The organism is Lysinibacillus sp. BSL11 (assembly GCF_052928325.1).
The window spans coordinates 57,672-173,014 of the sequence record NZ_JAVGCX010000006.1; the positions used below are offsets into that span (position 1 = coordinate 57,672).

107 protein-coding genes, 1 pseudogene and 1 riboswitch (2 of these 109 cut by a window edge) are annotated in these 115,343 nt (G+C 36.4%); of the genes and pseudogenes, 35 read left to right on the forward strand and 73 right to left on the reverse strand.

The genetic code is table 11. The annotated features are described in order from the left end of the window. The 11 genes from gltX to RCJ95_RS08605 form a co-directional block, all read right to left on the reverse strand. Positions 1-974, reverse strand: the 5' portion of a protein-coding gene (gltX, locus tag RCJ95_RS08555) for a glutamate--tRNA ligase (protein WP_221682387.1). 487 nt of this gene lie to the left of the window's left edge; 974 of the gene's 1,461 nt are visible here — the first part of the coding sequence; its start codon is at positions 972-974; its stop codon lies off the left edge, out of view. Positions 975-1,064: 90 nt separating this feature from the next. Next, positions 1,065-1,541: a 2-C-methyl-D-erythritol 2,4-cyclodiphosphate synthase gene (ispF, locus tag RCJ95_RS08560; protein ID WP_004233581.1), complete on the reverse strand. Its 477-nt coding sequence runs from the start codon at positions 1,539-1,541 to the stop codon at positions 1,065-1,067. 141 nt (positions 1,542-1,682) lie between these two features. Next, complete coding sequence (gene epsC, locus RCJ95_RS08565; RefSeq protein WP_004233580.1) at positions 1,683-2,624, reverse strand: serine O-acetyltransferase EpsC; 942 nt, start codon at positions 2,622-2,624, stop codon at positions 1,683-1,685. Positions 2,625-2,938: 314 nt separating this feature from the next. Further along, positions 2,939-3,634, reverse strand: a complete 696-nt coding sequence (ispD, locus tag RCJ95_RS08570) for a 2-C-methyl-D-erythritol 4-phosphate cytidylyltransferase (RefSeq protein WP_274770962.1) — start codon at positions 3,632-3,634, stop codon at positions 2,939-2,941. An 11-nt stretch (positions 3,635-3,645) separates the two neighbouring features. Further along, positions 3,646-4,731 carry a PIN/TRAM domain-containing protein gene (locus RCJ95_RS08575; RefSeq protein ID WP_274770964.1) on the reverse strand — a complete coding sequence of 362 codons (1,086 nt, stop codon included), beginning with the start codon at positions 4,729-4,731 and terminating at the stop codon, positions 3,646-3,648. 285 nt (positions 4,732-5,016) lie between these two features. Then, on the reverse strand, positions 5,017-6,393 hold the full coding sequence (radA, locus tag RCJ95_RS08580) for a DNA repair protein RadA (RefSeq protein WP_004233577.1): 1,377 nt from the start codon (positions 6,391-6,393) through the stop codon (positions 5,017-5,019). 91 nt (positions 6,394-6,484) lie between these two features. Then, positions 6,485-8,929, reverse strand: coding sequence for an ATP-dependent Clp protease ATP-binding subunit (locus tag RCJ95_RS08585; RefSeq protein WP_257520823.1), 2,445 nt, complete (start codon positions 8,927-8,929; stop codon positions 6,485-6,487). Continuing rightward, positions 8,919-10,028: a protein arginine kinase gene (locus RCJ95_RS08590; protein ID WP_131521806.1), complete on the reverse strand. Its 1,110-nt coding sequence runs from the start codon at positions 10,026-10,028 to the stop codon at positions 8,919-8,921. The genes RCJ95_RS08585 and RCJ95_RS08590 overlap by 11 nt, the downstream gene beginning before the upstream one ends. Further along, positions 10,025-10,567 (reverse strand): UvrB/UvrC motif-containing protein, encoded by a 543-nt coding sequence (locus RCJ95_RS08595; RefSeq protein WP_221682391.1) that lies wholly within the window; start codon positions 10,565-10,567, stop codon positions 10,025-10,027. Before RCJ95_RS08595 ends, RCJ95_RS08590 begins: the two co-directional genes overlap by 4 nt. Positions 10,568-10,580: 13 nt before the next feature. Continuing rightward, positions 10,581-11,051 (reverse strand): CtsR family transcriptional regulator, encoded by a 471-nt coding sequence (locus tag RCJ95_RS08600; protein ID WP_004233573.1) that lies wholly within the window; start codon positions 11,049-11,051, stop codon positions 10,581-10,583. A 266-nt stretch (positions 11,052-11,317) separates the two neighbouring features. Next, positions 11,318-11,623, reverse strand: a complete 306-nt coding sequence (locus tag RCJ95_RS08605; protein ID WP_004233571.1) for a DUF4870 domain-containing protein — start codon at positions 11,621-11,623, stop codon at positions 11,318-11,320. A 125-nt stretch (positions 11,624-11,748) separates the two neighbouring features. Between RCJ95_RS08605 and RCJ95_RS08610 the strand changes: the two genes are divergently transcribed. Together RCJ95_RS08610 and corA are read left to right on the forward strand one after the other, a co-directional pair. Continuing rightward, positions 11,749-12,432: a class I SAM-dependent methyltransferase gene (locus RCJ95_RS08610; protein ID WP_221682392.1), complete on the forward strand. Its 684-nt coding sequence runs from the start codon at positions 11,749-11,751 to the stop codon at positions 12,430-12,432. Between the two features lie 33 nt (positions 12,433-12,465). Next, on the forward strand, positions 12,466-13,428 hold the full coding sequence (gene corA, locus RCJ95_RS08615) for a magnesium/cobalt transporter CorA (protein ID WP_004233569.1): 963 nt from the start codon (positions 12,466-12,468) through the stop codon (positions 13,426-13,428). A gap of 43 nt (positions 13,429-13,471) precedes the next feature. Here the strand turns inward: corA and RCJ95_RS08620 are convergent, their stop codons facing one another. Beyond that, complete coding sequence (locus RCJ95_RS08620) at positions 13,472-13,681, reverse strand: hypothetical protein (RefSeq protein ID WP_066038316.1); 210 nt, start codon at positions 13,679-13,681, stop codon at positions 13,472-13,474. 285 nt (positions 13,682-13,966) lie between these two features. Here RCJ95_RS08620 and RCJ95_RS08625 point away from each other — a divergent pair. After that, positions 13,967-14,512: pseudogene (locus RCJ95_RS08625) on the forward strand (protoglobin domain-containing protein); the annotation flags it as partial. Positions 14,513-14,632: 120 nt separating this feature from the next. Beyond that, positions 14,633-15,277, forward strand: a complete 645-nt coding sequence (locus tag RCJ95_RS08630) for a methyl-accepting chemotaxis protein (RefSeq protein WP_225341061.1) — start codon at positions 14,633-14,635, stop codon at positions 15,275-15,277. Positions 15,278-15,313: 36 nt separating this feature from the next. On the opposite strand, the gene RCJ95_RS08635 is transcribed toward RCJ95_RS08630, so the two are convergent. The 5 genes from RCJ95_RS08635 to adh all read right to left on the reverse strand — a co-directional run bounded on the left by RCJ95_RS08635 (position 15,314) and on the right by adh (position 20,635). Beyond that, complete coding sequence (locus RCJ95_RS08635; protein WP_004233566.1) at positions 15,314-15,793, reverse strand: acyl-CoA thioesterase; 480 nt, start codon at positions 15,791-15,793, stop codon at positions 15,314-15,316. Positions 15,794-15,862: 69 nt separating this feature from the next. Then, complete coding sequence (locus tag RCJ95_RS08640) at positions 15,863-17,290, reverse strand: aldehyde dehydrogenase family protein (RefSeq protein WP_221682394.1); 1,428 nt, start codon at positions 17,288-17,290, stop codon at positions 15,863-15,865. 43 nt (positions 17,291-17,333) lie between these two features. Beyond that, complete coding sequence (locus tag RCJ95_RS08645; RefSeq protein WP_221682395.1) at positions 17,334-18,302, reverse strand: DUF4003 family protein; 969 nt, start codon at positions 18,300-18,302, stop codon at positions 17,334-17,336. A gap of 431 nt (positions 18,303-18,733) precedes the next feature. Beyond that, positions 18,734-19,093, reverse strand: a complete 360-nt coding sequence (locus tag RCJ95_RS08650; protein ID WP_221682396.1) for a DUF779 domain-containing protein — start codon at positions 19,091-19,093, stop codon at positions 18,734-18,736. A gap of 21 nt (positions 19,094-19,114) precedes the next feature. Then, the gene (gene adh / locus RCJ95_RS08655; protein ID WP_004233561.1) at positions 19,115-20,635 is read right to left on the reverse strand and encodes an aldehyde dehydrogenase; all 1,521 of its coding nucleotides are present in this window, start codon (positions 20,633-20,635) and stop codon (positions 19,115-19,117) included. Between the two features lie 241 nt (positions 20,636-20,876). Here adh and rluF point away from each other — a divergent pair, with 241 nt between their 5' ends. Next, on the forward strand, positions 20,877-21,578 hold the full coding sequence (gene rluF, locus RCJ95_RS08660; protein WP_221682397.1) for a 23S rRNA pseudouridine(2604) synthase RluF: 702 nt from the start codon (positions 20,877-20,879) through the stop codon (positions 21,576-21,578). Between the two features lie 27 nt (positions 21,579-21,605). Then, positions 21,606-22,325: a DUF6904 family protein gene (locus RCJ95_RS08665; protein WP_221682398.1), complete on the forward strand. Its 720-nt coding sequence runs from the start codon at positions 21,606-21,608 to the stop codon at positions 22,323-22,325. 41 nt (positions 22,326-22,366) lie between these two features. Here RCJ95_RS08665 and RCJ95_RS08670 read toward each other — a convergent pair whose 3' ends face one another. The 12 genes from RCJ95_RS08670 to RCJ95_RS08725 all read right to left on the reverse strand — a co-directional run bounded on the left by RCJ95_RS08670 (position 22,367) and on the right by RCJ95_RS08725 (position 34,270). Next, a complete protein-coding gene (locus RCJ95_RS08670; protein WP_202342475.1) occupies positions 22,367-22,864 on the reverse strand; it encodes a cupin domain-containing protein in 498 nt (165 codons plus the stop codon). Positions 22,865-22,978: 114 nt separating this feature from the next. Continuing rightward, complete coding sequence (locus RCJ95_RS08675; protein ID WP_004233555.1) at positions 22,979-23,686, reverse strand: ABC transporter ATP-binding protein; 708 nt, start codon at positions 23,684-23,686, stop codon at positions 22,979-22,981. After that, a complete protein-coding gene (locus RCJ95_RS08680) occupies positions 23,686-24,465 on the reverse strand; it encodes an ABC transporter ATP-binding protein (RefSeq protein WP_048395513.1) in 780 nt (259 codons plus the stop codon). The genes RCJ95_RS08675 and RCJ95_RS08680 overlap by 1 nt, the downstream gene beginning before the upstream one ends. Next, on the reverse strand, positions 24,465-25,400 hold the full coding sequence (locus tag RCJ95_RS08685) for a branched-chain amino acid ABC transporter permease (protein ID WP_048395511.1): 936 nt from the start codon (positions 25,398-25,400) through the stop codon (positions 24,465-24,467). Before RCJ95_RS08685 ends, RCJ95_RS08680 begins: the two co-directional genes overlap by 1 nt. A 12-nt stretch (positions 25,401-25,412) precedes the next feature. Further along, positions 25,413-26,288: a branched-chain amino acid ABC transporter permease gene (locus tag RCJ95_RS08690; RefSeq protein WP_016992164.1), complete on the reverse strand. Its 876-nt coding sequence runs from the start codon at positions 26,286-26,288 to the stop codon at positions 25,413-25,415. Positions 26,289-26,434: 146 nt separating this feature from the next. Next, positions 26,435-27,655, reverse strand: coding sequence for an ABC transporter substrate-binding protein (locus tag RCJ95_RS08695; RefSeq protein ID WP_016992165.1), 1,221 nt, complete (start codon positions 27,653-27,655; stop codon positions 26,435-26,437). 403 nt (positions 27,656-28,058) lie between these two features. Beyond that, complete coding sequence (locus RCJ95_RS08700) at positions 28,059-28,661, reverse strand: class I SAM-dependent methyltransferase (RefSeq protein WP_446722116.1); 603 nt, start codon at positions 28,659-28,661, stop codon at positions 28,059-28,061. 86 nt (positions 28,662-28,747) lie between these two features. Then, positions 28,748-30,529, reverse strand: coding sequence for a CotH kinase family protein (locus RCJ95_RS08705; RefSeq protein ID WP_221682400.1), 1,782 nt, complete (start codon positions 30,527-30,529; stop codon positions 28,748-28,750). Between the two features lie 42 nt (positions 30,530-30,571). Further along, positions 30,572-31,255, reverse strand: a complete 684-nt coding sequence (locus RCJ95_RS08710; RefSeq protein ID WP_131521792.1) for a DUF4956 domain-containing protein — start codon at positions 31,253-31,255, stop codon at positions 30,572-30,574. Between the two features lie 19 nt (positions 31,256-31,274). Then, positions 31,275-31,976 (reverse strand): polyphosphate polymerase domain-containing protein, encoded by a 702-nt coding sequence (locus RCJ95_RS08715; protein ID WP_257520830.1) that lies wholly within the window; start codon positions 31,974-31,976, stop codon positions 31,275-31,277. A 208-nt stretch (positions 31,977-32,184) separates the two neighbouring features. Next, on the reverse strand, positions 32,185-33,600 hold the full coding sequence (locus RCJ95_RS08720) for a sensor histidine kinase (protein ID WP_257520831.1): 1,416 nt from the start codon (positions 33,598-33,600) through the stop codon (positions 32,185-32,187). Next, positions 33,584-34,270, reverse strand: a complete 687-nt coding sequence (locus RCJ95_RS08725) for a response regulator transcription factor (RefSeq protein WP_257520832.1) — start codon at positions 34,268-34,270, stop codon at positions 33,584-33,586. The genes RCJ95_RS08720 and RCJ95_RS08725 overlap by 17 nt, the downstream gene beginning before the upstream one ends. Positions 34,271-34,489: 219 nt before the next feature. Here RCJ95_RS08725 and RCJ95_RS08730 point away from each other — a divergent pair, with 219 nt between their 5' ends. Next, the gene (locus RCJ95_RS08730; RefSeq protein WP_048395499.1) at positions 34,490-34,822 is read left to right on the forward strand and encodes a heme oxygenase; all 333 of its coding nucleotides are present in this window, start codon (positions 34,490-34,492) and stop codon (positions 34,820-34,822) included. Between the two features lie 111 nt (positions 34,823-34,933). Here the strand turns inward: RCJ95_RS08730 and RCJ95_RS08735 are convergent, their stop codons facing one another. After that, entirely contained in the window at positions 34,934-35,953 is a 1,020-nt protein-coding gene (locus RCJ95_RS08735) for a YeiH family protein (protein ID WP_221682404.1), read from the reverse strand. Positions 35,954-36,066: 113 nt separating this feature from the next. Between RCJ95_RS08735 and RCJ95_RS08740 the strand changes: the two genes are divergently transcribed. Beyond that, entirely contained in the window at positions 36,067-36,948 is an 882-nt protein-coding gene (locus RCJ95_RS08740; RefSeq protein WP_221682405.1) for a LysR family transcriptional regulator, read from the forward strand. A 16-nt stretch (positions 36,949-36,964) separates the two neighbouring features. Here the strand turns inward: RCJ95_RS08740 and RCJ95_RS08745 are convergent, their stop codons facing one another. Continuing rightward, complete coding sequence (locus tag RCJ95_RS08745) at positions 36,965-37,882, reverse strand: LysR family transcriptional regulator (RefSeq protein WP_221682406.1); 918 nt, start codon at positions 37,880-37,882, stop codon at positions 36,965-36,967. A gap of 122 nt (positions 37,883-38,004) precedes the next feature. On the opposite strand from RCJ95_RS08745, the gene RCJ95_RS08750 reads away from it, so the two are divergent. After that, positions 38,005-39,195 (forward strand): coenzyme F420-0:L-glutamate ligase, encoded by a 1,191-nt coding sequence (locus RCJ95_RS08750; RefSeq protein WP_274771003.1) that lies wholly within the window; start codon positions 38,005-38,007, stop codon positions 39,193-39,195. A 185-nt stretch (positions 39,196-39,380) separates the two neighbouring features. Here the strand turns inward: RCJ95_RS08750 and RCJ95_RS08755 are convergent, their stop codons facing one another. Together RCJ95_RS08755 and RCJ95_RS08760 are read right to left on the reverse strand one after the other, a co-directional pair. Next, positions 39,381-40,019 carry an RNA ligase family protein gene (locus tag RCJ95_RS08755; protein WP_221682407.1) on the reverse strand — a complete coding sequence of 213 codons (639 nt, stop codon included), beginning with the start codon at positions 40,017-40,019 and terminating at the stop codon, positions 39,381-39,383. A 24-nt stretch (positions 40,020-40,043) separates the two neighbouring features. After that, positions 40,044-41,000 carry an AAA family ATPase gene (locus tag RCJ95_RS08760; RefSeq protein ID WP_221682408.1) on the reverse strand — a complete coding sequence of 319 codons (957 nt, stop codon included), beginning with the start codon at positions 40,998-41,000 and terminating at the stop codon, positions 40,044-40,046. 438 nt (positions 41,001-41,438) lie between these two features. Here RCJ95_RS08760 and helD point away from each other — a divergent pair, with 438 nt between their 5' ends. Further along, positions 41,439-43,742 (forward strand): RNA polymerase recycling motor HelD, encoded by a 2,304-nt coding sequence (helD, locus tag RCJ95_RS08765; protein ID WP_446722117.1) that lies wholly within the window; start codon positions 41,439-41,441, stop codon positions 43,740-43,742. A 51-nt stretch (positions 43,743-43,793) separates the two neighbouring features. On the opposite strand, the gene RCJ95_RS08770 is transcribed toward helD, so the two are convergent. The 5 genes from RCJ95_RS08770 to RCJ95_RS08790 all read right to left on the reverse strand — a co-directional run bounded on the left by RCJ95_RS08770 (position 43,794) and on the right by RCJ95_RS08790 (position 48,133). Continuing rightward, positions 43,794-44,549, reverse strand: coding sequence for an amino acid ABC transporter ATP-binding protein (locus tag RCJ95_RS08770; protein ID WP_048395482.1), 756 nt, complete (start codon positions 44,547-44,549; stop codon positions 43,794-43,796). Between the two features lie 13 nt (positions 44,550-44,562). Then, complete coding sequence (locus RCJ95_RS08775) at positions 44,563-45,264, reverse strand: amino acid ABC transporter permease (protein ID WP_446722118.1); 702 nt, start codon at positions 45,262-45,264, stop codon at positions 44,563-44,565. A 12-nt stretch (positions 45,265-45,276) separates the two neighbouring features. Continuing rightward, positions 45,277-45,984 carry an amino acid ABC transporter permease gene (locus RCJ95_RS08780; RefSeq protein WP_221682411.1) on the reverse strand — a complete coding sequence of 236 codons (708 nt, stop codon included), beginning with the start codon at positions 45,982-45,984 and terminating at the stop codon, positions 45,277-45,279. An 82-nt stretch (positions 45,985-46,066) separates the two neighbouring features. After that, positions 46,067-46,930, reverse strand: a complete 864-nt coding sequence (locus RCJ95_RS08785) for a transporter substrate-binding domain-containing protein (RefSeq protein ID WP_048395478.1) — start codon at positions 46,928-46,930, stop codon at positions 46,067-46,069. A 3-nt stretch (positions 46,931-46,933) separates the two neighbouring features. Further along, positions 46,934-48,133 carry an acyl-CoA dehydrogenase family protein gene (locus RCJ95_RS08790; RefSeq protein WP_446722119.1) on the reverse strand — a complete coding sequence of 400 codons (1,200 nt, stop codon included), beginning with the start codon at positions 48,131-48,133 and terminating at the stop codon, positions 46,934-46,936. Positions 48,134-48,415: 282 nt separating this feature from the next. On the opposite strand from RCJ95_RS08790, the gene RCJ95_RS08795 reads away from it, so the two are divergent. Next, a complete protein-coding gene (locus tag RCJ95_RS08795) occupies positions 48,416-49,162 on the forward strand; it encodes a hypothetical protein (protein ID WP_446722120.1) in 747 nt (248 codons plus the stop codon). Between the two features lie 87 nt (positions 49,163-49,249). On the opposite strand, the gene RCJ95_RS08800 is transcribed toward RCJ95_RS08795, so the two are convergent. Then, on the reverse strand, positions 49,250-49,630 hold the full coding sequence (locus RCJ95_RS08800; RefSeq protein ID WP_048395473.1) for a VOC family protein: 381 nt from the start codon (positions 49,628-49,630) through the stop codon (positions 49,250-49,252). Positions 49,631-49,855: 225 nt separating this feature from the next. Here RCJ95_RS08800 and RCJ95_RS08805 point away from each other — a divergent pair, with 225 nt between their 5' ends. Beyond that, a complete protein-coding gene (locus RCJ95_RS08805) occupies positions 49,856-51,805 on the forward strand; it encodes a methyl-accepting chemotaxis protein (protein ID WP_320940148.1) in 1,950 nt (649 codons plus the stop codon). Between the two features lie 279 nt (positions 51,806-52,084). Then, the gene (locus RCJ95_RS08810; protein ID WP_221682416.1) at positions 52,085-54,034 is read left to right on the forward strand and encodes a methyl-accepting chemotaxis protein; all 1,950 of its coding nucleotides are present in this window, start codon (positions 52,085-52,087) and stop codon (positions 54,032-54,034) included. A gap of 61 nt (positions 54,035-54,095) precedes the next feature. On the opposite strand, the gene RCJ95_RS08815 is transcribed toward RCJ95_RS08810, so the two are convergent. Next, the gene (locus tag RCJ95_RS08815; RefSeq protein ID WP_446722121.1) at positions 54,096-54,515 is read right to left on the reverse strand and encodes a VOC family protein; all 420 of its coding nucleotides are present in this window, start codon (positions 54,513-54,515) and stop codon (positions 54,096-54,098) included. A gap of 235 nt (positions 54,516-54,750) precedes the next feature. Between RCJ95_RS08815 and guaC the strand changes: the two genes are divergently transcribed. Further along, on the forward strand, positions 54,751-55,734 hold the full coding sequence (gene guaC / locus RCJ95_RS08820) for a GMP reductase (RefSeq protein WP_004233490.1): 984 nt from the start codon (positions 54,751-54,753) through the stop codon (positions 55,732-55,734). 194 nt (positions 55,735-55,928) lie between these two features. Next, on the forward strand, positions 55,929-57,659 hold the full coding sequence (locus RCJ95_RS08825) for a methyl-accepting chemotaxis protein (protein WP_221682418.1): 1,731 nt from the start codon (positions 55,929-55,931) through the stop codon (positions 57,657-57,659). Positions 57,660-57,712: 53 nt separating this feature from the next. Here RCJ95_RS08825 and RCJ95_RS08830 read toward each other — a convergent pair whose 3' ends face one another. After that, on the reverse strand, positions 57,713-57,937 hold the full coding sequence (locus RCJ95_RS08830) for a hypothetical protein (protein ID WP_004233486.1): 225 nt from the start codon (positions 57,935-57,937) through the stop codon (positions 57,713-57,715). 207 nt (positions 57,938-58,144) lie between these two features. On the opposite strand from RCJ95_RS08830, the gene psiE reads away from it, so the two are divergent. Then, a complete protein-coding gene (gene psiE / locus RCJ95_RS08835; protein WP_004233484.1) occupies positions 58,145-58,597 on the forward strand; it encodes a phosphate-starvation-inducible protein PsiE in 453 nt (150 codons plus the stop codon). A gap of 17 nt (positions 58,598-58,614) precedes the next feature. Here the strand turns inward: psiE and RCJ95_RS08840 are convergent, their stop codons facing one another. Next, the gene (locus RCJ95_RS08840; protein WP_446722122.1) at positions 58,615-59,871 is read right to left on the reverse strand and encodes a GNAT family N-acetyltransferase; all 1,257 of its coding nucleotides are present in this window, start codon (positions 59,869-59,871) and stop codon (positions 58,615-58,617) included. A 130-nt stretch (positions 59,872-60,001) separates the two neighbouring features. On the opposite strand from RCJ95_RS08840, the gene RCJ95_RS08845 reads away from it, so the two are divergent. Beyond that, positions 60,002-61,009, forward strand: a complete 1,008-nt coding sequence (locus RCJ95_RS08845) for an HAAS signaling domain-containing protein (RefSeq protein WP_446722123.1) — start codon at positions 60,002-60,004, stop codon at positions 61,007-61,009. A gap of 151 nt (positions 61,010-61,160) precedes the next feature. Further along, complete coding sequence (locus RCJ95_RS08850; protein WP_446722124.1) at positions 61,161-62,309, forward strand: SpoIIE family protein phosphatase; 1,149 nt, start codon at positions 61,161-61,163, stop codon at positions 62,307-62,309. Between the two features lie 39 nt (positions 62,310-62,348). Here RCJ95_RS08850 and RCJ95_RS08855 read toward each other — a convergent pair whose 3' ends face one another. Continuing rightward, complete coding sequence (locus tag RCJ95_RS08855; protein ID WP_048395585.1) at positions 62,349-63,206, reverse strand: CheR family methyltransferase; 858 nt, start codon at positions 63,204-63,206, stop codon at positions 62,349-62,351. A gap of 5 nt (positions 63,207-63,211) precedes the next feature. Then, entirely contained in the window at positions 63,212-65,953 is a 2,742-nt protein-coding gene (locus RCJ95_RS08860) for an ATP-binding protein (protein ID WP_257520842.1), read from the reverse strand. A 184-nt stretch (positions 65,954-66,137) separates the two neighbouring features. Between RCJ95_RS08860 and RCJ95_RS08865 the strand changes: the two genes are divergently transcribed. The 7 genes from RCJ95_RS08865 to RCJ95_RS08895 all read left to right on the forward strand — a co-directional run bounded on the left by RCJ95_RS08865 (position 66,138) and on the right by RCJ95_RS08895 (position 71,245). Then, positions 66,138-67,328 carry a M14 family metallopeptidase gene (locus tag RCJ95_RS08865; RefSeq protein ID WP_221682424.1) on the forward strand — a complete coding sequence of 397 codons (1,191 nt, stop codon included), beginning with the start codon at positions 66,138-66,140 and terminating at the stop codon, positions 67,326-67,328. Between the two features lie 181 nt (positions 67,329-67,509). Then, positions 67,510-67,839, forward strand: coding sequence for a PadR family transcriptional regulator (locus RCJ95_RS08870; RefSeq protein WP_004233468.1), 330 nt, complete (start codon positions 67,510-67,512; stop codon positions 67,837-67,839). After that, positions 67,836-68,243: a permease prefix domain 1-containing protein gene (locus RCJ95_RS08875; protein ID WP_004233467.1), complete on the forward strand. Its 408-nt coding sequence runs from the start codon at positions 67,836-67,838 to the stop codon at positions 68,241-68,243. The genes RCJ95_RS08870 and RCJ95_RS08875 overlap by 4 nt, the downstream gene beginning before the upstream one ends. 41 nt (positions 68,244-68,284) lie before the next feature. Beyond that, the gene (locus RCJ95_RS08880; protein ID WP_255601670.1) at positions 68,285-68,902 is read left to right on the forward strand and encodes a hypothetical protein; all 618 of its coding nucleotides are present in this window, start codon (positions 68,285-68,287) and stop codon (positions 68,900-68,902) included. 12 nt (positions 68,903-68,914) lie between these two features. Beyond that, positions 68,915-69,946 (forward strand): alpha/beta fold hydrolase, encoded by a 1,032-nt coding sequence (locus RCJ95_RS08885; protein ID WP_221682426.1) that lies wholly within the window; start codon positions 68,915-68,917, stop codon positions 69,944-69,946. Positions 69,947-70,033: 87 nt separating this feature from the next. Then, positions 70,034-70,441: a MarR family transcriptional regulator gene (locus RCJ95_RS08890; protein ID WP_221682427.1), complete on the forward strand. Its 408-nt coding sequence runs from the start codon at positions 70,034-70,036 to the stop codon at positions 70,439-70,441. Positions 70,442-70,585: 144 nt separating this feature from the next. Next, on the forward strand, positions 70,586-71,245 hold the full coding sequence (locus tag RCJ95_RS08895; protein ID WP_221682428.1) for a hypothetical protein: 660 nt from the start codon (positions 70,586-70,588) through the stop codon (positions 71,243-71,245). Positions 71,246-71,622: 377 nt separating this feature from the next. Here the strand turns inward: RCJ95_RS08895 and RCJ95_RS08900 are convergent, their stop codons facing one another. The 6 genes from RCJ95_RS08900 to RCJ95_RS08925 form a co-directional block, all read right to left on the reverse strand. After that, positions 71,623-72,702: an ankyrin repeat domain-containing protein gene (locus RCJ95_RS08900; protein WP_221682429.1), complete on the reverse strand. Its 1,080-nt coding sequence runs from the start codon at positions 72,700-72,702 to the stop codon at positions 71,623-71,625. Positions 72,703-72,950: 248 nt separating this feature from the next. Beyond that, positions 72,951-74,432 carry a malate:quinone oxidoreductase gene (locus RCJ95_RS08905; RefSeq protein WP_221682430.1) on the reverse strand — a complete coding sequence of 494 codons (1,482 nt, stop codon included), beginning with the start codon at positions 74,430-74,432 and terminating at the stop codon, positions 72,951-72,953. Between the two features lie 389 nt (positions 74,433-74,821). After that, positions 74,822-75,589 (reverse strand): nucleotidyltransferase domain-containing protein, encoded by a 768-nt coding sequence (locus RCJ95_RS08910; protein WP_446722125.1) that lies wholly within the window; start codon positions 75,587-75,589, stop codon positions 74,822-74,824. 92 nt (positions 75,590-75,681) lie between these two features. Continuing rightward, a complete protein-coding gene (locus RCJ95_RS08915; protein WP_221682432.1) occupies positions 75,682-76,617 on the reverse strand; it encodes a hypothetical protein in 936 nt (311 codons plus the stop codon). Further along, positions 76,614-77,171: an RNA polymerase sigma factor gene (locus RCJ95_RS08920; protein ID WP_221682433.1), complete on the reverse strand. Its 558-nt coding sequence runs from the start codon at positions 77,169-77,171 to the stop codon at positions 76,614-76,616. The genes RCJ95_RS08915 and RCJ95_RS08920 overlap by 4 nt, the downstream gene beginning before the upstream one ends. 124 nt (positions 77,172-77,295) lie before the next feature. Next, on the reverse strand, positions 77,296-77,520 hold the full coding sequence (locus RCJ95_RS08925; RefSeq protein ID WP_221682434.1) for a hypothetical protein: 225 nt from the start codon (positions 77,518-77,520) through the stop codon (positions 77,296-77,298). 80 nt (positions 77,521-77,600) lie between these two features. On the opposite strand from RCJ95_RS08925, the gene RCJ95_RS08930 reads away from it, so the two are divergent. Beyond that, positions 77,601-78,092, forward strand: a complete 492-nt coding sequence (locus tag RCJ95_RS08930) for a hypothetical protein (RefSeq protein ID WP_221682435.1) — start codon at positions 77,601-77,603, stop codon at positions 78,090-78,092. 68 nt (positions 78,093-78,160) lie between these two features. On the opposite strand, the gene RCJ95_RS08935 is transcribed toward RCJ95_RS08930, so the two are convergent. After that, on the reverse strand, positions 78,161-78,433 hold the full coding sequence (locus RCJ95_RS08935; protein WP_004233441.1) for a hypothetical protein: 273 nt from the start codon (positions 78,431-78,433) through the stop codon (positions 78,161-78,163). Positions 78,434-78,587: 154 nt separating this feature from the next. Further along, positions 78,588-78,794, reverse strand: coding sequence for a hypothetical protein (locus RCJ95_RS08940; protein WP_221682436.1), 207 nt, complete (start codon positions 78,792-78,794; stop codon positions 78,588-78,590). A 233-nt stretch (positions 78,795-79,027) separates the two neighbouring features. Between RCJ95_RS08940 and RCJ95_RS08945 the strand changes: the two genes are divergently transcribed. Genes RCJ95_RS08945 through gnd form a run of 4 tightly spaced genes read left to right on the forward strand, consistent with a single transcriptional unit; the run spans position 79,028 to position 84,082 of the window. Next, positions 79,028-79,759: a GntR family transcriptional regulator gene (locus RCJ95_RS08945; protein WP_036077885.1), complete on the forward strand. Its 732-nt coding sequence runs from the start codon at positions 79,028-79,030 to the stop codon at positions 79,757-79,759. Then, positions 79,752-81,293 (forward strand): gluconokinase, encoded by a 1,542-nt coding sequence (gene gntK / locus RCJ95_RS08950; RefSeq protein ID WP_221682437.1) that lies wholly within the window; start codon positions 79,752-79,754, stop codon positions 81,291-81,293. Before RCJ95_RS08945 ends, gntK begins: the two co-directional genes overlap by 8 nt. A gap of 15 nt (positions 81,294-81,308) precedes the next feature. After that, positions 81,309-82,655 carry a GntP family permease gene (locus RCJ95_RS08955; protein ID WP_221682438.1) on the forward strand — a complete coding sequence of 449 codons (1,347 nt, stop codon included), beginning with the start codon at positions 81,309-81,311 and terminating at the stop codon, positions 82,653-82,655. Between the two features lie 26 nt (positions 82,656-82,681). Next, positions 82,682-84,082, forward strand: a complete 1,401-nt coding sequence (gene gnd, locus RCJ95_RS08960; protein WP_446722126.1) for a decarboxylating NADP(+)-dependent phosphogluconate dehydrogenase — start codon at positions 82,682-82,684, stop codon at positions 84,080-84,082. A 53-nt stretch (positions 84,083-84,135) separates the two neighbouring features. Here the strand turns inward: gnd and RCJ95_RS08965 are convergent, their stop codons facing one another. Further along, on the reverse strand, positions 84,136-85,680 hold the full coding sequence (locus RCJ95_RS08965; protein WP_313150538.1) for a histidine kinase N-terminal 7TM domain-containing diguanylate cyclase: 1,545 nt from the start codon (positions 85,678-85,680) through the stop codon (positions 84,136-84,138). A gap of 96 nt (positions 85,681-85,776) precedes the next feature. On the opposite strand from RCJ95_RS08965, the gene RCJ95_RS08970 reads away from it, so the two are divergent. Beyond that, positions 85,777-86,109, forward strand: a complete 333-nt coding sequence (locus RCJ95_RS08970) for a BRCT domain-containing protein (RefSeq protein WP_221682441.1) — start codon at positions 85,777-85,779, stop codon at positions 86,107-86,109. Positions 86,110-86,153: 44 nt separating this feature from the next. On the opposite strand, the gene RCJ95_RS08975 is transcribed toward RCJ95_RS08970, so the two are convergent. From RCJ95_RS08975 to RCJ95_RS08995, 5 genes are all read right to left on the reverse strand, one after another. Next, positions 86,154-87,242 carry a DUF4179 domain-containing protein gene (locus tag RCJ95_RS08975; protein ID WP_221682442.1) on the reverse strand — a complete coding sequence of 363 codons (1,089 nt, stop codon included), beginning with the start codon at positions 87,240-87,242 and terminating at the stop codon, positions 86,154-86,156. Beyond that, complete coding sequence (locus RCJ95_RS08980) at positions 87,239-87,793, reverse strand: sigma-70 family RNA polymerase sigma factor (protein WP_221682443.1); 555 nt, start codon at positions 87,791-87,793, stop codon at positions 87,239-87,241. Before RCJ95_RS08980 ends, RCJ95_RS08975 begins: the two co-directional genes overlap by 4 nt. Positions 87,794-87,991: 198 nt before the next feature. Next, positions 87,992-88,666: a peptidylprolyl isomerase gene (locus RCJ95_RS08985; RefSeq protein WP_221682444.1), complete on the reverse strand. Its 675-nt coding sequence runs from the start codon at positions 88,664-88,666 to the stop codon at positions 87,992-87,994. Positions 88,667-88,840: 174 nt separating this feature from the next. Further along, entirely contained in the window at positions 88,841-90,709 is a 1,869-nt protein-coding gene (locus tag RCJ95_RS08990; protein WP_221682445.1) for a leucine-rich repeat domain-containing protein, read from the reverse strand. Between the two features lie 130 nt (positions 90,710-90,839). Further along, complete coding sequence (locus RCJ95_RS08995; RefSeq protein WP_257520855.1) at positions 90,840-91,850, reverse strand: GNAT family N-acetyltransferase; 1,011 nt, start codon at positions 91,848-91,850, stop codon at positions 90,840-90,842. A gap of 224 nt (positions 91,851-92,074) precedes the next feature. On the opposite strand from RCJ95_RS08995, the gene RCJ95_RS09000 reads away from it, so the two are divergent. Then, positions 92,075-93,052 (forward strand): tRNA dihydrouridine synthase, encoded by a 978-nt coding sequence (locus RCJ95_RS09000; protein WP_221682447.1) that lies wholly within the window; start codon positions 92,075-92,077, stop codon positions 93,050-93,052. 63 nt (positions 93,053-93,115) lie between these two features. Here RCJ95_RS09000 and RCJ95_RS09005 read toward each other — a convergent pair whose 3' ends face one another. Beyond that, positions 93,116-94,363 carry a TerD family protein gene (locus tag RCJ95_RS09005; RefSeq protein ID WP_221682448.1) on the reverse strand — a complete coding sequence of 416 codons (1,248 nt, stop codon included), beginning with the start codon at positions 94,361-94,363 and terminating at the stop codon, positions 93,116-93,118. A 242-nt stretch (positions 94,364-94,605) separates the two neighbouring features. Here RCJ95_RS09005 and RCJ95_RS09010 point away from each other — a divergent pair, with 242 nt between their 5' ends. Beyond that, positions 94,606-95,796: an MFS transporter gene (locus RCJ95_RS09010; RefSeq protein WP_221682449.1), complete on the forward strand. Its 1,191-nt coding sequence runs from the start codon at positions 94,606-94,608 to the stop codon at positions 95,794-95,796. 116 nt (positions 95,797-95,912) lie between these two features. Here the strand turns inward: RCJ95_RS09010 and RCJ95_RS09015 are convergent, their stop codons facing one another. From RCJ95_RS09015 to queF, 5 genes are all read right to left on the reverse strand, one after another. Next, on the reverse strand, positions 95,913-96,452 hold the full coding sequence (locus tag RCJ95_RS09015; protein ID WP_221682450.1) for a VUT family protein: 540 nt from the start codon (positions 96,450-96,452) through the stop codon (positions 95,913-95,915). Between the two features lie 41 nt (positions 96,453-96,493). After that, positions 96,494-97,222: a 7-carboxy-7-deazaguanine synthase QueE gene (gene queE / locus RCJ95_RS09020; protein WP_221682451.1), complete on the reverse strand. Its 729-nt coding sequence runs from the start codon at positions 97,220-97,222 to the stop codon at positions 96,494-96,496. Further along, positions 97,215-97,685 carry a 6-carboxytetrahydropterin synthase QueD gene (queD, locus tag RCJ95_RS09025; protein ID WP_221682452.1) on the reverse strand — a complete coding sequence of 157 codons (471 nt, stop codon included), beginning with the start codon at positions 97,683-97,685 and terminating at the stop codon, positions 97,215-97,217. Before queD ends, queE begins: the two co-directional genes overlap by 8 nt. 3 nt (positions 97,686-97,688) lie before the next feature. Continuing rightward, positions 97,689-98,348 carry a 7-cyano-7-deazaguanine synthase QueC gene (queC, locus tag RCJ95_RS09030; protein ID WP_274771061.1) on the reverse strand — a complete coding sequence of 220 codons (660 nt, stop codon included), beginning with the start codon at positions 98,346-98,348 and terminating at the stop codon, positions 97,689-97,691. A gap of 104 nt (positions 98,349-98,452) precedes the next feature. After that, positions 98,453-98,953: a preQ(1) synthase gene (gene queF, locus RCJ95_RS09035; RefSeq protein WP_004233404.1), complete on the reverse strand. Its 501-nt coding sequence runs from the start codon at positions 98,951-98,953 to the stop codon at positions 98,453-98,455. Between the two features lie 126 nt (positions 98,954-99,079). Next, a riboswitch (PreQ1 riboswitch) is annotated at positions 99,080-99,126 on the reverse strand. A gap of 309 nt (positions 99,127-99,435) precedes the next feature. Here queF and RCJ95_RS09040 point away from each other — a divergent pair. Further along, positions 99,436-103,119 carry a S8 family serine peptidase gene (locus RCJ95_RS09040; protein WP_446722127.1) on the forward strand — a complete coding sequence of 1,228 codons (3,684 nt, stop codon included), beginning with the start codon at positions 99,436-99,438 and terminating at the stop codon, positions 103,117-103,119. A gap of 169 nt (positions 103,120-103,288) precedes the next feature. Here the strand turns inward: RCJ95_RS09040 and RCJ95_RS09045 are convergent, their stop codons facing one another. The 3 genes from RCJ95_RS09045 to RCJ95_RS09055 are packed head-to-tail and all read right to left on the reverse strand — an operon-like array spanning position 103,289 to position 105,524. Continuing rightward, positions 103,289-104,017: an amino acid ABC transporter ATP-binding protein gene (locus RCJ95_RS09045; protein ID WP_221682481.1), complete on the reverse strand. Its 729-nt coding sequence runs from the start codon at positions 104,015-104,017 to the stop codon at positions 103,289-103,291. A 27-nt stretch (positions 104,018-104,044) separates the two neighbouring features. Continuing rightward, positions 104,045-104,710, reverse strand: a complete 666-nt coding sequence (locus RCJ95_RS09050) for an amino acid ABC transporter permease (RefSeq protein WP_221682454.1) — start codon at positions 104,708-104,710, stop codon at positions 104,045-104,047. 31 nt (positions 104,711-104,741) lie between these two features. Then, positions 104,742-105,524, reverse strand: a complete 783-nt coding sequence (locus RCJ95_RS09055; RefSeq protein ID WP_221682455.1) for a transporter substrate-binding domain-containing protein — start codon at positions 105,522-105,524, stop codon at positions 104,742-104,744. 661 nt (positions 105,525-106,185) lie between these two features. Here RCJ95_RS09055 and RCJ95_RS09060 point away from each other — a divergent pair. Then, positions 106,186-108,084 carry a hypothetical protein gene (locus tag RCJ95_RS09060; protein ID WP_221682456.1) on the forward strand — a complete coding sequence of 633 codons (1,899 nt, stop codon included), beginning with the start codon at positions 106,186-106,188 and terminating at the stop codon, positions 108,082-108,084. Positions 108,085-108,177: 93 nt separating this feature from the next. Here the strand turns inward: RCJ95_RS09060 and RCJ95_RS09065 are convergent, their stop codons facing one another. The 6 genes from RCJ95_RS09065 to RCJ95_RS09090 all read right to left on the reverse strand — a co-directional run. Next, a complete protein-coding gene (locus RCJ95_RS09065; protein WP_446722128.1) occupies positions 108,178-109,785 on the reverse strand; it encodes a recombinase family protein in 1,608 nt (535 codons plus the stop codon). Between the two features lie 106 nt (positions 109,786-109,891). Beyond that, a complete protein-coding gene (locus tag RCJ95_RS09070; RefSeq protein ID WP_446722129.1) occupies positions 109,892-110,083 on the reverse strand; it encodes a hypothetical protein in 192 nt (63 codons plus the stop codon). A gap of 242 nt (positions 110,084-110,325) precedes the next feature. Further along, positions 110,326-110,544, reverse strand: coding sequence for a YdbC family protein (locus tag RCJ95_RS09075; protein WP_446722130.1), 219 nt, complete (start codon positions 110,542-110,544; stop codon positions 110,326-110,328). Between the two features lie 46 nt (positions 110,545-110,590). Beyond that, positions 110,591-113,563: a type I restriction endonuclease subunit R gene (locus tag RCJ95_RS09080; RefSeq protein ID WP_446722131.1), complete on the reverse strand. Its 2,973-nt coding sequence runs from the start codon at positions 113,561-113,563 to the stop codon at positions 110,591-110,593. Then, positions 113,563-114,942, reverse strand: a complete 1,380-nt coding sequence (locus RCJ95_RS09085; protein ID WP_446722132.1) for a restriction endonuclease subunit S — start codon at positions 114,940-114,942, stop codon at positions 113,563-113,565. Before RCJ95_RS09085 ends, RCJ95_RS09080 begins: the two co-directional genes overlap by 1 nt. Positions 114,943-114,947: 5 nt before the next feature. After that, positions 114,948-115,343 carry the 3' end of a type I restriction-modification system subunit M gene (locus tag RCJ95_RS09090; protein ID WP_446722133.1) on the reverse strand. 1,731 nt of this gene lie beyond the right edge of the window, so only the last 396 of its 2,127 coding nucleotides appear in the window; its start codon lies beyond the right edge, outside the window; it ends in the stop codon at positions 114,948-114,950.

A 115,343-nucleotide genomic window follows, 5' to 3' on the forward strand; every position in this document is an offset into this window, starting at 1 on the left:
ATCCATGTTAGCTTTTGTTTATCGAACATAGATGGTGATTTTGAAAGACGTTTTTCATCAAAAATTTTGATAAATTCTTCTTTTGAGAAAATCTCTTCTTCTCCCTCTGGAGACCAACCAAGTAGCGCAAAGAAGTTAAACATCGCTTCAGGAAGATAACCTAAATCTTTATATTGCGTAACAAATTGAATAATCGATTCATCACGCTTTGATAGTTTTTTACGGTTTTCGTTAATAATTAATGTCATATGACCAAAGCGTGGATATTCCCAACCAAATGCATCAAAGATCATCATTTGCTTAGGTGTATTCGATAAATGCTCCTCACCGCGGAAAACGTGAGAGATTTCCATAAAGTGATCATCTAAAACAACTGCATAGTTATATGTTGGAATACCATTAGCTTTTACAAGTACCCAATCACCAATATCTTTAGACTCAAATGTAACTTGTCCACGAACTAGATCTTCAAATTCGTATGTTACATTTTCAGGTACACGCATACGGATTGTGTATGGCTCACCTGCCGCTTCTTTAGCAGCGACTTCATCTGCTGATAAGTGGCGACATGTACCATCATAAGTAGGAGCAGCTACACCTCTTGCTTTTTGTTCTTCACGAGATGCTTCAAGCTTTTCAGAAGAACAGAAACATTTGTAGGCTACACCTTGCTCTAATAGTTTTTCAGCGTGTTCTTTATAGATATCAAGACGTTCCATTTGACGATAAGGCGCATAAGGTCCACCAATATCAATGGACTCATCATATTCAATACCTAACCATTTTAGGTTATCTAGCTGAGATGCTTCTCCGCCCTCTACATTACGTTCAATATCCGTATCTTCAATACGTACAATGAATTTACCGTTATGATGTTTTGCATATAAATAATTGAATAATGCTGTACGCGCTCCACCGATATGTAAATAACCTGTTGGAGATGGCGCGTAACGAACGCGAACTTCTTTCGTCATAATTAAAAGCCTCCTAAATTTTCGATCAAAAATTGACTTTGTTCATTTTACCACTCTGTTACAGGAAATAAAAGCGGGGTTCATCCACATTTATTTCTTGATCAATAGAATCGTTGCCATTGCCGCAATACCTTCCTCGCGACCTGTAAAACCTAATCGTTCAGTTGTAGTTGCTTTAACATTTACCTGTGAAGGCTCTGCGTGTAATAATTCAGCGATACGTTGTTGCATCTGCCCAATATAGGGTGCCATTTTAGGACGTTGTGCCATAATGGTACAATCGACATTACCTAGAGAATAACCCTTGTCCTCAACAATCTTCCAAATATACTCTAATAATTTTGCTGAATCCGCGTCCTTAAATGCAGGGTCTGTATCTGGAAAATGACGGCCAATATCCCCTTCTCCAATTGCTCCTAAAGCTGCATCTGTGACAGTGTGTAAAAGAACATCCGCATCTGAATGTCCTACCAGTCCTTTTTCATGCGGAATGGTAATGCCCCCAATAATTAATGGACGACCTTCTTCAAATGCATGTACGTCAAAACCTTGTCCAATTCGAAACATATTCATCTTCCTTTAATTAATATTTATCATTATCATATCAAAATTTGCCCTAGGTTGTTTGAAAAGCGCTTTAATAATTATCCTCCTATAGCAGTAATGGGCAGTTTAGAAAGCTACACTCTCTAGACTGCCCCATATTCTTTAAATATGATACTCTATATTTTTCATTTGACTGTTGCTAATATTCGGAGATGGCTGTGAATTATAGACACGTGAATAAGGGGGAACGGAGTGTGTTAGCCAAATATTACTCCCTAGGACGGAATCATGCCCAATCGTCGTCTCGCCCCCTAAAATAGTAGCACCAGCATAAATGACAACATTGTCAGCAATATTCGGATGACGCTTAATGCCCTTAATCGGATTACCATTTTCATCCAACGGGAAGCTTAGTGCACCTAATGTTACACCTTGATAAATTTTTACATTCTTACCGATAGTACAAGTTTCACCGATAACGACACCTGTTCCATGGTCAATAAAGAAAGATTCTCCTATGGTAGCCCCTGGATGAATATCGATACCTGTTAATCGGTGTGCATATTCTGACATAATACGAGGCACAATTTGTACGCCCATTTCGTATAACTCATGTGCGATGCGGTGAATATAAACAGCCACAATAGATGGATAACTTAGCAAAATCTCCTCTGTGGAAAGAGCTGCAGGGTCACCATTATATGCCGCTTGAATATCTGTTTGTAACACTTGGCGAATGGCAGGAAATCGATTAATCAAATTCATAACAATTTTGTCTGCTTGTTCACGGCAATACTTCTCGCAATTGGCAGGATCACTGTCCTCCATATTATAAAATAATACTTTTTCGATAATATCCCGCAAATCTAATGCTGTTTCACGTAGCTTATTACTGCAAACTACATTCACCCTTGTTTCATCAATAGGTCTTGTCATATAAATACCAGGGAACAGCACCTCATGGAAATTATCAATTATTTTTATAACCCGATCCCGTCCATCAAAGCCTATTGAGTTGTCAACATCGATGTACTGTTTATTTATACTAGTTAATGAACCTGTAATTTCTGGAACCTTTTGATTTAACCAATCATTTAATGACACAATAAACACCCCTCACATCTTTTCATCTATTCTATTACCTTATTAATCATATATCCACTATTTCATTTTACACGTAAAACGATCACAAATGGATAAAACCACTTTATTTGAGCTATTCCAACTTTTTATTCTCTTCCTACGCCTTCGCATCTAATTCGACTAGCAAAATGTCATTATTATCATACATATATGGTTGAACAGATTACGAAGCAATAAGGCATTCTGACCATACAATTTTCCCCAACCAAAACAAATAAAAAAGACTATCCATCCTCAAAAAACTACGAATGAATAGCCTCTATAAATAATATTTCTTAATGATTGTATGATCCACGCTTACGCAAGATTGCCTCACCAAATACTAAGTCTTCTTGTGTTGTCATTTTTACATTTTCATAACTACTTTCTACGATGTGTACCTGATGTCCGAGACGCTCCATTAGCATTGCCTCATCTGTCCCAAGAAAACCTACCTTTTCAGCTACGTCCTCTGCTTCCATAATTAATTCAAAACGAAATGCTTGTGGAGTTTGCACCATCCAAAGGCTTTCTCGATCAACTGTTTCCTCTATAATGCCATTATGTGATACTTTTTTCATCGTATCTTTCGCACGAACCCCTGCTATTGCTGCACCGTGATTATGCGCGTTCTGTACAAGCTTTGCAATGATATCATGCGTAATAAACGGGCGTGCTGCGTCATGGACAAGCACAATATCTACCTGTTGCATCTCTTTCATGCACGAATGGACCGAATGCTGTCGCTCAGCACCCCCATCAGGTAAACCCTTCACTTTGGTAATCCTATAGTCCTCTAGCATTTTTTGAATAAATCCACGTTCTTCTGGTTTTACAGCGAGCCAAATACCTGTGCAAGCGGGATCTTGTTGAAACACTTCTAGTGTGTGTACCAGAATAGGTTTCTCTAAAAGCTTTAAAAATAATTTATTTTGCCCTGCTCCCATACGCTTCCCACTTCCAGCAGCAGGTAGAACCACTTCATATTGCATTTTCCCACATCCTAATCGTCCTTCGGCTTAGCAAATATCATACGACCTGCCGATGTTTGCAGCACACTAGTAACTGTAACTGTAATTGCCTGTCCGATATAACTACGACCACCTTCAACCACAATCATCGTACCATCATCTAAATAGGCAACTCCTTGGTTATGCTCTTTACCATCCTTTATAACAACAACCTGCATATCTTCACCTGGTATGACTACAGGTTTCACTGCATTCGCTAAATCATTGATATTTAAGACTTTTACATGATGGAGCTCACAGACTTTATTCAGGTTAAAATCATTCGTAACGATGCATGTATCGTTGCCCATTTTTTTTGCAAGACGGACTAGCTTTAAATCTACCTCTTGTACATCTTCAAAATCCTCATCCGTAATTTCAACTTTTGTCTTACGCTCATCTTGTAATTTTTTTAAAATATCTAAACCACGCCGACCTCTTGTGCGCTTTAAGGTATCAGAAGAATCAGCTATATGCTGAAGCTCTGTGAGCACAAATTGAGGTACAACTAATATACCTTCAATGAAGCCTGTTTCAGAAATATCAGCAATACGACCATCGATAATTACACTTGTATCTAGCAGTTTGTAGCTTCCACGAACCTCCTGAGCCTCAGCATCTTCAGCAGCTTTTTTCTTCGTATTGGTACTACGTAATGTAAAAAGCTGTATGAGCTCATCTCTTTTTCTAAAACCTAGACGGAACCCTAAATACCCTAATACAAATGACAGGATAATAGGGAGTACTTCTGTGATAACAGGGAATTTTACACTATCAATGGCAAAGCCTAAAAAGTAAGCGACAATCAACCCAATTATTAAACCAAACGTACCAAATAATAAATCTCCGATAGGAACCTTAAACAGAACTTCTTCCATCCAGCTAATGAGCCTTACAAAGTAATCGGAAAATGCAAAAGATAGTGTAAACAGTAAAAGTGCGCCTAGAGCTACTGATACATAAGGATTATCTAGCCAAGGATTAGATGATAAATGAAGCAATTCGTATAATGGCGGTAAGAAAACAAGGCCCAATGCTCCTCCAATCAGTAAAAACGCAATTTGAACAAATTTTTTCACAAGCTGTCACCTCCTAATTGTTAGTTAAGATTATACATAGTTTATGGCAGAAAATCTTTCATGAGCTCAGTCAAATTCTCATTATTTTTGATGTTGTGTAACAAGGATAAGTTAGTTAGACAAAATTTCACAAATTTCTATTTTTGTTCGTACTAGATGACAATCCTTTATTCATTCATCAGCTATTATTTAGGACGATTATTCTTTTATTTGAGTTTCCGATATTCGCATCAAAAATTGAAGGAAAATGCATGTCAGATTAATATCCAACATGCACATTTTCCTTTATAACTCTCTAAAGCATGCATTTAGTGCATCTTTTATCGTTTCTACACCAACAATTTCAATTCCCTGCGGAAATTCCCAACCACCAATATTGGAAGAAGGAATGAAGGCTCTTTTAAATCCAAGCTTCGCCGCTTCAATGACCCGCTGTTCTATACGTGATACCCGACGGACCTCACCTGTTAGTCCGACCTCACCAATAAAACAATCCGTTGCACGCACTGCCTGATCCTTAAAACTAGATACAATGCTTGTCAACACTGCTAAATCTATTGCTGGCTCATCCAGCTTGACACCACCAGCAACTTTAATATATGCATCCTGAGCTTGTAGCATGAGACCCATACGCTTTTCTAGTACAGCCATTAGCAATTGTACTCGGTTTTGATCGACACCTGTGGCCATACGTTTAGGATAGTTAAAGCTTGTAGGTGTAACTAAGGATTGAATTTCAACAAGGATTGGCCTTGTCCCCTCCATTGATGCTACAATAGTTGACCCCGCCGCACCTTGTGAACGCTCCTGTAAAAATAACTCCGAAGGGTTTAGAACTTCCTTTAACCCTCCTTGAAGCATTTCAAATATAGCAATTTCATTTGTAGATCCGAAGCGGTTTTTTTGGCTTCGTAAAATACGATGATTATGATGTCTTTCCCCTTCAAAGTACAGTACAGTATCCACCATATGCTCTAAAATACGTGGCCCAGCAATTTGTCCCTCTTTTGTTACATGCCCTACTAGAAAAATAGCAATGCCTTTGGTTTTAGCGATTCGCATCAGCTCAGCTGTACATTCACGAACCTGTGAGACACTACCAGGGGCGCTTGTTACTTCTGGATGAAAGACCGTTTGTATGGAATCGACAATAACAAATTTAGGCTGTACTTCATCAATGGTTTGGTTTAAAAACTCTAGGTTTGTTTCGGAGTATATGTAAAGCTCTTGAGAAATCACTCCTAAACGCTCTGCTCGTAATTTCGTTTGACGAATAGATTCCTCTCCAGAAATATAAAGTACGCGATGCCCTTTATTCGATAGTAATGCGGAAACCTGTAATAGTAATGTTGATTTCCCTATTCCAGGATCGCCCCCGATCAATACTAGAGAACCAGGTACAATGCCCCCGCCTAATACACGATTGAGTTCGCCCATTTCTGTTGCTACACGCGATTCTTCAGTAGCTTCCACTTGGATAATCGGGATTGCCTTTTGTGTGACTGTAGCAGAATGTTGAAATGCTCCTCGTGGACCTTTTGCAACCATCTCTACTTCTTCCACCATTTTATTCCATTCACCACACCCAGGGCATCTTCCCATCCATTTAGCAGACTCATAGCCACAGCCTGAACATACAAATTTCGTTTTTTTCTTTGCCAAATTGCTTTCACCTCGAATATTTGTTCTTATCCTTAATTGTACAGAAAAAAAGACAGCTTGGCACTTAAAGCCTCACTGTCTTTCCTTGAAATTATTTAGAGATGGATACTCCCTCTTTTTTCTTTACAACAAACTCATCGTTTACGTAATCAATGATAACCTGATTACCCTTTTCTACATTACCCTTTAGTAATTCTTCCGATAATCGATCCTCTACTTGTTTTTGTAATGCACGACGTAGTGGACGAGCACCATATTGAGGGTCATAGCCTTCTTCAGCAATTTTCTCAAGTGCTGCATCAGTCAACTCTAACGAAATATCTTGCTCTTTCAAGCGTTTTGTTAAAGCATTGCCCATCATCGCAATGATTTCTTTTAAGTGCTCTTTTTCTAATGCGTGGAAGACAATCATTTCATCGATACGGTTTAAGAATTCTGGACGGAATGCTTTTTTCAATTCTTCTAACATCGTACCCTTCATGTCTTTATGCTTAGACTCTGCACCGCCTACATTGAAACCAAGGCTCTTTTGGTATTTTAATGCATCCGCACCAACGTTTGAAGTCATAATGACCACTGTATTGCGGAAGTCTACTACACGTCCCTTAGAGTCTGTTAAACGACCATCTTCAAGCACTTGTAATAGAATATTGAATACATCAGGGTGTGCCTTTTCAATTTCATCTAATAAAACGACTGAATATGGCTTACGACGAACTTTCTCTGTCAGTTGGCCACCATCATCGAAGCCTACATAGCCTGGAGGTGAACCTACTAGACGAGAAGTCGAATGTTTCTCCATATACTCGGACATATCAACACGAATCATCGCATCCTCATCGCCAAACATTACTTCAGCAAGTGCTCTTGCAAGCTCTGTTTTACCAACGCCTGTAGGTCCTAAGAAGATAAATGAACCAATTGGTCGTTTTGGATCCTTTAGGCCTGCTCTTGCACGACGTATTGCACGAGAAATTGCTTCTACCGCTTCTCCTTGCCCTACTACACGTTTGTGTAACTCTTCTTCGAGCTGTAATAACTTGGAAGATTCTTCAGAAGCAATTTTAGCTACTGGAATTCCTGTCCACATTGAGACAACTGCTGCTACATCATCCACAGTTACTTTAGATTCGGCTTTACCTTGCTCTTCTTTCCAATTTTTTCGGGTAGCTTCAATTTCATCCTTCAGCTTTTGCTCTGTATCTCTTAGTGCTGCTGCCTTTTCAAATTCTTGACCTGATACGGCTGCATTTTTTTCAGAACGAACATTTTCAAGCTTATCCTCAAGCGCCTTTAAGTTTGGTGGCACTGCGAATGAGCGTAAGCGTACTTTAGAACCCGCTTCATCGATTAAGTCAATCGCTTTATCTGGTAAGAATCGGTCAGAAATATATCTATCACTCATTTTGGCCGCTGCTTCAATCGCTTCATCTGTAATTTTCACACGGTGATGCGCTTCATAACGATCGCGTAAGCCTTGAATAATTAGAATAGCCTCTTCCACTGTCGGCTCATCCACTTGGATTGGTTGGAAACGACGCTCTAAGGCTGCATCCTTTTCAATGTACTTGCGGTACTCATCAAGTGTTGTGGCACCAATACATTGAAGTTCACCACGTGCTAAAGATGGTTTTAAGATATTTGATGCATCAATCGCACCTTCAGCACCACCCGCGCCAATTAATGTATGCAATTCGTCAATAAATAAAATGATGTTGCCTGCTTGGCGAATTTCATCCATCACTTTTTTCAAACGATCTTCAAATTCTCCACGATATTTTGTACCTGCAACAACTGTCCCCATATCTAAGGTCATTACACGTTTGTCACGAAGGATTTCTGGAACTTCATTATTAATAATTTGCTGTGCCAATCCTTCAGCAATCGCTGTTTTACCAACACCTGGCTCACCAATCAATACAGGGTTATTTTTCGTACGACGCGATAAAACCTCAATAACTCGTGTAATTTCCTTGCTTCGGCCAATGACAGGGTCTAATGTACCTTCACGTGCAATTTGTGTTAAATCACGTGCTAGGCTATCTAATGTTGGTGTATTGGCAGCTTGAGCTGCTTGTTGGCCAGATTGTGCATTATCATTATTACCTAATAGCAATAATACTTGCTGGCGAGCTTTATTTAAGCCGACTCCCGCATTGTTTAAAACGCGAGCTGCCACGCCCTCACCCTCACGTATAAGCGCCAATAATAAATGCTCTGTACCGATATAGGAGTGACCCAATTTACGTGACTCATCAACAGATAATTCAATTACTTTTTTAGCTCTTGGCGTATAATGAACGATTGGACCGACATCTTCTTTGCCCTTACCAACTAATTCTTCAATGCCAGCTTCAATCGTTTGAGGACTAATATCAATGGCTTCTAACGCTTTCGCAGCAATACCGCCGCCTTCACGTATAAGCCCTAATAGAATATGCTCTGTACCGATAGATTCGTGCTTCCAACGAATAGCCTCTTCCTGAGCAAGCTGTAATACTTTTTGCGCGCGTTGTGTAAAACGATTAAACATCATATAAATCCTCTCCTTTTTCCCCATTTATAGGCTTATTCGCATGTTCTTGGGATAATGTCTCACGAAGCATCTCCGCTCGTACACGATCCCGTTCAGCAGGTGGTAATGCCTCACCTGCATAGTGCTGTAAAAAACCTGGTTGCATACTAACAACACATTCATTTAAGGTCGTTGCTTGTATACCATCAATCAATTGTAAATCTACTCCTAAACGAACATTAGATAGGCAAGTAGCAGCTTCCTCACTTGTTAAAATCCTTGCATGTGTAAGTGTGCCTAAAGCTCGATATACGCGATCTTCTAGCGCAAGCTCTGCCTTTTCCATTAATTTACCTCTTGCATGTCGCTCTTTTTGAATAATCTTTTCAGCGACACTTTGTATATCTGCTAATATATCTTCCTCTGTCTTCCCAAGTGTAATTTGGTTAGAGACTTGATAAACATTCCCTAAATTTTCGCTTCCTTCACCATATATACCTCTTACAGTCATTCCTAAGCGTGTCATGGCATTTATAATTTGATTCATTTGCCCAGTTAATGTAAGAGCGGGTAAATGCATCATGACGGATGCTCGTAGCCCCGTACCAATATTCGTTGGACAGCTTGTTAAATAACCAAAAGTATCTCGAAAAGCATATGGTAATACTTTCTCTAGGATACGATCAATCTTATTTGCTTGTTCATAGGCACTTTGAAGTTGAAAACTTGCTGTCATACATTGAATGCGTAAATGATCCTCTTCATTCACCATAATGCTAACGGATTCATCTTCAGAGAGTAGTATAGAGCCCACTTGCTCTTTTTTAGCCAGTTGCGGGCTAATCAAATGCTTTTCTACAAGAATTTGACGCTGTAAAGGGGTTAAATCCTTTATAGCAAAATAAGCATAATCATTTTGAAGCGTTGGGCTATCGCTGATTGCATGTGTAACGGCCTGTTCCACTTGCAGTGCCTCATTTTCTGAAAATGCTAATGGAAAACGATAGCCATCTAAATTTCGTGCAAGGCGGATCCGTGTACTAATGACGATATCTGAGTAATCATCTTTGATATGCATCCATGTTGGTGTCGCACGCTCTAAAAATGATTCAATCATCATGTCACATCACCACCTTCAAATTGTAGATGCTTCTCTAGCTCTTTGACTTCATCACGTAGCTTCGCCGCTTCTTCAAACTTTTCTTCATCTACGGCGGATTTCATACGCTTGCGGATATCCTCTATTTGCTTTTTAATAACATACACATTACTGCGAGCACCAGGCATTTTACCAATGTGTTGTGGACCTGCCTGAATACGATTAAAAAGCTTTGGCAAATGATCTCCAAATGTGTCATAACAGCTTGGGCACCCGAATTTTCCTTCTTTTAAAAATTGCTTATACGAAAATCCACATTGTGGGCATGTTTGCTGCTGTGGTTGTACCTGTTGTTTTTCCCCCACCTTTTGCCATGTAGGAGAGCCAAACCAGTTAGACAATAACTGTTGAATAGATACTGGCTCTTGTTTAAACTCTGCATGAAATGGATGGAATTGTGAGGCGCAGACGTCACAATAATGATGCTCTACTTTTTGCCCACTTTGAACTTGTGTTACTGTAACTGTCGCATTACGTTGTTTACAATGTTCGCATATCATTTCCATCACCTCACTATTTTTGTTGTTCATATTTTATTGTTGTCAGCATTGCTCGCAATATTTTTGATCGAATGACATCTCTTAATGGGAGATGCAAGTCGATCGTGGAGCGATCAATTGCTGCTAACATTAATTTCGCTTCTCGCTTGGAAATTACCTGCTCATCAATGAGTCGATAAACCAAATCTTCTGCCATCGTTTGTGATGCCCCACCTTCAATTTGCCTGAGAACATCGTCGATCAAATCAATCTGTGAATTCGCGCGGACACGTAAAATTCGAATGTATCCACCACCACCACGTTTGCTCTCAACAAGGTAACCCCGCTCGGCAGTAAATCTTGTATTAATAACATAATTTATTTGTGATGGTACACATTGAAATTTATCAGCAATTTCACTACGTTTAATTTCAATATGCCCTTCCCCACCTAATTCAAGTACTTGCTTTAAGTAACCCTCTATGATGTCTGATATATTACGCATTTTAGGAATACACCTCGCTTGCTTCACTGACTTTGACTATCTTTGACTTTCTTTGAGTATATTATACAAAACGCTTGAAAAAAATTGCAATGATTTCGCCCATAGAAAAGTGGAAAGTCTTGAAAATGGCTTTTTAATAAACGAAAAAGGCACTTTTCGATCATTTGTTTACGGTTTAATAATTTCCTCATACACCTAATGTACCCTTATTCGTCATAGAAAAAACGCAAGCATATGCAACTAGCATATACTTGCGTCTATGAAAATTATACCCAGCGACCAACAATTGGATAACGCCAAGGTTCATCAGACAATGCTTTTACGATACCGATAATCGGTACCACAAATAGCATAATGCCGAAAATGATTAAAAATGGTAAGCCAATAAGGACAAAGCTTAAAACAACAGAGATAGCAATTAAAACACCCATGACAATTTGGAATAGCAGTGCTTGAATAGAAATTGCCTTTATTTCCTCATCCGAACTAATTAAAAAGAAAATAATGGGCACTAACCATGGCGCAAAAAATGCACTTGCGTGTATGATTACTTTAGACCATTTAGACTCCATATATATCAACCCTTTCTTTGAACTTTATTCTATGTTTTATGTACTACTATTTACGGAACTATACCCGCAATAGTTTCACATTAAGAAGGATTTTTTAAAATTTTTTTGAAAGGCTGTGAGGAGCGTTGGAATTTAACAACACATTAGCAAATGAATATGAAAAGGGTATTCGCCGTACATTGCCTAGTTATGATACCATGCTACGTTTAATACAAACTTTTTATCATTCTAGGCTATCAGAAAATGCTAACATGTTAGTCGTGGGAGCAGGGAGTGGCAATGAAATTATACAGCTTGCAGAAGGAAGACCTCACTGGTCATTTACTGGCATTGATCCATCAGAATCCATGCTTACTATAGCTAAAGAGCGTTTGCTCACTCTACCAAATAATATGTCATTCCATCAGGCTACAATACTAGATGCTTCGCTGTCCTCTACTCAGTATGATGCAGCAAGTTGTGTTCTCGTCTTGCATTTTATTCACGATTATAAAGAAAAGCTAGAAACAATAAAAGCAATAGCAAGATATTTGAAACCTGGAGCACCGTTTGTCCTTGTTTCAAAATATGGTCAGCTAGGATCTTTAGAAACAGAACTACAATTTGATTTATGGCGTTCTTATTGGCTACAGCATACTAGACTTTCTTTATCCGAAGTAGCAGAGATGGAAAAATCCATTCGTTCCCTTTCTTTTATGAGTGAAGAGGAAATTTTAACACTTTTACAAAGTGCGGGCTTTACTAAACCTTCTAGATTTTTTGCCACTACTTTGTTCGGTGGTTGGGTATGCTTTAAAGAGGATCGCTAACTATTTTGTAGTAAATAATTTGAGGTGAAAACCGTGATAAGCACCATCGGCATTACAAAGCAGCAACAATTGTTAAAGGATTTTCCATTAGAAGAGATACATCAGCAAGAATTTGAATGGTATTGGGTTGATTTTAATTGTCCTACAGCGGAGGAAGAATTATTGTTGGATACATTTTTCCACTTTCACCCTCTTGCTATTGAAGATTGCTTAATGAGGTTGCAGCGTCCTAAGCTCGATTTCTATGATGATTTTCATTTCTTTGTCATTCATCGAGTAAACGAAGAGACGTTAGCTGCGGAGGAGGTTAATATTTTTGCCTCCAATAAATTCATCATAACCTTCCATAAAAATCCTGTCCCTGAGATAGAGAAGGTGCAAAAAATGCTGGAAAACCAACCGAAGAATTGGGAGCGAGGTACTGTATACCTAACGTATCAAACCATTGATAAAATTGTTGATAGTTATTTTCCACTCGTTTACAAAATTGAAGATCATCTAAATGCTTTAGAAGGTGAACTTACATACCAAAGTAATGTAAATGCCATGAAAATTGTCTTCGAGTTCCGTAGTGACTTGCTTGACTTAAGACGTACTATTTTACCAATGCGTGACCTTTTATATCGCATTCTTAATTCTTACCGTTTCTCACTAAAAAAATCGGAGAGAGCTTATTTTGGAGATATCTACGACCATCTACTTAAGCTAACAGAGATGGTTGAATCTAATCGAGAGCTTACAGCAGATATGCGAGATAGTTATATGGCTATGAGTTCTAGCCGAATGAACGGTATTATGATGACTTTAACAATTGTATCAACTATCTTTATACCACTTACTTTCATTGCTGGTGTGTATGGGATGAATTTCGATAACATGCCTGAGCTACATGGGCAATACAGCTATTTTATTGTACTCGGGATTATGATAATTATCGTTATCTTTATGTTGGCCGTCTTTAAACATAAAGGCTGGTTTAAACTGTTTAAACCATAAAAAGACTGCTCGTTTTAATAAAAACGAGCAGTTTTTTAATCTATTAATATGGTCCTCTGTCATCAATCTTATTATCACCTTGCTGTGGAAATAAAAAGTACGCTAATACCCCTGATCCCAAAGCTGCACATATTGTAATTAATAATTGCTCAATATCTGGTACCTCAGCATGATAGTTTCGTAGCATATAAACAGAGCCAATGGCAACAATCACCATAACAGGAATAACAAATTTAAAACGTTTTTTCTCCATACCACCCCTCCTTCCATTTTTATTTTCGTACGATTTTTATATTGCTAAACAGTTCGTATTTTACAGGTTTCCTATTTTAAATTCAAATTTACATTGCTTCACCATTTGGACTAACAATAAAGTAAAAAAAATAAAGAAATAACCAATTTTTTAACCAAATATTCAGCAAATAATAGTAAAATAGATTTAATACCATTTATTTATTAAATTTACAAACCTAACAAATTTCAAAAGTGCTTATTTACTTACAATTTATTATGGATATTAAGAATGGAGCAAATAATAATGAGTTGGTTTTCAAAAAATAGTAGTGCTAGCTACGCAATTACATTAACACCTGAAAATTTTAAGAGCAGTGTACAATTAGATGTATTGAACCACCCCAACCTTCAAAAACAATTACAACTTTTAAATTTAACTCTTGAGGATTTAGCTATCATTAAGCAACTACAGCCTTTAGCTAAAGACTTAATTCCTGAAATGGTGGAGAAATTTTATGCAGCCATTAGTTTGAGCCAAGATTTACTTGATATTATTAATAAAACATCACATATTGATCGTTTAAAAATTACGTTACATAAACATTTAAGTGACATTTTTGAAAGTCATATTAATGATGCCTATATTGCTGAACGAAAAGCCATTGCTGAGACTCACGTTCGAATTGGCTTGCAATCAAAGTGGTATATTGCCTCATTCCAGTCACTCACTACTACTTTTGCAAACTTTGTGAACGAGGTAGATATTTCCAAAACAGATGCTATTCGTGCTATAAACGCTTTTTGTAAAATCATTAATTTTGAGCAACAACTCGTGATTGAGGCATATGAAAAAGAGGAAGAACGTATTCGCTCAGCAGCAGATGCAACAAAAAATTCCCTTGTAACGACGATCCAAAGTACTGCAGAGGAGCTTAATGCCATTAGTGAAGAAACAGCCGCATCACTATTAGTGATTTCCTCACAAACAGATGATATTGCTGTAGCAACCAAGCAAGGATTGAGTTTCGTAGCAGATACACAAGAAAAATCAAGACGAGGCCAACAGCAATTGAAAGAACAAAATGATTTAATCCAAGTTATTTTGCAAAGTGTCAATGGTCTTGAAGTAACGATGAACCAACTACGTACCTCTTCTCAAAAAATTTCTGAAATTGTTGGGCTAGTTACAGGCATTGCTGATCAAACCAATTTATTAGCATTAAATGCTTCTATTGAAGCTGCTCGAGCTGGAGAACATGGGAAAGGTTTTGCAGTGGTGGCTGAGGAAGTTCGTAAACTTGCTGAGGAAACAAAAAATGCCGTCCAAAATGTTTCCCATCTTATTAAGGACACAGAAAGTAATATTACGACTATGGCTAATTCAGTTATTAATGTTGATCAAAAAATTCAACATAGTGTCAATACACAAGAAAGCTTATCCAAGTCATTTAATGATATTGCTGATGCAGTTTCTGGCATTCAGCAGCAATACGTAAATACATCTAGAGATATTTCAGCCATTTCTAATTTAATCACTGAATTATCGCAGGGCGCTACGCTAGTCTCTTCTTCTTCCGACTCGCTCATTAATGTTGTCAATGAACTAAATATGTAAAATAAAAAGGGAACTCATTTAGAGTTCCCTTTTTCCTTAATGCGGCAATGCACGTTTTTGTTTACGGTGCTCTCGTCTTGCTGGCCCAGTTTCAAATAAACGCTTCTCTTCATCTGTTTCAGGATAGATTGAGGGAACTGGTACGGGTTTCCCTTCCTCATTTACTGCAACCATCGTGACAAATGATTCTGTCGTTAATTTTTCCTCGCCAGTCTCAATATTGCGAGAAACAACGCGAACATAAACCTCCATTGAAGAACGTCCTGTAGACGAAACAATACTCTCAATTTCAAGAATATCTCCTACATGTGCAGCGGATAAAAAATCAACCGAGTCAATAGAAGCTGTCACTACAAGGCCTTTAGCATGTTTCATTGCTGTAATAGCAGCGATTTCATCAATATAAGCTAACACTCTTCCACCGAAAATAGAATTGTGATTATTTGTGTCTGGGGGTAATACGAGACGCGATTGAACCGTACGTGATTGGCTCATGGGTACAGCGTTGTTTGGCATAATTCTTGCAACTTCCCTTCTCATGTTGTTCTTTCGTCATCGTATCGCAGAAAAAGAGCTGATGCAAATTTAGAACGATTTTTTCATCGAAATAAATTTCATATCAGTCATTTCTTCTATAGCCCACTTAATTCCTTCACGTCCATAACCACTCATCTTTACTCCACCATATGGCATGTTATCTACTCGGAATGTCGGAATATCATTTATAATGACAGCACCAGCCTGTAATTCATCTGCTGCATATAAAGCATCTGACAATATATTCGTGTAAATACCTGCATTTAGGCCAAGGTCCGACTCATTTACAAGTCGAATTGCGTCGTCTAATGTTTCATATGAAACAATTGAGACGATTGGTGCGAATGTTTCCTGACAAACAATTTTCATATCAGCTGACACATTCGTCATAACTGTTGGCGTTAAAGTACGTTCAGTAAATACGCCTCCAGTTGCAATCGTAGCCCCCTGCTCTTGTGCCTCCTCAATCCATTCCCTGATGCGTTCCACCTCATTTGGGTTTATCATGGCACTAACATCTGTAGTCTTCTCTAATGGATCTCCTACTATAAGCCTTTCTGTTTCTGCAACAAATGCTTTAGTAAATTCATCAATAATGGAAGAATGCACATATATACGTTGTAACGAAATGCATACTTGTCCAGCAAAGTTAAAAGCACCGCTTACACAACGACCAATAATTTTATTTATTGGCGTAGATGGTTCGACAATTACTGCTGCATTAGAACCTAGCTCTAAAGTTACTTTACGTAAGCCTACTTTTTCTTTAATTTTCAAGCCAACTTTACCACTTCCTGTAAAGGTTACTTTTTTGACGTATGGATGTGTGACAAGTGTATCACTTAGCTCGCCTCCACTTCCTGTCACAATTTGTAATGCCCCATCCGGTAATCCGGCCTCTCGGAAAATCTCAGCCATAACGATAGCACTTAGTGGCGTTTGTGTTGCTGGCTTTAATACAACTGTATTGCCTACTGCAAATGCTGGACCTAACTTATGTGCCACTAAATTGAATGGAAAATTAAAAGGCGTAATGGCTGATATTACACCTAAAGGTTCTCTTTTTGTCCAGCCTATTCGATCTCCTGCTCCAGGGGCTGCATCCATTGGAACAGTCTCACCTTTTGACTGTTTAGCTCCCTCAGCCGCAAATTGATAGGTTGCGATTGTACGGTCAATTTCAGCTAAACCTGCAACAATAGGTTTTCCAGCCTCTAAGGCTAAAATCTCTGCTAGTTCTTCTTTTCTTTGTCGCATTATATCAACGACTTTATATAATATTTCGGCACGTTCGTAGGCTGTTGTCTTTTTAAACGATTGGAATGCCTGCTGCGCACCTTCGATAGCTTTCTCTACATCTTGAATAGATGCTTTAGCTACATGAGCAATAACCTCACCGCTATATGGAGAAGCTAGCTCATAGCTTTCCTCTGCATCAATCCACTGACCATTAATCCAAAGTTTTGTTTCCTTCATCCTTCAAATGCACCTCCAAATAATCATGTTCTTCTTTATTCTATCACGAAGAACTTGAGCTAGATGCAATGGCAGCTGCACTAACCGCTGCGATCATTGCTGCTTGCTGTGCTTGGATTAATAGCTCAATAGAAGACATAATGGTCATGGACAAAGACTTTTGTACCTTTGCCATATCATAAATAGCAATTTGTACAGCCATAAAGAGCACAAATTCACGATGCCATTTTAATAACTTCATGTCTTTTAATTCATGGTATAAATCAATCAACCCTTGAAGTTGTGCTTTATTCAGATTAAGTATGGCTAAAAAGCCAAGTAAAGGATAATGCATAGCCTTGACTTTAACGTTTTGCTTTTTGAGCCCATCACGAAGTGTCACAACATCTGGTACTAGCTGACCATCAAATTTGGATGATAAAAATGTTAATACCTGTGAAAGCCATTGGAGCTCATTGCCAGCATTAAAATTATAAGTTCTTAGTTCTTTATAGTATCGATTCATGGTATCCGCGCGTAATTCAACATCATCAGATGGACTGCTTAATAATATGGCATAAGGAATATCCTCATATGAGGTTAAAAATTGATGATGTTTACGTATGGCATCAAATAAGGCTCTAGCCGCCTGTGCATGTGTCTTTTTATCCTGTTCATCCTCCGTCAAAAATTGTGCTCCGATATAGCTAAAATTGCCGCTTCTGAATTTCGCCTGCTTTAAGATGCTCACATTTGTAAGTAAATTCTTTACTGCCTTTTCTGCATCACCTTGCTCCATGAGGTTGGCAGCAATACTATATCCAACTGTTGTTCGTAAAGGAGACAGCCAAGAAGATTGCTTCTTCATCTCTTGTAAAACATTTTTATACTTCGTTGCATCAAAAGTTTTTCCTGACGCTACAAATGTACTAGCAATAGCTAATACAATTTTACGGTCCACCGTCCAGCCTGCAGCCTTTGATACGTCCTCTACTGTATTAACAAATTCATTTTCAATCATCACATAATCCATATTTTTCACACTCCTTTACCCGTTTTACGTAACATAATGTAAGAAAGATTCACCCTCTTTGTAACAATTAACATAAAAAGTAAACATAATTTAATGTATGTTACTTACTTTATTTGATTTAATAGAAAATATTAACAACCTATAAAGGAGGTATGGCCGATGTTAGCAAAAACCACAAAGAAACTATTATTTACCATGACCTTAAAGGATCGATTAAATCTATTCCTTTTTCTAAGGAATTCATCCAATAATATCGCTTTACATACTCTTTTCCATAAAAATTAATATCGAAACACTTGAACGCCCAAAATCAATACTCAATATAAGAAAAGAGTCATGTGTTCTAAAGCCTCCCTTTCCATACAATAACTTTTCTACTTCCAGATAAAAAAACAGCGGCAGAAAAACTTTGCCGCTGTACAGATAACTTGTTAAATTAACCCTAGCTCTTGCACTTCTTCAGATGTGAAGGCTCTCGACCTTGTTAGGAAACGTTTTCCTTCTACGCCCTCGAGTGAAAACATGCCGCCTCTGCCATCCACCACATCCAATATGATTTGTGTATGCTTCCAGTAATCATATTGATTTTTATGCATATAGAAAGGAGCACCACCCACTTCACCAAGGCACACATCCTGATCTCCTATTAGCAAATCCCCTTCTGGATAACACATTGGTGAGGAGCCATCACAGCATCCACCTGATTGATGAAACATAACAGGTCCATGTTTCTCTTTTAATAGATCGATTAGTGCTAGCGCTTCTTCCGTAGCTAATACACGTTCAACCACGCTCATGCACCTCCCTACGAATTAGAAGAAACCAAGTTTGTTTTCGCTATAGCTAACTAATAAGTTTTTCGTTTGTTGGTAATGCGCTAACATCATTTTATGATTTTCACGACCAACACCAGACATTTTGTAGCCACCGAATGCAGCATGTGCAGGATATGCATGGTAACAGTTTGTCCAAACACGACCAGCTTGAATTTCACGACCGAAGCGATATGCCGTATTAATATCTCTCGTCCAAACACCTGATCCTAAACCATATAATGTATCATTAGCAATTTCCAATGCTTCCTCTTTCGTTTTAAATGTCGTGACAGCAACTACTGGTCCGAAAATTTCTTCTTGGAATATACGCATTTTATTATGCCCTTTGAAAACAGTTGGTTTAATGTAGTAGCCATTTTCGAAGCCTTCACCTACATTATTTTTGTCTCCTCCAATTAGACATTCTGCACCTTCTTGCTTACCAATATCTAAATAAGAAAGAATTTTTTCCATTTGCTCACTAGATGCCTGTGCACCCATCATTGTGTTTGGATCAAGTGGGTTGCCAACTTTAATGGCTTCTACTCGCTGTAATACGCGCTCCATAAATTTATCGTAAATAGATTCTTGAATTAGTGCACGTGAAGGACAAGTACATACTTCCCCTTGATTTAGAGCGAATAGCACAAAGCCCTCAACAGCTTTATCTAAAAAGGCATCATCTTTATCCATAATATCTTCAAAGAATATGTTTGGCGACTTACCACCCAGTTCTAATGTTACTGGAATAAGGTTTTGAGAAGCATATTGCATAATTAAACGCCCTGTTGTTGTCTCACCTGTAAAGGCAATCTTACCAATGCGTGGATTTGATGCAAGCGGTTTCCCTGCTTCTAAGCCAAATCCATTCACAACATTAATGACACCTGGTGGTAGTAAATCTTCTATTAATTCTAAAAGCACCATAATCGATGCTGGTGTTTGTTCTGCAGGTTTTAATACGACACAGTTTCCAGCTGCAAGTGCTGGCGCAAGCTTCCATACAGCCATTAATAACGGGAAGTTCCAAGGTATGATTTGGCCGACTACGCCAATTGGCTCGTGGAAATGATAAGCAACTGTATCGTTATCAATTTGGCTTACTGAGCCCTCTTGAGCACGTAATACCCCAGCAAAATAACGAAAATGATCAATTGCAAGAGGGATGTCTGCATTTAATGTTTCGCGTACCGCTTTACCGTTATCCCATGTTTCAGCAACGGCTAGCTTTTCTAAATTTTGCTCGATACGGTCCGCAATTTTAAGTAAAATGTTTGCGCGTTCGGTTGGTGATGTTTTGCCCCATGCATCCTTAGCAGCATGTGCCGCATCTAATGCATGTTCAATATCCTCAGCTGTGGAACGTGCTATTTGTGTAAAAACTTGTCCAGTAACAGGAGTAACGTTATCAAAGTACTGACCCTTCACTGGGGGTGTCCATTCGCCACCGATATAATTATCATATTTCTCTTTGAATTGAACTACCGATCCTTCAGTGTTTGGAAATGCATAAACCATTTTACTTCTCCCCTTTACACAATTTAATGAGAACTATCTACAAAAAACGTTATTTTATATCGGAATAACAATATTTTCATAGAAACCCTCTCACCTAATATATTGTCAGAAACATAAAATAATTTCAACTTTTTCAAAAACTTTTCCAACTAATTTATTTTTGCTAGAAAAGCTTCTAGCATTCACTGTATGTGCGACGTTAAGGTATACTTAAAAATAATATAAAATATAGGAGAACAATATGCGTATTAATAAATATTTAAGTGAAACAGGCATCATATCTCGTCGTGGCGCTGATAAATGGATAGCAGAAGGAAAGGTAACGATTAACGGAGAACTAGCAACAGTTGGTAGTCAAGTTGAAGCAGGAGACATTGTTTGCGTAGATGGTAAAGAGGTAAAGAAAGAACAACAGCTTGTTTACATTGCTCTGAATAAACCTGTCGGGATTACAAGTACGACAGAGCGTCATATAAAAGGCAATGTCGTTGATTTTGTCAATCATCCCCTACGTATTTTTCATATCGGACGTCTTGATAAGGAATCAGAGGGCCTATTGTTGTTAACGAATGATGGCGATATTGTCAATAAAATTCTACGTGCTGAAAATCATCATGAAAAAGAATATATTGTTCAAGTTGATAAGCCTATAACTGCGCAATTTATCCAAAAAATGGGCGCAGGTGTCGATATTTTAGATACAACAACCTTACCATGCCATGTGGAAAAGATTTCAGATAAAGTCTTTAAAATCATTTTAGAGCAAGGCTTAAACCGCCAAATTCGTCGAATGTGCTCAGCACTAGGGTATTCCGTTAAGCGTCTACAACGCATTCGTATTATGAATATTAAGCTTGGTAATTTAAAGGTAGGGCAATGGCGTGATTTAACGGAGAAGGAACGAGCAGAACTATTCAAACTACTCAATTACACACCAAAATAGACACATCCAAAGGGAGGGGCGAGGACTATGATATCCATTCAAAGCACAGACCAACTAACAGGGGTACGAATTAGTGCGGATTATTGGGATTTAGATGAACTAATTAATGCTATTTATAAAGTAACTGGTGATGAAAATAAATACTATGATTATCAGGGTCCTCGACTACGTATTTTAAGCGTTTGCTATAAACTAAGACATGCTATGCTTGGTGAGCATCACCTAGAGTTTGTTAGTAATGGACTTAATAAGAGTGTTCTAACACAACATGAACTCATCTTTCCAAATAAGAATGTCTATTTTTCAACAGAGATTCTTTGGCCAGAAATTATCTTTAGTGCAATCGCATTAAATGATTTTATTGACCTACACCAAAAATTAAACAATGCTTCTATATGGAATCATGAGATAGCTATTATACGCAAATTTCAAGCGGCTATTGCTGAATGTTTAGAACAGGAGGTAAGTGACGAAGATTATGTTGTGTTTTTAAGAATGTTACATGCTAAAAATCCCTTAACTTTCCGTTTCGCAACACAGTACGTGGATGTTCTAAATCTAGAATATATTGAATTAAGTAAAGAGGAACGTCAGGCGCATTTAGCTGCATTTGCTGTGCGATTAATGGTAGAGGACCATGAATATGTAGCATTAAAATCCCACCTGATGGAAGCAGCTATTGAAACGAAACAAGCATTACATGATATTCAAATTCAACTTAATTATCCTGAAGAAATACTGTGGTGAACGAATCATGCCGTCTCAAAATAATTGAGACGGCTGTTTTTCTATTCAATTGTTTTGTAGGCCATTTTATGAATAACTTCCTTGTGCTGAGGATAATCTGCTAAAAGCTCTTCCTGTGTAAACAATTCAAAATCCTCAAAGTCAAAGCCTGGCGCCACCATACATCCGACTAAACTAAATGTATCCGATTCCTCCACCGACGAGCCGAAAATTGTATGCTTTGGTACTGCAAGCTGAGGGACTTCCCCTGCTTCTATATTCAAGCCAAGCTTCTTCGCTTCATATGTCCCATCTGGGAAAATCATATGAACTGTTAGTGGGCTTCCTGCGTGATAATACCATAGCTCGTCCGATTGTAGGCGATGTAAATGTGAAATATCCTGTGAGCGCAGAAGGAAATATATACTAGTATAAATCGGTCTCTGTACATCTCTCACTGCTATATCGTCCGATGCACGAAACGATGAAATGTAATAGCCCCCTTCAGGATGTTCGGCTAACTTTAAATGTTCAATAAAATATTGTGCTGAATACTTCAAAAAGCATCACTCCTTTTTTCAACCTTACCAAAAAGTAAAGTGGAAATGCTACCTCTGATTTTCCTTCATCACGCAAGCCAAAAAGGACATCTCAACATGAGATGTCCTACATTTTTATAATCCGCCTAAATAAGCTGCCTTTACTTGCTCGCTCTCTTGTAGCTCTTTTGCTGAACCAGATAAAACAATACGCCCTGTTTCAAGTACATATGCACGGTTAGCGACAGATAATGCCATATTAGCATTTTGCTCTACAAGTAATACGGTTGTTCCTTCTTTATTAACCTGCTCAATAATATTGAAGATATTTTTCACCATCAACGGTGCAAGACCCATCGAAGGCTCATCCATTAATAACAGTTTTGGTTTTGCCATTAAGGCACGCCCCATCGCCAGCATCTGCTGTTCCCCACCAGACAATGTACCTGACTGCTGTTTTCGGCGCTCTAATAATCGTGGAAATAACTCGAAAACATGATCCATATCTTTCTTAATACCTGCTTTATCATTACGCAGATACGCACCAAGCTCTAAGTTTTCCTCAACTGACATATTAGCAAAAACACGGCGTCCTTCTGGAACGTGTGAAATCCCTGATTTAACAATAGTTTGTGCTGCTTTCCCAGCTATCGAAAAGCCTTCGTATTCAATAATGCCACCTTTTGGCTTTAATAAACCTGACAATGTCTTTAAGAGCGTGCTTTTTCCAGCACCGTTTGCACCGATTAACGTTACAATTTCACCCTCGTTTACTTCTAAAGAGAGGCCCTTTAATGCTTGGATGTTGCCATAATAAACATCGATATTTTGTACTTTTAGCATTAGCCGATAACCTCCTCTCCAAGGTACGCTTCTATTACCTTTGGATTGTTGCGAATTTCTTCTGGTGTCCCGTCAGCGATTAATTGTCCGTGATCAAGTACGTAAATACGCTCACAAATACCCATAACTAAGCTCATATCATGCTCAATCAGCAATATTGTTAAGCCGAACTCTTTACGAATAAATGCAATTAGCTCCATTAAATCGTGAGTTTCTTGTGGGTTCATCCCTGCTGCTGGTTCATCCAATAAGAGTAGTTTGGGATTTGCCGCTAACGCACGAGCAATCTCTAAACGACGTTGCATCCCGTATGGCAAATTCTTAGCTAGCTCATCTTTATAAACATCTAAGCCAAAGATTTTTAAGAACTCAATTGACTGTTGCTCCATTTCGGCCTCACCTTTGAAATGTGTAGGTAAACGAAATATAGAAGCCCACATAGAATGCTTTGCAAGTGAATGATTGGCTACCTTTACATTGTCAAGAACAGATAGCTCTTTAAATAATCGAATATTTTGGAACGTACGGCTGATCCCTTTCTGTGTAACCTGATAGGGTGCAAGTCCATTCAGTTTCAGACCATTAAAAGTAATTGTACCTTCCGTAGGTGTATATACCCCTGTTAACATATTAAAGCTAGTTGTTTTCCCAGCTCCGTTTGGCCCAATAAGTCCTACCAACTCGCCTTGGTTAAGGTACATATTAACGCCCTGTACTGCCTTTAAACCACCAAATTGAATACCCATATTTTCAACATTGATAAGAAGGTTTCCAGTCATTATTTCGTACCTCCCTTTTTACCAAACTTAAATAATTGTGTTATCTCTTTCGTTCCCATTAAGCCTGTTGGACGATAAAGCATCACGATAATTAATACTAAACTGTAGATAATCATACGTGTTTCTGGGAAGTTTGCTAGATAAGTAGACACGACTGTTAGGAAAATCGCAGCAATCACTGAACCAGAAAGACTTCCTAAACCACCAAGTACAACGTAAATTAAAATATCAAATGATTTTAAGAAACCGAATGTTGTCGGTTGAATAATGTAAAAGTTATGTGCAAAAATGGCTCCTGCTAGACCTGCGAAGAAAGACCCAATCGCAAATGCAACAACTTTATAGTAAGTTGTGTTAATACCCATCGCATCTGCTGCTATTTCATCTTCTCGAATGGAAATACACGCACGCCCATGACGAGAATTTGTAAAGTTTGAGATAACTAGAATCGTTAACACTACGCCAAAGAATGCGTATGTCCAGTTCGATAAATATTTAACCTGCATCCCTGCTGCGCCACCAACATAATCCGTATTTAAAAAGATAATACGAATAATCTCTGCAAATCCTAGTGTAGCAATCGCTAAGTAATCCCCTTTTAAACGAAGCGTTGGAATCCCTACGATTAAACCAGCAACTGCTGCTGCAGCAGCCCCTAATAAGATGGCCAATGGGAATGGTAACATTAGCTTTGTTGTAATAATAGCGGATACATATGCTCCAACTGCAAGGAACCCAGCATGCCCAATTGAAAACTGTCCAGTAACACCAATAACAATATGCAAGCTGACAGCCAACATGATGTTAATACACATTGTGATCAACATATTTTTATAGTACAAATCAATTACTTCTGTTGTAATCAACAATTGTACAACTGCATAGATGACTAGCGCTATTACGGCATAGCCCCAGAAAACTTTAGACTTTTTCATAAAACCGCTCACCTACACTTTCTCACGGGCGTTTTTACCAAAGATACCCGATGGTCTGAAGATTAAGATTAAAATTAAAATAACGAATGCCGCAGCATCACGCCATAACGAGAAGCCAAGTGCACTTACTAAGGACTCTACAACACCTAGTAACATACCACCAACCATAGCGCCTGGGATGATACCAATACCACCAAGAACAGCTGCGATAAATGCTTTAACCCCAGGAATAACACCCATTAACGGGTCAATTTTTGTATAATAAACCCCAAAGATAACACCTGCTGCACCAGCTAAAGCTGAACCAATCGCAAACGTTGCAGAGATTGTATTGTCAACGTTAATACCCATTAAGCGAGCTGCATCTGCATCGTGGGAAACAGCACGCATCGCTTTACCGATTTTTGTTTTATGTACGATGAATTGTAAAAGAATCATCAGTACAACTGCGACTGATAAAATTAAGATGGAAGTACTGCTGATTTGAACGCCAAAAATATCTAGTGATTTATTTTTGAAAACTTCAGGATATGCTGCCGGTTGAGCACCTCTGAAGAAAATTGTTGTATATTCAATTAATAGCGATACACCTATCGCTGTAATTAAAGCTGCGATACGTGTCGCATTTCGTAAACGTTTATAGGCAATACGTTCAATTAATACACCAAAAATTGCACAAACTAACATCGCCAATAATAATGCTGGGAAGAAACCAAGCTCCCATTTAGCAATAGCGTAAAAGCCAATAAATGACCCAATCATGAAGACATCACCATGAGCAAAGTTAATCAGCTTGATAATACCGTATACCATCGTATACCCTAACGCTATTAACGCGTAGATACTTCCAAGTGAAATACCGTTCACAAGTTGCTGTATCCATTCCATGCGCATTCACTCCTTTAAATTTTCTGAAAATTGAAAAATAAGTACATAGATCGATACTAAAAGTTATGTTTTGCTCTACGATTCTAGTTATCTAACACACAAAAAAGGAAGGCGTGTTTACCCGCCTCCCCCTTGCTTACAAAACATTAAGGATTAACTTTAGAGTTGAACACTTGTTTACCGTCTTTAAATTCAAGAACTGTTGCTGTTTTAATTGGGTTATGATTTTCGTCAACTGAGAAAGTACCTGTTACTAAAGAAAGATCTTTTGTTGCAGCTAATTCATTTTTAATTGCTTCCCCATCTGTAGAGCCTGCACGTTTAATTGCATCAGCAATGTAGTAAATTGTGTCATAACCAAGTGCGTTGAATGCGTCAGGCGCTTTGTCACCATTTGCCGCTTTAAATGCCTTTACGAAATCTTGAATTTTTTGATCTGGGTCCTCAGCAGAATAGTGGTTTGTGATGAATGTGTTATTCAATGCATCCGCGCCAGCTAATTCAATTAAAGTTGGAGAATCCCAACCATCAGCACCCATCAGAGGTACATCAATGCCCATTTCGCGTGCTTGTTTAACAATCAAACCTACTTCTTCATAGTATCCAGGGATAAAGATAAAGTCTGGATTTGCTGCTTTAATATTTGTTAATTGTGTACGGAAGTCTGTATCCTTCGCTACATAAGCTTCTTCTTTTACAACTTTTCCGCCACTCTTCGTAATCGTTTCTTTAAAGGATTTTGCTAAACCTTTTGCATAGTCTGATGCATTATCTGCAAAAATAGCTACATTTTTCGCATCTAGCTCACCTGAAGCAAAATTAGCTGCTACAATCCCCTGGAATGGGTCAATAAAGCATGTACGGAAAGCATATTCATTAACACTGCCATCCTCATTTACCGTGATATTCGGTGCTGTACCAGAACCCGTAACAATAGGAATTTTATTATCATTTGCAATTTGAACAGTAGCTACTGTATTACCTGAAGTCGCAGGTGCTAGCATTGCTACTACTTTATCCTGCGTTGCTAGTTTAATAGCAGCTGAAGTTGCTTCAGAGTTCTCTGATTTATTATCTACTTTAATCAGTTCAATTTTCTTACCATCAATACCGCCAGCATCATTAATTTCTTTTACAGCCAGTTCTGCACCTAGCCCAATAGAGGAACCATAAGATGCTACATTCCCTGAAAGCTCTAAGTTGGCACCAATTTTAATTGTATCGCCATCAGATGAGCCTCCGCCTGATGATGAGCCTCCGCCAGAACTTGAATCGTCTCCGTTACCGCAACCAGCAAGAACACCAGCAAGTAATGAAGATGCTACTAAAAGTGAACCGAACTTCTTAAGCTTTTTGCTCTCTCTCATAATTAAATTCCCCCTGAAAATTTCTCAAATATTAGATATTTCTGATAATTATAAACAATTAAATTCATTTACTCAATAGCCAAAATAATTATTTATAACTATCTAAAAACAAAAGAAAATATTATTCATATAAGCCTTTTTCATTGTAAAACATTCTTTATATTTAGTCTAGAGTGATTTTTCAGTATAATTAGTTATTTGTGAATTATCTTTTAATTCAAACTATAGACTAGTACAAAACTATCAGATGAAATTGTTTTTTCAAAATAAATTCTAGTTGATTGAAAGACCCCCTTCATCTATTACAATTATTTCCCTGAAAATAATCATAGGGTCTACGAGTAACTAATTGCTGATACCTGTACTGCAAATGGGAAAAGCTTAGAGTGGGCTTCCCCATACTCTAAGCTTTTTTTAATTCAAACACACAAATGCGCTCATTAATATTTGTTTCATTTTCTAAATGAACTTCATGAAGCAACTCAAATGGTGTTCCATGATGGAAAAATTGTAAATAATCGTAAGGCGGATAATATAAAATTATATGAATATCCCGCATGCGCTGCTCATAGGATTTCCAAATATTATGAATGACTGTGCGAAAAATATGGATGGAAAAGGGATTAAAAAAGAAAAACACATTATCACGTGACTTTATTTCATATGATTCGGCTATTGTATGAATAAACTTAATAGGGGCATGTGCTTTCATTTTTTGAAGATAATTACGTTTATTTTCTTCAGCCTCCGTATAAAAACCCGCATCCATCTCTATCCCAATGGTTGGTATATGAAACTTATGGTGCACAAAAATAGGAACTCGTCCTTTCCCGCACCCCATATCAATAAATACTGGATATTCAGGCATCTGATACGTAGCGAATAATTGCTCCAATCCACTGTAGGGTGTTGGCTCATAACGATGATAGTGTGCAAGCTTAGGAAAGCCATATTGCTCTCCCACCGTGTTTATATGCAAATGTTTATCAAATTGCTGTTCATTCATATGAAAGGACTCCTCAGAAAAGAATGCTTTATTTTAACAGATAAAAAGCAAAAACCATACCCAAAGATATTGGATATGGTTATTTTCTAACGACCTCTACGTTTAAATTTAACAACAAAGAGAAGTGCAAGAAGGAGTAGCACTAGACATGTAATGGCTGTAAACACTGTATTTTTATCAATAACAGGCCCGTGATTTGCAGCTTCACTATTCGCACCAGGCATTCCCATTGGGGCTCCATTTCCATCAGGAGGTTGCATTTGTTCTCCATTTTGTCCATCTCTCGGACCTCCACCCTCTCTATTAAAAGGTGGACTCTTTGATGGGTCAAAGTCCTCTGGTAGCTGACTTGGATCAAATTCATCTGGCATCGAATTCATTTCACCATTTTCACTTGGCATTGGCATACCCATATTGCCCTGAGAAGACGTAGATGCTTCCACTACAAGCTCCCCAGACAGTTGCTTTAATATAGATTCCGAGCGCCTTTTGGCAAATTCCGGCAAGCTATTTTCACCTTCAACTGCTTCTAAAAATTGCTCCGTAGTAGAGAACTTGGTTGGATCTGCCTCCACATAAGTAGTTAATAGCACAGCTAACTTTTTAGTAATAGTTTGCACATAATCTTCTGTTAAATAAGTGGACGCTAGCTCTTCTAGATACTCTTCATATTTGGCACGGTATTCTTCATTAGCAAGCAATGCATTTAGGAGTGGCCGCTCCTCTAATGTTGTGCCGGAAACAGGGGTTGTTACACTAAAATTAATAGCACTATCATTTAATAAATTGCCCGACATGCCCATTCCCATATCAAAGCCGCCATCTCGTTGTTGCTTATCCCCATCAACAGTTTGATCGGGTTGTCCATTGTTTTGTGCCACTGGTTTTTCCTTATTAGTAGTAGCGTCAGCTTGATTTCCGCTGTTTCCTCCTGCTATTCTACCACCTCCAGCCCCAAAGCCACCAAAGGACATGTTGTAATCCCAAGGAATAATAGAAAATACACCGTTCTGTTCATATAAATAATAGTTATGTTTCATATTCCCTTGATAACTATCTAAATTCACAAGTGCTGTGTTGACAGCAAAATAACGTAACATTTCATCGACATCGATATACTTTTCTATGTTTCCGCCATTATTAATAGCATCTAGCATTTCAACAAACTTTGATTGTTCAATATTACCTTCATTAGTTTTTAATCCAATGCCTGTATAGTCTTCGATATCGTCGCTAATATATTTTAAATCGCTGCCTATCCCATCTGGCTTAAATAAAAAGCCATCATTAGAGCCGTAATAATTAGCCAGGAATGTCTCATCCACAGCTTCTACCCCTAAAAACAAACCCCGCTCCTCACCATTCACTGTCACATACATATAGGAGTGTGCCGGTGTTGGTAAACCCATTTGCTCCATCAATTCATAAGAGATATACTCTCTCATTAATGTAGAGTCACTATAATTATTGTTTAAATTTAATTTTTTTAAGCCATATAAGCTTTGTGTATCATCATAATAATCAAAATCAATTTTTAAGCTATAGCGATCTGAGTCACTATTGACAACCGATCGTAATGATAGATTGCCCTTAGTACGAATAGCAACATTCTCAATTTTCTTTCCATTTACTGTAATATCTGCTTGTTTTAATTCTTCAGCAGAAGCATTTTCCAGCAGATCTGCCCAATCTTCCTCAGCTATCTCGATATCTACAGTGGTTACTTTATTGCTATTAAACACTATATTCTCATATGAGAACTCAGATTTTTTCGTTTCAATGCCTACATTCGGAAGTACAGCATATATCACGACAAAGTGAAGGAGTAAAATTGCCATGCACAGATAGACAATTCGGGTTTTAATCATAGCCGTCACCTCTCAACGTAGTTCTATTTATTATTGAGGTCATTACGCTGTGAAATTCCCATCATAGCTCAGCATAATGGCTGATTTTACACCAGCTACCTTTGTTAGTTCATCCATCAGTTTTGCATCATTTTGTTTTACACGAATTTCATAAGTTGTTTCGATTTCATTCTGTTGCATAATGGATTTCGATTTGAGAGCGAATTTTTTTGTTTGCGCAGCAATAATTCGCTCAATTTCAGCATTAGCCAACTCTTCTTCAAACTTTACAATCAGTAAATACGGATTTTCTACCGTTATTTTATTAACGAATATGAGCAATACAAGTCCGATTAAAACAGCACCAATAATGACTAATGGAATAAAGCCAGCACCACATAAAATACCTGAAACAATTGCCCAGAAAATATAGACTAAATCCATTGGATCCTTAATAGGTGTACGGAAACGTACAATAGATAAAGCACCAACCATACCAAGTGACAGCAGAACATTTGAACTGATTCCCATAATCACTAGTGCTGTTGCCATTGTCATTATAAGTAGTGAGATATTGAATGAATGGGAGTAAATGACTCCATTAAAGGTCTTCTTATAAACAGCATAAATGAAAAGCCCAATAAAAAACGCGACTACTAAACCAATAATTGAATCGATTAATGAAAATGAGGTTGTTTTTTCTAAAAAGTTGGATTTAAAAATATCACTAAATTTAATTGTATCCATTGTTCATTCTCCTTTATTATTAGCCGTACATACGACTAAGTTGATATTTTGAATAGGCCTCAGCACGAGTATCTACTGACTGTAGTAAATACTTGATGATGTCTGGTAGATACTCATCGTACTTTACCTCTAAAATTACAAGATTCGGCTCCAGTACATCGACCATAGGCAAGTTTTGATTAAACATATCAGTGTTGCGTAGACTCGATTGCACCTTACTATCAAATGTCACACGCACATTGCCAAACGGATAGACATAGGCTTCTCGTTCGTAATCCACTACCGTAGTAGGTCGCAAATGGTTGTAATTCATCTCGAGATATAAATCTCGAATTAGCGCTCGATCATCATTCTCCATCCAGGCTATCTCGCCAATACGTAGTTTTTCATACTCAGCTTGAGATATTGAACATTTTGTTTTAAAGGTTACATTGTTACGTTTACTCTTCCGCTCAAGATTAATAACATCACTCGATTTGCCGTATATGCGTACTCGATATTTATCTCGATTAATAAAGCCCTCCTTTTTCTCATTTAACACTTTATTGGCAAAATTATCGAAGTACGTACTACGAATCAAATATTTACCGTCTAAGCCAGCATGTTGATCTCGCTGCATAACATGCTGAAGCTTGGCTTTTAATAATGCATAATCTGGATAGGAGATCGCTTGTTTTATTTCTTGGCGACCATTTGGATTAAATGAAGTAATTATTGGCATCTCATCACTCTCCCTACTTGTATTAGTGTCAGACTGACAAACCTTCAATGATGCTCGTCCCTATGTTCATTTCCCGTCTACATCGTTTACTATAAAGGGCTTTTATGTCAGGCAGATGTCAGCTTTACAAATTCTTCAACTCTCTTTTACAATACAAAGCAGTTTTCTGGGAGACGGATTAAACCAACATAAAAAGGCTACTGCGCTCTTATAGCGCAGTAGCCTTTTGCAATACTAATTCAAAATGTGTTCCAGAGGGATTGCTTTCAATTAACCGCAAATCGCCCCCTACGGATTGGGCCATCATTTTACTAAGTGGTAATCCTAAACCCAAGCCGCGAACAGTATATTTTTTATTTTCTCCTCTATAAAAGCGCTCAAAAATAAATGCCTGATCCTCTAGAGGGATTCCTTGTCCTGTGTCCTTCACCAACACTGACAGAGTCTCCGCTTGATCTATCACCGTCAAGGTTATTGTTCCTTTGTCCATCGCCTGTTTAGCATTGGTTAATAGGTTTGTAATGATTTGTTGGATACGAACAATATCTACCTGTACCAATGCAGGGTGTTCCAACAAATGTAAATGAACTTTTACATGTTCATCTTCCTGTATTACTTCCCACTGTGCCACCGCCTCTCGTAGTAGCTGATTAACATCAACTGACTCTATCTGCACAGGGATAGCATCGACAGCAAAATGGTTAAAGGCAAGTAAGTCACCAACCATTGTTTTCATTTTTGTCGTTTCGACCATAGCCATTTCAATGAATTCCATAGCATCCTGTCCCGTTACAACACCATCTCTTACAGCCTGTAATAAACCACTTATAGAGGTGACAGGTGTTTTCAATTCATGGGTGACACCTGCTAGTAATTCCGTTCGAGTTTTCTCCAGCTGTTCTAATTTATTTGCCATATTTTTAAAGGAGGAAACAAGCTCATAGACCTCCTCTTCCTTACTATCTTGAGGCAAATCAATTGCATAATTGCCTTCTTGTACATGCTTGGCAGCCTCTGCTACTTGTTTAATGGGATGGGCCAAACGCTTTGACAGAAAGTAAATAGCGATCCAGCCTAATAATGCTAATGCTCCAATTAATATGGCAAGCTGTCCATATGCTTGGTTAACTCTTGTTAAATTCTCCTTCTTCTCCATCACCAGGGCCCAACCCAATAACTCATGATTATTTTCTATCTTTCTTTTCACTACATATTCAGGTTCAAGTCCATCCTTTATTTCCTTAGTACCTTCTTTTCCATCCAACAAGCCAGCTACATTTTTGGCACTATCAGGCGGTACTGGACGGTTGCTTGTCAGTATATTTCCCTCTGTATCTACAACATACAAAATCGGATCGATCTCTTTCATATTAAAACGCTGACGATCCCCTATGAAACCTGGAATACCATTTATAGGTCCATTATTAGGATTTGGTGTATCCGTTAAACGATAGACCGTCTCGTCTGCTAAAAACTCCATTAATTCTAATCGGTTTTCAAATGTTGTATGACGAATCCACGCTGCTGAGATCAAAGATACAATAGCTAAGCCTATAAAGAGTGTCAGTAAATATCGGCTCGTCCAATATTGAAGTAAGGATATTCGCTTATTTTTTTTGAACACTTAGCTGATACCCCAATCCACGTAGTGTCTTTATTTCTCCTTCCGCCTCATCCCATTCTTTTAAAGCCTTCCTAAGCCTCTTTATAGCTAAATCTACAGCACGATCACTACCCTCATACTCCCATCCCCAAACTTGATCTATAAGCTGATCACGGGTAAATGTTTGATTAGGGTGATCAGCTAAAAACATGAGCACTGATAAATCTCTTGGCGTTAATACAATCTCTTCTCCATGCAAACACACTTTATGCGCTTTACAATCAATCACTAGAGATCCATACTGCTTACTAGTAGCTGACTCAGGACTACCTACAGCACGTCTTAAAACAGCCCTCACTCTTGCAACAACTTCATCTGCGATAAAAGGCTTGGCAATATAATCATCTGCCCCATGATCAAACCCCTTTAGACGGTAATTAACCTCACCTAATGCTGTTAACATGATAACTGGGCAAGTACTTCGTTCTCTTATTTCTTTTAAAATGGACCAACCATTTTTTTCTGGCAACATAATATCTAGCAACACTAGATCTGGCTGTGTTTCACGAAACATGACCAAGGCTTGACCACCATTGAAACATTGTGTCACACTATAACCCACTTTTTGTAAATAAACCTTTAAAACCTGGCTTATTGGATATTCATCCTCTATTACTAGAATGTTTGCCAAAGTCAATCACCTCGCTACTAGTTCACTCTTATGTTCATTATAGCACTGGATTATGTCAGTTAAATGTCAGCCTATCCATTACCCATTAACTACTAGCACAGATTATATAGAGGACATCTATTGACAATGTCTTCCTCAGCCACTTATCATTGAGTGCGAATGATAATCACTGATAATTCATTCAAAAACCTAGTAAATGAAATTAAGGGGGGTAAAAGCATGATTATTGTAACTAATCGTATTCAAGTAAAACCCGGTTTTGCTGCGAGAATGGCACCAAATTTTACAAAGCCAGGTCCTCTGCAACAGTTTGAAGGCTTTCATAAAGTAGAGGTATTAATTTCAACTGATGATCCTACTTATGACGAAATGAGTGTTAATATGTATTGGGAATCTAAGGAGCATTTCCAAGCATGGCGTAATAGCGATGCATTTGCTGCAGCCCATCAACGCCCAAATTCGGGTTCTGAGGGAGAAAAGGCTGACAGTCCAATTATCGGCAGCAAAATAGTGGTGGCGGAATTAGCTTCTTCTATAGAAGCTTTAAATTAGTAAACGACGATTAAATTACTTATACATTATCTTCTGATTCTATCTAAAAAGCCCTGCATGTTGAACGATCATGCAGGGTCTTTTTTCTTGGTATAACAAACACTGATTAAATCAATATAAAAGAATGACTAGTATATAGCCCAGCACGGATAGACAGACTGAGCCAATTAAACCTGCAATAAATGCCTTTACACCTAGCTCCTTAAACGTTTTCATCTCAACATTTAGTCCTAGACCTGCCATTGCCATAGCAATTAAGATATAAGCAGTATCTACTAATACTTGCGATACATTCGCTGGTATAATCCCTAAGGAGTTTATAGCACTCATCGCTAAAAATCCTAAAATAAACCACGGTATGATGGATAAAGAAAATGCTTTTTTCTCTTCACTTTTGTCCATTCTTCGATAGAAAATACCAATAACAATCGCTACAGGTACGAGCAGGGCCACACGTGTTAATTTCACAATGACGGCTATATCAATTGCTTCATTTCCACCAGCTGATGCAGCTGCAATTACATGAGCAATTTCATGTAATGTCCCCCCTGCGAAAATACCATACGCAGTAGGTGTTAAATCGATGATGGAATAGAGTACCGTATAAATAAGTGTAAATATAGTCCCCAATAACGCAACAATCGCTGCCCCTACCGCCGTTTCCTTTTCATTTGCTTTAATTTGAGGTGCAATTGCCACTACTGCAGCAGCTCCGCAAATGGCAGTCCCGCAAGCTGTTAATATCCCTAGCTTTTGTTCGACTTTAAATATTTTTGTTAGGCCGTACACAACAATTAATGCAAATAGCAAATTAATGACTGCAATAAAAAAAACGTTAGCTCCCGCATGATAAATATCTGCCAAATTTAAGCGCATACCCAATAAAATAATACCAAAGCGTAATAGCTTCTTGCTAGAAAATGAAATACCTACTTGCCAAGAATCTTGTACTTTAAATGCTGCTCGCCAGGTCATCCCTAATATAATGGCAATAACCAACTGTCCCAATATTGATAGGAAAGGAAATGTGGCAATATATTTCGCTACTAAAGCAATAAGAAGCGTTAATAATATCCCCTTCAAGAAATTTGGATTAAGGGTGGATTTTAATTTATGTTGTCTATTAACCATGATGTTCACTTCTTTCTCCCTTGTTGATTATTACTTTAATAAAGAGTGCACTATTAGTAAAATACATATATATAATCATTATTATTAATATTTCTAATAATAGAGGTGAAGATATGCAATTGGATGCTTTAAAAACATTTATCACACTGGTTGAGATCAATAATTTTACAAAGACCTCTGAAATACTTCATATTTCACAACCAAGTGTTAGCTTACACATTAAGAATCTAGAGCAAGAATTACAAACAACCTTATTTATTCGCTCCCCAAAATCGGTGCAAATTACACCAACTGGTGAAATTCTTTATAAACGAGCAAAGCAAATCATGGCGATAGCTGAAGCTGCAAAAGAAGATATCGCTGCCTATCACCAAGAAGTACAAGGTACGCTAGTCATTGGGGCAAGCTTTACAATTGGCGAATATATATTACCTCCAATCATTGCAAGCTTACAGCAACAATTCCCACAACTTGAACTTCAAATTATTATTGGCAATACAAAAGAAATCATTCAATATACAAAATTACTGCAAGTCGATATTGGTCTAATTGAAGGACAGGCTCATGATAATGAACTAGTCATTAAGCCATTTATGCAAGATGAGTTATTTATTGTTAGCGACAGTAATCATCCTCTTACAAAGCAACAATCTCTGACTGCTGATAAACTCCAGCAACAAAGCTGGGTTGCGCGTGAAGAAGGCTCTGGAACACGTTATTATCTGGATCATTTATTCAGAGCAAATGGTTTACAGATTCAATCGCTTTTGACTATTAGCAGTAATCAGGGCGTGAAGGAGAGCGTTATGCAGGGACTTGGTCTTTCCTTATTGTCTGCCTGTGTGATAGAACGTGAATTAAAAAATGGGGATATGACTATTCTGCCCCTTGAAGGACAGCATTTTATGCGAACATTTTCTTATCTTTGCTCACCAACCATGAAAAATAAACGCAATGTCGACATACTGATTGATATCTTAATAAAAAAAGCATAGCGGCCTTATCTCGTCGCTAAGCTCTTTTTATGGTTCTTCTCGTATTAAAATGTTTATTTTCGATGATTTCAACAAATTTCATTGCAGCTCTAGAAAGAGGTACTGACTGCAAATAACACATACCAATGCTTCTCGTAGGAATACTTTCCATTAAAGTTAATTCATAAAGAAGACCTCGTTGAAGATAGTCCTTTGAAAATTCCTTTGTTACACATGCAATGCCAAGGTTACTACGCGCAAACTCGAGTACCAAATCATGTGAGCCTAGCTCAAACTCTGGCTCTATGTGAACGCCTCTTGTAAAAAGATAATCTTCCACATACTTCCTTGAATTCGATTTTTTCTCTAGAAAGATAAGAGGAAATTTTAAAAGATCCTCATAGCTTAAACTTTTAGATGAAAGTGTTTTATATTTTTCCCCACAGACAAAAATATCCTGAATATCTGTACATACCGTTAACTGTAATGTTGAATCTTCTATTGGAAAATTACAAAATCCTATATCTACTTCACCTGATTTAATAAAATTACAAATTTCAGAGGTTGTTCCATTTAGCATTTGCAATTTAATATTCGGATACATTGTATGGAATGCTTCTAAATAAGGCATTAAAAAGAAACGTGAGATCGTATCTCCTACCCCTATTTTTAATTGCCCTGTTGTTAAATTTTTGAATTCAAGTAACTTTTCTTCACCAGCATCTAAAAGTCCTAAGGCAGAATTAGTATATTCAAAAAGTAGGCTGCCTTCTGTTGTTAATGTCACACCTTTAGGTGTTCGATTAAAAAGACGTGTGCCAAGCTCATTTTCTAATTGCATCATTGCCTGACTAACAGCTGGCTGTGTCATATATAAATCTTTTGCTGCACTAGAAAAGCTATTATTTTTTGCTACAACACTAAAAACACGATATAAATCTAATTTCCCTATCATATAAGCACCTCTTATAGCTATTATATGAACTATTAATTTTACTTATATCATTAACGAGCCTTATAGTAAAATCATATGGATTTTATATCACTTTACGCTAGATAGAATGAGGAGAGATTAAATTGGAACGTGTAATCGGTACAGTTGTAAGAGGTCTTCGTGGTCCTATTATTAATGAAGGCGATAATATTGAACAAATTGTTGTAGATACAGTGTTAAATGCAGCACATATTGAAGGATATGCAATCGAGGATCGTGATATTGTGACAGTAACTGAATCTGTCGTGGCACGTGCACAAGGAAACTATGCTACGATTGATGATATTGCCATAGATGTAGCGGCTAAGTTTGGTGATGATACGGTAGGGGTTATTTTCCCCATATTAAGTCGAAACCGCTTCGCCAATTGTTTACGAGGCATTGCTAAAGGTGTAAAAAAGGTAGTATTAATGCTAAGCTACCCATCTGATGAAGTGGGTAATCACCTTGTAGATATTGATGAGCTCGATGTAAAAGGCATTAACCCATGGATGGATACACTCAATGAGGTTGAATTCCGCGAGCATTTTGGCTATAAAAAACACACATTTACTGGTGTAGATTATATTGAATACTATAAAGAGTTAATTGAAGCAGAAGGGGCTACGTGTGAGGTCATCTTCTCAAATAATCCAAAAACAATTTTAAATTACACAAAGAGTATCTTAACGTGTGATATTCATTCACGCTTCCGCACAAAACGTATTCTAACAGCGAACGGTGCTGAAAAGGTTTACAGCCTTGATAATATTTTAGCTGAATCAATTAATGGCTCTGGTTTCAATGCTGAGTACGGTCTACTTGGCTCGAACAAAGCAACAGAGGATAGTGTTAAATTATTCCCACATACTTGCCAACCAATTGTTGATGGAATCCAAGCAAAAATTAAAGAAGCTACAGGAAAAACAGTAGAAGTTATGATTTATGGTGACGGCGCATTCAAAGATCCTGTGGGTAAAATTTGGGAGCTTGCAGATCCTGTTGTATCCCCGGCATTTACCGCTGGATTACATGGAACACCGAACGAGGTTAAATTGAAATATTTAGCGGACAATGATTTTGCAGACCTTCGAGGTGAAGAACTAAAGGCTGCTATTTCTGAATACATTCAAAATAAAGATGAAGATTTAACAGGTCAAATGGCTGCACAAGGAACAACGCCTCGTCGATTAACAGACCTTATCGGTTCCTTATCTGACCTTACATCTGGTTCGGGTGACAAAGGAACACCAATGATTTACATTCAAGGCTACTTCGATAATTACACTAAATAAACAAACAAAAATGAACTCTCGTCCTCAAGAAGAGAGTTCATTTTTTTATGGCGAGGATAACAGGAATCGAACCCGTAGTCCCATTGGAAAGGGATATGCACTCCATGCACCTACCTCGTAATAGATGATTGTTGAATGCTTGCTATAGTATTACATTGTGCTCAGTCCCTTCTTTTCTTAATTGGTTAGGATTTTAATTTATTTGGAATAATTTCTTCTCTTAGCCAATGCTCACTTGTTTGAACATGTTTCGGTCTCACAAACTTTCCTAAATTATAGCGGAAATCTTCGTAATGGAATGAGCTAGTATTTCTAATGACATACCCCTCTTGTTCCCCTTCAAAGAATGATTTTCCAGTGAATGTACGTTTTATCTGTTCTTCGTCAAAAATTCCTCGGTATAAAACAGGCACTGTTTCTATACCTAACTCTGCAGCAAAGGCAACGGTTTCATCCCAGCTCAAACAAATATTTTCTTCGTTCCAAATACTAAACAAGTAGAAATAGCTTGTTAATCCTTGATAATAAATAGAATGCTTGGCATAAACATTTTCACCACATAAGCGCCAGTCCTTTGGAATCCGATACGCAAAATTCGCGTGAAATGTTTTTACCCAATGTCTTGTAGGATGGTTGGCTGAATGAATACTTCTAGCATGCATATAGTCTCTGTAAAGTGTTGTCCCTTCTCCATCTAACTTTTCAGTGACAACAACCTCTTTTCCAATAAAATGATTCACATTTCTAGCAACTTTATCATCATCGGTGTAGCCTCTGCTCCACGGTAAATGAAAACTTCTTGGGTATTTCATGAATTTCGTCATATTTTCACCTCCCTTTCCTAATGTCTATTTGGCAAATTGATCTGCCTCACGGAAAAAATAAAGCCTTGTTAATAAATCACCGTCTAATAAATGATAAATTTGGCTTCCCCCTCTATCTCCCCCATACTGGATTAACATATGATATTGCACTAAATGAACAACCTTTAATACAAGTTCCTTTTCAAAGCCCAACTCTAATAGAAAATGGCAAACCAGTTGAGCAGATACATTTTCATGTCCAAAATAACCATAACGCTGTTGCAAAGGTTTATATTTTTTACAAAATGGTTTACCGACATCATGAAACAATGCAGCTATTTGTAGAGCTAGTTTATCGCTTTCTAAGTAGTACTCATTGATATACGCGTACACAAAATACGTATGCTGACATAGCAAAAATTGATGGAATGGATTTTCTTGATCGAATTGATAAATTTCTTTGAAAAGTGGGACTGCTTGAAGTGTTTGAAAAAGCTCTTCATAGGTGGGGTGGCCTTGTATGAGTGAAATAAACTGTTGTCGAGAAAGATCATAGGGACTTGATTCATGGACAATATGCAATTCATTAAATCCTTCTCCTAGTGTTGGGAATTCTAAATGCTTTCTCATTTTTTCCATCACGATTAATGGTACATGCCTTTTCCTTTGCTGGTTTCTGGCTACACAGATTGAATAAGGTGTATCAAAGTAATAACATACCTTTAGCACTGTACTTGGTATTTTACGAAGTGCAAACATCCTGCGCTCTCGTTCAATATTGGTTGCATCCACAATGACAGAAAATCCTTTTGCCACTAAATCATTAAGACGTTCATATAACGTACGAAAGACTATACGTGATTTTTGCTTCGTTGAATCTCCAAATAACTCCTGGCGTATAGCGTCGCTTGATAGGACAATTGCATTTTCATTTTTAGCTAACTGTTTCACAAATGTACTTTTTCCACTACCCGGCAACCCCACTGTAAAGATTACCTTCATTCTTTTCACCTCCCTTCAAGTTTCTATATCGTATGACATGCCACATTCTTTAGTGTCTCTATAGCATTTCATTCACTTATTTTTAATAACAATTTATTATAATCAGTCATAATATGAAGCAATATTACATATAAAAAAGACGGCTCCACCTTTTTGTAGAGCAGTCTCTGTATATCAATATCTTATTACCTTACACATTTATTGTATCATAAATTTACAATAATTTCTAGACTATACTTCTTTCCGAAGTAGATGTATGATAAATTTCCTGCTTCAATCCCCCCATATCACCTGCATTTGGATACTTTCACTATATTCTAATTGGTGGTTGGACAAACAATTAAAATAGCATCACAATTACCTTCTTCTCACCATCTATTGAGGTGAGGGTTACTGTCAAAGGAAGCAAATAACTATGGAGAGGAATGTGAGTAAACGTTGGAAAATCAAAAAGAATGGCTGGAAGAAAAGCATCACCTTGAGGATTCTTTAAACATTATTGTTCATAAAATAAAAGAGTTAGAGCATAAAGAAAAAGGCTTTAAAGAAAATGCTGTTGTCTTAAAGAAATCCTTTTGGAACGATGTGAGAGTCAATCTAGATACCGCTGAGGATGTAGACGAAACCTTTTTTGCAATTAAGCAGCAGGCAGAGCTTTTATCTGACTCAGAGCTTGCACAGGAACGTGCAATTCGTAATGTAAAGGTATATGAACGTTTACAACAGTCACCCTATTTTGCTCGTATTGACTTTTTACAAGATGGGCAACAAGACCCTTTAAAAATTTATATCGGTGTAGCCACATTATTAGATAAACAGGATGAAAATATCGTCATTTTTGATTGGCGAGCGCCTATATCGAGTATGTATTATGATTACACACCTGGTGATGCATCCTACGAAACATTAGGTGAAGAAATTCATGGAGAAATGCTGTTAAAACGGCAATTTATCATTAAAAATGGTCAACTACAATCCATGTTTAATACAGGCCTTACAATTGGTGATGACCTATTGCTCGATATCCTTGCCCAAAATGCAAATGAGCATATTCGTAGTATTGTTGCGACAATCCAAGCAGAGCAAAATAAAATTATTCGCCATGTAAATTCACGCTATCTTATTGTCGAAGGCGTTGCAGGTAGTGGCAAAACAGCTGTAGCCTTACAGCGGGTAGCTTATCTTCTTTACCGTTATCGTGATGAAATGACAGCCGATCAAATATTGCTAATTACACCTAATCAACTTTTTAATCAATATGTTCATTCAGTCTTACCTGATTTAGGTGAAGATAATATGCAGCAGTTAACGTTTATAGAATATGCTGAAAAGCGATTAGGTAAACAGTTTCAATTGGAATATCCTTATGAGCAACTTGAAGATCTGTTAACAGAAAAAGATGATGCTCAGTATCAAACAAAATTAAGCATCATTTCATTTAAAGCGAGCCTCACTTTTAAACATTTGCTGGATCAGTATGTTCGTTATTTATCTGATAAAGGCTTGTTATTTAAAAATATCGTTTTTCGCGGTGAACGTATTATTACTGCACAGGAGATTTCCGAATACTTCTATTCTTTCCCTTCTACTATGTCGATACCAGATCGTCTACAATTAGTAAAAGAATGGTTATTGCAACGGCTAACGAAATTGGAAAAGGCTGAGCGTACAAAGGAGTGGGTAGAAGAAGCTACTGAGCTATTAGATAAAGAAGACTACTCCAAATCATATAGTGAACTTTTATATGAAGGGCGTTATACTGAAAATTCATTTGATGATTTTGATCAAGAACGCTATAAATTAGCAAGACAAATTGTCAAAAAACACTTTAAACCATTACGTAACTCCGTTCACCAGTTAAAGTTTGTCCATATGTTGGGTACATATCGACAGCTCTTTGATTTGAATAGTTCTATTAACAAGGTTTTACAACACCTTAAGCCAGACAACTGGGAGGACATTTGTCTACAAACACTCCCTAATTTAGCAAAGCGTTTGATTGCCTATGAGGATGCTGCACCATTTTTATACTTACAGGACAAAATTGAAGGACAACAGACCAATAGGATGATCCGTCATGTATTAATTGATGAAGCACAGGATTATTCACCATTCCAACTTACTGTATTACAGCAGTTATTCCCAAAAACACGTATGACCATTTTAGGTGATGGCCATCAAACGATTCATCCACATACCTTTAATAATCCTTCTCTACTGGACACTCCATTATATGGTGAGCAGGCAGAAAAAATGATATTAACAAAAAGCTATCGTTCGACAAAGCAAATCATACAACTCACTTCCAAAATTTTAAATGACGGTAGTGAAGTAGAAGCTTTTAATCGAACTGGCCCCGAACCATCGATTACTATTGTGCCAAATGAAGTGGAATTAATGGATCAAATTATTCAAAACATCAACCATTTATCTGTTGAATTCGAAACAATTGCTGTCATCTGTAAAACTGCAGCCGAGTGCTCTGCTGTTTACAAGCAATTAAACAATCGAGTAGATATTCAATTGATCAATCATCATACAAAGCAGTTTAAAAAGGGTATTTTATTACTTCCAGCTTATATGGCAAAAGGCATCGAATTTGATGCGGTCATCATCTATAATGCATCTGCAGCTAATTACTCAAGAGAAAGCGAACGGTACTATTTCTATACGGCGTGTACGAGAGCTATGCATGAGCTGCACATTTATTCCATTAATAAATTAACGTATTTCCTTCAATAATAGGTAACAGGAGAATCTGTAAATAACAGATTCTCCTGTTCTATTGCTGTTTTATATATAGAACGTATAGTCTTCTGGAATGACACGTTTTAAAAATTTCTTCGTTCGCTCCTCTTTTGGGCTGACGAAAATATCATGAGGGCTACCTTCCTCTACAACCACTCCTCCATCCATGAAAATTACGCGATTGGCAACATCTTTGGCAAAGCCCATTTCATGTGTTACTACAAGCATTGTTGTACCCTCCGCTGCAATATTTTTCATGACCTGTAGAACCTCACCTACCAATTCAGGGTCAAGTGCGGACGTTGGTTCATCAAATAAAATAATATCAGGATTCAAAGCAACAGCTCGTGCAATACCAACACGTTGCTGTTGACCTCCTGACAACTGACTCGGATAGGCATCATATTTGTCTGATAAACCTACTTTATCAAGTGCCTTTTTACCAATTTCCACAGCCTGTGCTTTAGGAATTTTACGTCCAATGATTAACCCTTCTGTTACATTCTCTAATGCCGTTTTATTAGTGAATAGATTATAGTTTTGAAAGACAAATGCGACACGTTGGCGAATTGCATGCACGTCTTTTTTCTTTACATGTTGAAAATCAACCTGAATATCACCAAATGTCGCATGGCCTTGATCAGCCTTCTCTAAAAAATTGATACAACGTAATAATGTTGTTTTTCCTGAGCCACTGGGGCCTAAAATAACAACAACATCCCCTTTATCAATAGCTAAATCAACACCCTTTAAAATTTCATTGCCACCAAATGATTTATGAATATTTTTAATTTCTAACATGCTCGTTCACCCCTTAGACATTTGCCATTTTGTATTTGCTTAAATATTTTTCATAACGCTTAAACAAGTATTCAACCGTACTACATAAAATTAAGTACACAATAAAGATATCCAAATAGGCCTCTACATAATTGTAGCCAACGTTTGCCGCTACTTTTGCCTTCAGTGTAATTTCCGGAAGCGACATTGCGTAGCCTAGCGATGTAGCTTTAATGAGATTAACAGTAGCTGTGCAAATATTCGGCAATGCCACTACTAATGCCTGTGGAATGATGATGCGAGTATATGCTTGGAATGTTGACAAACCTACTGAGTGTGCAGCCTCTAGTTGCCCCTTTTCAATGGTACTTAACGCCGATCGAAAGACCTCAATTAAAATGGCTGTTGAGCTGAATGCAAATACAATAAACGCATACCAAATTGGATTGATTTTATAAATATCATACGCAATATGATATTTTTCAAAAATAATTTTTAACATTAACGGTATACTGCTATAGATAATGAAAATTTGTATTATAATCGGCGTTCCTCGAACAAAAGAAACATAAATCTTCGTTAGGTGATGGATAACTGGAATTTTATTGATCCTAGTTAGTGCTAGCAAAAACCCCAGTGGCAAAGCTATCACCAAAGCAACAACTGTGACTAGAAGCGCGATAGGTACACCAGACAAAGCTACGAAAAATGTTTCAAGTAAAAATTGATAATTCACCTTCACGCCTCCTTAAGTTGTTTCTAGGGTCTTCTTACCCTTGCCAAATACCTTTTCTAATATAGTAAATATTTTTTCTATAATAATAGATAACACCCAATAAATAATAGCCAATGCAATATAAATTTCTAAGGCATGAGCATTGATGTTACTTGCTATAATTAGATTTGCCTTACCTACAATATCAATTAGACCAATAGTATAAGCGAGTGCACCTTCTTGTAATAAAGCAATCATGCCATTTCCAAAGTTTGGTAAAGCAACAACCAGTGCCTGTGGAAAAATAATTCGACGATAGGCTTGGAATGGTGTTAGCCCTACACTAACGGCTGCTTCAAACTGCCCTTTTGGAATGGCTAAGTAGGCAGACCGTATCACCTCAGACATGATTGCCGCGAATTGTAAGGTGAAGGTTACAACAACAAATATGGCCGTTTCAATTGAATGGAGATTAAGACCAACATTTTCTGCTAATGCTGGGACGCCATAATAGACAAGAAATAACAAAACAATGGAGGGTGTACAACGCATAATCGTTGTATACAGATTGGCGAATTTAGTTAGCCACTTGACTGAAGATAGCTTAGCTGCCGCCAGCAATAAGCCGAATAGGGTACCTAAGATAATGGAGGACCCTGCAACTAAGAACGTAATTTTTAAAAATGGCAATAACACTGGGACTGCGTTCCAAATGTAGGTTGCGTCAAAATATTTATCCATTTCCTCACCAACTTTTGTTTTTATGAATAAAGACTGCTGAGCATTACTGACTCAACAGCCTAACTATTCGTTCCGATTTAAACTAACGATTTACGTTTTCCAGTACTTCAAATAAATCACGGCCATAGAATTTTGTACTTAATTCATTTGTTTTCTTTTGTTCTTTAACCTGAGCTATTGCTTTATCATAAGCGTCAGCAAATTCTTGCTCTTTTTTATTGAACAGTGGCCATGTTTTTATAACAGCAAATTCGTTATAGACAACGTCATCTTTTAGGTTATAATATGGGCCATCTTCTGCAAGTACTTGTTGTTTAAATGGTCCTTCAATCATGACACCACCATCAACACGACCTTCATTTACCCACTGCACTACATCAACAGTAAATGCGTCACCAGCCTCAAGTTTTACTTTATTATCTGGATTTGCCGTATTATATTCATCGATAATTGTATATTGAGCATTATTTGCAGCAATTGGTGCTAAAGAATAGCCCTTTTTCGCAAAATCTGCTAATGTTTTCACGCCTTCATCTTCTTTACGCAAAACTAAACCTGCGCTACTTAAACCTAAGAATTCCTTCGGGAAAATAAATTTCTCTGTACGTTCCTGAGTAAAGAATGCGTTTTTAACCCCTACTTGATATTTCCCTTGCTCCACACCAATTAATAAATCATCACTTGTTGTACCTACATACTCAAATTGATAATCAGGTAACAATTCATCTACTAATTTCATTACTTCTACGTCATAACCAGTTGGATTACCATTATCGTCAATGTAACTAATAGGCTTTGAGGCTTGATCGTAGGCTACTTTTACTGTACGTACCTTTTCGCCATCACCCGAATCTTTATCTGCAGACTCTCCTGAATTACAACCTGCTAATAATGCGATAGAAGCCAAACCAATTGCTGCAAATTGAAAAATCTTATTCTTCTTCATATGTCATTTCTCCTTATTTTTCACGTGATTTAATGATTGATTTTCACATAATTTCTGCTGTTCAATAGCGGCAGTCGCTAATTTAATAATCGTCATATCATCCATCGGTGGATTATGAAGCCCTGCACGAACATTGCGGTAATAACGTTGTAATGGATTGGATAGTTGCAAGCTTTTCGCCCCCACTACACGCATCGCTTTATCGACTATATCTATTGCCATGTTTGTTACTGTATGTTTAGCAATGGCCATTTCATTTGTTATTAGTCCACGTCTAGCAGGATCATCGTAAGCCTCAGCCACTCCGTATAAGACAAAACGTGCTTGATGGAGCTTTAATTCAATATCCCCTAAAAGCTGTTGTACGTTTGGCAATGTACTAATTGGCGCATTCAGGCTATTCGGTTGATGGTGATTAGCAAAATGAATAGCATAATCACGAGCTGCTTGTGCAATGCCTAAGTAAGTTGCTGGGATATGGAGTATCCAGCCATTTATCTTGCCACCACTCGGATGACTTGGTAACTCTACTAAATGCTCTGTTGCAATAAGCACATCTTTTAACACAAGGTCGTGGCTGCTTGTGCCTCGCATTGCAGACATCTCCCAATTCTCCTCAATGGATAGACCTGCTGAATCCTTATGAATGAGGAAGAAACCAACTTGCTGCTTTTCTTCAATCCAGGCGGAGGTAAGGAAATAATCGAGGACCGGAGATGCAGTCGTAAAAATCTTGCGCCCATTTATTAGCCAGCCACCTTTAGTAGAAATGGCATTTGTCCCTGGCCGCCCTCCTCGTGTTGGGCTACCTGTTGCCGCTTCACTAACAGCTCTATTAATCATGGCCCCTCTCTTTATTTCTTCAGCAAAAGTTATTAATAGATCATCAGTCCATAGTTTAGTTTCATAAATTTCACCGACAACGCCTAATGTCCACCCAAGGGAAAGAGAGGCATTTTCGTCATAGCTTGCTAGCGTCTCTTGTATGAGGACCATATCATAGACAGATAACCCTTCTCCGCCATATTGTTTCGGTAAAGTAAGTTGAGGATAGCCAATTTGTAAAAGTAATCGATGTGCTTCGAATGGAAAACGAGATTGCTCATCTACCTCAACAGCCTCTGCCTTGATTGGCTCAGCTAAAGCAGCTAGCTGATCTAGCCAATATCGTTGTCGCTCTGTTTTTACAAATAAATTCTTCAAATGAATCTCCTTCTTCCCAATATATATAAATCGTATAAATTTACTAAGGATTGATAGTGAAAAAAAATCTCTTGCTACATGAATGTAGTGAGATACTATTTGGTACTGAATTTTCTGATTCGTTGACACTTATAATACTTTTCGCATTAGAAAATGTCAATGGGTGAAATTCTAGTTTTTTTGTAAGTTTAATATGTATTACAAAGTTTCAATTTTTACCTTTGATTTATGCACCAAGCTTTTCTTACAACATATGCTAAGACTAATGAAAGAGGTGCATATATGACCAATAATTTAAATTCACCACTAAACGTTGGTATCATAACCCATTCGGCTCCACAAGTTATTCAAACTAAGTTTGGAGATATTAACGGGGATGGTTTTTTTGAAACCATTTTTTTAATGGGCACTAAACAGCCTGATAGTCCTTTATGGAGAAATCTAACACTGTCTATTTTTTATGGTCAAACACGACAAATGGAGCAAATTCCATTGAAACAGAATATGGGCTATAATCCGACTATTTTTTTGGGCGATTTTACTGGTAATCATATTGAGGATATTCTTGTTGTGTCTGATACAGGAGGTAGCGGTGGAATTGTTAATGGTGAGATTTTTTCCTCCATCAACAATCAAGTTCGTTCCATCTTTGATGCAGAGTCTTTTAATAATAAACTTAAATATAATGTCAATTATGTAGATCATTATAAGGCTGTTGTTCAGAGTTTTAATCCTGCTATTAAATACACAATTGATTTACAGTATAAAGGAGCCGATTACTTAGCTGAAATTTATAATTCAGATGGCACCTTGAAGCAACCGATTGAAGGCTGGGTAGATCCTTTTGGAGGACTATATCCTGTTGATTACGACCGAGATGGAACGTATGAAATTTTAGGATATCAAGAAATTGCAGGTAGATATCATGCTGATGGGTTAGGCTATGTAGAAAATATTTTAAAATGGAACGGTCATGAATTTATAATAGATCGACAAACGGTTGGTATTTTTGGTGAGGATTTATCATAGACGACAAATCTAGCTATTAAATATAGCTAAAACAGGAATCTGCTCATTTTTACTTAACTCTAACAAAAAACAAGCAGATTCCGTTTTTTACTTTTTCTTTTCAACCAAGGCAAAGTAATTATTTTCAGGGTCAGCAAAGTTAAAAACCCTACCCATTGGCATCATGACTAGATCTCCTACTTTAACGCCCTTTGCCTGAAAATCTTGGTACATCTCTTCAATTTTATCAGCGTAAAACATAATAGAAGGTGTTCCTAAATTTAGATCAGGTTGCATTTTAGCAATAATTTCTTTGTTGTGAAGCACAAAGGATGTTTGAGCTTCCTTAGTTGGTGCAATTTCAATCCAGCGCATGCCTGCCTCTTCCTGTTCAGAAATGACAACAAACCCCACTTTTTCTGTCCAAAACTTTACAATTGCATCTTGATCATTGACATATAACATTACTTGTCCAATTTGATGAATCATGACTTCATTCCCTCCTCTTTTGAGCATTAGTATACATCAAAAAGTGGCTTTATATAGCTTCTAACGCCATCAATTTAGGGAAATTTCGAACAATTGATAATGATATATATTACTAGGAAATAATTAATTCAAAGTACTTAACTTTTCTTTTATTTCTGATAGAATGAGTATTATTTACCTTTAAGGGAAAAGTATAGAATAAAACATTATGTGAGGATAATACAATTGAAACAACTAAGTTTAAGAAAAAAGCTTATTTTTTCGTTTTTAGCCATGCTTCTCATCCCAACACTATTGATTGGAATAGTATCTTACCAAAGTGCTGAACAACAAATTTCAGAGGAACAACGCGCAAGTGCGACTGAAAGTGTACGCATTCTAAATTCCAATATTACAAACATGATTGAACCAAAATTGAAAGATGTACAATATTTTTCACAAAAATTTAGTGAAACCTACTTTCTAGATGATAGCATTTTAGAACTGAAGTCATTATTAAGTGAATATGTCAACATGCACCCTGAAGTAGATTTGATATATATTGGGACTGCTGAAGGCAAACTATATGATCAGCCTGTTCAAGAGTATCCTGATGGCTTCGACCCTCGGACAAGGCCTTGGTATAAGCAGGCTTTAGCTAATAATGGGAAGACCTCAATTACTGCACCATATGTTACACAATCTACAGGTGACATTGTCATTACAATTACTCAGGCATTACCAGATGGTTCTGGCGTATTAGGATTAGATCTAAATATTTCTACATTAAGTGACATTACGAATAATATACGTATTGGAGAAACGGGCTTCGCTTCTCTTTTAGATAACAATAAAATTTACATTGCTCAGCCAGATAAAGAAAGTGGTACAGAGGCAACGGAAAGCTACATTACAAAAATTTATGAGCAGGAAAGCGGTACTATCATTGAAAAAGACCGTCACTTACAATTTGTTACGAATGAGTTAACAGGTTGGAAGGTAATTGGCACAATGTTTACTGCGGAAGCTGCAAAAGCTGCGGCATCCACATTGAACATTAATTTAATTATCATTATTATTTCCATTCTCGTTGGCGTTATTTTCATGCTCTTCATGATAAAGTCTATTGTTAACCCAATTAATCAATTGAAGCAAAGCGCATTAAAAATTAGTGACGGTAATTTAACGGAGTTTATTGAAATCCATTCTAAAGATGAAATTGGTCAGCTTGGCGAAGCCTTTATCTCTATGAAGGTAAGCTTAAAAAAATTAATTCGTAATGTTGATCAAAGCTCACAACATGTCCAAACAGCCGCTCAAAATTTATCTGCTAATGCAGAACAAAACATCGCTGCCTCAGAGCAAGTTGCTGATGCTATACAACAAATGGCAATTAGTACAGAAAAACAAACAACAGGTATTGATCAGAATGCCATTTCAGTTGAAGAGATTGCTAAAGGCGTTGTTGAAGTGGCAGACAGTTCCATGCAGGTTTCTGACCTCTCTAGCCATGCTATCCAATTGGCAGAAGAAGGTGGACAATCTGTCAAACAAACTGTACATCAAATGAATTCTATCCATAATTCTGTAACACAATCAGATACAATGATTAAAGCACTCTATGACCGCACGAAAGAGATCGGCTCCATTTTAGAAATGATTAGTGCTATTTCAGATCAAACAAATTTACTAGCACTAAATGCTGCTATAGAAGCAGCTAGAGCAGGAGAACATGGCAAAGGCTTCGCAGTAGTGGCGGATGAAGTACGCAAATTAGCAGAACAATCACATCAGTCAGCAGAGCAAATTTCTGCGCTCATTACTACTATTCAGCAGGATACGGCAAAATCTGTAGAGACAATGGTCAAAGCGTCGACAGATGTTCAAGAAGGCTTACAATTGACAGAAGAAACAAGTAGAAAATTCGAGAGCATTATTGAAAGTCTTCGGAACATCGCGCCGAAAATGGAGGATATTTCAGCATCTGCTCAAGAAATGTCTGCCGTTGTAGAAGAAGTGTCAGCGACCGCTATTGAACTTACCGATCACGCAAAATTAAATGCTGCTGCTACGGAAGAAGTTGCCGCTTCCACGGAACAAACTTTATCTTCTATGCAAGATATGGCTTCGTCTGCCAAAACCCTACTTGATATGGCGGATGAATTGCAGGGTTATGTCAATCGTTTTAAATATTAATTATTTAACTGCTAGATCTGAGTTCAAGAAAGTATTGAACTCAGATCTTTTCTATTCCAAAAAGATAGGAAATTACAAAATAAGATATTTTTCTACAAATAATAGCGTTACATAACTTTATTTTCCAGATTTTTCAGAAAATTGTGTTGATTATTATTCATTTTCCTCTTAGAATCAGATTAAACATTTGAACGACTTAGGAGACTACTAGTGTAATAAAACCAATCACATAGTTAATTGTATTACACTTCAATAATGTCGTTTAAGGAGGAATACTATATGAAACGAATTAGTTTAAGAAAGAAACTCATCTTTGCATTTTTAGTCATACTTCTCATTCCCGCACTTTTAATCGGGTATACCTCCTTTAAAAGTACCAAAAATCAAATACTAGAAGAGCAGCAAGCAAGCGCCAAGGAAAGTGTGCGTATGCTTAATAGTAATATTACCAATACAATTGCTCCTAGAGTTCATGATATCGAATATTTTGCCAAGAAAATAAATCAGTCTTATTTACAAGATGATAAAAAAGCTGAATTAAAAGGTCTTTTTCAGGAATATGTAAATACGCACCCTGAAGTAGAACTAGTATATATAGGGACTGCTGATGGGCGAATCATTGATGAACCTGTCCATGACTATGCAAGTGATTATGATCCTCGGAAACGTCCTTGGTATATAGAAGCCATTGATAATAAAGGGCATGTATCCATCACTTCTCCATACATCTCAAAATCAACAAATAACATCGTTGTGACAGTTATGCAAGCTCTTCCTGATGATTCTGGCGTAATTGCCTTAGATTTAAATATCTCTCTTCTAAGTGCACTGACAGATCAAACACGTATTGGAGAAACGGGCTTTGCCTCTCTGTTAGATAATAATAAGTTATATATTGCTCAAAAGGATAAGGAAAGTGGCACAGAGGCAACAGAAGAATATGTTTCAAAAGTTTACGAAAAACAGGAAGGTACAATTACTGAAGGTGACCGTCATTTACGCTTTGAAACAAATGAAATCACAGGTTGGAAGATAATCGGTACAATGTTCATTGCAGAGGCTACTAACGCGGCTACCTCAACCTTTACTATTACATTACTCATTATTGGTATTTCTATTATTGTTGGTATTATCTTTATGCTCTCAATGATTAAATCTATTGTTAATCCGATTAAACAACTACAGCAAAGTGCTCTGAAAATTAGTGAAGGTGATTTGACAGAGTATATTGATATTCATACGAAAGATGAAATAGGACAGCTTGCTGAGGCATTTGTCTCAATGAAAGTTAGCTTAAAAAGACTGATCCGCAATGTTGATCAAAGCTCACAACACGTTCAAACCTCGGCACAAGGTCTTTCAGCAAATGCTGAGCAAAATATCGCCGCATCTGAGCAAGTGACAGAGGCTATGCAACAGGTAGCGATTAGTACGGAAAAACAAACAACAGGAATCGATCAAAATGCTGTTTCTATTGAGGAAATTGCAAAGGGTGTTGTAGAGGTAGCAGATAGTGCCCTACAAGTTTCAGACCTATCCAGCCAGGCCATCCAATTAGCGGAAGAAGGTAGTCAATCTGTTGAGCACACTGTTAATCAAATGGTATCCATTCATGATTCTGTGGCTCAATCCGATACGATGATTAAATCCCTATTTGATCGTACAAAAGAAATTGGCTCCATTATAGAAATTATTAGCGCTATTTCAGACCAAACAAACCTTCTTGCTCTTAATGCCGCTATTGAAGCAGCACGAGCAGGTGAACACGGTAAAGGCTTTGCAGTTGTAGCAGATGAAGTACGTAAATTAGCGGAGCAATCTCATCAATCAGCAGAGCAAATTTCTACCCTGATTACAGGCATACAACAAGATACAGCTAAATCTGTACAAACGATGACGAAAGCTTCTGCAGACGTTCAAGAAGGTTTACAGCTATCCGAGGATACGAAAAAGAAATTTACAAGTATCGTTGGAAGTCTTCGAGAAATTGCTCCTAAAATGGAGGATATATCAGCTTCAGCACAAGAAATGTCTGCCGTTGTAGAGGAGGTATCCGCAACAGCGATTGAACTGTCAGATCATGCAAAACTAAACGCAGCTGCATCTGAAGAGGTTGCCGCTTCAACGGAACAAACATTATCTTCCATGCAGGAAATCGCCTCTTCTGCTAAAACATTGCTTGATATGGCTGATGAATTACAAGGCTATGTAGATCGTTTTAATTACTAAATAAGAAAGCACGATGATACTTGGTTTAGCCCTATCATCGTGCTTTTATCTTGTTATTTAATTATTCATTTACCTCATGGCTAAATTGCCATTCAACGCCAAATTTGTCTGTAAGTGAGCCGTAACATTTGCTCCAAAATGTTTCTTGAAGCCCCATTCTCACGTTACCACCTTCTTTAAGCTTATCAAATACTTGACGCATTTGCTCTTCGTCATCAGAGACAACAGCTAATGTGACATTATTCCCTGTGGAAAATGGCATGCCTGGAAATGTATCTGAGAACATAATTCTGCTACCGAATACAATAAGTCGTGTATGCATGACAAGATCTTTTGCTTCTTCTGGTAATGGATAGTCTGGATTTTGTGGTGTCTCTCCAAACGTCATAATTTCAGCCTTGTCCGTATTAAAAACGTCTTCGTAAAACGCAACTGCCTCTCGACAATTTCCATTAAAATTCAAATAAACCTCTACTGCCATTTTCAACACTCCTTTGTCATTTATTGAAACAATTCTATTGTACATGGATTACAAAACTTAACACAAATTATAACTAGAATATTTCATCTTCAAAGTAAGTTTGCTCCTTTCTTTTTAAATTTTTTATTTATTTTCACAAAAGCTTTGACATTTACTCAAAAATCATGTAAATTACCAAATGGCGAACAATTTAAATTAAATCTTAAAAAATATTCGTATTTTAGGAGTGTATATAATGGATAACGTATTTGACTATGAGGATATTCAACTAATTCCCGCAAAATGTATTGTAGAAAGTCGTTCAGAATGTGATACTTCTGTTACTTTAGGTGGTCACACTTTTAAACTTCCAGTAGTACCTGCAAATATGCAAACAATTATCGATGAAAATCTTGCTAAGAAACTTGCTGAAAACGGTTACTTTTATATCATGCACCGTTTCCAACCAGAAACTCGTCGAAACTTTATTCTAGAAATGCAAGGAAATGGCTTAATTGCTTCTATTAGCGTTGGTGTAAAAGAAGAGGAATATACATTTATCGAAGAATTAGCAGCTGCTAATTTGGTACCTGATTTTATTACAATTGATATTGCACATGGTCATTCAAACGCTGTTATTCGTATGATTCAACATATTAAAAAGCATTTACCAAAAAGCTTTGTCATTGCAGGTAATGTAGGGACACCTGAAGCGGTGCGTGAGCTTGAAAATGCTGGTGCAGATGCAACAAAAGTTGGGATTGGACCAGGTAAAGTATGTATTACTAAAATCAAAACAGGTTTTGGTACTGGCGGCTGGCAACTAGCTGCACTACGTTGGTGCGCAAAGGCTGCTACAAAACCAATTATTGCTGATGGTGGCATTCGTACACATGGAGATATCGCTAAATCTGTACGTTTTGGTGCTTCAATGGTAATGATCGGTTCATTATTCGCTGGCCATGAAGAGTCACCTGGTGAAACAATCGAAATCGAAGGTAGAACAGTGAAGGAATACTTCGGTTCTGCTTCTGAATTCCAAAAAGGCGAACGTAAAAACGTCGAAGGTAAGAAAATGTACGTTGAACATAAAGGTAGCATCAAAGATACATTAATCGAGATGCAACAAGATTTACAGTCATCTATTTCATATGCTGGTGGCACAAAGCTAGAGGCTATTCGCAATGTTGATTATGTAATCGTGAAGAACTCTATTTTTAATGGAGACAAAGTGTACTAATTGATGTAAATCGCTATATTAAGCTTCAACATCCCCCCAATTAAGAGCCGTTTTTTCTCTTGGTTGGGGGGATTTTTTTGGGACATATTTCACTTAAAATACGGTACTTATTTTCAGAATTTTCTATTTTATTAAAAAATTATATATTATAATAGAACTATATTGAAGGAATGAAGGAACGGGGGTTGTATCTTATGAAATCAGTACGTAATAAACTTGTTAGTCTTGCTATTATAGTTATTCTACTATCAACAGGACTAGTTGGAACAGTCAATTATATGGTGGTGAAAGGAGAACTCGATCAGGTAGGTCGAGATAGTCTTAAAAATGGCACACTTGGCATACTTGAACTAATTGCCCAGTTAGATACTCAAGTTCAAAATGGGAAATTAACGTTAGAAGAAGCTCAGGAAAGTGCTAGAACACAGATCGTTGGTAATAAAATTGAAGATAACAAAAGATCCATTGATAATCCGGTTAAATATGGAGATAATTTTTATTTCTACGCTTTCCAAGATAGTGGTATGGTTGAAACTCATCCATCTCTAGAAGGACAAAATATTTCAGATTTACAAACAGAGGATGGGCGCTATTTTGTACGAGAAATGATTGAAGCAGCAAATGCTGGAGGAGGATATGTACGTTATGATTGGGCCCTTCCCTCAAATCCTGATATCGTTGCGCCTAAGATTACTTATGTAGAAAAGGACAAGCATTGGGGCTGGATTATAGCAGCTGGTACATACGAAATGGACTTTAATGCAGGTACGAATAATGTTTTATACTACACACTAGGCATGACCATCCTTGCAACGATTATTGGTGTATCACTCTTCTGGTTCTTCTCTGGACGAATGACAACCTATATACGAAAAATTATGGTCATTACATCTGATATTGCTAAAGGCAAGCTAACTGGTGATGACATACCTGTTACTACAGAAGATGAACTAGGTATACTAGCTAGTAACGTGAATAATATGAAACATAGCTTACACGAAATGGTCAACAATACAAAGGATAGTGCGTCCAAAATGCGCGTTTCTTCAGAAATGCTGAGTGCAATTACTGAGGAGACGACTGCTTCTGCTGATGAAATTCATCAAGCCATCAATGATATATCTAAGGGAGCTGTAGTACAAGCTGAGGAAGCAGAAATGGCCATTAGTAAAGTAGAAACACTATCCTCACTTATCTCAAATGCTACAGATAAATATAGTGAGATTACAGAAAATATGAATATCATTAATCAATCTCAAGAAAACGGTAGACAAAAAGTAGATGTATTACTTCAAAATTCAAGTGAGTTTACGCAAGTGATTGAGGAATTAAGAACAACTTTCTCAAGTTTGACGAGCCAAATGAAAGAAATTCATCAAGTCGTACAAACAATTACATCCATTTCTGAACAAACAAATCTATTAGCACTAAATGCAAGTATTGAAGCAGCCCGTGCAGGTGAACATGGCAAAGGATTTGCTGTCGTAGCTGAGGAAGTCCGTCATTTATCTGAGGATACGAATGAAGCCACTAATCGGGTTAGAAACCTATTACAGCGTATTGAGGTCGATACCGCTAATTCAGATTCAAAAATGATACACACGCTCCAACTGTCACAAAATCAGGCAATGTCGATTACGGAAGTAAAGGGAGCCTTTACTTTCCTAGCAGACTCCATTCATGACATTACAAAGCACCTTGTTTCTTTAGACAAAGGAATGAATGACATGGCGGAAAATCGAATAGTCGTGATGAACGCCATCAATGAAATAGCAAGTGTCGCTACACAATCTGCCGCAGCTACCGAACAAATTAACGCTTCTATTGACGAACAAAAGTCAGCAGTGACATCTATCATGCACTCCTCTATGGAGCTTCATACAGAGGCAGAGCGTATGTACGACTTGGTAGAACGCTTTACATGATAAAATACTATAAAAAAAGAATGCTACGCATATCCGTAGCATTCCTCTTTACATTATAGTTTGTTAATTACTGCGTGGATTGTTTCCTTAAGCTCTGCATCGTGATCAGCAAGATCTACAAGGTTTCCTAGACGTTCACGTAATACAGGACGCTCAATTACTAGCTTTTCATCAAGTACTTGTACCAGTAGCTCGATAATAAGTCGATCACGAACATTTAACGCTTCTTCTAAACGTTCTGGTGTAATTTTCGCATCAGTTTTTGCAGCTTTTGCCATTTTAAAAACCCCTTTTATATTTTATATTCATGCACATCTATTTTAGCATACCACTAAATTATTTTGAAAACTTTCTTTCATAAAAATATACCAAATCTTTACAAAAACCAAAGAAAAGATTTACGACAAATTGTTATATTTATATCATAATACACAGCTACTCGACCATATGATGATGTATTTACAAAACGCGATTGGAGGAATTGGATGAATCAAAAAAATACGACTTATTTACAGCTCATTAAAGCTGTGCCAAAATCTCTACAGCTATTTCTCAATGTTTGCCTTGTACTATTAGCACTGATTCTCTGTTTTTTGTTATTTAAGGAGCTAATTGAATTTCTTAAAATATTACTCTTTGCTAAGGAAGATGGTGATTATAAGCTATTCCTTGCCAATATACTTATTTTCTTTTTATATTTCGAATTCATCACAATGATAATTAAATATTTTAAGGAGGATTACCATTTTCCACTTCGATATTTTATCTATATAGGTATCACAGCAATGATTCGATTAATTATTGTGGAGCATGATCATCCTCTAAATACGTTAATTTATTCATTAATTATCCTCATACTAATCATAAGCTACTTTATTATTAATATAACGCCACTTGAAAGGCCAACACGTTCTTCCATTCTCATCAAAAAAGATTAAAAGCCCTCACGCCCATTCTAAAATGCCGATATACATGTGGGCTTTTCAAACACATAGAAGAATTGCTGTAAAGCCTGTAAATACTGATTATCGCTAATCTGTATTCGACTAAGCATAAATAGCTCTTGGACCGTTACTACGCCCATTACTAGTGATGAAAGCTCAGCTACATCTATCGTTACTTCAACATCATAGCTATCACTTTCTATCATTTTAATTGTACCGTTAACAGCCTCAACAATAAGTTGCTGATTGTTTTTTGCCAGTAACGAATCCATAACATTCAATTTAAATGTCAAAGTAACACCGTTAAAATTGCGTGTTATTAGCTCATCAAAAAAGCCCTTCACATTAATGATACGGTACATTAGACCAACTCCTGACACGGCACTTGCGTGGTAGACACTTGGAATTAAATGATTTGTACCATTTCTTACATCCTCTAAAAAGAAATGGACATTTTCTTCTTGTGTATTCCATTCGATTCGGGTTACTTGGTCCGCTTGACTGTTTAAAAATGTACTAAGCTCTAGCAAAGCCTCAGGAGTTTCATAGATCCACTCTTTAATCACCAAATTATTGAGCATAAAATTACTATCGCTTTGCTTATTAAAAGAAAAGGCAATATAGCCCTGAACTGTACCTTCCTGTTCCATTGCAATCACATAGTTATCTGGATTATTAAAAATAAAAGATAGTTCCGATTGTGTTTTAAGAAACATCCCATGTTTTTTTGCTACTACCCTGTTGTAGCAATCTACTAGCTGTTGTTGATCTTCAACTGTCAAATATTTAAGGTGCTTTTTGGTTGGTCCTTTCGGGAAGCTTGAAGGCTCTACCAAGTATTGATAGATTTTCGGTCCATAGCCAAAACCCATTTTTTTATAAAAATCTGGTCTAAACGGATACAAGGCCACAAAATGAATATTTTTTTCTAAAAAGATGTTAAAGAAATGTTGGATTAATTCTTTTGCAGCCTTCTCTTTTTTATGTAATAAATCAACTGCAACAAGTCCTACCCCACCAATTGGTAGCATTTTAGAGAACAGATTCATTTGAAAGTCATGTAGTCGCATACCACCAATGAGTTTGTCATTTTCCCAAAGTCCATAATAATGAAGAGATTCATCATTGCTTTGATTTTGCATAAAGAGATTTTTCAGCTGTTCTTTTGTTGTTTGTGTTCCATTCAATCTTCCTGGATACGCCCCCACAACGATATTTACAAAGGCTACAAAATCTTGCCCTTTTAATAATTTCTCTACAACCCTCATTATTTCCCCTCCATTTTCAAATTGTTGCATGTTGTTCACGAATTTTTCATATTAATTTTTATACCCCATAATAACATATATTACCACGACCAATTAATGAGTACTGAAAATGATTAAAGGAGGAAAATGTATGACTTTAATTGATTCATATATTCACGAAGTGACTAAAAGGCTACATAAAAATAAACGTGAGAAAATCAAGGTTGAACTAAAGGCTACTATTGAGGATATGCTGCCAGAGCAATATTCTGAATCCGAAGTGAAGGGAGTACTCAGGAAGCTTGGAAGCCCAGTAGAAGTTGCAGCAAGCTATCGGGATACTCCCCACTTTTTAATTGGTCCAAAGAATTTTGAACAATATACAAGAACCATCAAGCTAATTATTCCTTGGGCAATTCTTATTACAATCATTGTTCAAATAATAGAGAAAATTGTTCTCTATTCTGGAGAAGAAGCACTTCTCACAACCATTATTACAGCATTTGTCGGGATTATTGCTGCAATTATTGCTGTGTTATTTCACGTTTTGTTTTGGGTTACGGTTATTTTTATTATTAAGGACCGTTCTGGGGCTGAAAAGCTTTCGATCCCTTTTCTGAGAGATACCAAGCCATGGTCACCTGATGATTTAGTACAAATTAAAAGAATTCCCAAAGATAAAATTATTCCTATAAGTGATACGATTTTGAGCCTTTTAGGGATACTTATTTTTTCTTTTGTTTACTGGAATGCCTATCGTCTTTTAGGTATTTATACAACAAATGACAACGGCAGCTTAAAATTTGTAATGCCTATCTTTAATCAAAATATTTTACAATCGTTTGTTCCCATGGTCTTACTATGTATTATCCTAAGTCTCACTTTAACCTTATTAAAATGGCGTGCAGGACAGTGGACAATGCCTATCGCCTTCACTAATGCACTACTTCAAAGTGTTGGAACGATTGTGTTTATTTTAATAGCGTTACACCAAGATTTTATTCACAGCGCCTCTATCCCTTATATTGCGGCTATTACAGACACAACCTCAGCTAAAGTTGCCTTCACTATTGATAAAATCCTACTTGTCAGTATGATTATTGCTGTTTTAGCAAATGCATTTGATATCTACCAAGGATTTAAAAAAGCTAAAATATAACGCCCTTCTACTTCATATACCTAGTAAACCTTACATTAAAATCGCCAAAATACCTTTATTCTCTGATGTTTTGTATAATGATAAAGTTGAAAGTATTTTATATATGTGAAAAATAATCTGCACAATTCAATCAGAGTAAGGGGAAAGTACTATGACCATTCTTCTAGTAGATGACAATCAAGTCAATTTATTTGTCATTGAGAAAATACTAAAAAATGCAGGTTATGATAACTGTGTTTCTCTTTCATCTGCTTATGAGCTATTTGATTATTTACAATTAGATGCACCCAATCCGACAGGAAATTCAGTAGATTTAATTTTGTTAGATATTATGATGCCGGAAGTAGATGGTATTGAGGCCTGCAAACGCATTAAGCAAAATGAGAGATTGAAAGATATTCAAATCATTTTCGTTACAGCACTCGAGGATAAAAACAAACTGGCAGAAGCCCTAGACATTGGTGGTGTAGATTATATTACTAAACCAATTAATAAAACAGAGCTGCTGGCCAGAATGCGTGTTGCCTTACGTTTAAAGGCAGAATTAGACTGGCACACACAGCATGAAAAGAAAATACAATATGAGCTAGATTTAGCAACCCATGTACAAAGAAGTCTTCTTAGCCCACCGTTAAATGAGAATGACATCCGTATTGAAGTTTCATATTTGCCATCCTCTAATTTGGCAGGAGATATGTATTATTGGTACAAAATAGACGATCATCGTTATGCCATAATATTATTGGATATGATGGGTCATGGTATATCTGCAGCGTTGGTTTGTATGTTCATCTCCTCTGTTCTAAGAGAGGCGGTTAAACAATTGGTGGAACCTGAACTTGTCATCCAAGAACTGAATCGGTATATGACGCTATTACAAGATGGGAAAGAGAATAATCTTTATTATTTTACAGCGATTTATTTAATCATTGATACAGAGCAAAAAACAGTCGAGTACATAAATGCTGGCCATCCTCCTGGATATGCACTAATCGATGAAAAAACATGTATTCCATTAGATCAGGGTAGCTGTGCAGTCGGGTTCTTTGATGAAATAAAAGTGAAAAAGCAATTTATCCAATATGAGCATGACATTCAAATTGTGTTATTTACAGACGGTGTGTTAGAGGCAATGGGACCCTGTGAATTAGAATCAGAAAAGCATTTGCAAACGCTAACATCCTCCAAGTGGGAATATTCACAATGCCTAATCGATAACCTTTTGCCTAAGGATAAACAAGAGAATCAGCCTGATGACATGTGTGTTTTAATGATTCAAGCTAGCACGAATACTATATAAAAAAGCAGAGGCTATCCATTAAAGATAGCCTCTTACTCATTAATACATTTTTTGATAAATTCTTTCGTTTCCAGAAATCTCATTATACTTTGAAATAACCTCTTCAAATCGCAATGTTTCTTTATCCCCTAAGCATAAAAAACCTTTGTCACTTAGACTTTCATAAAATAATTGATGTACCTGGCTCTGAAGCTTAGGTGAAAAATAAATAAGAACATTTCTGCACAGAACAACATGAAATTCATTAAATGAATGATCTGTTACTAAATTATGTTGAGCAAAAATAATATTTTTCAATAATGTTGGATGAAAGTAAGCATATTGATAATCTGTTTGATAGTATTCTGAAAAAGCATGGGCACCTCCAGCAAGCATATAGTTTTTTGTATATGCCTGCATTTTATGAATTGGAAAGGCCCCCTTCTTAGCTTTTTCTAATACTTGCTCGTTCATATCTGTTGCATAAATTACAGATCTCTCTATTAGCCCCTCTTCTTGAAGCAAGATAGCCATTGAATATACTTCTTCACCTGTTGCACACCCTGCATGCCAAATACGGATTTCAGGATATTCTCGTAAAACAGGGATGACCGTTTCACGAAAGGCCTTAAAAAAGCTAGGGTTGCGGAACATCTCCGTTACATTTATCGAAAAATCATTTAATATCTGCTCTAAAAATTCTTTATCATGAATGACCTTTTCTTGTACACGTGAAATCGTTGGGATGTTATTTATCCCCATCCTATTGTAGATTCTGCGTGAAATGGATGAACGATTATATTGCCGAAAATCATAACCCGATAAACGATAAATAGCTTCTAGTAACAAATCAATTTCTAAATTTGTATGCTTATTTAATTGTATATTTTGCTCCAAAGGCTGAAATTGTTGTTCCATGTTCATTAACTCCCCTTAGAAACTAACCATACTCTTAAAACTGATATTAATTGATCTAAATTTAATGGCTTACTAATATAATCAGATGCACCTGCCTGCAATGATTTATCACGGTCATTTTTCATCGCTTTAGCAGTCAATGCAATGATTGGCAAATCGATACGTTTCATTTGCTGACGAATAATAGTCATCGCTTCATAGCCATCCATATTAGGCATCATTATATCCATCAGTACAAGATCGATATCTGGATTAGCTCGCAAGATCTCTAAACATTCTAGCCCATCTTTAGCAACTAGAATGTGCATGCCTCTTTTTTCTAAAGCCGTTTTTAGCGCATAAATATTACGGTTATCATCATCAACTATTAAAATATTTTTCCCTTGAAACACCTCTACCTCTTGTTGAAGGGCTACCTCCATTGCTTGTGGTTGTTCTATTATTTGCTCCTCTTCCACCATCGTAACAGCCACTTCGTTCATGGCAAGCTTTTGGCAATGCTCCTCTTCAATTCCATTTGGCAGGCTCGGAAGCGTTAACGTAAAGCTACTCCCTTGTCCTTCAGCACTTTGCAATGTAATCCAGCCACCAAGTAACTTAGCAAACTCCTTACAAATAGAAAGACCCAGACCCGTTCCACCATATTTTCGGACCGTAGCTCCATCTGCTTGCTGGAATGATTCAAAAATCAGCTGATGTTTGTCTTTTGGAATACCTATTCCTGTATCTGAAACAGTAATTTCTAACCAATCCTTGCTTATCTCCTGCATATTATTGGTTAGTTGTTGCGGTGTAAGCTGTTTAATGTCTAATGTGACAGATCCCTGCTCAGTAAATTTAAAGGCATTCGATAATAAATTCTTTAAGATTTGCTGGAATCTCTTTTCATCTGTATAGAATACATCCACTACATGATCAGCCTTAGATATATGGAATGCTACGTTTTTCTTCCTCGCAACTGGTGCAAAGGTGTGTTCTATTTGCACAGGTACTTCGCTCATATTCACCTCATTAAAAATAATATCAAGCTTCCCTGCCTCAACTTTAGATAAATCTAATATGTCATTGATTAGAGCAAGCAAGTCCTCCCCTGAAGAATGAATAACTTTAGCAAACTCTGCTTCCTCGTCTGTTAGGTTGTGTTGGCTATTTTCTGCTAGCATTTCCGATAATATTAATATGCTGTTTAAAGGTGTTCTTAATTCATGTGACATATTGGCTAAAAATTCGGATTTGTAATTAGAGTTAAGGATAAGCTGCTCTGCACTTTCTTCTAATTCCTTCTTCGCCTTCTCCAGTTCTCTTGATTTAGATTCTGCCTCTTTCGTGCGTTCTTCAAGCTGTTCATTAATCATTGTCAGCTCTTCCGTCTGCATTTGCAATTCCTCAGATTGAGTCTGAAGCTCTTCTGATTGAACCTGCAATTCCTCGGTCATTGCTCTAGATTCATTCAATAGACGTACAATTTCCATACGCCCTAAAACACTATTAACTGTTAGTCCAAAGGTTTCAGTAACCTGTCTCACTAATTCTTGCTGTAACTTACTGAATTTAGCCATTGTTGCTATTTCAACAACCGCTATAACTTCATTTTCAAAAATGACAGGAATCAATAAAATATTTTGTGGTCTAATTTCACCTAATCCAGTTTTGATTAAACGATAGTCTCTCGGAATATTATCATAGAATAGTACTCTCTTTTCTAATGCACATTGACCGATTAACCCTTGTCCTATTTTGAAACTCTCCATACCAACACAATCATCCGTGTCAGCAAAAGCAGCCTTTTTCACAAACTGTACTTGGTTCTCTGTTACTTCCCGAACATAAAATGCTCCAAGAGATGCTTGGGTTTTCTGTGCTACTTCTGATAGGAAGGTCTCCGCTAATTTTGTAATTGCTGAAATACCTTGATAATTTGTCACGATTTCAGCTACATTGCTTTGTAGCCATTCTCTCTTTTCGACTGACTCTAAAAGTGTATTCGTTGCATTAGCAAGTTCATTCACTTCATCATTTGTATTCACATGGATTCTTCTAGTGAAATCACCTTTTGTAGCTGCTATTTCTTGAATGGTTTGTGTTACTTCCGTTATCGTTTTTACAATTGAACGGGAGATGCCACTAGCGATGACAATAGCTATTGTAGAAACTAAAATTAAGATCCCAAATAAAGCACTAGTTAATTTACTATTTTGCTTGTCTAACTGACTTGCCTTCTTCTGAGTATAAGCATTTTCAGTGGCACGGAATGAATCGAATAATTTGCGCATTTTTTCCATATCCTGACGACCATTATCCACTTTAAAAAAATCATTTAATGCTTCTACATTATTATCCTTTTTATATTGAATAGTTGGTTCGCCTGACGTTGCAATCCAATGTTCAATTGTTTCCTCTATCTCTTTAAGTTTGTCCTGTTGAGCTGGTTTATCTTTCATTTGTTGATAGAGTTCATTAAAATCTATTTTCCAATTTTCAGCTGCATTATCATAGGGTTCCAGATAACTTTGCCTACCCGTAATGATGAAAGCACGTTGACTTGATTCCATATCCAATATATATTTTTCAATTTCATTCGTTAAAGTTAGAACATTGGAATCGTACTTAATAATAAAATTTCTTTCCTTCTGCAAAGATGTAATTTGATTATTTAATATGACAACCGTGGCAAGTAAGCAAAGAATGATTACGATATAACCTAATGTAATCTTTGAGCGTATACCCATTTTTAATCTATTTAACATTTGGTTTTCCTACCCTTACCTTTCTTTTACTTTATTATGATTACTAGTATACATCTAAAAATAACTCATTTTATCCTCTTTTAGATTCTTAATAAAGAAATTTTGCTGATTTTGTATTAATAAGTCTATGCATTTTTCATATACATTTTATATTGAACCATTTCTAATTAAGGAGAGAAAACATGTGGATATTATCGTAAGGCCAGGAGATTCACTTTGGCATTTCAGTGAGGTATTTAAAATTCCTCTTCAACTCATTTTAGATTCCAATGAAGACATAAATCCTCAATTTTTAAGAGTTGGACAACGGGTTCGTATTCCTGGTTTTGTGACCAACAACTATCAAATTAAACAAGGAGATTCTTTTTGGCAGATTGCCCAAAGCCGAAATCTTCCCCTAGTCGCCCTATTGCTTGTTAATCCTGATCTCAATCCAAATCGCTTACAAATCGGTCAAATGATTCGCATACCCCAACGTATCACATGGCGTTTAGTTAATGGTAAGCAAAATTACACGTATACCCATATGATGAACGATCTCAGAAAGCTCCTTGACGCATATCCTTTTCTTCAAAGCTCAAACATTGGCAGCTCCGTTTTAGGGAAAGAGCTACCTGAGCTGTCAATTGGCCATGGTGCAAAACGTGTACACTATAATGGCTCCTTCCATGCAAACGAATGGATTACTACACCTATTATTCTAACATTTTTGAATGACTATTTGCTCGCCCTCACCAATCATAGTAGTATTCGTGGAATTTCTCCATCTTCTCTTTATCAGCAAACATTCCTTTCTATCGTTCCTATGGTAAATCCTGATGGCGTAGATTTAGTAATACAAGGCCCTCCAAATGATGAAGCATTAAGAAATCAACTAATTGCATGGAATAATGATAACGCTGATTTTTCTGGCTGGAAAGCAAATATTCATGGAATTGATTTGAATGACCAATTCCCTGCCAAATGGGAGCTTGAAAGTGCCCGTAATCCAACAACACCAGGGCCAAGAGATTATGGTGGTGAAAGACCACTATCTGAACCTGAAGCCATTGCAATGGCTGATTTAACCAAGCAGCGTGATTTTTCAAGAGTATTAGCATTTCATACACAGGGACGTGTTATATATTGGGGCTTTGAAAATCTAGAACCCCCCGAATCAGAGGTGCTTGTAAATGAATTTAGTAGAGTAAGTGGCTATGAGCCCGTTCAATCTGCTGGAAGCTATGCTGGTTATAAGGATTGGTTTATTCAAGATTGGCGTAGACCAGGCTTCACTGTTGAATTAGGAAGTGGTACAAATCCTTTACCAATCAGTCAGTTCGATGACATTTACGAGGAGTCTTTAGGGATTTTTCTTGCTGCACTGTATATGTAAAAAGAGTAGACGAACTCCATCCGCTAAGAAATTGTCCTTAAGGGCTTTTTAGCGAATGGAGTTTTTTTATAGGAAGGTCTCATCATCATTGTAAAAAAAGGGGAATAAATTACTTTGACAGACAGAGTAATGTTTGCTACTATTACTCTGACAGATAGAGCAATAAAAAAGTAGGTGACTTATGGTTCGCAGTGATATTATCCGAGGACATTTGGATTCGATTATTTTACGGTTAATTTCAGAAAAAGACCGTTATGGCTACGAAATTTCTCAGGAAATAAGTCTCCGTACAAACAATCGGTTTCAAATCAAGGAAGCAACTTTGTATGCAGTTTTTCAACGTCTCGAAAAAAAGGAAATTATTGAAGCCTATTATGGAGATGTCTCGCATGGAGGCAAACGAAAGTATTACCGTATTACATCATTAGGTAAGGCCTATTTAAATGAGCTAGTGAAAGAATGGTCGGAAGTAAAGGAAATAATCGATTTATTTATGGAGGGCTTAGAATGAAAAGAATAAAAAACCATATTGATGAGCTTTTTAAAGACATTCCTCGAAATAACGAAACGGAAATGGTTAAACAAGAAATCATTGAAAATCTTGAAGAAAAAGTATTTTACTTGATAGACCAGGGTAAAGAACAAGAGGATGCCATTAATAAAGCCATTGTAGAATTTGGAGATATCGAAGACTTAAAGCAAGAGTTAGGTGTTAAAGAGCCAGCAAAGAAAAACATGGCCAAATTAAACTTAGAGTTCTCAATTTGGGGTAGTGGCTTAATTATTGCATTTTTTATTTTTATTAATCTTTATTACACACCACATATTATTTGGGCAATCTATCCGATTTTCGCCATTCTTTGGTGGCCTTTATCGATGTACTTCGTGTGGTCTCGTAAGAAATGGGGTGAATAAACATGAGAAACTTTATAAACTTTTCTATAGTGGGGAGCTTGATGACAATGATTTTTTTAGGGTTTGTTAATTATACGACATCTCCTCAAACAATGTGGTTTGTATATCCATGCTTATTGCTACTACTTTGGCCCATTACGTTATTCTTTATGGCTAAAAAATTGTATAAACAATACTCAATTGTTTGTAGTGCCTTAATTATTACATTTTTAATAGTTGAAAATTATATTTACGCACCAGATCATTTATGGTTTGTCTATGCGATTTATCCAATTATCTGGTGGCCAATCCTCATGTACTTAGATGAAAAGGCAAAAACGTTAAAAACAGCTCTAATTGGATGTGCTTCTACCATCATCTATTACACTATATTGAATATGATTGTATCTCCTCACTACCCTTGGGCAATTTATCCTGCTTTTTTAGTGATATGGTGGCCTCTAGCTTTATATCATGCGCAACGAAAAACCTTTGTAGCATTCTCCGTTACAGCTACGATACTAATAAGTATCTTTTTCATTACAGTAAATGTTGTTTCTTCACCAAGCGTTATATGGGCGATTTACCCTATTTTTGTTACCCTTTGGTGGCCTCTGAGTATGTATTTTTATGTGTATAAAAGAAAAATGTATCATGCTAGCTTTATGAAACGCATGTAAAGAAGGTATTGTATGAAAAGGATTAAAAAGTTCATTAAATATCTTGTCTTGATTATGACTTCCTTACTATTATTAGCACTTGTATTTCCAACATGGACATCATCTATAAAAGACATGAACAGCATCAGTACGCTAAAACAGGTAGAAATTAACGGCAGTGACCATGAAATCATGATACGGGGCCATAACAAAAATAATCCTGTAATCCTCTTTGTCCATGGCGGACCAGGTTGCTCTGAAATACCCTACGCTAAAAAATATCAAGATTTATTGGAAACCGAATTTACAGTGGTGAATTATGATCAAAGGGCTAGTGGGAAGTCTTATCATTTTTTTGAGGACTACTCCAATCTTTCATCTGATTTGCTTGTGGAGGATTTACTAGCACTGACTGACTATATTGCTAATGATCTAGATAAAGAAAAAATCATCTTAATTGGTCATTCCTACGGTACATATATTGCCACACAAGCAGCTGCTAAAGCTCCTGAAAAATATGAGGCCTATGTAGGGATTGGTCAAATGAGTAATACCATTGAAAGTGAGATGGACAGTTTACACTTTACGATCAAACAGGCTCAACTTAAGAGTAACACAGAGGATGTTGCACATTTACAAAGGTTAATGGAGGAAATTAGTAGTGGTAAAACATTTACGCCTCGTCATTTAGTGAGCAAATACGGTGGAGCTACAAGACTCATTACTAACCCTGATGGAAATATGTTAGGGATGCTTTTTAGTACCGAATATAATTTGTTAGATATTATTCGCTATAGCAAGGGGATATCCCTATCCCAAGAAGTTTTAGTAAACGAAGTCTTACAGTCCCCACTTCCTGCGAAAGTTAATTCACTGACTCTTCCCTTCTATTTTGTAATGGGAGATTATGATTATCAAACATCATCGAATAGCGCTAAAAAATACTTCGACCAAATTATCGCGAAGAAAAAAGAATTCATAGCATATGAACAATCTGCTCACTACCCCCAGTTCGAAGAAAAAGAGAGATTTTTCGAATGGATGCGTACGACTTTTAAAAAATAAATATTTCTTAAAATAATTCTACACTTGGTACCATTTATTTAATTACTATATAATTTAATTATTAAATATTTTAATGGACGTGATTATATGCCAGAAAATCTAAACAATGTAGAAATTATTATGAAAGAAATGCTGGAAATACAGCAGAAGTCGAAAATGTTTGTAGATCTTATATCTGAAGGAGAAGCGTTATCACAAAACCAATTAATATTGCTCCTACAGCTAAAAATAAATAATGGGATGAAGGCAACAGAAATTGCTGAATTCTTTAGTGTAACACCTGGAGCTGTAACTTCCATGTGCGATAAACTGGAAAAACTCGAACTCATACAAAGAATTAGGGAAAATAATGATCGACGTGTAGTCAAAATGGCTTTAACCAATATTGGTGACATGAAGGTTCAAGAAATCTTTTTAAAGTTTTCTCAGGATAAACTCATAGACATGGCCAACATCTTACGCGAAGTAAACCTATTAATGAATAAAATTTTTTAGGATTTCAACAAATTGAAATCCTTTTTTTATTGTTTAATTTAAGCAATGCTTTTGTTCTTGACAAATGGAAGTAGCATATAATTTAATTAATATATATTTTAATAATTAAAATATATATTAATTAAATTATAATGAGGTGACTTTATGTTTCAAAAACTCCGTACCCTTACACAAACGAACGGCACAATTAAACATTTGGATGCTGATTATGAACAATTAAACATTCGAGGAGCTGTATCGTTACAACAAGAAGTACACTTAATAAAAGTGTCCACTCATGGTCATAGCTCCTTCTATTATCCAGTTACAGCGCAGATATTTAATAGCTCTGGCTCGTGTAAGTTAAAGGATTATTGCCAAATCGGAGAACTGACAAATGCCGGGAATCTTACAATACGTAATGGTTTTATCCAAAAAATCAATAGTTCTGGAAAGCTAATGGTTGAAGAGAAATTACAGAGCGAGCAATTTGATGCCATTGGAATAGTCAAGGCTGTGGAAATAATCGCTAACCACTTTCACTTGAAGTTATCGGGAGAAAGCGAAATTGACAGGTTGAGGGCTGAAAATGTGGTAATAGAAAAGGAAAGGGTTACCCTTCTTTCATTATTTAAGAAAATATTACGTTGTCACACAGTTAGTGGAAAACACCTACAATTATCTAATACAAATGCAGAGTTTGTGGAAGGGGAAGTCGTACATGTTGGGGAAAATAGTGTAATCGGGACACTTTACTATACGGATGATTATTCGATAGCTTCGAGTTCAAAGGTGCACCACATTATACGGAGGGAAAAAGAATGATACTTCTAAAAATGCTAAAGACTTTTTTTTGCTCATTAGCTTTAGTGGTATTATCTGTACTTTACGTTGGATTACTTTTAAGCGCTGGCTTATCCATACTCGCTGGTTTTTTACGAACATTTGGAGTCGATCAAATTAAAATGGGCCTTTGGTATGACGTAGAACTTCCTGTTATGTTCAGCATCCCCTTCGCCCTGTTAATAGCTCTTCTATTGTTCTTTTGTGCCACATATATTAAACGTTGTATTGTTTTTTGTTTGTCAAACCTTCGAATATAAAGCAATAAAAAAGTAAGCATATTTTATAGATAGAATATGCTTACTCTCAACTACTTTAAATAAGTTGATTCACAATTTTATCAGCAGTTTTAAGCATTGCTAAAGCTCTCCTTCAAGAAAACGGATAAGGTATATTTCAGGTCTACCAATAAATTCTTTAAAACTACATAAATTAGCATACTCCTCATGCTCCACATCATAGCACCCTATTTGGCCTTCTCCTTTTGGGTTCCATACTATTTGCAAATCAGAGTAATTGTCGATATTTGCGGAAAGAAGGAGGAGCTTTCTATGACCTAGCTTCATCTCAATTGTATCAGTTAGTTTGAAAAAATCGATAAAGTGAATGTCATAATCATTTGGTGCAAGCTCAAGATGCAGTCGATCTCCTGTCAAAAAATTCATCAATTCATCTGGTAACTTGTATTTTTTCAATGTCTCTTTTTTGTTTTCAATAGTATGGAGTTCTATTGGTTCTAGAGCCTTTAAGTAATTTGCTAGTTCCATATTTTTCATACGTACAGCAATTGTATAAGCTCTCTCACCATCTTTCTCCGCTAAAGTGACGTTTGCGCCTCGTTCAATCAAATATTTGACCATAGCTATATTTCCCATTCGTGTTGCAACTGTTAATGGTGTTGCTTTATAGGGATAGACCATATCAGGCTTTTGATAATTAATATCTACTCCTTGATCAAGTAAATAAGTGACTGTTTTTTTATCAAAATTCGACACAGCCTGACGCAATACTGGACCTCCATGCTGCTTTATATCAAGTCCAAGTTCATGAATAAGAGGGATATTTCTTTTATTGCCATAGTAGGCCTGAGAATAGGCTCCAGATCCAACTTGATTATAGCCATCTAATTTGGCTCCTTGTTCAACAAGGTAACGTACTATATTTTCTTTACAATATCGAACAGCCCTTAAAAAAGAAGGATTTTTTTCCACATTTAAATTAACCCCATATTCAACTAATAATTTTACTACATCCAATCTTTGTGCAATCAATGCTAAATCCAATGGGCTTAATGATGTATGCTGACTTAAACATATCTCTTCTTCAATATTCCAGCCTTTATCCCTCGCAACTTGCAAAGCCGTAATATTGCCAGTATAGATATACATTGCAAGGTCCGGTAGTTCTGGAAATGTTCCAAAATCTTGTAGCTTAATCATCTATAGATTGGCTCCCTTCTTAATGTATATACAAAGTATAGAAAACTACCATCTATATCACAATGGGACATAGAGCTATAGTGTCATAAAACACAGGGCAAGATTTATAGCAAATTTGATGGTTCCTTTATTAAAAAGCTGGCAATTGGATTCAAAATTTCCCAGGAAAGAATTTATTTTAAATTAAAAACAGCTCTCAATCAGAATAGATTGAGAGCTATTTCTTAAACGCTTACCATGACTTACTTTTATTTTAAGCCAAGTGCTTTATCTGTTGTTGCATTTATTTCTTTTAGAAGCTCAGGGTTTTCTGCTAATGATAGACCATAAGATGGAATCATTTCTTTAATTTTTGGTTCCCACTCCTTGATATGTTGAGGGAAACATTTATTAAGAACCTCAAGCATAACATGTACAGCTGTAGATGCACCTGGTGAAGCTCCTAGTAAAGCTGCAATCGAGCCATCAGAAGCACTTACAACTTCTGTACCGAATTGAAGTGTTCCTTTACCGCCAGCTTCTGTATCTTTAATTACTTGTACACGTTGTCCAGCTACGATAATATCCCAATCATCACTTTTTGCATTTGGAATGAAATCACGTAACTCTTCCATACGTTGTTCTTTTGAAAGCATAAGCTGTTGGATTAAATACTTTGTTAAGCCCATCTCTTTCACGCCCGCAGCTAATAAAGTTGTGATATTATGCGGTTTTACAGAAGCAAATAAATCCATATTTGAACCTGTTTTTAAGAACTTAGGAGAGAAACCTGCGAATGGTCCAAATAGTAATGATTTCTTGTTATCAATATAACGTGTGTCAAGATGCGGAACCGACATTGGTGGAGCACCAACTTTTGCTTTTCCGTATACTTTTGCATGATGTTGTTCAGCTATTTCTGGATTATTACATGCTAAGAATAAACCGCTAATTGGGAATCCACCAATATGTTTCCCTTCAGGAATACCTGATTTTTGTAGTAATTCTAGGCTTCCTCCACCAGCTCCAAGGAAGACAAATTTTGCTGAATGATATTCCATTTTACAGCCGTCTAAATCGTGCACACGTACTTCCCATGTACCATCACTAGCTTGTTTTAAACTTTCAACACTATGATTATAGTTAACATCTACATCTTTTGCTTTTAAGTGATCAATTAACATACGTGTTAAAGCACCAAAGTTAACATCTGTACCAGTGTCAATTTTCGTTGCAGCAATGTCTTCACCAGCAGGACGATTTTCCATAATAAGTGGAATCCATTTTTTTAGTGTTTCAGGGTCATTAGAAAATTCCATTCCTTCAAATAAAGGATTTTTTGTCATCGTTTCATGACGTTTCTTTAGAAACTCAACATTTTCTTTCCCTTGTACTAAACTCATATGTGGTAAAGGCATAATGAAGTCTTGTGGATTATTGATCAGCTTATTGTTTACAAGATACGACCAAAACTGTCTTGAAACATGGAACTGTTCATTAACATTAATCGCTTTTTTGATATCGATTGATCCGTCTTTTTTCTCTGATGTGTAGTTCAGCTCACATAATGCAGCATGTCCAGTTCCCGCATTGTTTAATTCGTGAGAACTTTCCTCGCCTGCTTTTTCAAGCTTTTCAAACACTGTAATTTTCCAATCTGGTGCTAATTCTTTGAGTAATGTTCCCAAAGTTGCACTCATGATTCCGGCACCAATTAAGATAACATCTGATTTAATTTGTCTGTTACTCATTTTTACCTTCCTTATATGTTAAGATTTGCAGAAAGGATGTAAGCACTCCCACTTTAGAAGTACTGTAGCCATGGAGCAACCTCGGAGCACACCATTTCTGTATCAATTATTACCTTATTGCAGTTTATCACAATTAGTTCAAGAATAAAATATCAACTATTTATATGAGAGTTATCAGCTTTTTTCGAGACTTTCCGATCATAATTCAAGCAAAAAAATCACTTTTTGTTCTAGATAAAAATTGAATTATTTAAGCTTATTGGAATAATCGGCCTAAAAATGGTTGACATTTTCATAAAAAATAGGTTCTTTTTATTATTATATCTGTATAATAACATATAAATATGGAGTTCGTCTTGTATCTGAACTAACTTTCCTTTACCCAAAGATTAACTTTCGATTGGGCTTTTTATATGCCAGCCATCTATATGAAAACCGCCCATTTGTCTGAACACATACTCCACTACTGCTTCATATAACGCCATCATCTTTTCAACATTGTCCTCATGCATTGCTCTCATAAAAATTTCTCTAAAGTCCTCATCTGGAAATGCTGACTTACTATATTTTTGCAGGTAAATTGGATCTTCAAGATAGGCATAGATTTGATAAAAGGGTATCGTTTCTAGATTTAAATACTGACAGTACAACAAAAATAAATTGGCTAATGAGTTATGGTAGGTAAAGGAAAAGTTCATTTTATCTTGCTCATAACAATCCTTTAAATTATCTAGTGCATCCCATAGTTCATATTTTTTTATTTCTAAGACCGTTTTATTCATTGTTTTATATTTTTCTTTGAGCCATTCTTCTGCTTCAAATTTTAAATCATTTATTATTCCAGTATAATCAAATAAAATTCTCCCTGTTTTAAATTGGACCATCGACATGGTTCTTCTTTTTTTAAAATCTTCTTGGAAATACCCACGAATTTGACTTGGTGGATTCGCAAAGTATTCAATTAAAAAACCATCAATAACACGATTCCCTCTTTCCCTCCACCCCACATTATCCGCCAAAATAATATGAACATCGATATCAGAGCGCTTAGAGGGATTTCCAGTAATATAGCTCCCACATACGAGCGCTCCTATAACTTCCTCTTTATCTTGCCATTCTTTCAGGAACGTTTCTAAGGCTATTTTCCATTTTGCCATTGATCATTCACTCCCTTTTTAATTGATTTATTTCTACAATACTATTGAAAAAACAGAAAACCTTTAATACGTTTTCTGTTTTTATCTGCTTCTTATTTAATTTCTTTAACAGTTAATTTCTTTTGGCTAACTTCATAAGTGACTACCACGTTTTTAATAATCGCCGTATCCTCATAGGAGAGACTAGCTTCAAATTCTATTGTAGCATCTCCCTTCCATCTAAGATGATCCACATAGCTATAGTTTTCATGATCTGTTCGTATCCACGTATCTAACCCTTGCTCAGCACCATATTTAACTCTTGAAGATTCTACTACCTCTGGGCTTACCATTCGCTCTTCCACATTGATGACTTCAACAAATTCACTTTTATTAGAGTTCGTGACAATAGCAATTAATTTCTGATCAGGTGAAGGGATTATTTCTTTAATATACATTGATGGACTGGAGAAGCTAGAATATGCCTCTAGCACATCATCTTTTATACGCCAAAGAACATTTTGGCTTCCGTAATCTGAATAATTATTGAATAAAGTAAAGAAGACGCTCCCATCTGCTAATTTATATACCTGCTGACTTTTAAAGCTTCCTGATAAAATATCGACAGCAAAAATAGCCGCATTCGCAATTTTTTTGTTATCACTTTGTATAAATGGCTGAATAGCCTTTAACGCCTTATTCCTCAACTTTTCATCATTATAGCTCTCTACTAGTCTATTTATTGCAATATAGATATACTCCTCTTTGTCACTATCTAGAGCTTTTAGAAATTTATCTGCATCATATTTTGTAGCAGGCATTAGTTCCATATCCTCTGCTGATAAATAACGAATATAAAGCTCATTATTTTGATGTTTATAGTAAGCTGCTGCTATTGTGGCAGTAAAAACTGAGCTTACGATCATCATACTTATTACCACAGCAAGCCATTTTTTAGAAAAACTTTTCTTCTTTACTCCATAGTTGGCTGCTTCAATTAACTCTTCCTCTATAAATCCAATTTCACGATATAACTCCTCTTTTTTCATATATATAACCCCTCGCCTTCCAAATAAAATCTTAGTTTCTTACGTGTCCTAAATAAGTTGGACTTAACTTTACTACTACTCATTTGAAAGTGTAAGGAAATATCTTTTATAGAATAGGAATACCAATATCGCTGAATAAATATATTTCTAGATTGTTCATCTAAGGTATATAAAAATTGGCTAATGTATTGAGCAAGCTCTCCCGCTTCATAGGATGTTTCTACCGTATGAGAAGAAGCTAGACATTCTTCCAGCTCTGTGAGAATGACCTCAAACTCATTATTTCTCTTTTTGGCTGTATTATAGCTATGCTTATCAAGTGCAATATTACGTATGATTCTCCCTAAAAAAATAGATAGTTTTCTTGGTATCTGTGGAGGGATTGTATTCCATGCAGCTAGGTAGGCATCATTCTCACATTCTTCAACATCCCTCAAATTTGCCAAGATTCTTCTTGCTATTACTCTACAGTATGCTCCATATTTTTTCCTTGTTTCCAAAATAGCCTGCTGTGAGCGTTGTATATATAAAGCAACTATTTTTTCATCGTCCATTTGCATTTTCTCCTTTTATTTACTCTTACTTATAAAGTAGATAATCCAAACAATTGGTTGCATGTTGTGACAAAAATTCTGCTAATGAAAAAACCGCACTCTTTTAGGTACGGTTCTCCACATTTCAAAATAAATTAGTTAAAAATGTTTGTATTGATGTAGGTAATAGCTGAAAGAATAATCCCTCATATTTAATATCCAGTATACCAGCGACAACAATAACAACGAAAATTAACAATAGAAAGATTTTCTTATTTTTAGAAATCCAATTCAATAGATGCCACTCCTCTGCCATAATAGTAAGCATGTTTAGTATAAGTTGATTGCTATCAAATAGCCTTCTATTCATTGTCTGTCACCTAATTTTATAATGCTACATAAATTAAAATGATACGCTAAAAACGAGAAATATGTAAGAAGGGAATGGGTATGGTTAATTTTAAATCTTTTCGAGGTGTTATCACTCAAATCAGTGATTTTCCTGTTGGGCAAAACGGAGATAAGAACGGTTGTTATAAAATAATGACCTTAGAAGATGGTGCTGGTGGAGTTGTCAATTTTATTATTTCTCCCTCCACCTATTTTGTTAATCGTGAAATTATCACAACTGGTGAATGGGTAACAGGTTATTATGATGGGGATGCACCTGTACCGATGATTTACCCGCCTCAATATCGTGCTTTGATTATTGTTAAAGAAAGCAATTATCATAATGTAAAGGTAGATTTCTTTAATCAACAATTACTGAGTAGTGATGGACAATTACAATTAAACCTTTCTCCTACTACGATTATTTCACTTAAAAATGGGCAGCCTTTTACCAATAGTCCTGCCAATCGAAACCTCATCGTTGTTTATGGCCCTACCACTAGGAGTATTCCTGCTCAAACCACTCCCTATGAAATCATTGTTTGGTGTTAATTTAATCATATTTGAACAACGGCTTAAACCTCACTACGTGAATTTAAGCCGTTGTTGACTGTTATTATTTATTCAGTATCATTTTTCATTTCATGTAATTGTTGTTTAATCTGCTCTAGATATTCTTTATTTTGCTGAACAGTATCCAAATGTTCACCATATTGTTCTGCATTGAAACGTGCATTTTCAGCATGCTTAATCTGATTAAATGCATGTTCGATTGCTATTTCCTCTGGATGTGACTTTGCATGCTTTAATAGACGATCCGCCTTTTGCACAGAGTTACTAAACAATGTGCTAGGATGATCCTGCTTCCAACTTGTATCGGAGTGCTTAGCCAATGTATATATCTTCCCTTCTCAATGTTTTCTTTGCAAAATGCTCTGATAATATGTATGGAAGAAAATAAACACAATATTTCCCAGGTTATAATAAAAGAACTAAGGCACATGCCTTAGTCCTCCCTCAATGTCATGAATAGTTGTCAAATATAAATTAGTGCCATGCAGTCCTCTCACTGACTGGTTGCTTGATACCTGTTTTTCCTTGGGTTTCAGCAAAGTTGTTGATTTGTGCTGAAGCTGATTCAAGCTCAAATTCAGCACCAAACTCCTCACGATGAAGTGTCTGACGCTGTTGATTTGTTTTATTTGCACTTTTCGTACCATTTGATTTGTTACGATTTGTATTCATATTTGACATAACCATCCTTCATCGATTATTTGAAAAGCTTTAAAACCTTGTATATGTTTTATGAACTTTTCATTCTAAAGTTTGTCCAAGCAGTAAAAAAGAATGTGCATTAATTATTTTTTAGCTAAGTATAGAGTTGAGGCTTTTCAATTTTTGATTGCTAGTAAGTCGCTTGCAATCTTATTTTCTTTCTGACTATAATACTTGTATACAAGTATACTCAAAATAAAAAAGGTGATAGTATGAGCGAATATAATGATTATCTATATCCACAAAAGTGGCTTTCTAAGGCTTCAACAGGCGATCGTGTAGCATATGAACTTAGAATGCGTATTATTTCAGGTTTAATTGAAAGCGGTACCATTCTTTCAGAAAACAAACTAGCAGCTGATTTTGAAGTAAGTCGTTCACCCATTCGTGAAGCCTTAAGAATATTAGCTTCTGAAAATATCATTCGATTGGAAAAAATGGGTGCTGTTGTCATTGGTTTATCGGAAAAAGAGATTGAAGAAATTTATGATGTTCGATTGCTGATTGAAACTTTTGTGTTTGAACGTCTCATAAAAATGGATACAACTAACTTAGCACTAGAACTTAGCAAAACATTAGAAATGATGAAGGTTGCCATTAAGTATAACGATGCAGACGAATTTTCTTATCAGGATGTTATGTTCCATGAGACAATTATTCGCTCCATCGGACATTCCTATATCACCATGATTTGGAATAATTTAAAGCCAGTAATGGAAGGCTTGATTTTGCTGTCTATGCGCATGCGCTTTAAAGAGAAATATGAGGATTTTACTCGTATTGTGAAAAATCATGAACTCTATATTGATGCTATTAGAGCCAAAGATCGAGAGCTTATGATTAAGTCCTTACATGAAAATTTTGATGATGTTCAAGGTAAAGTAGAAGATTTATGGCGGTCACAGCAGATGCTATCTAAAGGGGTTGAGCCACAAAATGACTAACTATATGTTAGGTGTTGATATAGGGACTACTAGCACTAAGGCCGTATTATTTAGTGAACATGGGAAGGTTATTCAACAAGAAAATATTGGGTATCCATTATATACACCGGATATTTCAACAGCAGAACAAAATCCAGAAGAAATCTTTCAAGCTGTACTACAAGCCATTACCAGCATTATGAAAGTCCATTCTGATAAACCATTACTATTTGTTTCCTTTAGTAGTGCTATGCATAGTGTGATCGCTATGGACGAAAATGATCAACCGTTAACACCTGTCATCACTTGGGCGGATAATCGTAGTGAAGCATGGGCACATAAAATTAAAGCTGACTGGAATGGTCATGAAATTTATAAAAGAACAGGTACACCTATTCATCCAATGTCACCACTAAGCAAAATTACTTGGCTTGTGCATGAACATCCTGAAATCGCGCGCAAAACAAAGAAATATATCGGTATTAAAGAATACATTTTTAAAAAGTTTTTTGATCAATATGTCGTCGATTATTCATTAGCTTCGTGTATGGGTATGATGAATCTCCATACCTTAGATTGGGACGAAGAAGCATTAGCTGTTGCAGGAATTACGAAAGCACAATTATCAACACTCGTACCAACAACTCAACTATTTTTGAATTGCAATGACCTTTTAGCTAAACAAATTGGTATTGACCGACAAACACCTTTTGTCATTGGCGCAAGTGATGGCGTGCTCTCTAATCTAGGTGTGAACGCCATTCGAGAAGGCGAAATTGCTATCACTATTGGGACAAGCGGTGCTATCCGTACCATAATTGATAAGCCCAAGACAGATGTAAAGGGTAGAATTTTTTGCTATGCCCTAACAGAAAACCATTGGGTCATTGGTGGACCCGTAAACAACGGTGGCATGGTATTGCGCTGGATTCGCGATGAGTTTGCCTCTTCTGAGATTGAAACAGCTAAAAGACTAGGTATTGATCCATATGAAGTGTTAACGAAGATTGCTGAACGTGTTAGACCTGGTGCTGATGGACTGCTTTTCCATCCCTATCTATCAGGTGAACGTGCGCCATTATGGAATCCAGATGTGCGCGGTTCATTTTTTGGTTTAACCATGTCTCATAAAAAGGAACATATGATACGAGCTGCCCTAGAAGGGGTTATCTACAATTTATATACTGTCTATTTAGCATTACTGGAATGTATGGAAAGCCCTGTCACTCGTATTCAAGCAACAGGTGGGTTTTCACGCTCTGAGATTTGGAGACAAATGATGGCGGATATTTTTGAATCCGAAGTGGTAGTACCTGAAAGCTATGAAAGCTCCTGTCTAGGCGCTTGTATTTTAGGCTTATATGCTACAGGAAAAATTGATTCCTTTGACGTTGTCGCTGATATGGTTGGTGACACTTATAAACATACGCCAATTGAAGAGGCGGCCAAAGAATATAGACAGCTACTCCCAATTTTCATTCGTTTATCTAGAGTATTAGCAGACGACTATTCGTCAATTGCTCAGTATCAAAGGAGCTTAATTAAGCCCAACTAAAGAGGAGGAGAATACATGCCATTAGTTATTGTAGGTATTGGTATTATCGCGCTGTTAATTTTAATAATGGGCTTTAAATTAAATACGTTTATTTCATTAATCATTGTTTCATTCGGTGTGGCATTAGCTCTTGGGATGCCTTTAGATGGCATCGTAAAAACGATTGAAGCAGGGTTAGGTGGAACATTAGGCCACTTGGCATTAATATTTGGTCTTGGTGCGATGCTAGGAAAATTAATTGCCGATTCTGGGGGTGCACAGCGTATTGCCATGACCCTTGTGAATAAGTTTGGAGAAAAGAACATTCAATGGGCAGTTGTAGCAGCATCCTTTATTATCGGTATCGCACTGTTCTTTGAAGTAGGTCTTGTGCTATTAATCCCAATTGTCTTCGCTATTTCAAGACAATTAAAGGTTTCTATTTTATATTTGGGAATTCCAATGACCGCAGCCTTATCTGTCACACATGGATTTTTGCCACCACACCCAGGGCCAACCGTTATCGCTGGTGAATTTGGGGCAAATATTGGTGAGGTGTTGCTTTACGGCTTTATCATCGCCATTCCGACTGTTATTTTAGCAGGGCCTTTATTTACAAAATTAGCGGAAAGGTTAGTGCCTGAATCATTCAACAAAACTGGAAATATCGCCTCCCTAGGTGAACAAAAAACATTTGAATTAGAGGACACACCGAGTTTTGGAATAAGTGTTTTCACTGCACTATTACCCGTTATTTTGATGTCCATTGCTACTATTATTACACTGTTGCAAAAAACAATTGGCTTTGAGGATAATGGCTTCTTAGCAGGTATCCGCTTCATCGGTGAAGCAGGTACATCCATGTTAATTTCCTTATTAGTTGCTGTCTATACAATGGGTATTGCAAGGAAAATTCCTATTAAGCAAGTAATGGAATCATGTACGACAGCAATCTCACATATTGGTATGATGCTCTTAATTATTGGGGGCGGTGGCGCCTTTAAACAAGTATTAATTGATGGTGGTGTTGGTGATTATGTAGCTGAACTCTTCAATGGAACTACCTTATCGCCAATTTTACTAGCATGGATTATTGCCGCTATTTTACGTATTTCATTAGGGTCAGCTACAGTTGCTGCTTTAACAACAGCTGGGCTAGTCATCCCAATGTTAGGTCAAAGTGATGTGAATCTTGCTTTAGTCGTACTGGCAACAGGTGCAGGAAGCTTAATTGCTTCACATGTCAATGATGCTGGTTTCTGGATGTTTAAGGAGTATTTTGGATTAAGCATGAAGGAAACATTTGCTACATGGACCTTGCTAGAAACAATTGTATCTGTGGCTGGCTTAGGATTTATTTTATTACTTAGTTTATTTGTTTAAAAAATGTTTAAAAAGGAGCAAGTACAATGTTAAACACAATTGGCGTTATTGGATTAGGTGTTATGGGCAGTAATATTGCTTTAAACATGGCTAATAAGGGCGAGCAAGTAGCCGTTTATAATTACACACGGGATTTAACCGACAAACTTCTACAAAAAGTCGAAGGACAAGCGCTTTCTCCCTACTATGAAATAGAAGAGTTTGTACAAGCTTTAGAAAAACCAAGAAAGATCTTTTTGATGGTGACAGCTGGTAATGCCATAGATTCAGTTATTCAGTCAATAGTGCCTTTCCTTGAAAAGGGCGATGTCATTATGGATGGCGGCAATTCTCATTATAAAGATACAGAGCGAAGATACGATGAACTTAAAGCTTTAGGAATCGGGTATTTAGGGATTGGTATTTCTGGTGGTGAAGTTGGAGCATTGACAGGCCCATCTATCATGCCTGGTGGTGATCAAGAGGTCTATAACAAAGTAGCACCTATACTGACAAAGATTGCAGCGCAGGTAAATGATACACCATGCTGTACGTATATTGGTCCTAAGGGCGCAGGTCACTTCGTTAAAATGGTACACAATGGAATCGAGTATGCAGATATGCAACTCATTGCAGAAGCCTATACGTTTTTAAGAAAAAATATAGGATTATCCGTTGAGGAAATTGCTACTATTTTTGAAACATGGAATCAGGGCGAATTGAAAAGCTATTTAATTGAAATAACAGCTGAAATCTTAAGGAAAAAAGATGAGGTAACAGGATTACCACTAATTGATATGATTCTAGATAAAGCTGGTCAAAAAGGTACTGGGAAATGGACAAGCCTGCAATCCATAGATAATGGTATTCCTACATCAATTATTACGGAGGCCTTATTCGCTCGTTATATTTCATCATTAAAAGAAGAACGAATTCGAGCAGAGGCAATACTATCTGGACCAAATTACAATCAGCAAAATCTAGAGAAAGATGTCTGGATTGAATACGTTCGCCAAGCCCTCTATATGGGGAAAATATGTGCTTATGCGCAAGGATTTACACAATATAAAATGACATCTGAGCTTTATGAATGGAATTTACCATTAAAAGATATTGCATTAATTTTCCGTAGTGGTTGTATTATTAGAGCAGAATTTTTAAATGTTATTAGTGAAGCCTATCAAAAGCAACCTTCACTAGATAATTTATTAATTGATCCATACTTTGCAGAAAAGACGATGGACTATCAAAATGGATTAAGAAAAATAGTTTGTGAAAGCATCCAAGCAGGAAGTGCGTTCCCATGCTTAAGTGCTTCTCTCACATATTACGATAGTTATCGAACAGGTTCATCTAATGCTAATATGTTACAGGCACAACGTGATTATTTTGGTGCGCATACGTATGAACGAGTTGATGTAGAAGGAGTTTTTCATACAAATTGGTAAGTAAAAAGCTAAAATATACATCATTCCCTCAATGATTGTATATTTTAGCTTTTTTATTCTAGATAAACATGTACTCGATTACGTCCTGCTTGTTTTGCCGCATACAGTGCTTTATCCGCATTGTTTAAAAGCTGATACAGTGTCTCTTGTCCCTTTGTACCTTCAGCTACACCACAGCTAATGGTAGCATGAATTGCTCCCTCAGCAGTCATAAGTGGCTGGGAATCTACGCTATTACAGAGCAAATTAGCTAATGCTTGCCCCTCTAATAATGTATAGTCCTTGAGCGCAAGAACAAATTCCTCACCGCCATACCGTGCAAACAGTTCTCCTTTTTTCAACACACTCTGACAAGCCTTTACGACATGAACTAGTAATTGATCACCGATAGCATGCCCATACGTATCATTGACGTTTTTAAAATGATCGATGTCCATTAAAATAACAGTAAAAGTCGTTGATGATTCTCTTGCCTCGCTGTAAACTTGATTACATTGTTGAAAAAAAGCTCGGCGATTATAAATTTGTGTAAGTTCATCATAAAAGGCCAGTTGCTCTAACTGTCTTTGTAGCTCCTTTAATTCTGTTATATCAGTGAAAATGAGTAATAGCCCCTTTCCATGATTAACATGTTGCAGCTCTGTAACGCGCACTTGATAAGTATGAGCAGAAAGCACAATCTCGATGTCTTGCGTATTCACCGCTGCCTCTAATGTAAATGGCATCGTTTGCCCAGTTACTTCAAGCCATGCTTTCCTAATATCCCTACCGATCATGGATCTGGTTAGCTGTGGAAGCACCTTGCTGCAGGCTTGGTTTAACTCTATTAATCGGGCAGATTCATCTAACACAATAACCCCATCATTGATACTATGAAATATTGCATCCTTGGCAACAGGCATCACCCTAAATAACCGGGAGGAATTAATAGACCATAAATACAAAAATGACGAAGCCCATAATACCATTGGAACAGGATCAACTCCTTGAGGTGTTAAGCCCAATAAATAGATGAATGCTGTTATCATAGGAATAAGTTGACCACACATTAAGGCAATTAATTGTTGCCGATAGGACTTAGTAGTCTCTTTCCAATGGATTAATACTAATAAAAAAGATACGAACATACAGCCAAAAGTAAATATGCCATGAATGATATACCATATGCCAATTTCCTGATGCACATAAGGTGCCCCTAATACAGGATCTATTTCAAAAACTCTATAATGAAAATGGTGTATATCATTTGTAGCAACCATGATTAAGCTAATAAAAGGAATGGCAAGAAGAGCCATTATCTTTTTCCTTGTCAGATGAAAGCCCAGGTATTGCATGATAAACAATAACCCGAGAGGCGTTGAAAAAGCCATACCTACATATTGGATGGCTGTCCAAACCTTTATGGTGCTCAATGTTGTAGCGATTAAACCAAAAGCAGAGGCAAAACAATATACTGCGATTAGTGCTGTATAACTAATAAACAATTGAGCAATTTTTGTATAATTGTAGCGTTTTAGAAATACGTATAAACATAAATACAAATTTAGTACACCTGATGTACAGCTAAGAGTAATGAAAGCAGTCAATTGTGAATTCATGTCTATGTACCTCTTTATATTTTTATTTTTAATGTAGCATACATATAAAATTTTGTGGATTTATTTATCGATAAATTTTTTTAAGGAGTAACGAAAATGATCAATAAGGATAACTCAGAAATTATTTTCTTTTCTGATCCAGTTGAAAATCTAACCCACCCCTTTTATAACAAACAAATTGTATTCACAGGCGCCCTTTCTACCATGACACGATCCGAAGCCGCCAAACAAGTAAAAACATATGGAGGGTATTTACAGGGAGCTGTTACACAGCATACTGATTTCGTTGTTCTTGGTAATAAACGTAGGGGTATAAGCGCCAAGCAGCATAAAGCTGAGCAGCTAATTCGTGAGGGACAAGACATTCAAATGTTAATAGAAGATGATTTTTTATGGCTTATTTCGATCCCAAAGAAAGATGATAAGTAAAAAGAGTATGTAAGGTTGTTCTTCCTACATACTCTTTTAATTTTTTACTTTATTGGAACAGCAATAGGCTTTAATTTATATGGCTCTTTTATCGGTTCTAATGCTCCTGTACTATCCTTAATTTTGTATACACCTACTACAGGCGTGATCATAATCGAGGTAGCTTGTTCATCAAATTTGTTTACAACAATACGAGGGAAATTTTCACGCCCTTTGAAATCTGTACTATGACCAGTTCCTCTAAAATGCATGACATTATAATCATTCCCTAAATCATCTGTCACAATATAGTCAATGAGAACTCCTCGCCAAGCTTCATTTTCTTTCTCCACCAAGACTTCTTCGGAAAGATAAAATGTTGTAGCGATAGGTGTTTTCGTTATTTTAAAAGCTTCAATTTTTATATCTTTCCCTTCTGTTTTCATACTATCTTTTTCCACCTTTATTGTTTCACTTTCAAGCTTCTCTAAAGTAAATTCAAATGACCAGTCTCCTGCTACTGAATTATTTACATTATTTAAATCAACAATTTTATCTCCTTGAAAATTAATGTGAACTTCCTCGGGCTTAGAGCCTCTAATGAGTTCAAAAATATACAATACTGCATACTCATTGCTGTTTATCTTTTGAACCAAATAATTTGTTGAATAGCCGTCATATCGATACCTATTACCAAATTCCTCAGCAGTTAATTCACCATTGTCACCATATAAAACTGGCCTTTCTCCTAAATCCTTTTCACTTTTAATAGTGTAAGCAATAGTAATATTTTCGCCATCATATACAGCATCATTAACAGTGACTTCAACTTCATTACTTTCTTGGCTCACTCCGACACTTGTAGAAAACTGATCATAATTGTTAAATACATACCTTTCATCATCAATAAACAATTCGAATAGACTTCCGATAAACGGTAAATTTGCAGCAAATGTAGGAAATGTATAACCAAGTGTCATACTGGATGCAATAAAAAAAGTAGCTGCAACAATAAAATTTTTAATGAAATGCCTTTTCTTTTTGACCATCATGACATTTCTTTTCACTCTCTCTTTTTCAAGCGTGCTCACTTCCATCGGCTCTATATTTATATCAAGATTTAAATCATTAAATTGTTTATATAGCTTTTTCATGTCATACTTCCCCCCAAACGAATTTGCTGTAATCTTTTTCTCCCACGATATAATCGATTATCAATAGCAGCTTTTGTTAAACCACAATGAATAGCAATTTCTTCGTTTTTCATATTTAAAAAGTATTTCATTGTAAAAATATCACGGTCTAACTGCTCTAATTGCGTCATCATGATGAGCACTTCCTCTGTCGTTGTCTTGATTAAGTATTCCTCTTCAGCCGATATTGCGGCTTCACCTGTTTCATTTAGCTCATAAAAATATGGCGTTTTAGACAATCTTCTTTGTTTCGAAATGGCTTTAAACTTTGCTATCGTGCAAATCCATCTTCTAAAATCCTCTTTATCGCCTCTAAATTGTTTAGCATTTTCATAAGCCCCTAAAAATGTATCACTAATACATTCCTCTATTATTTGAGGATCATTATAGGATTTTAGAGCATTATAAATAATCGCTTTGACAATCCCCATATATTCATCAATGACATATTGAAGTGCTTCTTCCCGTTTTTTCTTAAGATGCTTTATAAAATTCTCATCTGTTACCCTCATGCAAACACCCTTTCTTCCACAAACATAAAGGATCCTTTATATATAACATCGTTCAATCTTAAATTTCTTCTCATATTAATCAAAAATATTTATAATTTCAATTTTTTAACAAATATAAAAGGCCAAATCTCAATTGATTTAGCCTTTTTAATGTTTATATTAACTTTTAGATTTTAACCAATAGCATTGGGACGCAAGCTACTTGTTTACCTTTGGTGCTGGATAATCAAAGCCCTTTGTATCCACCTCTACCTTTTTCATCTGCTGATCTTCGAGTGGTTTATCTGTAGCATCTCGCTCTGCTCCAACAATGGCATCAACTGTTTCCATACCTGCAATCACCTTGCCAAAAGCAGCATATTCCCCATCAAGATGTGAGGCCTTCTTTACCATAATGAAAAATTGTGAGCCTGCTGAGTTTGGATCATTCGAACGAGCCATTGAAATAACACCACGTTCATGCTTCATATTATTTTCAAATCCATTTGAGGTAAACTCACCATCAATCGAATAATCAGGCCCTCCAGTACCATTTCCTTTCGGATCTCCACCCTGAATCATAAAATCAGGAATAACTCGATGGAAAATAAGACCATCATAGAATCCATCTTTTACTAAAGCAATAAAGTTAGCTACTGTATTTGGTGCTACAGTAGGCTCCAATTCAATAACAATTTTTTCATCATTGCTCATCGTAATCGTCACAATTGGATTTTCCTTCACTTTTGACGCGTAATCCATTGTTTCTTGTGTTTCTTTAGCTGTTTTTCCCTCAGTTTTCTCACTATCCTTAGCTGTACCACAGCCTGTCAAAACAACAATAATGGCTAGCAGAGATAGCATAAAAAACAAACCTTTATTACGTACGAACATATCCTTTTCAACTCCTCTTGTTAAGCATCAATTCATTATAAAACTATCTAAACTGTAGGACAAATCCAAGAGAGACAATGACAGGAATATCCTGTCATTGTCTCTCTTTTTATTTCTACTATATTAAATTCGTATGTTACAACATTACATTATTTCCTGACTATTAATTCACATTCAATAAATCATAATTCCCTTGTCTAATACAGATTGATTTTGTACCTGATTCCCTAAAATATATAGTTTTTTTAAGTTAGGCAAATTTACTAAGGGTTCTACATTTGAAATGGCATTATTTTCTAAATGAAGCACCTCTATTTGTTGCCAATTTCCCAAGAAATTTAACGATTGTAGTGAACTATCTTGTAAAGTGAATGAACGTAAATTTGTAAAGCCAGCAAAATAAGGCATGATCTTATCTACTTCTTGCACCCATTCCCCATTACCAATTTGAATGGAGACATCATTTAAAATTAAATGCTCTAGCACGTTGTTTGTAAATGGCTTACTATTCACCTGAAAATTACATTCATGACAGTTTAACATTTTTACATGCTGTAAATTGAATAATTCATTGGTTTCATAAAAGAGAGTCTCATTTAAATTGATTGTTTGCAAATGAGGTAGGTCATTTAATGAACGAATACCTTTAAGAGTTCCATACTCCCTGACTGTAAGCTGTTCTAGCTGTGGGTATTTCAGTAGTTCTGAACCATTCAATTGCGAATCCGATCCACTTATAGAAACCGTCAAATCTCTTAAAGCGGGTGCTTCTAGCTTTGGTAAAAATGAACTCTTCAGCTCTGCTTTTTTCAAATGGGGCGCTACAATCGATGAAATATCACCATGATAACCAGTTAAGGATAACTCCGTCAATGACGTTAGACTGTTTACCATATCCAACAATTCCACTTGACCAGGAGAAGCTAAACGTAGCTTTGTTAAAGATGACATATTTCTAAGTCTATCTAAATTGATTATATTCATGTTTTCAAGATCTAAAGATTGTAGTTTAGGCATGTTTTGTATAAAATCAAGCGTTTTTAAATTTCTTACTGACGTAAGCTTCAATTCTTGTAATTGAGTCAATGAGTAAAGTGGGCTAAAATCCGTAGCTTCACTAATGTCTATTGCTAACGATTCTAGATTAGTTAGTGTAGACAGCCACTTTAAATCATTGATCGATTTTAAGGACAGTGATTTCAGCGATAATTTGTTTAGAATCTGGAAATCTGTTACCTCTTCAGTCACATAAGATAGTTCAAGCGATTGAAGATTAGGGAACTGTAATAATAAAGCCAGTTCATCATTACTTCTTATTTGGATAGAAAGCTCTTTAACATTTGATTTTTCACTAAAATATCCCGCAATTTTACTAAATGATTCATTAAAGCTACCAGTATAACTTTTTAAGTTTTCAAGATGTTGGAAACTTACTTTCTCACTTTGTGATATTTCATAATCATTCATGAGCTTTAAAACCGTTAAGCCAGTAAAGGCCTCAAAGTCCTTTTGTTCAATTTCTTGCGTATTTAATAATTTATCCATAATGATATAAGTAGAAATTTTAGCTTCCTTATTTGTAAAAGGATCCTCTAGACTATAATCAAAATGCCATTGATCGTCAGAATAGTAGGCAGCCAAATATCGAATACTTGCAATCTCTTCTTTTGTTGGCATCGTCCCACCTTTATCAAAAATATCTTTTAAAAAGAATAGAAGAACTTCACTTTCAGGCATTGTTCGAACGGATAGTTCTTCACGGTTTCCATCCTCTGTTTGATTACTACTTAAAAGAAAATACCCAAGGAATAGACATATCATGACAATTGGTATCATAAAGAGCAGCTTTAAATTTGTTTTTGGACGGGATGTTGTATTAGGAGAAGCTGTTCCATAATAATTATTAATTGTTTGATCTACATAATAAATTTTATTCTCTTTCAACATGATTTCCGTGTCACAAAAAGGACATTTGAATGTTTGCTCTTCTTTATATTCAATTTTTCCATTACAATTTGGACAATTTAATTTAATAAATTCCACTGGCAGCCCCCCAGCACTATTTTTCCATTAAGCTTAGTTGTCTAAAAAATAAATGTCAATATTTACGAAATATAGACAAGCAATCTAAAACTAAATTTTAACTATCTAGCCGATAAATACTTAACTAGATTTACAATAATCCTATACTTGGGTTATGAAAGTTTGCCCAGGCTATATCACTGTTAATGCACCTAACCATTCTATAGGCTACTGGCTTAAAACCGCACTTAGGCCAAAAAGTTGATGCAGCAAGATTAGTAATTCGCCAATCTGTAATGATATTCTCATAGCCCGCCTCTTTCATCCTTCTACAGCCTTCATTCATCAGCTTTTTTCCCACACCTCTTCCCATTTGAGAAGAGTAAGTACCTGCAATCGTTAACTCTATTGCATGCTCAGGTGTCATCAAATCTGAATGGATAGGATAATATTTTTGAAATCCTAATTCCTGCCCATCCACTACTGCAACGAAACATGTATCATTATTCTCCTCTACTATACTTTTATATGAGTCTTTTATGCTCATGACAACCTCAGGGAATACAGGCTCAAATGTAGGTGTGGAATTTTGATACGATTGAATGATCCTAGACATTTTCCCCAACATCTCACTATCCATTTTATTTGCAACCCTAATCTCTGCATTACATCTATTTTCAAATGGTTTATAATCCCTAATGTTCATAACCCCATGTACTTGCTGTATAGAAAAGCTTAATCGTTGGTAGGCATCATAGTAAGCCTCATTTCCAAGAGGGATTATCGTGTAATGCATAAAACAACCTTGCTCTAGCCATACCACTGAAACCTCTGCATATAATTTTCTTATAAGCTCAGCGCATTGATCCTTTCTGATTGCCAATCCCTCATATGGTACCCATACATGTCTGCCTCTTAGAGAGTCATTCTTGATGACGCCGATTAAATATCCTACTAGATCATCTTTAATAAATGCTCCAATTCCCTTAATATTATTATGAGCAAATAAGTTTTTAAGCGTATTTGTTATATGTTCAGCATTAAGACAGCTGTTGTTTAGAAATGGATATACTTCACCTTCAAGGCTCTGTCTATTTACGAGTAATTCAGCCATTGTAGGTATATCATTCATACCAATTGTTTTATACTCATATTTTGCCATTTCAACACTCCCCCTAAATTTCTACATTATATTACATATTATATCATTATGGATAATACAGTATTTTGTTGGATATTTTTGATTACTTTCTAATCTAAAAGAACCTAAGTCTAATTACAAGGATGCATTTCTCTCCTTAAGCTAAGCCGATTAACTATGTAGAAATAAAGTAAATATGATATCTTTTTGCAAGGTAGTATTTTGGAAAGAGAGGATTTTTAGCAATGAATCAAAAAAATTTCTGGCTAGATTTACCACGGCCATTCTTCATTTTAGCTCCAATGGAGGATGTGACAGATGTTGTATTTCGTCATGTCATTCAGGAAGCTGGGAGACCCGATGTATATTTTACAGAATTCACCAATACGACGAGCTATTGTCATCCAGATGGATTAGATAATGTACGAAACCGCTTAGCTTTCACAGAAGATGAACAGCCTATTGTTGCACATATTTGGGGGGACAACCCTGAACATTTTCGTAAAATGAGTATTGGTATGAAGGAATTAGGCTTTAAGGGAATTGATATTAATATGGGTTGCCCAGTTGATAATGTAGCAGAAAGAGGTAAAGGAGCTGGATTAATTCTTCATCCTGAACTAGCCGCAGATATTATTCAAGCAGCCAAAGCAGGAGGCTTACCCGTTAGTGTCAAAACAAGACTTGGCTTTACGGATGTAACAGAATGGCGTGAGTGGCTTACACATATTTTAAAACAGGATATCGCCAATCTTTCTATTCATCTCCGTACACGGGAAGAGATGAGCAAGGTCGCTGCACATTGGGAATTAATTGGAGATATCAAAAAACTACGTGATGAAGTTGCTCCCCACACATTACTGACGATCAACGGTGATATTCCTGATCGTTTAACAGGTCTAAAACTAGTTGAGCAATACGGTATCGATGGTGTAATGATTGGTCGCGGTGTGTTTTCAAACCCATTTGCCTTTGAAAAAGAACCTAAAGAGCATAGCGCCAAAGAATACCTTAATTTACTATACCTACACCTTAATCTTCATGACCATTATTCCAAGGAATTCGAAACACGTTCATTTAAAGCATTACAACGTTTCTTTAAAATATATATACGTGGCTTCAAAGGGGCTAGTCAATTAAGAGTTCAATTACTGAGTGCAAATTCTACGGATGAAGTCCGTGAATTACTAGCTGCGTATATTGCCCACGAACAAAAGGAGTAACCTTTAATAAGTTGTGACAAAAAAGAGGAGACTGGCTATCGCCAATCTCCGTTTTATTTGCTTTTACTTGTAATCATTTATTGGGCCTTTATCCATTAGAACTTCTACCATATTAGAAGAGCCCATCTTCAGCTTAGGTCTACGTTCTGAATTCGGTTCACTATAAAGCTCTAATGGGTTGATAATCACACCATCTGGAGTATTATGAAGTATTCCAGGCACACAGGAATAAATTCTATCATTATTATTAGCATTTTTAGCAAAAATAGTAACGGAGGTTCCATTATGATTATCTATACTCATGGACACCTTATATCTGTAGAATGAACCTGTGCCATTTGATTGGGCGGAATAAACCACAGGAACAACAGCTAAAACATTATTATTTAATCTCAATTTGATTACTTCAGTTTTTGTTGAACCAGCATCTCTCCCAACATCCCCCATGTGTTCGACTACCCCATGGTGAAAACTCCTAAGTGGGGGTGTATTTTTCGCCCCAAACATAGCTACATCGATCTGCTGACCATCCTTTGTATAGACTAAAGCATATATATCGTAGTCAGTACCAGTTTTCCATGATACCGTAGCAGTAATTTCAGGCGTTTTATCAATGATAACTGGCTTTTGACCTTTGGTGAGACTGACATTCCCCTTTACCTTTTCAAGATTTATCGATGACAACATGCTTTGTCTATTTGTATTTTCTGGAACATTTCGTGATTGATCAGGTTCTATCAGCATTTGTTTTTTTATAGTTGTTGATTCAGAAAGATTGTTTTGCTCTTCAGGTTCAACCTCAACACCATAATTTTTACATAACCCCTCTAACCCAGAATCAAATCCGCGCCATATAGATCTCACCTTTGTCTGACTATTTCTTAGATATAATTCTAATACTACGATTCCATTTTCATTTGCAAAATTAGCTGGTGCTAAATTGATAACATTATTATCAGTACGTATTTCTGCCTTTAAATTTTTCACATTTGAAAAACCTCGGCTATTATCTTCTGTAAGTGTTATTGCTATTTTAGTAATACCTTCAGGGATTTTACTCATGTCAAAATTCATTTTATGTATTTTTATATTCCCTACATTCTCAGATGGTATCAGGGTAGCTGCACCAGATAAGCTAGTTGGTTGATTATAAAATATAATGCCGCTATCTCCTTGTACCTTATTTGCATCCGTTAAAAGGAATGCAGTTAACGAAATATCAATCGAATTAGACATTTCGTAGCTAATAGTAACACTACCTTTTTGGGAACTTATAACTGTATTTGCTCCCATCTGAAGGAATTGAATCATGTGAATCCCCCTTTTCCCCTTATTATTTATACATACAAAATAGATAAAATTTTAAAGTTACTCTTCCAATAAAAAATTCGAGTAATATTTACAAAATCCTTCTTTAGAGGAAAATAGTCGGAAACAAACACTGGCATATCGTAAAACTAATCTAATTTCTCATAAAAACATTTTATGATATGATGTTTAAATTGTGTGTCTACTAATTAACACAGTTACATTCATCAAAGAAAGAGGTATTTATGGATCATACACAGTTATCCAAGCGACATTGGTTACTTATCTTAACACTTGCATTATTAACATTTGTTCTGGGGACAAGCGAATTTGTTATTGTCGGGATTTTAACTGATATTTCTTCAAGCCTTCATATGACAAATGCAAAAGCAGGCACACTCGTTTCTGCGTTCGCCATCACATTTGCCATCGCTACACCACTCGTCATGTCAGCAACAAGCCATTTTCCAAAGCGTAAATGGATGTTGTTTTTGATAGGTTCCTTCATTGCCTTAAATGCTCTGTGTGTAATTTCAACGAGCTATATTATGCTCCTTATACTTCGGGTTATGACCGCGATTGTAACAGGTGTATTGATCTCTCTAGCCATGATTGTTGCAAGCGAAACCATGCCAATTAATAAACGCAGCCTTGCTATATCATTTGTTTTCGGTGGTTTTACACTGGCAAACGTAGTGGGAGTACCCATTGGAATTGTAATCGCTGAATGGTACGGCTGGAATGCCACTTTTATGTTAACCACTCTTCTCGGAGGATTGGCGTTTGCGGCATCTTTTTTTGTCTTACCTACTCGACTCAGCCAAGTACGAAGCTCAATACGGGATCAATTTTCTTTAATGATTCAGCCTCGAATTTTAATTGCCTTTTTCATTCCTGCTCTCGGGTTTGGTGCAACCTATGCAGTCTTTACGTACCTTGTTCCTATTTTAAAGGGAATGGGTGCACCAAATAATTCTATAAGTTTAATCTTATTCGGCTACGGCTTTCTTTCGATTTTCAGCAACATTCTTGCTGGTAGAATTGCCAGTCACAATGCCATCGGCCGACTTCGGTTTGTCTTTCTCGCACAAGCTATTGTATTGACAAGCTTATTTTGGACAACAAACCATTTTATTTTAGGATTAGCGAACATCGGACTAATGTCACTAATGGCCATCCTCTTAACAACATCTACTCAACTTTATTTAATAGATTTGGCCGAAATTTACAAACCAGATGCTAAAGGACTCGCGGCTTCTCTTATGCCAGTGGCAAGTAACGTAGGCATCGCTTTTGGGTCTGCATTAGGCGGCATTGTATATCATCAAGGAAATTTGATGAATGTCACATGGGTTGCTGGTATAGTTGCCGTCGGTGCAAGTCTACTAACTTTCTTTAGTTATCATTTAGACCTTAAACAAAAGAAAACGGCATAAAAAATGCAATAGGTATCTTAAAAAGAATATAAATCAAACAGACCCATTCGAATAAAACGAATGGGCCTGTTTTTAAAAAGCTTACATGTGATCCGTATCTTCATAATAAGGAAGAATTATTCTGGAATAATATATTTTTCTTTCATTGGACCAACTTTATTTAAAAGAATTGCACCAACCATTTGTATAATTGTCTTCACAATAATTTGCCCCAAAATGGCGGCAGGTACCGCTTCCCATGGCAATATATTGGCACCAAGTGGACTTAAGCCGATTACTACGAAAATTGCAGAATCTAAAAATCCTCCGACAATACCACTGTAGAACACACGCCAAGCCATTGGTAATTTTAATCGAGTATAAATTTCAGTATCGGCCGTTTCAGCGACAACAAATGATAGTGCTGAGGCTACCACAATCAAAAGTGTATCACCTAGTAGGAATGACACCACAGCTGATAAAATTAACGCTGTAATAATAAATAAATACGTCTTTTTTCTACCATATTTATTTTGTACTAGATCCCGAAAAATAAAGGTTGCCCCAATTAAAAGCGTTCCCATTGGGACAATAAACATACCAAAATGTAATGGTGCAAATGCTGCCGTTACCACATTAGCAATAACAATAGATAATAAATAAAATAATATTCTCAAACTATTACTCCTCAAGTAAATTTAATTTTTGTAATGGCACACTATACACCTCTTTTATTTCCCCACACAAGGGCATGTAACTGTGGCAGTACTTTAACATCTCTTAAATCCTCATCCTTCATTACTCTATCAATCAGCGCACGATATTTATCCAATAAATGCATCATTAATTGTGAATTATCAATTGTCGTGAGATTATCATTACCGACTTGAAGATAAAAAGGAATCATTGGATATAGATGGTGAATTTGTTTAGCATAATCGTAATCCTCTTGATTAAAAACGACTATTTTGAGAGATACATGGTGATTGCTGTTTCGATCTTCAAGTTTTTCGAAGATATAAGAGAGCACCGAGTAGTCTGTGGTCATTCCAGAACTAGGTGGCTTTGGTGAAATTGTCAGTTCATCAATCTCATACATCCACTTTTGCCACCTACTCCCCTGTGTTTCTACCCCGATTTTTATGTCATTTTCTTTTAAAATGGCAATAAGCTCTGCTAAATTCGGATTGAGTGCAGGATTGCCGCCTGAAATTGTGACAAATGAAAAACCATTACCTCCAAGCCGCTTCAGCTCAGCCCAAATCTCTTCCGCCGTCATTTGGACAATAAAATGCTTTCCACTGCCATCCCACGTAAACGATGAATCACACCAAGAACAGGAATAATCGCAGCCCGCAGTTCTTACAAACATTGTCTTCTGTCCAACGACCATACCCTCTCCTTGAATCGTTGGCCCAAAAATTTCGATAACAGGTACTTTACTCAACTTCCAGCCACTCCCGTCTAGCTTCTGCATAGCTTGTTGGAGTTTCGTAAAGCCTGATAAACTCTACACGCACACCGTTATATCCTTCATCAAGCAAGGCCTCAGTCAACTTTTCGTATATCCAAACAACAATGTTCTCTGCCGTCGTATTCATGGGTGGAAGCGTTTCATTTAAATAGCGGTGATCCAAATGAATCTCTATTTTTTGTTTCCATATTTCTTTTATATCGCCAAAATCAATTATCAAACCACGTTCATCTGTGTAGCCACTCAGCCCTAATACTACCCGATAGGTATGACCGTGCAGATTTTTACATTTCCCTTCATAATGATGTAGATGATGAGCAGCATCGAAGGTAAATTCTTTGCTTATGAGAACACGCTTTGCATGGTAGTTCAATTGATTTCTTTGAATATCCACATCAATTTTCTGGAGTCTCTCAACGATTTTAAAATCTGACATGCCTTAAGACTCCTTCCTATAACTTAAATACTCATCAAGCCCTTTATTTCGCAATTTACATGCTGGGCATTCACCACAGCCATCTGCTATGACACCGTTATAGCAAGTCAACGTTCTTTGTCGTACAAACTCAAGTGCCCCAAGCTGATCAGCTAATTCCCATGTTTGTGCCTTATTCAGCCACATCAAGGGTGTATCAATCACAAAGGAATCATCCATCGATAAATTTAACGTTACATTTAAGGATTTAATAAAGACATCTCGGCAATCCGGATATCCACTAAAATCAGTTTCACAAACACCTGTTACAATATGCTTTGCCCCTACTTGGCTCGCTAAAACGCCCGCAAATGAAAGAAAAAGGAGATTGCGGCCAGGCACAAAAGTCGATGGGAGCTCACCATTTTCTCCGTCCTTCACCTTTATGTCTTGTCGTGTCAATGCATTCGGAGCAAGTTGATTCAGGAGAGACATATCAAGTATGTGATGCTTGATACCAAGCTTCTCTGTTATCACCTTCGCACAGTCAATTTCAAGACGATGCCTTTGACCATAATCGAAAGTTACTGCCTCAATCTCTTCAAAGCGTTCTTTTGCCCAGAACAAACAAGTTGTGCTGTCCTGACCTCCACTAAATACTACAATTGCTTTTTTCTTTTTCATCTATAAAGACTCCCTTATATCGAAAAAACAGCACTCTAAGAAAAAGTGCTGCTTTCTTCTTAGTTTTTTTAAGAGGGTAGCTAAAAACCTCTTTCTTGCTTCATTTATCGATTATCAATTTTTTCTGGGTTAAGATCGTGGTTCATTAAACGATAATTGGCGATTTCTTCGTATTTCGTTCCTGGCTTCCCATAGTTACACCATGGATCAATCGAGATACCCCCACGTGGAGTAAATTTCCCCCAAACCTCTATATATCTTGGATCAAGTAGTGCAATTAAATCGTTCATAATGATATTCACGCAATCTTCATGAAAATCGCCGTGATTTCTAAAACTGAATAAATACAACTTTAGAGATTTACTTTCAACAATTTTTTTATCTGGGATATATGAAATGTACATCGTTGCAAAATCCGGCTGATTTGTAAGCGGACATAAACTAGTAAACTCTGGGCAATTAAACTTAACAAAATAATCTCGATTAGCATGAAGATTATCCACTGCCTCTAATACCTCAGGTGCATAATCATAGGAATACTTTGTACCTTGATTACCTAATAGGGTTAAATCCTTTAATCCTTCTTCATGACTTCTGCCAGACATAAAAAAACCTCCTTGTAAAATGTTTCCCAACACTTTTCAAGAGAGGCATCACCAATCATTCTATTTAAAACATAAGTAAACAGATAAAAAAAAGCCACGTCCGATATGGACATGGCATATTGTCATGTTTCCATAGTTTTTTATAGAGGGTATCAGCTATGAACCTCTCCCGTTCTAGTCCGGGCATTCTTTTCTTCCATATCGTACAAAAAATAATACAGAACGTCAAATGGATTTTTTATAAAACTCTTAAATGATAAAAAGTATGAATTACTGTAAGTCAATACTCATTTGAAAGTTCTACTTTTTTATTAAATTACTAGGAAAATAGAATTAATTCATTTTTGACAAAGTAATACTAATTATCAATATTTTGAGTTTTTTTAATATTCCGATATTCGAATTATCTCACCTGTGATAAATTGGAAATATCACACTAAACTGAAAAGTGCGATAATTATGAGTGGAGGGAGAAATGAGATTTGAAAAAGTTTAAGTTTACGAAGTTTTTAAGTAGTATGATAGCTTTCGTTATGGTGCTTTTTCTATTGGTTCCATTATCGAGTGCTAATGCTGAAGATTCGAAACCATTCAAGCAGGATAGCCAAAGTGAAAGTATACTTCAATTAAAGGCGGCTATCGCTGAACAGCTAAGCTTGTCTAAAGATGGTCCAACTCTTCACGAAAGCTTACAAAATGTATCAGGCAATCAAGAAGTTGCAGTCATCGTACATTTATCTGAAAAGCCTGTGGCACTAGAGCAAGGAATGAGCCAAGTGAAAGGCCAAAAGTTCTCTAATGCGCGAGCAAATGAAGTTCGGTCAAATGTAAAATCTCAACAAGCACAGGTTAAAAAAGAATTAGCTACTAAAAATGTTCAAATGACTCAAGGCTACACATTTGATACTGTTTTAAACGGTTTTGCAGCAACTGTGAAAGCAAATGATCTCCCAAAGCTGCTTTCAATAGAAGGAATAACATTAATTGAACCTGATGCAATTGTTTACGCATCAGAAGATAAGACAATGAAATCATCAGAACTGATTAAGGAAGATCAATTAGAGGCTCAAATGAATACAAGTATTTCTTTCCTCGGCATCGAACAGCTTTGGAATGAAGGAATTGAAGGACAAGGTATAAAGGTAGCAGTATTAGATACTGGTATTGATGCAGATCACCCCGAGTTCGCTGGAATTTATAAAGGTGGGAAAAACTTTATTCCAAATTCATCAACTTACACAAAGCCTCGGGCAGATGACGATGCATCGGAAACATTGCCTTCTGAGCGTCCTGCTGGAACACCTGAATTTAATGAAAAGGGAAGCTCGTTCTATACTTCTCACGGTACCCATGTTGCTGGAACCATTGCAGCAATTGGAGCTAACAATTTCGGCATTAAAGGAATTGCTCCAAAAGTAGACCTTTATGCTTACCGTGTTCTTGGTGCATATGGAAGTGGGGCTACATCTGGTATTGTTAAAGCAATTGAAACGGCTGTAACAGAAAAAATGGACATAATCAACCTTTCTCTTGGTGGGGGGGCTAACTCTGAAACGGACGCAGGTTCATTTGCTATTAATAATGCAATGATGGCTGGAACAATCGGAGTAATTGCAACAGGGAACTCCGGCCCAAATCGAGGAACAATGGGCACGCCTGCAACCGCTCGTTTAGGAATTGCTGTTGGTAACACAACAAATCCTGAAACAATGTATAACGGTGAAGTGAATGTTACAGTTGGTGACTACAACTTAACAAAACAGCTCCCATTAATGGGCACAACTTTTGGAAGGGATTTAGCAACACAGCTTCAAGGAGAATTTGACCTAGTTGCTATTCCTGGAAACGGAGAAGTAAAAGACTATGAGGGAATCGATGTAAAAGGTAAAGTGGCATTGATCTCTCGTGGCAGCATCGCATTTGTTGATAAAATTGCGAACGCAAAGGCAAATGGAGCAGTCGCCACAATTATTCATAACTTTGCTGGTGGAACAAATGCACCTAATATTTCAGGTACATTCCTGGGTGATTCCTTTGCTTTTCTACCAACATTTGATATGTCCCAAACGGATGGTAATGCAATTCGTGCTGCATTAGTCGGTGGTGCTGGAAGAGTCAGCTTTAGTCAATTTACTTCCACAAAAACACTGGGGGATGAAGTAAACGATTCAAGTTCCCGTGGACCATCTACGCCAAACTTTGATATTAAACCAGATGTAAGTGCACCTGGAACAAATATTATGTCAACGATTCCAATGTATAAAAAGGATTTCCCTGATGCAGATTATGCAGAGGCATATGATCGTAAAACAGGAACTTCTATGGCAACACCGCATATTACAGGTATTGTTGCATTACTTAAACAAGCAAATCCTGATTGGAATGCGTTCGACATAAAAGTGGCGCTTTCTAATACAGCAAAGGTTTTAGATAAAACAAAATATGATGTGTTCTCTCAAGGTGCAGGTCGTGTAAATGCTTATGCTGCAGCACATCCAGAAATTCTTGCCTATGCATTGGATAGTGCAATTTTAGACGGAACTGGAGCTGTTTCAGAAAACTTAAAAGGGACAGTTACTTTTGGTCCACAATCACTTAAAGACCAGGATATTTCCGTAACGAAACAAGTTTTAGTAAAAGATATAAAGGGGAACGGCGGTAATTATAACGTATCAATTGATGTGACAAAAACATTTGGTGATGCAACTGTAACAGTCGACCAGCCAACATTTAATCTAGTTGGTGAGCAAGTGTTAAATCTTACATTAACGGCTTCACAAGCTACAGCTCCAAACGGCTCGGAAATACTGGGGTATATTCACATCAGCGGTGGTGCTACAGAAATTTCATTGCCATTCGCAGCTGACTTTGGAAGCGAGGCAGTAACTGAAATTAAAGATTTAAAGATTACAGAAACAGACCTCTCCTTTAATGGAGATGGCGTGAAAGATTCAGCTGTACTTTCATTTACATTAACTGGCGATGTAACAACTAACTATATCGAGCTATGGGATATTATGAATCCTCAAGGCGGAGAATATGGAGACGGCTACATCGGTTATCTACATGCAGGTACTGCACTAGGAAAAGGCTCTTATACGCTGAATGTTGCTGGGCAATACAAACCATGGGGAACAGAACCTGCCACAACAATTCCAGATGGTCTCTATACAATTGACTTTACTGGTCTTGCGGCATCAGGGGTAGTTTCCGATTATGTTGGACCAATTATCGTGAAAACGACTAAACCAGAAATTACTGGTTCAGTAGCTGAAGGTGTCGCTACAGGAAAGGTAACAGATAAGTATATCGACTACAATGAAGAGTTATATTTATATGGTTTAAACTACAATTTAAATGATAAATTAAAAGCTTCTTATATTGCGACAGTGAATGGCGAAATACAAGCGCCAGTTCATTTTGAATTAAATCAAGACGGTAGCTTCACATTCCCAGTAACAACCGAAACAAATGCTGTATCAGTAAAAATTGAAGACGCTGCAGGGAATGTTGGTGAAGCATTAATATTTGAAAAAGATGTAGTTGAACCAAAAGTAACACTTTCTGTCAATCCAACTGAGCTAGACCTAACAGTTGGAGAATCTGCACAACTTACGGTAACAGAGACGTCTACTCCTCCAGAAGGTGAAGCAACAGAGGAAGATGTAACTTCAAAAGCTACTTATGTTGTGGGAGATGAAAATGTTGCAACAATAGCAAATGGATTAGTAACTGCTATAGGTGAGGGCACGACTACGATTACTATTTCATATGGTGATCATGAGGTTACGGTAAGTGTTACAGTTAAAGCACCTGTTGTAGAAACACCAATCGTAACACTAGAAATTGACCAAGCTCAGGTTGAAACTAGAATAGGTAAAGAGGTTATGGTTAAGATTACTGAGGTAACTACTTTTGAGGGTAGAACAACAGAAAAAGATGTTACTACGCTTGCAACCTACGAAGTAGCAAATGATAAAATAGCTACTGTAAAAGCAGGGGCTGTAAAAGGTAAAGGTCAAGGTACTACCACAATTACAGCAACGTATGGTGACCACACATTAACATTTGACGTGTCGGTTGAAAAGCCGGGCAATGGCAACGGCAACGGTAATGGTAATGGTAATGGTAATGGTAATAATGAAGTTACCGAGGTTGAGTTATAATTAAAATAAGTACGGTTCCAGTAAAAAGAGAAATTGCGCTTTGCAATTTCTCTTTTTGCTATTTTCACTTACTTATAATAAGGTTGGCTGTACAAGCTTTATCTAGGCATCCAATATTTAATGCAAAACCATAAGAGATTCTAACCCTACCGTTCAGAACCTTTTAGTTTTATTTAAGCATTGTCGCAGTTAAAAATTCCCGTGTTCTCTCCTCTTGCGGATGGTTGAAAAATTGTTCAGGTGTGCCGCGTTCAATAATTTTCCCATCATGCATATAGACAATCCAATCAGCTACTTCTCTTGCGAATCCCATTTCATGGGTAACAACAACCATTGTCATTCCTTCTTCAGCCAAATCTTTCATGGTTGTTAAAACCTCTCCCACGAGCTCAGGATCGAGTGCCGATGTTGGCTCATCAAAAAGCATAATGTCTGGTTCCATCGCAAGTGCTCTAGCAATCGCCACCCGTTGCTTTTGCCCCCCTGATAGTTTACTAGGATAGACATCCGACTTATCCTCCAAACCTACTTTTTTCAGTAATTGCTTTGCTTTGATGATAGCTTTTTCTTTGTCTACACCCTTTACCATAACAGGTGCTTCAATAATATTTTCTAAAACCGTTTTATGTGGGAATAAGTTGAAATTTTGAAACACCATCCCAACCTTTTCTCTAATCTTGTTAAGGTCATCTGTCCTTGGATTGACTTCATTTCCCTCAATTATAATATTGCCGTTATCTTTTCTTTCTAAAAAGTTCAAGCAGCGAAGAAGGGTGCTTTTCCCTGACCCGCTCGATCCTATTAGACAAACAACATCGCTCTCGTAGACTGTCATGTCGATATTTTTCAATACATGTAAGTCTCCAAACGATTTATTCAATTGACTTATTTTAATCATTTCCTTGGTATCCAATCTTTTCAGCTCCTATCTGTCGCTTACTGCTAATTTTAGTTCAGTGCGGTTCACTACAAATGTCATCAATGCTACCAGCAATAAATAGTAGACTGCTACAATGAGTAAGTAGGTCATTTCATCGAAATTATTCGACCCAAGTGTTGTCGCTACATTAAACAGCTCATTCATGGAGATAAATGCGGCTAACGAAGAATCTTTTAAACTGATGATAAATTGATTGCCTAAAGGCGGCAACGCTCTACGGAATGCCTGTGGGAGAATAATCCTTCTTAATGTCATTGTCTTTGTCATTCCCAACGAGCGTCCTGCTTCAAATTGGCCATTATCGACTGACTGAATTGCTCCTCGCAGGATTTCAGAAATATAAGCTCCATTATGTAGCGCTAGAGCAAGTGAAGCAGCCCAAAAATCAGGAAGAAGGAAAATCCCGCTAATTCCGAAGTAGAGGATAAATATTTGAACAATCAGTGGTGTTCCTCGAACCAAATAGACATATATATCTGAAATAAGTTCTAAAATTTTTATATTAGAAATTTTTAATAAGGCAAAGACTAGTCCGATGATGATTCCCAGTAAGATAGAAACCACCGTCAGCTCTAATGTTAAAAGCATAGCTTTAAAGAATACACCTTTTGTTTCGATTAGTATTTGAAAAAAATGCGAAAAACTTGGCAAAGTACTACTTCCTTTCTTTTATAGCATTGGTTTATTCGGATTTTTTGGTAATGTCCTCACCAAAATATTTGATACTGATTTGAGTCAATGTTCCATTTTCCCGAAGTTGTTCCAAAGATTCATTTACTCGCTTCAATAGTTTTGGATTATCCTGAGGCAACACAATCGCTTGTTCACTGCGATTAATTAATTGTTGTCCTTTAATCTTAAAACCTTCCTTTTCAGCAGTTTTTCCTGTAACAAAATCTGTGATTACTGCATCATGACGTCCACTGCTTAAAGCCTTTAATGCTGTAATATCACTGTCATATGTTTTTATGTTATCTGTATACTTGGAAGCTGTATCTGCATAAGTTGATCCTTTTGCAACAGCTACTTCCTTTCCCTTTAAATCTTCAACAGTCCTAATTTTACTATCCGGTCTGGTGAAAATTTTCGGTCCTGAATAATAATAAGGGGTAGAGAAAGAAACATGTTTACTCCGCTGCGGGTTAATCGTGTGACTTGCAACGGCTGCATCCGCTCTTCCCGTTTTCACCCCTTCCACAATCCCTTTGAACTTGATTCGTTTCTGAACCGGCTCAAGGCCCATTTCCTTTGCAATCGCTTCACCAACCTCAATATCAAAACCCGACATTGTAAGATCGTCATTTATATAACTAAATGGCTTAAATTCACCAGAAGTAGCAAAAACAAATTGATTTTTATTGATCAGTTCAGATCCGTCTTCAAGCTTCTGCTTCTCTACACAACCAGATATAAGGCAGACTACGATTGTGCTAAAGATCAATAGTAACTTTTTACTCAACAACATATTGGCTATAACTCCTTTCCCTTTCGTAAATTCCTACAACACCTCTTGCTATATAACTTGCTTATGATAGTTAATACCCAATCTACTCCCAATAAAACAAAAAAGTATCAGGCACTATTAAAAGTGCCTGATACTTTTTCTACAAACTTTGCATTATATAATTATCTTTCAAGTCTTCTCTTTCCTCTAAAAATGCAGCATTTTAGATGTATAGAACTAATAAAACCGCACTTACTTATGGTACGGTTCTCCGTAACTGATGTAAGTGCGATTTTATACAAGTTTGATAGTTACTACTATTAAATTTTCTTCATTACCATTCTTGTCCCTCTACAAATTATTGCAACAGTAATTTGTCATCATTGATATCCAAGTGTTAAAAAAGTATTATTATTGAATTAACTCTATTTTAGAATAGATTTCTATTACTCGAAAAATCAATTAAGTAATCTTTGTTGATACCCTATTTAATCAGCTTCAACGAGAAAACATTCTGCAAATTCTATATGATTTAAATTTTATTTCGCTAATAGTGAATATATATTGAAAACTAGGCTAATTACCTTAAAATTTTTAGGCAACGTACATACAATAATTTGATTAGATTAAAAAGGAGCGAATAAATGTCTATGAACAAACTTAAGTCGAGTAAGGGGCAGTTATGGTAAGCGTCGTTTCCTGTTTTCTATCCGATAATCAGGGGCTACCACTTGAACCAAATTTACCTGGAAGCATCATTTATAAAGAATTAACTTCAGAAAATTCACGTTCTGAAAAATGTGTAGTTCTCCCAGATGGATCCCATGTCAAACTTCAACAAGTAAAGATTCTAATCAGTGGCTTTGTGACTATTGTATTGGATAACGGAACACAACATACAGAACCTTTTTCTGAAACAAAACTAATCGTGCTATGTGCACCTAATGGCACACAAATTACCTGTTCATATACTGATTTTCATTGTTTCTCTCAAACCGTTTATTCTGATGACATCTTCCAAGGACTATTACTTTTTGTGGATTTTTGTTTATCGGTACAATCTTCATTTAACACTGTTATAAATATTACAACTCAATTTTGTAATCCAAGGGAAAATATATCAATTATCAAGACTATTCTTCCAGACCAATACCCTTTAATTTCACTTGATAAAGATCCAAAAACATCTACACCTCAACAAGATGAAAATCTATGTATAAAAGTCCCTAAAGTATATGATTGGGTTACCACACCAATTAAAATTCCACAGATTAATATCCCCTTTTCTTGTGTATACGAAGTAGCGCTCACTACTGGTCCTTGTAATGGGATTGCCGTAGGAGATTTTATTTGTAAACCTTGTACAGGTATGTGTGAAGAGACTTTAATTTGTAGTAATCAAAGTTGTACATTATTTTTAACTAATATTTCTACCGACTGTATGTTTTGCCCTATAGGTGGAATTATTCTCTCATCAGACTTTGTTTGTACTACACCAAGTGGACGTGTACTTAATGTTAATTCAGGTAAGTACTATAACGACATTCAACCAGCGATTAATGACGCTGCACCTGATAATACTCTTATTGTTTTTCCAGGGACCTTTGTTGAAGCTACTCCTATTACTGTAAGTAAGCCGCTAACAATTACAGGTCTTTCCGTACTAAATACAGTTGTTGAGTTTCCAAATCCACCAGTAGAATCGAATCTGTATATAACTGCAGATAATGTAACTATTAAAAATCTTCATTTTATTAGCCCGACCATTACAGCTGCTGATGATGTATCGTTATTGAGAATAGAACATGCTCCTGGAAATGGTCTATATGATAATATTACGTTTGATAACGTAATTATTGAAGGAGGACCAAAGCGTCTCGCCATTATCAATGCTTCAAATCTTTCCATTATTAATTCAACGTTTATTCATACAGGTACTCGTCACGCAATAGAATTAAGAAGCGGAACAGGCACAATGAATATCTCTGGCAACACTTTTTCAGGTGGGCCCAATAGCCAAGACGCTATTATATTTCAGGTTGACACACCTACAGACACTTTTAGCGATGCCACTTATATTATCCAAAATAACAACATGACACGATTTTCTCATTTCGTATTATTTAACCTGGCAGCTAGCCAGAATATCTCTATAAATGTATCCCATAATACTGTTAACCAACTAGATCGACCTGGACCGACCATTACATTTATTCCGCCTACAGATCCCTATACTTTTTCAACAATTACACCTATTCTCATTGAAAATAATCAAATTACAAACCCAAATGCACCTATCGATAATATAGACCCGTTTTCAGTATCAAGTAACCTATCCGTTTATGTAGACTACACCTACACACTTGGGTTGCCGACATCCATCCCAGCAAATGGCCAGATACAAGTCTATAACAACAGTTTTAATGTCGCCTTACCATGGGGATTGGTAGCACCTCTCCCATTTGTTTATGATGTCGTTTTTCCAAGTGATCCAGTTGGTTATAATACAACTTTTGCACCCGGAACCATGTCATTAAGTGCTTTTGATCTTATGGGTAATGTCTCAACAGCTATTGTATGATAGATTCATTAATATAGGCCTTTCAATGAAGGAAAGATTGGTCCTCTTGTTGATATACACTTTCTTTTAAATAGTTTTCTCCGTTGAAAAACCTCACTTACTTATGATAAGGTTCACCGTATCTTTTTGAACCCTAAAACTATTCTTATTAGAAGGGGATTCCTCGGAATCCCCACTGTTATCGACTTTCAAGCCTTCTTGAAAACTAAAATAAATTTCTATTATACGCTTATTTTGAACTTTAATTGAAGTAATTAATTTGCGAATCAATGATTGTTGAGCAGGTTTATTTAATAGTGGTATTACCTTTCCAACTTTCTTGAAAAATTGGCTTATCTCATTAATATTCAATTTAACTGTTTTATTTTGTTGCAAAGATTTCTGCAACTTCAAGATATCATTTTCTATCACTACTATTTCATCGGAGACCTCTTGGATTTTTCTTCTTATGGTAGACTTATAATTGTCATTACCTTCTAGTAGCTCATCGGTTAGTTTACTTTCTCTGTACTTCAATTTGTTTAGTTCATTTTCTTTACGTTTTATACTTACCGCGATTTCCTTAGTTTGCTGACCAGTATTATTTAATGTTCCTAACATTGTCTTCAATATCTCAGGTTCATTAATAGCTGCTTCAAAAATTGTTAAAAATTCTTCTTCAATGTCGTACTTTCTTATAGAATTAGATTTGCAACGTTTATATGTTTGGTACTGATTGCATGTGTAATACTCGTAAACTTTCCCCTTACTCTTAACAATTTGCATTGACATCCCATAACCACAGTCTGGACACCGTAACAGACCACTTAATAAATGATTTCCATTGAATTGTTTCATATGATGTCGTGGATTTTCAGCAATCATTTCCTGCACTTTATTAAAAATTTCTCTATCAATTATAGCTTCATGAATGCCTTCGCTGATTATTGGACTTTCACTATATTGTCGTTTTCTTTTATTGCCCTCATGAAGTTTTCCCCAGTCTTCTCGATACCCCCATCTTACAAGACCACAGTATGTGGGATTTCTTAAAATCTCCTTTATTCCAATACCATTGAATGGTTTACCTAACTTCGTTTTAAAGCCTTTTTCATTTAGATTGAGTGCGATTGCTTTGTAGCCATTACCTTTTAAATACTCATTGTATATTGATTTAACAACACCTGCATCAGCTTCATTAATTTCAAGCCTCTTTTCTACTAAGTCATATCCTAAAGGTGGCTTACCTCCATTCCATTCACCTTCTCGGGCTTTTTGCTGCATCCCACCCTTTACTTGAGTGATAATATTTTCACGTTCCATTTCAGCAAATATTGCACCGAAAACCAAGAAATACTTACCCATAGGTGTTGAAGTATCGATGTTATCCTCAATAGCGATAAGCTTAACCCCTGCTTTTTCTAAGTAATCTGCAATAGCAACTACATCTGATATTTTCCTGCTCAACCGACTGACCTTATACACTACTAAGTAGTCAACTTTATTTGATTTTACATATTTGAGGAGAGCTTTAATTCCATCCCTTTTATCCATTGAAGCACCGGATATCCCCTTATCATGGAATATCTGTTTTACTTCCCATTCCTCATAGTTGCATTTTTTATTTATCACTGACTGTTGATTGTCTAAACTGTAACCATCCTTTGCTTGCTCTTCTGTTGAAACTCGGATATACCCCACTGCTACTTTTTTCTTTTCCACTTTAATAAGCACTCCTTTTTTGTTTGTGATTATAACTCCATATTTCTTTTGGTACGACCAATTTTTGGTTCCCTTGCTTTAACTAACTTTTTGTAAAAACATAAATTTACGCAGTTCGTGATGTATTTTTTCCCAATTGCTTACTTTCATCTTTTGAAATCATCTGCATCAACTCTTTCTTACCGTACATCCCCACTAAGTTTTCAATTTCAGTTAAAAATTCGTTTGCAAAATCTGCTAGAATATCATTCTTTACTTCTTCCTCTGTTTTAAATAATTTATCAAATCCCGTAGACATGATTATTTCACTCCGAAATCAGGTATTTGGAGTTCAACTCCATGCCTACTTAAAGAATCTCTTGAAAAATGTCTTGAAGGAGAATGATTATCGACCACAAATTTCTCTGTGTCCCCCTCAACTTTTTCCAGCACCCGAAAAAGGGTATAAAAAAAATACACCTATTCTTTTAGCTGACCAGTAAATAGTCAGGACTAATAGAATAGGTGCTGCTTTTTTTTGCTACCTCAGATATCTTTGTTTCACTCAATATTACTTATTAAGATTTTTAAACTCGCTATTTCCTCTGTTGATAAAGTTACGCCTTTACCCATTTTTTCATGGTTTTCTGACCAGTCTCTAAGGTCATATTTGGGTTCACGACCGTTCCAACTAATTAGGTTCAGTTCTCGTTTCCATCCTTTTGCAGATTCTGAAAGAACACCAATCGTTTCAATAATTTCATATTTAATGTCTGCCATGAAAATTCATCCTTTGTTTAGAAAATTATATTTCAACGTCGAACCGTTATTGTATCTCTGTATTTCCGGTAAATACTTCACCATCTGTGTTGTAAGTAATATTAAACACCATATCTGATAGCCACTTTTTAAATGAGTCATTATCGTTATATTGCTTAAAGATTTCCATATTATCTGTCATTAAATTAATCACTGCTCTATTTAATGCTTTTTGACTCTCAATTTTAGCGTTTTGTTTATCGGAATTTTTCATAGCATTTTGATAATCCTTATCTTTTGCTACAACTTCAGGAATAGATGCAATATGCTTTTTAACTTGGTCTTCATCCTTCCAAGGTACATTTCCGAAAAGGTCATGGAAACTTGATAATATATTACTAAGTAAATCAAGTTCTGGGTCAGCCTTTCCACCACCAGAAGTCGTTGGAACAGGGTCTATTTCGTAGTATGGTGAATCTTCTAATACAATAGACATTTTTGTTTGAGCCTCAGCTCTATAACTATCTAAATCGATTGCTTCAAGAATGCCTTTTGATAAGTCCTCTTCCTTCGGTGCAGGAAGTTTTGGTATCAAGAGATTTAAGAATATAGATAGCTTTTCCCACTCAGCATTACCATAAGGTAATATTGATGCTAAAAAGCCGTAAGTTCGTGTAAATGCTTTTGCCTTACTCTTAAAATCTATTTGTTCATCCTCATCCAATTCGTCTTCATAGTTTTTAGCACAAACATCTAATATTGGGTCTAGCTTATCTCTTTCTGCTCCATTGAGATAGAGTTCCACTATCGTGTCTATATGATAATCAGTAAACACATGATAACCTCTAATATCGCTTTCTAAATCATTAAGTTTATCTGGGTCTGTTTCATCGGAAAGTACGGTAGTCTTATAATACTTTGAAAAGGCTTCTTTTATAATGTCTGCTTCATTCGCGAAGTCTAAAACAAAGGTATCATATTTTTGTGGATGTGCTCTATTCAATCTCGATAAAGTCTGAACCGCCTTAATATCTGTTAATACTTTATCCACGTACATTGTATGGAGAAGTGGCTCATCATACCCCGTTTGAAACTTATTGGCTACCACTAAAATTCTATAAGGGTCTTTTTTGAACTTCTTCTCAATTTCATTACTTGGGAATCCATTAATAGAACTCTCAGTTAGTTTTTTACCTCCAAATTCCTTTTCTCCAGAAAAGGCAACTATTGCTTTAAATTGACTCTTTCTCTTTTCTAAATAGGCTGAAATCGAATAGTAATATTGTATTGCCCTCTCAATGCTACTCGTAACAACCATAGCACGAGCTTGACCACCAATTTTACCCTTTGCAAAAACTTGGTCGTGGAAATGGTCAACCATGATTTCTGATTTCAATTCGATTGCCTTTTCGTTCGACTCTACATATTTTCTCAACTTTTTCTGAGCCTTTTTCTTATCGAACATAGGGTCATCTTCTACTATTTTAGCAATCTTATAGTAACTCTTAATTGGTGTATAATCTTTAAGAACATCAATGATGAACCCTTCTTGAGTTGCTTGCTTCATAGTGTAAACATGGAACGGTCTGTGTTTTATCTTGCCATCAGCTGGATAAGGGACACCAAACATTTCTAAGGTTTTATTTTTAGGTGTGGCCGTGAATGCAAAATAACTCGCATTCGTAAGCATTTTTCTACCCTCTAAAATTTTCACTATCTTATCCTCAATAGTCTCTTCATCGCTATCTTCATATTTATCAGATAAAGCCATATTCATTTTCGCAGACATATTACCACTTTGACTTGAGTGAGCCTCGTCAATAATAATTGCAAAGTTATTTTTTCTATGCTGATTTCCAATATCCTCAAGGATGTAAGGGAATTTATGAACAATTGTAATGATTATTTTCTTCCCATCTTGAAGAAGCTTTTTTAGGTCTCCAGAACTTTCAGCATGACCTACTGTGTTAGACACTTGCATAAAACTTTTAATCGTATTCTTAATCTGCTTATCTAGATTAATCCTATCGGTAACCACAATAACAGAATCAAAAATATTCTTTCCATCTTTATTAGAAAGCGAAACAAGCTGATGAGCAAGCCATGCGATAGAATTCGATTTCCCACTACCTGCACTGTGTTGGATAAGGTACTTTTGACCAGCACCTTTTTCGCTTACATCGGCTAAAATAGACTCTACCCCTGAAAGCTGATGGTAACGAGGGAAAATTTGTGTCTTTTTTACCTTTTTCGTTTCATCGTCTTTCTCTTCAACAATTTGTGCATAGTTTTCTATTATATTAGCCAGCTCATCTTTTACTAATATCTCTTTCCATAGATAATCCGTTTTGATTCCATTAGGATTAGGAGGATTTCCAGCTCCATCGTTATAACCTTTGTTAAATGGAAGGAACCAAGACTTTTTACCATCAAGTTTTGTGCACATCTTAACTTCATTATCATCCACCGCAAAGTGAACCATGCATCTACCAAAATTAAAAAGTAGTTCTCGAGGGTCTCGGTCAGTTTTGTATTGATACACTGCATCTTCAACATTTTGTTTTGTCAGTCTATTTTTCAACTCACAAGTAATGATTGGCAGACCATTAATGAAAATAGCAAAATCAAGAGCAAGCTTTGTATTATCTCTTGAATACATCAGTTGTCTTGTTACACTGAATATATTTTTGTTATACAATTCTTTTGCATTGGCATTTTCCTGAGAAGGTGTTATATAAAACAAATCAAGCGTAACAGGGTAAATTTTTATACCCCTTCTCAAAACTTCAATGATACCGTTTTTTGTAATTTCTCCTTGTAAACGATTTAAAAACTTAGTCTTGTTTACATCACTTTTAAATACTCCTAATTTTTCAAGTCGATCTGGTTGAGTATCTTGTAAAAAATTAAATAAGCGTGTTTCATCTATTGCATAATCTTTGTTGTAGTCATTATTTGTCCCTTGCTCATAACCATTATGATTTATAAGATGTTCAACAATAAGCGTTTCTAATCCTGACTCTTTGGTGTTAGATTGCATTAAACCTCACACTCCTCGCTATCTACAACTTCTTCATTGTCATTAAAATCTTCTTCTATTTCATCAATATCTATTTCTTCTAATTCCTCGGTTATTTCAATATCACGTACATCTACCTTACCCGTGACAACGTCAGAAATAAGACGCGTACGGTATTCTGTGATAAGGTCTATTTCTTGCTGTAACTTAGAAATTGAATCTTCGATTCTTTTAAATTCATGAGGAATATATTGTACAATTTCACTCTGTTCCTCTTCAGGTGGGATAAAAAATGGAATATCCTTCATTTTATTTAATGATAAATCCCATTGTCCTATTCTTATACCATCTGATGCTTGATAGAAGAAATTCACATATACTTTACTTCTAATTGCATAGTGAAAATACTCTTTATTATCAAAAAATAAATTAAAAATATAGTAAGCAGGACTTACAATGCCATTATAAGAGGATACTCCGTATGAACCTTGCCAAGCTTTCATTTTGTTCATTGCAAACTGACCAATATCCACAACCTTATAACCACTTAAATCATCTGGGATAAAATTGTGATTCTCTTCTTTAGACATTTCTGACCTTAGCATCACACCTTTTTCTCTTACAACTGAAAGTAAAGGTAAGTCAGCTCTATTTTTCACGCTTACAGGTTTTAACAATTGCCTTAAAGGTTTTATTTCCCAATGTTCTGGAATTTCCCCCAACCAATCAACTCCTGATGGCTTCATTTTCACATTTGGATTTAACCCCTTAGTTACAGCCTCGTTTACGACTGCTTGCTTCTTCTCTTTAAGAATTGAGATAAGTTTTTTCTTAGACTTTATAAACTTATTGATTTTCGCAAGCTGAAAGTCCAGATACTTTACAATTTGGTCTTGTTCATCTAATGGAGGTAGTAAAACTCTCACTCTTTTTAAAAATGGGTAGTAAAGATTCCTCTGAATACTTCCTACACCTTTTGATGAAAGTACAAATTGATTTACCATTACTGCATCTCTAAATAAGTAATTTCCGAATTTTGGGTTTATTAAATTTGACAATGAAAATACATAGTACGCTGGACTTACTATCCCTCTATATTTTGATACCCCTACTGAACCTCGCCATGCTTGTTGATTATTCAAAACCAAGTCACCAGACTCAACTAATTGATAATTGGATAAATCCTGGCTAGGTTTATGGACTTGTGTTCCTGTTGATTGGTTATACTTTATTACGCCTTTATTCAAAAAAACCGATAATAGCTCCTCATCAACATTTTTTGTTACTGACTTTACGTAAGCTATTGCATAAAAGGGATATTCAATCCATCCTTTAGGTATTTGATTGATATAAGGAATTTTAGAGATTTTGTATTCTTCATAAGGTTTATTGATATTCATTCGACTTACCCCCTTATGATTTCATGAAGCAAACCATCAGTTTCTGCTTCCAATGCTTCAATATCCGCTGCAATTTCATCAAGAGTACGCAATTGAACTGGCTTATAGAAATATTTCGTAAAACTTAATTCGTAACCAATTTGTGTTTTACTTCCGTCAATCCATGCATCTGGTGCAAAGGACAATACCTCGTCCATGAAGAATTGTTCAATACCCCCTTCGTGAAGTAACGGTATTTGCTCCGTGTCTCTTAAATTGCTATCAGGCTCATACTCTACAATGCATCGTTTACCATCAATCGTTGTATCGAATAAACCGTATAGTGAATTTGCCTCTACTTTCCCAGACTTGTGTATTTTTTTGATTACTTTTTCAGCATTATCATCTATTTGAGCAAGACT

Excerpts from the sequence above, each read along its gene's own strand:
- ispF (WP_004233581.1), bottom strand. The coding sequence starts at position 1,541 with ATGTTTCGAATTGGACAAGGTTTTGACGTACATGCATTTGAAGAAGGT.
- ispD (WP_274770962.1), bottom strand. The coding sequence starts at position 3,634 with ATGCAATATGAAGTGGTTCTACCTGCTGCTGGAAGTGGGAAGCGTATG.
- RCJ95_RS08585 (WP_257520823.1), bottom strand. The coding sequence starts at position 8,929 with ATGATGTTTAATCGTTTTACACAACGCGCGCAAAAAGTATTACAGCTT.
- RCJ95_RS08590 (WP_131521806.1), bottom strand. The coding sequence starts at position 10,028 with ATGATGATTGAATCATTTTTAGAGCGTGCGACACCAACATGGATGCAT.
- RCJ95_RS08595 (WP_221682391.1), bottom strand. The coding sequence starts at position 10,567 with ATGATATGCGAACATTGTAAACAACGTAATGCGACAGTTACAGTAACA.
- RCJ95_RS08600 (WP_004233573.1), bottom strand. The coding sequence starts at position 11,051 with ATGCGTAATATATCAGACATCATAGAGGGTTACTTAAAGCAAGTACTT.
- RCJ95_RS08605 (WP_004233571.1), bottom strand. The coding sequence starts at position 11,623 with ATGGAGTCTAAATGGTCTAAAGTAATCATACACGCAAGTGCATTTTTT.
- RCJ95_RS08620 (WP_066038316.1), bottom strand. The coding sequence starts at position 13,681 with ATGGAGAAAAAACGTTTTAAATTTGTTATTCCTGTTATGGTGATTGTT.
- RCJ95_RS08635 (WP_004233566.1), bottom strand. The coding sequence starts at position 15,793 with ATGCCAAACAACGCTGTACCCATGAGCCAATCACGTACGGTTCAATCG.
- RCJ95_RS08640 (WP_221682394.1), bottom strand. The coding sequence starts at position 17,290 with ATGAAGGAAACAAAACTTTGGATTAATGGTCAGTGGATTGATGCAGAG.
- RCJ95_RS08645 (WP_221682395.1), bottom strand. The coding sequence starts at position 18,302 with ATGGATTATGTGATGATTGAAAATGAATTTGTTAATACAGTAGAGGAC.
- adh (WP_004233561.1), bottom strand. The coding sequence starts at position 20,635 with ATGGTTTATGCATTTCCAAACACTGAAGGATCGGTAGTTCAATTCAAA.
- rluF (WP_221682397.1), top strand. The coding sequence starts at position 20,877 with ATGCGTATTAATAAATATTTAAGTGAAACAGGCATCATATCTCGTCGT.
- RCJ95_RS08665 (WP_221682398.1), top strand. The coding sequence starts at position 21,606 with ATGATATCCATTCAAAGCACAGACCAACTAACAGGGGTACGAATTAGT.
- RCJ95_RS08675 (WP_004233555.1), bottom strand. The coding sequence starts at position 23,686 with ATGCTAAAAGTACAAAATATCGATGTTTATTATGGCAACATCCAAGCA.
- RCJ95_RS08680 (WP_048395513.1), bottom strand. The coding sequence starts at position 24,465 with ATGACTGGAAACCTTCTTATCAATGTTGAAAATATGGGTATTCAATTT.
- RCJ95_RS08685 (WP_048395511.1), bottom strand. The coding sequence starts at position 25,400 with ATGAAAAAGTCTAAAGTTTTCTGGGGCTATGCCGTAATAGCGCTAGTC.
- RCJ95_RS08690 (WP_016992164.1), bottom strand. The coding sequence starts at position 26,288 with ATGGAATGGATACAGCAACTTGTGAACGGTATTTCACTTGGAAGTATC.
- RCJ95_RS08695 (WP_016992165.1), bottom strand. The coding sequence starts at position 27,655 with ATGAGAGAGAGCAAAAAGCTTAAGAAGTTCGGTTCACTTTTAGTAGCA.
- RCJ95_RS08700 (WP_446722116.1), bottom strand. The coding sequence starts at position 28,661 with ATGAATGAACAGCAATTTGATAAACATTTGCATATAAACACGGTGGGA.
- RCJ95_RS08705 (WP_221682400.1), bottom strand. The coding sequence starts at position 30,529 with ATGATTAAAACCCGAATTGTCTATCTGTGCATGGCAATTTTACTCCTT.
- RCJ95_RS08710 (WP_131521792.1), bottom strand. The coding sequence starts at position 31,255 with ATGGATACAATTAAATTTAGTGATATTTTTAAATCCAACTTTTTAGAA.
- RCJ95_RS08715 (WP_257520830.1), bottom strand. The coding sequence starts at position 31,976 with ATGCCAATAATTACTTCATTTAATCCAAATGGTCGCCAAGAAATAAAA.
- RCJ95_RS08730 (WP_048395499.1), top strand. The coding sequence starts at position 34,490 with ATGATTATTGTAACTAATCGTATTCAAGTAAAACCCGGTTTTGCTGCG.
- RCJ95_RS08735 (WP_221682404.1), bottom strand. The coding sequence starts at position 35,953 with ATGGTTAATAGACAACATAAATTAAAATCCACCCTTAATCCAAATTTC.
- RCJ95_RS08740 (WP_221682405.1), top strand. The coding sequence starts at position 36,067 with ATGCAATTGGATGCTTTAAAAACATTTATCACACTGGTTGAGATCAAT.
- RCJ95_RS08745 (WP_221682406.1), bottom strand. The coding sequence starts at position 37,882 with ATGATAGGGAAATTAGATTTATATCGTGTTTTTAGTGTTGTAGCAAAA.
- RCJ95_RS08755 (WP_221682407.1), bottom strand. The coding sequence starts at position 40,019 with ATGACGAAATTCATGAAATACCCAAGAAGTTTTCATTTACCGTGGAGC.
- RCJ95_RS08760 (WP_221682408.1), bottom strand. The coding sequence starts at position 41,000 with ATGAAGGTAATCTTTACAGTGGGGTTGCCGGGTAGTGGAAAAAGTACA.
- RCJ95_RS08770 (WP_048395482.1), bottom strand. The coding sequence starts at position 44,549 with ATGTTAGAAATTAAAAATATTCATAAATCATTTGGTGGCAATGAAATT.
- RCJ95_RS08780 (WP_221682411.1), bottom strand. The coding sequence starts at position 45,984 with ATGGATAAATATTTTGACGCAACCTACATTTGGAACGCAGTCCCAGTG.
- RCJ95_RS08785 (WP_048395478.1), bottom strand. The coding sequence starts at position 46,930 with ATGAAGAAGAATAAGATTTTTCAATTTGCAGCAATTGGTTTGGCTTCT.
- RCJ95_RS08795 (WP_446722120.1), top strand. The coding sequence starts at position 48,416 with ATGACCAATAATTTAAATTCACCACTAAACGTTGGTATCATAACCCAT.
- RCJ95_RS08800 (WP_048395473.1), bottom strand. The coding sequence starts at position 49,630 with ATGATTCATCAAATTGGACAAGTAATGTTATATGTCAATGATCAAGAT.
- RCJ95_RS08810 (WP_221682416.1), top strand. The coding sequence starts at position 52,085 with ATGAAACGAATTAGTTTAAGAAAGAAACTCATCTTTGCATTTTTAGTC.
- RCJ95_RS08815 (WP_446722121.1), bottom strand. The coding sequence starts at position 54,515 with ATGGCAGTAGAGGTTTATTTGAATTTTAATGGAAATTGTCGAGAGGCA.
- guaC (WP_004233490.1), top strand. The coding sequence starts at position 54,751 with ATGGATAACGTATTTGACTATGAGGATATTCAACTAATTCCCGCAAAA.
- RCJ95_RS08825 (WP_221682418.1), top strand. The coding sequence starts at position 55,929 with ATGAAATCAGTACGTAATAAACTTGTTAGTCTTGCTATTATAGTTATT.
- RCJ95_RS08830 (WP_004233486.1), bottom strand. The coding sequence starts at position 57,937 with ATGGCAAAAGCTGCAAAAACTGATGCGAAAATTACACCAGAACGTTTA.
- psiE (WP_004233484.1), top strand. The coding sequence starts at position 58,145 with ATGAATCAAAAAAATACGACTTATTTACAGCTCATTAAAGCTGTGCCA.
- RCJ95_RS08840 (WP_446722122.1), bottom strand. The coding sequence starts at position 59,871 with ATGAGGGTTGTAGAGAAATTATTAAAAGGGCAAGATTTTGTAGCCTTT.
- RCJ95_RS08845 (WP_446722123.1), top strand. The coding sequence starts at position 60,002 with ATGACTTTAATTGATTCATATATTCACGAAGTGACTAAAAGGCTACAT.
- RCJ95_RS08850 (WP_446722124.1), top strand. The coding sequence starts at position 61,161 with ATGACCATTCTTCTAGTAGATGACAATCAAGTCAATTTATTTGTCATT.
- RCJ95_RS08855 (WP_048395585.1), bottom strand. The coding sequence starts at position 63,206 with ATGGAACAACAATTTCAGCCTTTGGAGCAAAATATACAATTAAATAAG.
- RCJ95_RS08860 (WP_257520842.1), bottom strand. The coding sequence starts at position 65,953 with ATGTTAAATAGATTAAAAATGGGTATACGCTCAAAGATTACATTAGGT.
- RCJ95_RS08870 (WP_004233468.1), top strand. The coding sequence starts at position 67,510 with ATGGTTCGCAGTGATATTATCCGAGGACATTTGGATTCGATTATTTTA.
- RCJ95_RS08875 (WP_004233467.1), top strand. The coding sequence starts at position 67,836 with ATGAAAAGAATAAAAAACCATATTGATGAGCTTTTTAAAGACATTCCT.
- RCJ95_RS08880 (WP_255601670.1), top strand. The coding sequence starts at position 68,285 with ATGACAATGATTTTTTTAGGGTTTGTTAATTATACGACATCTCCTCAA.
- RCJ95_RS08885 (WP_221682426.1), top strand. The coding sequence starts at position 68,915 with ATGAAAAGGATTAAAAAGTTCATTAAATATCTTGTCTTGATTATGACT.
- RCJ95_RS08890 (WP_221682427.1), top strand. The coding sequence starts at position 70,034 with ATGCCAGAAAATCTAAACAATGTAGAAATTATTATGAAAGAAATGCTG.
- RCJ95_RS08895 (WP_221682428.1), top strand. The coding sequence starts at position 70,586 with ATGTTTCAAAAACTCCGTACCCTTACACAAACGAACGGCACAATTAAA.
- RCJ95_RS08900 (WP_221682429.1), bottom strand. The coding sequence starts at position 72,702 with ATGATTAAGCTACAAGATTTTGGAACATTTCCAGAACTACCGGACCTT.
- RCJ95_RS08905 (WP_221682430.1), bottom strand. The coding sequence starts at position 74,432 with ATGAGTAACAGACAAATTAAATCAGATGTTATCTTAATTGGTGCCGGA.
- RCJ95_RS08910 (WP_446722125.1), bottom strand. The coding sequence starts at position 75,589 with ATGGCAAAATGGAAAATAGCCTTAGAAACGTTCCTGAAAGAATGGCAA.
- RCJ95_RS08915 (WP_221682432.1), bottom strand. The coding sequence starts at position 76,617 with ATGAAAAAAGAGGAGTTATATCGTGAAATTGGATTTATAGAGGAAGAG.
- RCJ95_RS08920 (WP_221682433.1), bottom strand. The coding sequence starts at position 77,171 with ATGGACGATGAAAAAATAGTTGCTTTATATATACAACGCTCACAGCAG.
- RCJ95_RS08925 (WP_221682434.1), bottom strand. The coding sequence starts at position 77,520 with ATGAATAGAAGGCTATTTGATAGCAATCAACTTATACTAAACATGCTT.
- RCJ95_RS08930 (WP_221682435.1), top strand. The coding sequence starts at position 77,601 with ATGGTTAATTTTAAATCTTTTCGAGGTGTTATCACTCAAATCAGTGAT.
- RCJ95_RS08940 (WP_221682436.1), bottom strand. The coding sequence starts at position 78,794 with ATGTCAAATATGAATACAAATCGTAACAAATCAAATGGTACGAAAAGT.
- RCJ95_RS08945 (WP_036077885.1), top strand. The coding sequence starts at position 79,028 with ATGAGCGAATATAATGATTATCTATATCCACAAAAGTGGCTTTCTAAG.
- gntK (WP_221682437.1), top strand. The coding sequence starts at position 79,752 with ATGACTAACTATATGTTAGGTGTTGATATAGGGACTACTAGCACTAAG.
- RCJ95_RS08955 (WP_221682438.1), top strand. The coding sequence starts at position 81,309 with ATGCCATTAGTTATTGTAGGTATTGGTATTATCGCGCTGTTAATTTTA.
- gnd (WP_446722126.1), top strand. The coding sequence starts at position 82,682 with ATGTTAAACACAATTGGCGTTATTGGATTAGGTGTTATGGGCAGTAAT.
- RCJ95_RS08965 (WP_313150538.1), bottom strand. The coding sequence starts at position 85,680 with ATGAATTCACAATTGACTGCTTTCATTACTCTTAGCTGTACATCAGGT.
- RCJ95_RS08970 (WP_221682441.1), top strand. The coding sequence starts at position 85,777 with ATGATCAATAAGGATAACTCAGAAATTATTTTCTTTTCTGATCCAGTT.
- RCJ95_RS08975 (WP_221682442.1), bottom strand. The coding sequence starts at position 87,242 with ATGAAAAAGCTATATAAACAATTTAATGATTTAAATCTTGATATAAAT.
- RCJ95_RS08980 (WP_221682443.1), bottom strand. The coding sequence starts at position 87,793 with ATGAGGGTAACAGATGAGAATTTTATAAAGCATCTTAAGAAAAAACGG.
- RCJ95_RS08985 (WP_221682444.1), bottom strand. The coding sequence starts at position 88,666 with ATGTTCGTACGTAATAAAGGTTTGTTTTTTATGCTATCTCTGCTAGCC.
- RCJ95_RS08995 (WP_257520855.1), bottom strand. The coding sequence starts at position 91,850 with ATGGCAAAATATGAGTATAAAACAATTGGTATGAATGATATACCTACA.
- RCJ95_RS09000 (WP_221682447.1), top strand. The coding sequence starts at position 92,075 with ATGAATCAAAAAAATTTCTGGCTAGATTTACCACGGCCATTCTTCATT.
- RCJ95_RS09005 (WP_221682448.1), bottom strand. The coding sequence starts at position 94,363 with ATGATTCAATTCCTTCAGATGGGAGCAAATACAGTTATAAGTTCCCAA.
- RCJ95_RS09010 (WP_221682449.1), top strand. The coding sequence starts at position 94,606 with ATGGATCATACACAGTTATCCAAGCGACATTGGTTACTTATCTTAACA.
- queD (WP_221682452.1), bottom strand. The coding sequence starts at position 97,685 with ATGTCAGATTTTAAAATCGTTGAGAGACTCCAGAAAATTGATGTGGAT.
- queC (WP_274771061.1), bottom strand. The coding sequence starts at position 98,348 with ATGAAAAAGAAAAAAGCAATTGTAGTATTTAGTGGAGGTCAGGACAGC.
- queF (WP_004233404.1), bottom strand. The coding sequence starts at position 98,953 with ATGTCTGGCAGAAGTCATGAAGAAGGATTAAAGGATTTAACCCTATTA.
- RCJ95_RS09045 (WP_221682481.1), bottom strand. The coding sequence starts at position 104,017 with ATGATTAAAATAAGTCAATTGAATAAATCGTTTGGAGACTTACATGTA.
- RCJ95_RS09055 (WP_221682455.1), bottom strand. The coding sequence starts at position 105,524 with ATGTTGTTGAGTAAAAAGTTACTATTGATCTTTAGCACAATCGTAGTC.
- RCJ95_RS09060 (WP_221682456.1), top strand. The coding sequence starts at position 106,186 with ATGGTAAGCGTCGTTTCCTGTTTTCTATCCGATAATCAGGGGCTACCA.
- RCJ95_RS09070 (WP_446722129.1), bottom strand. The coding sequence starts at position 110,083 with ATGTCTACGGGATTTGATAAATTATTTAAAACAGAGGAAGAAGTAAAG.
- RCJ95_RS09075 (WP_446722130.1), bottom strand. The coding sequence starts at position 110,544 with ATGGCAGACATTAAATATGAAATTATTGAAACGATTGGTGTTCTTTCA.
- RCJ95_RS09080 (WP_446722131.1), bottom strand. The coding sequence starts at position 113,563 with ATGCAATCTAACACCAAAGAGTCAGGATTAGAAACGCTTATTGTTGAA.
- RCJ95_RS09085 (WP_446722132.1), bottom strand. The coding sequence starts at position 114,942 with ATGAATATCAATAAACCTTATGAAGAATACAAAATCTCTAAAATTCCT.